Below are 115,343 nucleotides of genomic sequence, written 5' to 3'. Positions count from 1 at the left end.
TGGGCTGATGTCCTCCTTAGGGCATGTTATCGGGGGAGCGCTGACTGCAGAAATTGTATTCTCTTATCCAGGAGTTGGCATGGTGACGATGAACGCTGTATTGAATCACGATTTCCCATTAATTCAGGGTATTTTCTTAAGTATTGCTATATCTGTTATTGTATTTAATTTACTTGCTGATCTGATCTATCCGTTGATCGATCCGCGAGTCGCGCTTGAATAGCGGGAAAGGGGAGGAGCCTATGAAATCCATACTACGCCCATTTGCTGCGTTCTGGTCGATGATCCCTGGGAAGAAGGGGAAGATCGGTTTCACACTTTTTCTTATCTTTGCCATTATTGCTTTGTTTGGTCCTTACTTGGCCCCATATCCGATTAATAAGCTTGGATTTCCGACTTGGCTAAAACCTACAGCGGAGCACTGGCTCGGTACGGATAGCTATGGCCAAGACGTGCTCAGCCAATTAATTTATGGCACTCGCACTTCGTTTCTGGTCGGTTTATGCGCGGGAGCGTTAGCCACGGTGCTTGGAGTTACGGTTGGTCTGCTAGCGGGTTATAAAGGAGGATGGATCGGAGAGGTGCTGATGCGCTTTGTCGACCTGTTTAATATTATTCCTGCGCTCGTTCTTCTTATTATTCTGGCTTCTTTTCTACCTTCCGTAAGTGTGACTACGACGATACTCATCATCGGGATGATTAGCTGGCTAGGGATGGCGCGCAGTATTCGCAGTCAGGCCATGACGGAAAGAGGCGGCGGTTATGTAGAAGCTGCCCGCATGGTCGGTATGAGCGATTTGGAAATTATGTTTCGTGAAATCATGCCGAATTTAATTCCGATAATTTTAGCAAACTTGGTGCTTTTGGCTACAGGAGCCGTACTCGCTGAAGCAGGTCTAACTTTCCTTGGACTCGGTGACCCGCTTAGCGTCAGCTGGGGGCAAATGCTTTCATTAGCCAATGCCAATAATGCCGTCATGTACGGTGCATGGTGGTGGATTGTGCCGCCGGGGCTGTCTATCGCGTTCCTCTGCTTCGGCTTCATTCTTATCGGTAACGGAATCTTGGAGAAATATCGGGCAAACCGTGGCAACGCTGCACTATGAACAATAGGAATTCGAGGGGGAGATGAAAGTGCCGAATTTGCTACAAGTCAGCGACCTCTGCATCGAATATGTTTCGGAGCGGGGGCGCGTCCGCGCTGTCGATCACGTTAGCTTAACGATTAAGAAAGGTGAAATATTTGGTCTCGCCGGAGAATCCGGCTGCGGCAAGTCAACAACCGCTTTCGGCATTAGCCGACTGCTGCGATACCCGGCGCAATTAACGGGGGGCAGCGTGAAGCTGGAGGGGGAGGAATTAACCTCGCTGACTGATAGCGAATTCGATCGGCTGCGCTGGTCGCGAATGTCGATTGTTCTGCAAAGCGCCATGAACAACTTGAATCCGGTCATGCGGATTCGAGAGCAAATGGTCGATACGATTCTGAACCATCGGAAGATATCGCCAAGCGAAGCCTTTCGGAGGGCGGAGGAGCTGTTTGAACTCGTTGATTTACCAGTTAATCGGCTGAATAGTTATCCACATGAACTATCAGGCGGAATGAGACAACGGGTCGTTATCGCTATGGCGATGGCCCTAGAGCCGAGCTTAGTCATTATGGATGAGCCGACGACAGCGCTCGATGTCGTCGTGCAGAATGGAATTATTAAGAAAGTGATGGAACTACAGAAGAAGTTCGGCTTTTCCATCTTGTTCATTACTCATGATTTGCCGCTTATGCTGGAGATGTGTCATCGTATCGGCATTATGTATGCGGGGAAATTGGTCGAGGTATTGAATCGTGAAGATCTGCTCAAAGGTCCAAGGCATCCCTATACGCAAGGCTTATTGGGAGCTTTTCCTATGCTGACAGGACCTAAGATCAAGTTAGAAGGCATTCCTGGGAACCCACCGGATCTGATCTCACCACCGCCTGGTTGTAGGTTCGCCCCTCGGTGCAAGCATGCGATGCCACAATGCCATCAGGCCGAACCCGTTGCCTTAACGGATCGACTCGGCTATATCACTTGCCATCTCTACGCCGAAGGAGGATTCGCGCATGAACAAGTCTCTGCTGGAAGTGAAGGGGCTCAGTAAAACATTTACGACACGTAAGCTATTTAATAAGTCAGATTTCCACGCAGTCAGAGATGTGAGTTTTACAGTTCAAAAGGGGCAAGTTTTGGCCATTGTAGGGGAATCGGGCAGCGGAAAAAGCACGATTGCTCGTATGGTTACGAACTTAATCCCTTCGACTAGCGGTGAAATCAAGTATAACGGAATTTCGCTTCAGGAGAATCGCCAACTGCGCAAAGGATTGACCAAGCAGGTGCAAATGATTTTCCAGGATCCTTTCGCTGCGCTCAATCCGCAGCATACGGTAGGCTACATCATTGGCAGACCAATGCAGATTCATAATAAGCAGCTTGGAGATATTCGAAGCAGAGTGCTAGAGCTACTTACGCAAGTTGGGTTAACCCCTGCTGAGGAGTTCATTGAGAAGCACCCCTATCAGCTATCAGGGGGACAGAAGCAGCGTGTTGTCATTGCGAAGGTGCTTGGTCTGAGTCCGAAAATTATCGTCGCTGATGAGCCCACCTCCATGCTTGATGTATCGATCGGGGTCGATGTGATGAACTTAATGCTCGACCTCAAAGCCGAGAGCCAAATGGCCTACATTCTGATTACACATAATTTGGGTAGTGCGAGATATATGGCGGATCAGATCATCGTGATGTTTGCTGGTCAGGTCGTGGAGATGGGGGAAACAGAGGACGTTATTGCGAGTCCTAAGCATCCTTACACCCAACTACTGCTGCACTCCTCCCCAGATCCGTGGAAAGAGCACACCGAGTCGTTTGAGATCATCGAACCGACAATCAAAGGCATTCCGCAAGTCGGTTGCAGCTTCCGACATCGCTGCCCTTATGCCGTAGAAGCCTGTAAATCAGATGGGATAGGGCTTGTAACCGTTGGCGTAGGGCATCAAGCCCGCTGTATCATGTACCCGGAAAGCTGAGGATGTGACACAATTATGACCATGGTTAGCACCAGTATATGGCATATCACTTATTTGGATTTAACGCTTCGCGTGTGCCTCTCTCTTCTACTCGGAGGATTAATCGGCATGGAGCGGGAGTGGAGTAATCATGCTGCAGGCTTTCGCACACATATATTGGTTTGCCTCGGTTCAACCACCATTATGTTGTTGTCGATTTATGGATTCGGCGATTATGCCAATGAGTTAAATGTAAGGATGGATCCCGCCCGATTGGCTGCTCAAGTCATTTCAGGCATCGGATTTCTGGGTGCAGGGGCTATTATGCGTACGGGTTCAACCGTTTCGGGGCTTACGACGGCCGCTTCCATCTGGGTTGTTGCAGCTATTGGACTTTGTGTCGGAGCGGGCTTTATTTACGGGGCCGTTCTGGTCACTTTCCTCGTATTGATGAGCTTATTTCTACTAAATAAATGGGAAAAACGGCTGTTAGGCAACCGCCGAAAAAATGAAATGTGCGTGAGAATTCAAGACCGTGCAGGCGTTTTAGGGCATGTCGCAGCGCAGTTGCAGGAGAACGATATTCGCTTTACCACGCTGCGTCTGGAGGCGGAGACAGATGAGCATACGCATCAGCCTGTTACGGTGCTCATCTTCCGTTTGCACAATCCTGTGGTCAGCAAACTCTTGCAGGCGATTGAGCAGATTCAAAAGCTGGATGAAGTGATGTCCGTTCAAATACCCGCACATGCGGGTGGCACTACAAACTTAGCAAAAGAGCGAAAATCCCTCTCGGTTTAATGAGGGAACTTGAGCGTATGATGGGGAGGAACCTATAATGAACGTAATCTTTATAACGATAGACAGCTTGAATCGCCATTTTCTTAAAGCGTATGGACAACCGATCGAGATCGATGTCCATACCCCGAACCTTGATCGATTTGCAAAGAAATCTGCGGTATTTGAGAAGCATTATGTAGGCAGTTTGCCATGCATACCGGCTCGGCGTGAATTTTATACAGGGATTCAGGAGTTTCTGTGGCGAGCATGGGGACCCGTGGAGGCCTACGATTTGCCGATTGCTAGAGCGGCCCGCAAGAAGGGGTATGTCACCCAATTTATTACTGATCAATTCCATCACTTCAATAACGGAAGTCATGGCTATTTCAGCGATTATCAAGGGTTTGAACTGATCCGAGGACATGAGCTGGATGCTTGGAAAACAGCACCTCTTCAAGATCCGGATACAACCTTGCTGAAGCAGATTAAATATAACGGCCAACCGGAAACCGCGCCATTCAATCGCATGGCCTACGCTAAAAACGTGGAAGGGCTAAAAGAAGAGAAGGATTTCTTCGCTCCCAAAGTGTTTACAAGTGCAGCAGAATGGCTGGAACATAATCATATGCACGAGAACTTTATGCTCGTCGTTGACAGCTACGATGTTCATGAACCTTTCCACAACCCAGATTCGTTCGCCTCGATGTATACAGACGAGGATATTCATGATCCCGATATGACGATTTGGCCTGTATATGGGAATACGCAGCAGGAAGGACATGCGAAGCTAAGCGAAAGGCAAGTTGCTTTTGTCCGTTCGCAATTTGCCGCAAAATTAACACTGGTAGATAAGTGGTTCGGCAAGGTGTTGGATAAGATGGATGAGCATCAGCTGTGGGATAACACGATGGTGGTGATTACATCAGACCACGGTCATTTCTTAGGGGAAAAAGGTTGGATGGGCAAGCCGGCCTGCACGAACTACAACGTATTGGCTAATATTCCACTCATGATTTGGCACCCTCAGGGCGCTCACAATGGTGAAAGAATCAAGGCCTTAACCTCTTCAGTGGATTTGTATGCCACGATGCTGGAAACAATGGACATCGACATTCAGCATAAGGTTCACAGTCGCAGCCTGCTCCCCGTTCTATTAGGGGAAGCTGAATCCGTGAGAGATTGGACGCTCTATGGTTATTTTGGCAGGGCGATTAATATTACGGACGGAACTTATACATACCATGTAGCGCCGGATGATCAGGTGCCGGTTTACAACTATTCGACCATGTATATGAATCCTCTGGCGGCTATGCTTCCTGTACAAATTCCGGATAAGGTGGAAACAGGCAAATTCCTACCCTATACCGAAGCGACAGTTTGGAAATATGAGGCGAAGGTGCCTGACGAGTTTAAAGCATTTTTCAAGTCACAGTATGAAACAGCGTTATATCATGTCGAGCAGGATCATTGGCAGGATGATAATTTAATTGATAAACAACCGGAGCAGCTAGAGCGGATGCAGCGTTTACTTGCGGATGCGCTTGCAGACATGCAGGCCCCTGAAGAGGTGTATGAGCGCTTCGGGATGAAAAATAGCGTAGAAAATTAGGATTAGAGACTCGAATAAAGACAGGAGAGAGAACGATGCCAAATAACCGGAATCAAGCAACCATTCAATATAGGAATAACCCCAATGGTCCTACTCTTGGCTATTCTGCAGCATCAGGGGTTCGTATCATTGAAGTAGATGGTTTAGCATTTAAAGACTTGAATCAAGATGGCAAGTTGGATAAATACGAGGATTGGCGCCTTTCTCCTGAGGAAAGGGCGCAAGATCTTGCTTCCAAACTGTCCATTGAGCAAATAGCTGGACTCATGCTGTACAGCAGCCACCAAGCTGTTCCTGCGAACTTGGGCTGGTTTCCCGCGAGTTATGGCGGCAAGCCATTTAACGAAAGCGGAGCTAACCCCTCTGATCTTACAGATCAGCAGATCGCATTTTTGTCGAGTGATCACGTACGGCATGTATTGGTAACGATGATGGAAAACCCGGAGACGGCAGCCCACTGGAACAATAAGCTCCAAGCATTCGCGGAAAGTAATGGGCTAGGTATCCCTGTGAATACAAGCTCGGATCCGCGTCATAGCGCAGATTCTTCCAAAGAGTTCAACGCAGGTGCAGGTGGATCGATATCCATGTGGCCGGAAACATTGGGTCTAGCTGCGACGTTCGATCCAGCCATGACCAAGAAATTCGGTGAAGTGGCGTCGAGTGAATATCGGGCGCTGGGGATTTCGACTGCATTGTCACCGCAAATCGATATCGCTACGGATCCGCGATGGAACCGGTTTGGCATGACCTTCGGCGAGGATTCGCGACTGGCAGCTGATATGGCCAGAGCTTATGTGGATGGCTTTCAGACTTCAACTGGCGAGAATGAAATTGCCGGCGGCTGGGGCTATGACAGCGTGAATGCCATGGTGAAGCACTGGCCAGGTGGAGGCTCAGGCGAAGGGGGACGCGATGCTCATTTCGGATACGGCAAATTCGCTGTGTATCCTGGGAACAATTTCGATGAGCACTTGATTCCTTTTACAGAAGGGGCTTTTCAATTAGACGGACCGACTGGTAAAGCATCGGCTGTCATGCCTTACTACACGATATCCTATGGCCAAGATCAGAAAAATGGTGAGAACGTCGGGAATTCGTACAATTCGTATCTTATTCAAGATTTGCTGCGTACGCAATATGGCTATGATGGAGTCGTTTGTACGGATTGGGGAATAACAGACGATGAGGCAAAAGATATCACCAAATTAATTCCTGGCGGACGCAGTTGGGGCGTAGAGGAGAACTATACCGTCGCACAGCGTCATTATAAGCTGCTGATGGCAGGTGTCGACCAGTTCGGGGGAAATAACCAGACTGGGCCTATATTGGAAGCTTATCAAATTGGGTGTGAAGAGCACGGCGAAGCCTTTATGCGCGCAAGATTCGAGCAATCTGCAGTACGACTGCTGATTAATATGTTTAGAGTGGGGCTTTTCGAGAATCCGTATTTGCAGGTGGAAGAGACAATTGCTAAGGTAGGCAGCCCAGAATTTGTTGCTGAAGGCTATGAGGCGCAGCTGAAATCGATCGTGATGCTCAAGAACGATAAGCAAGTTCTACCCTTACAGAAACATAAAAAGGTGTATATTCCGAAACGATATCGCCCCGCTGGTGTGAATTGGTTCGGTATTCCCACTCCTGAAAGCCTGAGCTATCCAGTTAATTTAGATATCGTCAGCTCTTATTTTGAAGTCACAGATCTACCGGATGAAGCTGATTATGCGTTGGTTTTCATCGAAAGTCCATACTCAACGACCGGATACAGCAAAGCTGATGCGGAGGCAGGCGGCAGCGGATATGTGCCGATTAGCTTGCAATATAGCACGTATACGGCGGAGTATGCTAGAGAAACAAGCATCGCAGGCGATTCACGTGATGTACTGAATCGAAGTTATAAAGATAAAACGGTTACGGTGTTAAACGCAACCGATTTGGATATGGTGCTTCAAACCAGAGCAGCGATGAACGGAAAGCCAGTTATTGTTTCCATATTGCTCTCCAATCCAACCGTTATGGCTGAATTTGAAAGTGAAGCGAGTGCGATTATCGCCAATTTCGGCGCACAAGATCAGGCAATTCTTGAGATTTTAACCGGAGCCGTAGAGCCTTCAGCGTTGCTTCCTATGCAACTGCCCGCTCACATGAAAACCGTTGAAGAGCAGTTCGAGGACGTTGCACATGACATGGAGGTTTACGTTGATGCTGCAGGTAACGCCTATGATTTTGCTTTTGGATTGAACTGGAGCGGACGCATTCAAGATGATCGGACGGCTAACTATGCTAGGGGACGATTTTTGAAATAGTAATGGGATAAAGGGAGATGTGCTGATTATGAGCATTAATGAAGCATATAAAGAACTGGTTTCTCTGGTGGAAGAACGTGCTGTCGTCCAACAACATAAAGGGCTAGATATCGTAATTAAAAGGATTCCGGATTCCGATGTCGAGGGTGATCTGGACCCAAGAGTATTGCATGTTGCCCTGGACATGGCCAAGAGAATGGCTTCCGGGCCAAAGATGGACTTCAACCTCGAAGCTCCTGAAAACCTCGCTACATTACGGGCGATGATGGGTTGGCCGAACGTGGACGTAACGGTTACAGAAATTGAAACTGCTCATAAGACCATTGAAGGCAAATATGGGGCTATTCCGATTCGTATTTATACGCCTAACAAGATCGGTCCTATGCCTGCTATCGTATTTTTCCATGGTGGCGGGTTTATGGGCGGTTCTGTAGATTGTGTTGAAAACCCATGTAAATCTTTAGCGGAAAAAGCGGGGGCTGTAGTAGTCAACGTTGATTACCGGTTAGCCCCGGAGAACCCTTTTCCTGCAGGACTTACCGATTGCTTTGATGCGGTCACATGGGTATATGAGCATGCAGCCGAAATCCATGTAAATCCTGAACAAATCGGGGTAGCTGGCGACAGTGCCGGCGGTAATTTGTCAGCGGTATGCTCACTCATGGACAGGGATAGGGGCACTGGGATGATTAAATACCAAGCCTTACTTTACCCGACTGTCAACATGAACGCTATCCCCACCGAAGATTTCAATTGGGATATGGAGGAGTATTCTGTGAACAATAATCACGACCTCATCAATGGCATAATACGAGCTTTAGGTGCTTCTTCTGGTGGTCTAGAGAAGATTTACTTACAAGGTAAGACCGATGTTACTGATCCTTACGTATCTCCGCTTTTGGCGCAGGATTTAAGCGGTCTACCGGCTACTCTTATTATAGAAGCGGAATATGATTACCTGAGATTGGAAGGCGAGGCATATGCCAGACGATTAATCAGATCCGGAGTCCAAACAAAGATGATCAGGTACAACGGTGTAGACCATGCTTTTATAGATAAGATTGGGCTTTACCCGCAGGCAGAAGATAGCATGAACGAAATTGCAAAAGGGCTAAATGAAATGTTTGCAGAGTAGGCAAGGATATAATTGTTTAATTCTGAAAGGGCTACCGGGAGGTAGCTCTATTTTTTCACTAGCTGACACAGAGATTTACGTTGCTTCGTGTTCACAACCTTGCGAAATTATATAATACAGGGGATATTTGGATTATTTAATCGGGTGCTGATGAAGCTGTAATCCAAATTAAGCATGTTAGTAAACTTTACTATATGGGTGGAGAAAACATTCGGGCATTGGATGACATCTCGCTAGACATCATGCATGGTGAGTTTGTTGCTATGGGGAAGCAGATTCACCGGAGTCACGGAGGAATTCGCAGACCTGATCACCGAAGTATTCCGAAACAAGCATAGTCGTGAATAGAATGTTTTTAGCGAGATTCTTCATTATCAGAAAATCAGATAAATACATCGTAAAATTATGAAAAAAGTAAGACCTAAAGGGGATATAATTTAAGGTACTCATAGTTAGTCCTAAAGGAGTAATTCAATTGAAGCGACTCGAAATTTTTACTTTCTCGGCTAGTTCTCATCCCTGAACGGTCTAGGTATAAAAGCTCTGCGACGCCAAGTGCTTAAGAAAATATGTTTAGTGGCGCTTTTCTAGCCCTATTTCTCTTGAAAATTGGGAAATATATAGGTTAAGATGCTTCTTTTATTTCTATGATGAAACTTGTAAGATTGTCTATACCGATTGGTTTTACGATCAGGAAGGGTTGAGGGAGCAATGTACACCGTGTTAGTCGCTGAAAATGAACCATGGGTCTTGAAGGGAATTGTCGAGATGGTGGAAGCAGCAGGCGAAGAGTTCGAGGTCGTCGGTGCTTGTACCAATGGAGAAGAAGCATGGAGTATGATCCATGAAGTCTGGCCAATGCTGCTTATAACGGACATTCAGATGCCTGAGTTAGATGGATTGTCTCTTATTCAGAGAATTGCAGACCATCGTACACCACTAGTTTCAATTATCATCAGCGGGTATGATAACTTTCAATACGCTCAGAAAGCGATGTCTTTTGGTGTGTCCGAATATTTACTGAAGCCTGTTGAATTTGAGGTGTTGCAGGAAACATTGCACCGCTCTAAGGAAAAACTGGAATCGTTAAAGGATTTAAACAGATATATCATCAAATTTCAATCCTTATTGGATAATAGCCAAGGGATCACACCTAAATTAGCTATGCAAAAGCAACTAGAACTCGTTCAATCTGTTCTTCGGTTAAATTATTTAAACAAGAATGCTAGGGTTGGTCTGCTTAACATATTTGAAAACAAGCTGAAAATGATTTTTAGTGAACTCGGTATCACAATAAAAGATATACCGATTTATGATTCAAATAATGATACTTCCATAATGACTTATTTCAAGAGTTTACTTGAAAAGTGGTATCTCTCAAATCCAACAACAACTAAATCCAGTATGCCTGATGCTATAGAAAGGTCTTGTAGCTACATAAAAACTCATTTTAAAGAAGATATTACTTTAACAGATATGGCTGAATATACGAACTTCAGTGTCTCCCATTTCAGTGCTCTTTTCAAGAAACATACGGGTACTTCTCTTGTGAATTATGTGAACCGTTTAAAGATCGATGAAGCCAAGCGGTTGCTTCTTGAAAAATCATTTTCAGTTTCTGAAATTGCTGAGATGGTAGGATTCTCGACACTACCATATTTCACGCGAGTATTCAAAGCGATTGTAGGGCATGCGCCGCTCGAATATAGGAAGAGGTTAAATCCATGAGGTTACGCTATTGGCACTATCGGTTCTCCATTAAAACAAAAATACTTGCTCTTGCGCTTTCCCTAAGTTTTATCTCCATTGCTCTAATGGCGGCTTTCACTTCCTATTACTACACGGAGTCTGCTAAGAATGACTTTTTTACGATTGCTCAAGATTCTACAGATAGGATTAATCATCAGATTGACCGTTACTTCAATCAACTTGCACAATCCACTTATGCATCCGTAGCTGGCCCACTTCCAACTAATCCTCTACTTGGGGATAATCCGGAAAGTGGGCTGATTCAATATTGGCTTAAATCAGGGGGAACCTTCAATCGGGAGCAGGAGGCGCTTGTTGAGGGAATTCTTACTAGATATATTGCCATCAACTATTCTAACATTTTGGGCATTGTACTTCGATCTTTGGACAACAGACTTGTCTACTCCCAAGATAATGCTTTAAACCACTCTCTCTATGTTACACCACTTTGGTTGATTGGTGCTCTTTCAGAAAAGCTAAGAGTTTCCCCAACTTATGTAAATCGTGAAAGAATGAAGATATCTGCTTACCCCTATATAACACTTGTTGTACCAATATATGATCCCAATACGGTCAAACTGCTTGGAAATCTGAACATTGCATTGTCCGTAACAGAAATTCAAAGCATACTCGGGCAATCAAGATTGGGGAAAACGGGTTATTTCTTTATTGTGAACTCAAACAAGGAAATAGTGTATCATCCGGATGTTGATTTAGTTGGTTACGAATTGGTGGAAACCACTCTGAAGGAGCTGGATCTTTCTAAGCCTAATGATACGCTAATGTTAAAAGGCGAGAAAATGCTGGTGTCCAATAACCAATCAGAACTAACAGGATGGCATATCGTTGCGATTGTGCCGATGGATGAAATGGCAAGTGGGTTAACTGTAGCAAGAAATTCTACGATATTCATTTTAGCAACAATTATCGTGATTTCATTATTATTTATTCCAAGAATCGTAAGTAATCTTGTACGCCCTATTATCAGCTTAAGAAATTCAATGAGCAGAGTTGAAGATGGTGATATGACGGTCAGATTAGAGGTTATTAGAGGGAATGACGAGATCCAGGGGCTAAACGGCAGTTTTAACAGGATGACTGAGAGACTGGACGATTTAATTCATACGGTACATGACCTGGAAATTAAAAAAATGCAATTGCAGCTTAGGCAGAAAGAAGCGCAGATCCAAGCCTTGCAAAATCAGATAAATCCGCATCTTCTCTATAACACCCTTGAAATCATTAAGAGTATTGCTTTTATTCAAAAAGTTCCGATGATTGAAAAGATGGCGACTAATTTGGCTAGTGTTTACCGATATACAACCAAAATGCCCGGCACAGAAGTACAGCTTCGGAGTGAATTACATACGCTGCGGAGCTACCTAGAGATTATCCACATTCGTTTCTCCAAAAACTTTCAGAGTCAAATTATTGTCGAAGATAAATTCCTGGAATGTCATATTATTAAGCTATCTCTCCAACCTATTGTGGAGAATTGCGTGAAATATGCAGTTGAACCAAGAAATGGAAAAGCAAGTATCATCGTGAATGCATATGAAGAACGAGGGGATTTGAAGATTGAAATTGCTGACAACGGTAAAGGATTTCCTGCGGAAGTCCTACAGCATATTAATGAGAGACTAACGTTTGTGACCGAACAGCCAGAATTATTTGCCTCGGAGGAGTCGGTAGGAATCATCAATGTGCATGCCAGATTGGTATTAAACTATGGTACTTCTTATGGTGTGAGCATTGATTCATTCCCAGGTATGGGGAGTGTAGTAACGTTGAAAGTCCCGAAAAAGATAATATAATATCAGAAATTCAGATAAATAGATCATAAGAAAGTAGAAAAATAGGCGCAAATCGGGAGATATAATTAAGTTACAACATGAATGGTCAACATGAAGGAACCTATTGGGAGGTCAATAAGAAATGAAGAAAACGTTTGCGACGATTTTTGCGGTCACCATTGTAATTAGTTTAACTGCTGGTTGTGCTACCACGAAAGAGGAGACTTCAAAAACAACTGCAAGTGCAGCACCCGCGGCAACCTCCGACATGTCAGAAAAGATTAAGATTGATATGTTGCTTTCATCATGGAAGGGCGGAGGCTGGCCGGATAACAATCATCCGATCATTAAGTATATCAACGAAAAATTCAATATTGATTTGCAAATTCAATGGGTTCCTGGAGCTAATTTTGCAGAGAAGATGAATGTTGTTGCGGCTTCTGGGAAGATTCCTGATGTCTCCCGCATGGACTTTGATGGTTCGAATTTGTTCTTAAAATGGGCTGACCAAGGCGTGTTCTTGGATCTTCAGCCATTTATTGCTAAGTACCCAACACTACAGAGCGTTGCGAAGCCAGAAGAATGGGCCTTATTAAATCCCAAAGGCAAAATATACGGGATCCCGAATTATAACACTGCTCAAACTTCCATTTATGGTCGGGCGGATTGGATGGAAAAGTTAGGAATTCCTGCTCCATCTGAAAATGAATTTACGATTGACAAGTTCTATGAGATCGGTAAAGCATTCGCTTTGAAAGATCCAGATGGTAATGGAAAACAAGACACATATGGTTTCTCTGCGGTTGGCAACAATATTAATTTGGGAATTCCAGAGTTAGAGGCAGCATTTGGTATTGCTAACGGCTGGAAAGATGTAAATGGACAACTCGTTCCTATGCAGACACAAACAAGTGAATGGAAAGCGTATTTAACTTTCTTAAATAAGGCTTATACGGAAGGTGTTTTAGATCGAGATTTTATTACTAACACGAACATTAATGAGAAATATGCGCAAGGTAAGGTTGGATTCGGTGATATGCAATTCCAATTGAGCCAGCAAACGAATCAGCAGCTTCAAGCAAGTAGTCCTAATGCGAAATTCGTGGAGCTTTCCCCTCCAATCGGCGCCAACAATATGAGAGGAACACTTACTCCTAGCAGTGGGTTGGCGAAGATTGTTCTAGGTAAGGATGTGGATGCGAAGAAACGTGATCGTATCTTGACAATGCTGGATTGGTGGGTATCTCCAGAAGGTGAAGATATTCTTAAGAACGGTATCGAGGGTGTTCACTATAAAAAGAATGCAACTTCGTATGAAATGACTGATTCTCTAAAAGCAGAAGGCGAAGGACGCCAAAGCTTATTATGGAACTGGGGATTACGCAGAAATTCCAATACGTTCAATGTTTACAAATGGAGCGAAAAAGACTGGGCACAAGCTATTGAGAAATCCATCAATAATGCAGGTAAATTCCCGTATAAGAACGCATCTGACGGTTACCTCAACGCTTCGCTTACATTGACGGAAAAAGGAAAACAATTAGATGATAAATTCCTTAAAGCAGTCATTGAAATCATTGCCAGCAAAAAGCCTGTAGACAGCATCGATGATGCGATCAAAGAGTGGAAGCAAGGCGGCGGAGACAAAATTATTCAAGAAGTTAACGATGCTTATAAAGCTAAAAAGTAGTTTGTTGTATTGACGTACCGTGCGGTTACGCAAGTCGCCGCACGGTTTTTTTAACCTATCAGATACCCCGGGGAGGTATAAAGTGATGAGATATTGGCAGCGGGCGCTTCCCGTTTATTTGATGATTCTACCTGGACTTTTATTCTTCATTATTTTCAAATACGTACCTATGTTAGGCATATCTATTGCATTCATGAAATACAGCCCGTTCAAAGGAATTACAGGTAGTGAGTGGGTAGGTTTGCATTATTTTCGAAGATTGTTTTCAGAAGGTGACTTCTTATTAGTGCTGAAAAATACGTTGGTATTAAATGTGCTCGACGTTATTTTCTTTTTTCCAGCTCCGATTCTAGTTGCTCTGCTCTTGAATGAGGTTAAATCGCGGAAATTTAAAACGTCAGTTCAAACAATTCTGTACGCACCGAACTTCATTTCTTGGGTTGTTATTGTATCGATTACAGTTGTACTATTCGCTAATGGTTCAGGAGGAGTCAATCAACTTCTGCAAAGCATGGGATTTGACCGTATTGAATTATTAACCGATCCGAAGTACTTCCGATGGGTTTGGTTATTTCAGAACATCTGGCAAGGAGCAGGTTGGGGGGCGATTATTTTCCTAGCGGCTTTGGCGGCGATTGACCCAACACAATATGAAGCTGCTGTTATTGACGGAGCGAATCGTTGGCGGCAACTATGGCATATTACGCTGCCAGCGCTGCAAAACGTCATTGTCATCATGTTTATTTTGAGAATCGGACATATCATGGATATGGGCTTTGAGCACGTATTTTTACTTCAAAACCCAATGAATCAGCAAGTATCAGAAGTATTTGAGACATTTATTTACAAGGTTGGTCTTAATCAAGGAGATTACAGTTATGCAACAGCCGTCGGCTTATTTAAATCCTTAGTTGGCTTAGTCATGGTAATGTCTGTCAACAAATTAGCTAAGAAAATGGGACAGGAGAGTGTATTTTAATGGAGATACGCGATACGGGACCAGACCGATTCTTTAAAGGTTTGGTATACGCCCTGTTAATTATTGCTTCAATTATTGTATTATTCCCTCTTTTCTATATATTATCTGTTTCTTTTTCTACAGAAAAAGAGTTTTTGACACGCGGATTTTATATTATTCCCAAAACGTTCACGCTGGACGGATATTTATACTTGATGTCTCATCCTGGCTTCAAAAGTGCTTTTAGTAACTCGCTCATTATTAGTTTCGTTGGTACGCTAATTAACATCACATTAACGACTTTAATGGCCTACGGCTTATCCAAGACATGGTTAAAGGGACGCGGAGTAATTAATTTTCTTGTTTTCTTCACCATGCTTTTCTCGGGCGGAATGATTCCAACCTATTTAGTGGTCAGCTCACTTCATTTGTTAGACAGTTTCTGGGCGATCTGGTTAAGTTCTGCAATCGCGGGCTTCAACGTCATTGTGATGAGAAGTTTCTTTCAGTCTATCCCGATGGAGCTTGAGGAGTCGGCTAAAATCGATGGCAGCGGTGAATGGCGCTTGTTATGGAGTATCATTGTGCCCTTATCCTTACCGTCCATTGCGACATTTACGTTGTTTTACTTGGTGAACAATTGGAATACCTACTTCTCGGCCATTTTATATTTAAACGATACTAAACTGATGCCATTACAAGTATTTCTAAGACAAATGTTGATTGAGGATGACCCGTCTATCGCAAATGCGTCGAGTATTTCCTTCAGATACACGCCAGCTGCTAAAATGTCGGCGATTATTTTGACGGCGCTGCCGCTGTTAATTGTTTTTCCATTCATGCAGAAACATTTTAATAAAGGCGTCATGCTTGGATCCGTTAAAGGATAATAATTTATGGGCTTGCCCCTCTTGGAAGAAGATATCATATTGCGAGGTGCCCTTGTGACTAGTAGACCTAATATTTTGCTTATTTCTGTGGACCAAATGCGTGGAGATTGTCTCCATTACCTTGGCCATCCTGTCATACAAACACCTAACTTAGATGATTTGGCCCGTACTGGAGTCACATATACAAACGCATATACGGCTACACCCTCTTGCGTACCAGCAAGGGCCTCTATTATCACGGGGATGGAGCCTAAACATCACGGACGAGTAGGCTATGCAGACAAAATTCCTTGGATGTATGAGCACACGCTGCCAGGAGAACTAGCTAATGCTGGCTATCACACGCAGTGTGTAGGGAAAATGCACGTATACCCGACACGTAATTTGTGCGGTTTTCATAACATTTTGCTGCATGATGGGTATATGCACTATAATCGGGACCGCTCGCAATCAACGGCATTACAGTGGTGGGATCAAACCGATGATTACTTGCCTTGGTTAAAGGAGAGAGCAGGCTATCAGCAAGACATTATGGATCATGGCTTAGATTGTAATTCATCGACAGTGGCAAGACCTTGGCATCTGGATGAGTCACTTCATCCAACGAATTGGGCGGTTACCCAATCAATTGATTTCTTACGAAGAAGAGATCCAAGTAAACCATTTTTTCTTTGGACTTCTTTTGTACGTCCACATTCTCCTTTGGATCCGCCGCAGGCATTTCTCGATATCTATGACGGTTTAGAGCTTCCAGAACCGCCGATCGGTGATTGGGCGATGCAGGATGATCCAGATAAAGAAGGGATGAATCCTACCACGAAACGGGGGATTGTCCAAGAACGAATGCGTCAAAAATCTCTCGCAGCGTACTATGCGCTAATTACGCATATCGACAATCAGATTGGACGGCTGCGTAATGCTCTGTTCGAGTTTGGGGTAAGTCAGAATACGATTATCCTATTTGTTTCTGATCATGGGGATTTAATGGGAGATCACAGACTTTATCAGAAAAGACTCGCTTATGAAGGCAGCGCCAAGATTCCTTTTATTCTCAATGATCCTACGGGTACGCTGCAGGTAGAGAAGGGGAAAATGGTAGATAATGTGGTTGAACTGCGTGATATCATGCCGACCCTACTAGATGCAGCGAATGTTGCAATTCCATCTTCTGTAGATGGCTCAAGTGTTCTTCCGCTGGGAAGGGTAGCTAGATCAGGGAGTTGGAGATCTTACATTCATGGGGAGCATGAATACGGTGACTTGTCCTATCATTTTGTCACAGATGGGAAGAGGAAATATATCTGGTACTCTCAAACGGGTGAGGAACAATTCTTCGATATTGAGGGAGATCCTAACGAGTTAAGGAATTTAGTAAAGTCTAAAGATTATGTCGATGAGATTCAGCAATGGAAAAGTAGATTGGTAAAAGAGTTAACTGGGAGAGAAGAAGGTTATACAGACGGGAAGCAATTGCTAGTTGGAAGATCACCCAAAACCTGTTTGAATCATATTTTAACAAGCGCTCACTAGATATTGGTTCAAGAATAAATCACAAGGTAGTGATATAAATGCATACAAACCAGACAAAACCCAGCCCATATTTCACCTTGTTAGACATTGGAGAAATTAAACCAACAGGGTGGATTTTAGAGCAAATGCAGCGAGATTTAGAAGGGGGGATCGCAGGACATTTAAATGAATTAACGTCATGTGTGAATTTGAAAGGTTTTAACGAGGAGAGGGTGAACAGTTTCGAAATTTCGGCATCCGGCATGGTTCATGACACACCGAGAACATGGTGGAGTGGTGAGCAAACGGCATTTTGGCTGGACGGATTTGTTCGAATGGCGTATTTAACGAGAGATGAAGATGCTATTCTGAGAGCAACTCGATATATGGAGCAAATTCTGAATTCTCAGGATGAGGATGGCTATCTAGGTATATACACAAGCCAATCTCGTTTCAAGCATAAGAAGGAGAATGGGGAGTTCTGGACGCAGAGCCGAATTTTTATGGTTATGCTCGCTTACTACGAGTTGACTGGAAAGAAAGAATATTTGGATGCCGTCACTAAAGCAATCCGTTTAACGATGTGCCATTATGGACCCGAGGCAAGGAACTCTTACTTTAGAAACGAGGAACCTGCTGGAGGTACTGGGCATGGTCTCATGTTGATCGAAGCTTTGGAATGGGTATATCGACTTACTGGACTTGAGGAGTTTTTGAATTTTGGCCTATGGTGCTATGAAGATTACTGTTCAGCAACAAAAATTCGCGATACGGATAACCAATTAGAGAATTTATTGGATTTAGAAAAGGCGTTTATTTGGCATGCACCTCATACAACTGAGCATTTACGTGTTCCAATTTGGTTATATTTTGAATCAGGAGATCCTCTGTTGAAGCAAGCAAGCGAGAACGCTTTTACCAAAATCAAAAGATATTTGGTTCCAAGCGGGACATGTATCGGTGATGAGAATGTTGAGGGTCGTGACCCAGATCCATCCTTACCCTATGAATATTGCGGAATAACAGAACTGACGATCAGTCTTCAATCTGCTCTGCAGAAAACAGGCAACGCAGAGTGGGGAGATCGAATTGAACGAATTGCTTTTAATGCTGCACAAGGAGCAAGGACGGCGGATGGCAAAGCCATTTCTTATTTGACCAAAGATAACCGATATAGCGCAGCCATAAATGATGGACATCAAGCTAAGTTTCAATATTCGCCCACGCATGAAACAGGCGCTCTTTGCTGTGCGGGAAATTCGGTGAAGTATATGCCGAATTATGTAAGCCGTATGTGGATGAAGGTTAGAGCGGGGAAGCAAGAAGGACTCGCTGCCGTCTTGTATGGCCCAACCAGTGTCAGTACCAAAGTGCAAGGTGTGAAGTTTGAAATTACGACTACAACGATTTATCCATTTGATGAGCAGCTTTTATTTAGCATTTCTGTTGAAGAGGAGGTGGCATGTCCCATCTATTTCCGTATTCCAGCATGGTCTATTCATACAGATGTGGATGCTGAAGGTGCGGAGATTGTAGAGAAAGATGGATATCTCATCGTTAGTAAAAGATGGAAAACACGAGATCAGATTCGTCTTTTATTTAAAACGGAGATTATATCATCAGAAGCAGCGAATGGTGAATTCACACTTAACAGAGGTGCATTGCTTTATGTATTACCGATTTCTGAACATCGTGTGATTACAAAAAGCTATGATGTCAAAGATTTTGTTGATTTTGATGCGATTTCTCAAACAGATGAGATTGAAGGAGGTAACTCCATGCTGGATTCCTCTAAAGAAAACTTTGGTTTCATCTATGAGCGGGCTGAAATGAATTCGATCGGGTGGGATGAACCTTCGAGTCGATTGAAAGGCCAACTAACTGATTCCTCAGGAGAATCTCATTCAGTTTCTTTCGTTCCTATTGGACATACATTGTTGCGTAAAACTTCATTTCCAAAAAATATAAATTAATTGTTAGGTGCGAAGGGTATTGCATTTCGCAAGGCCTTGGGCACTTCAAGTGCAAGTAGACTTACTGCGGAGGCGAGCGGATATGACGAGTGGTGTTCCATCACAAGCGGCATTAAACTGACTCATGTCCCCCAGTAAGCCTAGCTTTGTGGGATCAACCATTCGACTAATCGCTTAACTCTTCCTGGAGTATTGGTAAGCGCTTTCTTTCCCTTTTCCCTTATCGTCATAAAAGCGGCACAAGAATCGTCGTAATGTGAGACAAATCTGTAATCCACAGTTTAGATATTAGCGCCAAATGGTTGCTATGGATGACAAGGATACCGCAGGTAAAGTAGTTTGATGGGTTGGGGAAAGCCTTATCCCATCTACCTCGGCAAATGCCTAGAGGCTATTCCAAAATTAGGAGGACAAAAAATGAAATTGCTAAGAATGAAATCATTACTGTCGATAACTTTAATGTTAACGATGTTGTTTACATTGTTTCCTTTCGGGCATTATGCAACTGCTTCAACTGTGACAGATAATCCTTTAGGCAATGGAATTACCTATTATATTAATAATGAACAAGGTAATGACGCTAATAATGGTACTAGTGAAGGCAGTGCCTGGAAGACATTTGAAAACGTTAACAACAGAGAGTTTGAACCCGGTGACAATATCTTGTTAAAGGCAGGGTCTGTGTGGGAGAATACCTACCTATGGCCTAAAGGTTCAGGAAGCGAGGGTCAACCCATTACAATCGGTAAATATGGCGTGGGAGAGAAGCCTCAAATTCATACCAATGGCACTTCTCACTTTACTGTAAGACTCAGAGATCAGGAATATATTACCATTCAAAATCTTGAGCTGACCAATCATTCTGATATTTCACTAGCAGCTACAGGCGATTTGCGTCCCTATACGGATAGCGAAGCAAATAATAATAATCTAAACCGCTTTCCGTTTGGCTCAACCGATTTTTATGTGGGAATTCTAGTTTCGATTACGGCGGGTAAAGCTGTAGACTATGTGAGTCATGATATCACAATAAGAAACAACTATATTCACGATGTTAATGGTATGCGATTATTCCATAGTCCAGCACTGGACGGCAATTCAGCGTTAACTTGGGCAAAAGCGCTGTCCCGAGGCGGATTTGATACGGATTATTGGAAGGCAAGCGGCGGTATTGCCTTTACAACCGAGGACCCAAGACCCCGGAATACACCTGAGACGACTACCAATAAGGATCTCTATGGCGTACCTGTCGGCATAACGCAAGCGATGCCGCCGACAACGCAGAAGGACAACATTAAGAAGGCTATTTTTGATGGTGTGCTAATTGAAGGAAATGTGATCAAGGACGTTTCGGAGACGGGTATTCGCGTTATGCAATCTGTTCATCTGCGTGCCTATACGTTGAGTAAGGTGGACGACCCTGATGCAGGTTTACACAAACATGTAGTGATCCGGAACAACTATGTAAATGGCAATAAACGTTGGTCGGACTTTGGTATTTATTGGGCGAGCACGGATGGGGCGTTAGTCGAGCACAATACCGTATCGGGATTCCATACATCGGGTCTTGAAGATACGCACGCACAATTTTCTATCGCTCAGTATAACGAAATATTTGATATTGAACATGACTTTAGAGAAGCTGCGTATGACGGGAATGGAGGTATCACCAGGTCGGGTAACGATTTGTCGAATACGGCAGATGGTGTTGCGATGGATTCTGACGGTGCAAGCATTGGAGCGGTCTGGCAGTATAACTATGCTCATGACAATCGCGATGGGGTCTTGTTCTGTGTATGGAACGGGGCAACCACGAATCCGACGGTATTTCGGTATAACATAATTACCAACACCAGAAACCGATTGGTTTATGGCGGTTTACCTGGATATCTCTATAATAATACGTTTTATAATGCCATACCTACGGGCTCTATTAACATCAGTGGCCAAGAAGTGGCCAAAAATAATATTTTCTATCTGCCCTCAAAAGACTTCAACTTTTCCGGAATAGAGTTGGAGGGCAATCTGTACGGTGGAGGACTATTGGCTCCTGCAGCGGATAAGAAGGCAATTGTTGCTGATCCTCAATTTGTAGCACCAGGTCAGGATAAGCCTTATGAATCCAATTTGGATGTTGCGCAAGGTTATATGCTGAAAAACACTTCACCGGCGATCGACGCAGGGGTTGCAATCGGTTTTAATATTGCTAGAGATATTTATAACACGCACAAGGACTATTTCGGAAATGTATTGTACAATGACTTGCCTGATATTGGAGCACATGAATACAGCGCAGCGGATAAACCGGCACTTGCGGATAGTTCGATCCTGCTTAGTAAATCTAATGTATATCTTTCTGTATACGGATCGGAGAAGCTTGTTGCAAATCTAGTGCCAAATACGAATGATAGTATACATTTCGAAAGCTCAAATGTAAGTATCGCGACGGTGAGTGAAGTAGGTGTTGTTAAAGCGCTATCCGAGGGAGTTGTTACGATAACTGCCAAAGCTACTGTAAACGGTCAGGAAATTTCTAATTCAAGTACAGTTAACGTTATCCCGCAACAAAATTCTGTTCTCACGTTTATTACGACCGACGATGCGTTTGTCCGAGGCGCGAGTGGAACCGAGACACACGGGACAACTACAGGCGCATATCCAGCAGGTACACTGCAAAATAAATATAGCTTATATACCCAATTTGCAGGGCCTGCTGCTTATTCGAGATATTCAATGCTGAATTTTGATCTTTCTTCATTTAATGGAACTGAAGTAGAAAAAGCGATTGTCAAGATATACTTGAAAGAAGTTAGAGAAGCGTACTCGTTAATGCCAATCGGCATCTATGCGGCTAAAACGGGATGGACTGAAAGTATGTTAACTTGGAACAATGCAGTTACTTACAGGCCTTCTAAAGACGACGAAGCAATTGCAACTTGGACATTTGATCGGATAACAAAAAACACGGTTACTCCAGTGAATAATTGGGTTGAATTTGATATTACTAATTTCATCAATGAAAAGTTGTCCAAAGGAGAAAAACGTATTTCTATCGCTTTGGCACATGAGGATATCGTAAAAGGCAATTATTCGAAGGATGCTACAATTCTTAATCAACAAATGTTTCAGTTTGTGTCTAAGGAATATGTTCCGAACGGTGGAACGGCTGGAGATTATGCACCGCGTATTCAGTTCCTACAAGGGGAAAATGAATCGCAGTTGATTACTCAGACAAACTTCACGACGATGGTTGGAACAAAGCCTGTTTTGCCTGATAAGGTAAAGATTCGTAAAAACAATGTTGAAACAGAGTATCAAGTCACATGGGAGACGATGAATCCGATGTGGTATGCGCAGTCAGGCAATTTTGATACAAAGGGAACTATTGAAAATGCTGAGATCTCTACAATTATTGCCCATGTGCAAGTGTTAACACCGGTTAAAGTTAGCGGCCCGACAAGCATAGCCATTATTCCGAATACAGCTGATGTTGTTCCAGGCTCATCCCGGACCTTTGCAGCTTATGTAAGCTATGGAGATCAGACAGGCAGTCAAAGTGTGAACTGGAGTGTGGCGAATAAATCGAGCGCGAACACCGTTATTGATGCTTCCGGACGACTGTTTGTTGGTGCAGACGAGACGGCGGATAATCTTGTTATTACCGCAGTATCAACTGTGGTTCCAACTGTAAAGCATACTGCCACAGTTGTTGTTCCGGAATCGAATCTAAGCTTTACCGATACGAAGATTGAATTCCTTGATCAAGAAGTGGGGTATTCCGACTATCAGGATGCACGCAGTATTGAGATTCGAAATACAGGTAAGGGAATTAGTTATTTAACCTATCAAGTAAGCGGAGACATTAATGCATTCCGTATTGCAAATGTGCCATATACATTGAATCCTAATGAGACTACGATGCTGGCTGCTCATGTAAAGAAAGGATTGGGGGCCGGGAATTACACTGCTAATGTGAAGGTATCTTCCAACGGTGATCCTATTGGAGAAGTTGCATTAACGGTGTCCATTACAACAGATCCTCCAGCTGTCATTACAACGGAACTGGTTGGAGCAATCGTAGCGGCGGGACAAAAGGCGGATAACGCAGTCGTTGGGGAGGAGCCGGGCCAGTATCCGCAAGTTGCCCTGGATGCATTAAATATGGCAATTACTGCTGCGCAAGATGTTGTCGATCATGCTGCAAGCCAAGATGAAATTACTGCTGCATACGGAGTGTTGCAAGGTGCGGTAACCAGATTCGATGAGAGTGTGATTACTGAGGAAGTGCCGCCTTTAGATGTAGTTGCGCCCGAATGGCCGGAAAATGCGGCAATAACTGTCTCAAATGCAAGTACAACTAGCCTTACGATGACGTGGACCGCAGCAACGGATGATTCGGCTGCTGGTGTATCAGGCTATAAAATTTATAAGGAAGGTATTGAACTTGTAGCCTTGCCAGCTAATGGGACAAGCTATCATGTCAGCGGTCTGTCTGCCGATACAACGTATACCTTTAAAGTTGAAGCGGGTGATACAGCGGGCAATTGGAGCGTGGATGGACCGAGTGTGACGGTAAAAACAGAAGCAAGTCCTTCTGGTGGTGGATGGATACCAACACCGGACCCAACGCCAACACCGGACCCTACACCAACACCGGACCCAACGCCAACACCAACACCAACACCAACACCAACACCAACACCAACACCAACGCCAACGCCAACGCCAACACCAACACCAACACCAACAGAATCAGAGCAGCCTGCTGATATGACCGATATATCAGGACATTGGGCCTTAGTATCTATTGAACAAGCGGTTGAGAGTGGGATTATTAATGGCTATGAAGACGGTACGTTTAGACCGAATGCTGCAATAACGCGTGGAGAGTTTGCTGTAATAGTAGCTAGAGCTCTTCAAGTAGAGAAGGATACATCTGAATTTAGCTTTGCTGATCAAGGAGAAACACCGATATGGGCCCAAGACTTAATTCAAGGAATAGCAAACGCGGGTATCATTTCGGGTTATGACGATGGAACATTCCGTGCGAATAATGAAGTAACACGGACGGAGTTGATTGTCATGATTGTACGCGCGATGGGACTTAAACTAAATCCTGATGCAGTTCTAACGTTCAAGGATGCAGCTCTTGTGCCGACCTGGGCACAAAGCTATGTGGCAACTGCTGAGGCAGCTGGTTTAATTAAGGGTTATGAGGATGGAAGATTTAATCCGAATAAGTTCGCAACTCGAGCAGAAGCCATTACGTTGATCATGTCATTGTTGAAGCCAGGAAGCGGGATCTAATATTGTCCTGACTCTTCGCCGCCGATAGTATGGTCAAATCGGCGGTTGAAGAGCGAGGGCGGAGCAGACGAGGTGTCGCGGTTTCCATCAAATATAGATGTACTAGGAGTAGTCGGATGACAATGACAAACCTAAAAGTTTCATTCCTTATTACGGGCGTACTAATTGTAATTATTCTGTTCATATCGAGCTTCTATATCTATAGAAATGACGTCAAAGGCGCTAATGTTTCCGAGGCAGTCGCCAAACTTGGAGAATATGAGATTTCTCTGAAGGAGTTGCAGCGGGTCGAGAAGCAAGCTAATGAATATACTCGAGCATATTTTAATAATACGTATGGAGTGAAGTTGGGCTCTAATCTAGAAGACAAACAGATCGGAGATGAAATACCTATTGAGGTGTTCAAACAGCAAGTACTACAACTTGCGGTGAACAATAAGGCGCTTCAAATCATCGCACAGGAAGAAGGATATTCAGGAGCTGTCGATTATGACGATCTTCTTGTATCCATGCAACTTGAAAACAAAAAACGCAAAAAAACTGTGGAAGATGGCGGCGTAGTTTACGGTTTAATCGCAAATACCGAGGGAATGTATTACGATTATGTTCTTAACAATGCCAAAATATTTCTTGAAAATAAGTGGATTCCGGAAATTGTGGAAAATGAAATTGAGCTAAGAAAGGTGTATGAGCAGGAAAAGGACAGATTGTTTAGCAAAGGTTATAGTTATCATATACTCATCACGTCCGCAGACGATATCCATTTCAAAAATGCTGCTGAATTGCAAAATGTGGATCAATTGATCGAAAGGGAAGACTATGATTCTTCTACACTTGCCGATACGATTCAATCACTTGAGCCCGATGAAACTAGCCCAATATTAGAGCTTTCATCAGGAAAAGCAAGGATCCGCGTTGTTTCAAAGGAAAGTAAAGGATACGTTTCTTTTCAGGATGCGAGATATGAATGTGCTCGAGTTGTCTTTAGCACAAGATTGAACAACCGAATAGAAGAGCAGAGTAAGAGTTACGAACATTCATTACCCCCCAGCAATCGCCTCAATTAGCCGGACAGCAACTCTGCTCAAGTTGCCACTTCAGCCAAATGATGGCAGAGCTTGTATTCAGCGACTGTAAGGTATGTAAGAGTTACAATTACGCAACACCACCAGGATACTGGACAGCTTTTAGGGAGTTTAAGGTTTTTGGAAGCTAAGATTTGTATAGTTATGATTCAAAGAGGAGCTGCGAAAGGCAGCTCTTTGTTCTTTTACTGAGCATATTGGTATGTAATTACGATGCTTCGTGTTCACAATTCAAGTAGTTGTGGACAACAAAGAAAGCAGTTTTTTGGGCAAGCAAAAATTGACTGAACAAATTGTGCGGTAAGTGATATATTTTATTCATTAGAATGAAGAGGTAACTTAGTGAGGGTATCCTAACTATGAAAATAGCGAAGGGCACCCTTATTAGTACAGATAGGGACAAATAGAAGTGATTAAGTACATAGTGCGATTTAATTCAAGGGATTATGGAGGTGTGAAGGAGGGCGGACTTGCAGAATGCATTATTGGAGCAGTGATCATCGCTAAAGGCGAAAACGACATTAAGACATCTACAGGCTCGGTTTGAGCTGTTGATCCAAGAATAAAGTCGAACATTATTCGATTATAATATATTCGTAGACAAGGTGGCGCTAATCTTGTTCAAATTATTAAAATCACGATTAAGCATACAAAGAAAGATCTTCTTTTCATTTTTGGTTATTCTCATTTTGCCCACGGCGTTAATCAGCACGAGTTCCTATTTTATTTCGATTTATCTTTTGCAGGAGAAGGTGAGTGAGGCATTTGTTCAAAACCTTACCTATATTGGGAATAATGTAGAAAAAAATTTAGATGAGTGGGAGAATGTTACGGATTTAATATTTGTAAATCATGCGATACGGAATGTTGTAAGTACGAACTACCAAAACGATCTTGAATTTTTCTTGGATATGAAAAAAGCTGATCAGGCAGTAAACGATCTGACTCTTGGTTCGAATCTTTTTTCCCAAGTCTCATCCTTAGTTGTCATTGGAGATAATAACAGAAATTTACTTTACGGGAATGATGCTGACCAACTAGATATTGAGAAGATTAAAAATAAACCTTGGTATAAGAATGTTCATGATCTTAACGGAAAAGTGAAGTGGCTAGGCATTGAAAGAGCTATTCTTAATAACAGCAAAAGTACGCCATATGTCATCTCGCTCGCAAGAAGCATTAATATCAATAATCAAAATAAGGGTGTTATTTATTTAAGTATTAAAGAATCTTTTTTTAACAAAACATTTAAAAATGTTGTACATGACCCACATACTGAACTATTGATTGTAGATAATCAGGACCGAGTGGTCTTTCATAACTTAAGTAATGGGTTATATCAAACCTATTCAGGAATAGATGAAATCAAACAGCGATTTAATTCGGTTTCAAAATACTATATTTCTGAGAGAAATGGCAAAAAAGTATTAATTGCCCCCCACTATATTCAAAAGTATGGATGGTGGGTCATTGAAACTACATCTTATGATGAATTGATAAAAGATAATCATCTCATTTTTTATACAACAGCTATAGCTTTTGTTATTTCTTTTATTATTTCAGGAGTGTTATGGTTCTTGGTGACGCGTAGTATTGTAAAGCCGATTCAGCAGTTAACGCTCACGATGCGCGGCATTAAAGGCAACAATCTGTTAATGAAATCAGACATTCAAAGTAATGATGAAATCGGTATGTTGAGTGAAAATTTCAATTACATGCTTGAGCGGATAAACGGACTTTTCCATGAAGTTCTTCAAGAACAAGAGATGAAAAAAGATGCAGAGTACAAAGCGTTGCAAGCACAAATCAATCCTCATTTTTTGTATAACACGCTGAACACTATCCGTTGGATGGCTATTATTCAGAAGGCTGACAACATCAAAGAGATGGTCGAAGTGCTTGGAAGATTGCTGAGGACCTCTTTCAAGCATTCTGGAACGTTTGTGACGATTCGTGAGGAGCTAGATTCATTAAAGGATTATATTTACATTCAACAAATCCGTTATAAAGATAAATTTCAAGTGGACTATGATATTCAAGAAGAAGTTTTGGATGAAAAGTGTATTAAGTTCGTGATGCAGCCGATTTTGGAAAATGCGATTTTTCATGGTATTGAACCAAAGGAAGGACATGCTGCTATCCAGATCCAAATTGTTTGTGTGGATGAATTGATCAGAATGTCGATATTAGATAATGGCGTTGGCATGTCCCAGGAGCAAATCAATAACATTTTAGGACAAACGGAAAAACGGGGTATTGGCATCCAGAATGTAGATGAAAGAATAAAACATACTTACGGTCATAAGTACGGAATAGAAATTGAGAGTCAGCCGGGCAATTATACAAATGTTCGGATTCAATTCCCATCCCATAAACAAAAAGTGAAGTAAGAAAGGGGCAATTCATGTATAAAGTGATGATTGTTGATGACGAGATGCTGGCAAGGGTTGGTATTAAATCACTAATTAACTGGAAACAGTATGGTTTTGAATGGGTCGGTGAAGCTGAGAATGGCAAAAAGGCACTTGAGTTGGCCGCTGATCTTGATCCAGATATTATCATAACTGATATAAAAATGCCTGTATGCAATGGCGTTGAACTCATTCAAACTTTGCTCCAACTGAAACCGAGAGTTAAATTTATTGTTTTGAGCTCATACGATGATTTTGAGTATGTCAAAGAAGCAATGAAAGCCGGAGCCGAGGATTATATGCTCAAGTTGGAGCTCCAGTCTGAGAATTTAATAAGCACTCTCGAACAAGTCAAGGCCAAAATTGAACGGGAACGATCTGAAAATCAGCTATCCAATCGAACCGATAAACATTTTGAAAGAAATATTTCGATATTACGTGATAACTTTTTGAAAGACTTACTTATTGGCAAAATGTTCTCCAGTAAGGAAATCGAGGAATGGCTCCAATATTACGGTATGGTTTTGCATGAAGACATGATAATTTGCTATGTTATTCAACCAGGAAGTTCTGAAATTTATAACAAGTACTCGGAAGATAATGTACATTTGCTGGACTATGCGATGCTGAATGTGGTACAAGAAATCCTTTCTGACTTTAAAATAGGTTATGCCATTGGAACAGGGCCACGAGAAATTGCCTTGTTAATTACGTTTGAAGAACAAAAGAGCGAAATAATCTGGAACGAACTTAATCGATTAGAAGAAAGTATTAAAGGAGCTTTGAAAACTTACTTAAACATTTCCGTGGCGATTGGTGCGAGTAGAATCCACCGCGATTTGTCCTCTATAAGGCAATGTTACAAAGAGGCAAGTGAAGCTGTAAGCAATTGTTTTTCTTTTCCTCGTGGAAGTGTTATCCAGTTTGATCACCTCTCACGGGAGCCATTAAACACACTTGATTTAGCAATTGAAATAAAAAATATGGAACGCGCACTGCAAATTGCTGATATCGATCGTATCCGGTTAATTATCCAAATGATTAAAGAAAAAGTAAATGCAGTTTCTAACATTTCGAAGGAGGAGCTAAAAGGCTTCTGCTCAACATTATTATTTGTTTTAGAATCAGAGGCAGCAGATGCTCAACAATCGGTTCGCCCATTGTGGAAAGAAAATCTATATATGATTATTGATAAGATGATGATTATGGCAGACTTTAATAATTGGCTTATCAGGTTTGAGGATGCCATTTCGTTGACGCTAAGTCAAGCGAATGAAACAACCAGATTAATCCGAAACATTAAACAGTTTATTCATTTAAACTATCGCAATGAGATCTCATTGGAGCTTTTATCCAAAGAAATGAACATTTCTGCCAACTATTTAAGTAATTTATTTAAAAAAGAAACCAAGGAAAACTTGATCGAATATGTGACCAACTACAGGATTGAACAGGCTAAACAATTGCTTCGAACAACGGATTTAAAAATCTATGAGGTCGGTCAACAAGTTGGATACGATAATGAACATTATTTTAGCCGAGTTTTTAAAAAAGTTACCGGTGTGTCACCAATCAAATATAAGTAAAAAGTGCATGCTATCGATAGATAATGCAATTTTTTTGAATTGGCAGTAAGAAGCCCACTTAGAAAAATAAAAAGCTAGGTAGATATGAAACGTTTCGTTTGATTAATGCATTCATGTGATGCTACAACGCAGTTTATACTAAGTATGTAGTCATAAAGCACATGAAGGGGAGAGAAACAAATGGGAAAAGCTAGATTTAAAATAGCGTCACTTACCGTTGCAGTCCTTCTGATGAACATTGTAACGGCATGTGGTTCCAAAGTAGAGGAAACTGCTAGTCCGAAAGTTTCATCCACATCAATGGAAACACCCGCAACCAACAAGCCTGTTAAGTTGACCATGTTTTTTGATGCAAAAGGCGGTAAAGATGAATCCATCCTTAAATTGTTACAAGATTTTAAAGATAAGACAGGAATTGAAATCGAACAAAACATTATTCCAGGCGATGGCGTAGATGCTTACAAAAAAGTGGATATAGCCGTCTCCACAGGCGATAAAACAGATATCCTTTACCTTAGTAATCCTCTTTTGCTGGATCGATACTCTTCATCTGGGTTTCTTGTTCCATTAAATGACTTGATTCAACAAGATAAGTACGACGTTGACAAAGTGTATGGCAATTACCTAAGTAAGTATAACGATAAAATTTACACATTACCGAGTTATGCAGGTAAATGGGCTGTTTATTACAATAAGAAAGTATTTGACGATGCTAAGGTTCCTTACCCAAAAGGTAATTGGACATGGGATCAATATATCGAAACGGCCAAGAAGTTAACGGATTCCTCCAAGGGGATCTATGGTTCTTACATGCTGGATTATGATAACTACATGTATTTCAATGCTAGACAGCACAACGTAAAAGGTTATAAGGCTGACGGAACTTCCAATTACGACGATCCAGCGTTTAAGGAGTCTTTGAAGTTCTTCGGTGACCTAGGCAATGTTTTGAAAATTCAACCGAGTTGGTTGGAGTTCAAAACTAAGAAGTTGTCTTGGGATGGCTTTATGTCGGGAAAATATGGTATGCATTTGATCGGCAGCTGGTATACCGACATGTTTGCAGATAAAACTACATATCCAAGGGATTGGAAATTCGGAGTAACGCAAATTCCAGTATCTGCTGACGGAAAAGGAAATAACAACTTAATTTCACCGGCTGGAATCGGAATTAATAAAAACTCAGAACATGCGAAAGAAGCTTTCCAATTCGTGAAATTTTGGTCTGAAAATTACTACAAATATAAGGGGGCGCTTCCAGCCAGAGTGGATTTGAGTGAAGCGGACCTTGATGCAATGTTCAAGGATACTGTTTCTAAAATGAATGGTGAGATCACGATAGAAGACTTGAAAACCACCTTGTTTGATAAAGGAATGGGAGTCACAGACGAGAAAATTGTTGGCAATGCAGCTAGCGAATATAGCAGCATTATTCTGCAAGAATCAGAGCTTTATTTAGTCGGTCAGAAATCACTGGACGATACAGTGAAAGCTATCAAACAAAGAGCGGATAAAGCGATCGAAGATGCGAAGAAAAATAAATAATGAGTAAACCGAGATAAAGGGCTCTTCGGAGTCCTTTTCTTATAATAAAGGATGGGGAGAAGCATGCAGAAATTAGAAACGACTCCAATATTAAAAAATAAAGTCGTCCGATACTCTATAGCTAAGCAAGAAGGGAGAGCGGCGTACGGCTTTATTGCTCCCTTTTTTGTGGGTTTTGTCATTTTTAACGTTATTCCTTTTATTTATGCATTCGTAATCAGTCTTATGGATTATAACAGTCTAAAGGATATCAGCAAATTAAAGTTTATTGGGTTGACTAATTATATAAACGTATTTGATGATGCCATTGCATTAAGCGCATTTGTAAAAAGCAGTTATTACGCTATGGTATATGTTCCGGGGATTATCATATTTTCATTTTTTCTTGCCTTGTTGATAAATAAAAAATTCTATCTAAGGCCGTTCACTCGAACTTTGGTATTAATCCCGTACGTGGCTAACGTCGTAGCAATCGCCATGGTATGGTCCATTATACTTGATCCATACGATGGTCCTGTTAATATGCTGCTAAAAGGAATTGGACTAAATCCACCCATGTGGTTGGGGGGGACAACTACCGTTCTTCCAACGATAGGGCTGATCAGTGTTTGGTTGAATTTAGCTTTTCAGACGATTGTCTTCTTGGCTGCTTTGCAAGGCGTGCCGCAGGATTGTTATGAGGCTGCTGACATGGATGGCGCTGGACGTTTTCGGAAAATGCTTCATATTACGATTCCTATGATCTCACCAACAACGTTCTTCCTTGTAATTACCAGTATTATTGGATCATTTCAGAACTATTCTATCGTTCGTATGCTTACAAATGGTGGACCTGGTGTATCTTCGCGTGTTCTCTCTTTGAATATTTATGAAGAAGCATTTTCATTCAATAAATTTAGTTATGCATCCGCTCAATCAATGCTGCAATTTATTGTCATCATGATTATAACTATCATTCTATGGAAGGGGCAAAAAAAATGGGTTCACTATTAACAGTTAAATCTGATCAGAATAGAAGCGGTTTACAAATCAATACATTGATTTATTCGATCATCATGTTGTTTGTTGGTTTAATAATGTTTGTGCCATTTGTGTTTATGATCTCAGCATCCTTGAAGCCTACAGCCCAAGTGTTTGCGAATCCACTTACCATCATACCTGAGCATATTTTTTGGAGAAATTACCAAACAATTTTTCACCATCCCTTTTACTTCCACTGGTATTGGAATTCCATTCGCACAGTCCTGATTACGATTGTTTTTAGAACGGTGGTCGTAACGATGGCCGCATATGCTTTTGCTAGACTTAACTTTAAAGGTAAAAACATATTGTTTCTGATTATGCTTGCAACTATGATGATTCCTACAGATACGACGATTGTTGCACGTTTTTTACTTTATAAAGCTATGCATTTGATTGATACGCAATGGGTTATTATTTTACCGGCTACCTTCGATGTGTTTTTTATTTTCTTGCTTCGGCAATTTTTTATGGGAATTCCAAAGGGACTAAGCGAGTCGGCACTAATCGATGGATGTTCTCAATTTAAAATATATTACAGGATTATTCTTCCACTCGCGATGCCAGCACTCGTTACCATGATGTTATTTACATTTATTTGGATTTGGAATGATTTTGTCAGTCCATTTATATTCATTTCAAGCATCAAGAATCAGATGGTAACAGTAGGTCTTGAGTATTTTCAACAAGAAGCAGGAAGTGATTATGCACTTCAAATGGCAGGAGCATGTTTGATTGTTGTTGTTCCAATTATATTGTTTACGATCAGCCAAAAGTTTTTTGTTCAGGGTATAGCAAATACCGGACTCAAAGGATAAGGAGGAGCTTAATAACCAATGACTACAGATAAATTGACATTTGAAGTGCGCTGTATAAGTTCGCTTGCCAAAGTGTTTGCCGATGAAGAATTGAACGAGGTCACGAATCAAAAAGCATCAGCGCTCGCCAATGAGACGATATCCTTTCAAGTTGCCTATCGTGCAGATCGTCTCACAAAGGGCATTCAAGTGAAGGTTAGATCAGAGATGGAGGAGGCGATAACGCTTCGTTCAGTAGGACTCGTGCCCTCTGAACTTCCAGTTTATCATGACCATGATGAACATATTTTACGCACTATTCCTGGCCTATATCCCGATCCTCTCTACGACTTTGATGAATCGGAGGGTTTGATAACATTTCCCAACCAATGGCGAGCGGTGTGGGTGACGGTGGAGCCAGAAGGAAAAGTGAAGCCTGGTCTATATGAGATCCGCATATCTTTTGAATCGGAGTCTGGAAATCAATTGGGGGAAACTTTTTTTGAATTGGAGGTGCTTTCAGCGCTATTGCCAAAACAAAAACTGTTGCATACGGAATGGTTTTATGTAGACTGTCTAGCGACCTATTACGAGATCGATGTGTTCAGTGAAAAGCATTGGGATGTCATTGAAAAGTATGTTTATACAGCGGTTAAGCACGGGATCAATATGATTTTGACCCCGATATTTACTCCGCCTCTCGATACACAAATCGGTGAAGAGCGTCCAACCGTGCAGTTGATTGATGTCAATGTGCTTGACTCACAGACATATACATTCGGATTTGACCGTTTGAACCGATGGGTGGAGTTGTGTAAGAGACAGGGGATCGAATATTTCGAGTTCTCCCATCTGTTCACACAATGGGGAGCTAAGCATGCGCCTAAGATTATGGCTTCTGAAAACGGAGATTATAAACAGATATTTGGCTGGGAAACAGAAGCATCCGGTGAAAAATATCGATCATTTATAACGCAATTATTACCTGCATTAATAGATTGGATCAAAGAAAATAAATTGGAAAAATCGTGTTATTTTCATATTTCCGACGAACCTACGATCGATCATCTGGAATCATACGGTAACGCAAGCCTGATGGTGCGTGACCTATTAAAAGATTTTCCGATTATCGATGCGCTATCGGATTATGAGTTTTATGAAAAAGGACTTGTCAAGAATCCGATTCCTGCCAATGATCATATTGAACCTTTTATTGCTAACCGAATCGAATCTTTGTGGACCTATTATTGCTGTGTTCAGTATAAGCAAGTGTCGAATCGTTTCTTTAGCATGCCGTCAGCCCGCAACCGGATTCTGGGTATACAACTATATAAATTTAAAATTGAAGGGTTTCTGCACTGGGGCTATAACTTTTGGTATTCGCAGTATTCCCGTAAGGAAATCGATCCTTATAAGAATACGGACGCGAATTACGCCTTTGCCTCCGGCGATTCCTATCTAGTATATCCGGGCGATTATGAACCGATTGAGTCTATCCGGCTTGAAGTTCTGCAGGAAGCATTACAAGATTTGCGTGCGCTTCAACTGCTCGAAGAGTTATACGGCAGAGAGTACGTTTTAGCTGCTTTAGAGGAAGGTCTTGACCAGCCAATCAGCTTTAGCAACTATCCCCGGGATGCTGAGTGGCTGCTTACAAAACGCGAATGGGTGAACAGGAAAATAAAAGAGAAGCTGAGATAGGGAGAGGGAAAACATGCTAAAAAAAAATGTGATCATAATAGCGATCTTCTCAATGATAACTAGCTTTATATTTCCAAATTCAATGATGCCTGTATTTGCTGAAGGTGTACCTTTTACCTCCAATATTGCACCACAAGCAGCTATAAGTACGACTTTAGTCGATTCAAATCCAGTTAATAAACTTGTGGACGGGACTGTTGCAAATACTCCAATGGATGTAGGCGACTTTTTTTATGCATACGATAAGCCTGGTACGATGAGTACGAAACCAGTCCTTGACTTTGATTTTGGGAAAATGAACTTCTCCTCTAATCAACTTTCCATTTATGCTAATTATGGATCTAAACAAGGATTGTCAAACATCGATTTGCTTTATTATACAGACGGACAATGGCATCCAATTGTGCAAAATTATTCTCTTTCATGGAGTACAGATGATCTTCAAAAGTTAGACATTAATTTTGATAACGTTCAAGGCAGCAAAATACGACTGCAGATTAATGATGCAAATCAAGTGTGGGGAAATCTATCCGTTTATGAAATTAAAATTTGGGGTGAACTTTCAGCTACAGCATCTGCTGTTGCTGAGTCCGTTACTCAAGTTACGTATCCGGCAGTGAACGCGACAAAATTGACCCTTCCTGCAGTACCCAACGGATTTACGGTAAGTATAGATCAAAGCAGTAATACGAATGTAATTAACTTAGATGGAGCTATTATTCCACCAAGTTTGGCTACAAATGTTGATTTAGTACTCAAAATTCAAAACGCACAAGATGGAAGTTCGGCACTTACAGCACCCATTTCAGTACTTGTACCGAAAGCAGAGAGGACTGAATTCAATACGAGCGTGGCTGGGCTTTCAACCATGTCTACTACGCTGTCAACCTTGTCTCATGGGAATTTGAGCAATTTGGTAGACGGAGTTGCAAACGATTCGAACGGGGTTGGTGATTTCTTTGCTGCTGCCGACAAACCACAGGATATGCAAGAAAAGCCTGTCATTGATTTTGACTTCGGCAAAATGAGTTTATCTACGGATATGGTATCCTTCTATAGCAATTATGGACCTGACCAAGGGGTTGCAAATGTAGATCTTGAGTACTTTAGCAATGGCGCATGGAACTCTATTGTAGAAGGATACGACCTAAACTGGAAACAAAGTGGTCCGATTGAGAGATTAAATATATCGTTTCCGCAAATTACAGCTAATAAACTGAGGATTCGAATAAACAATGCGAATTACACATGGGGTGCCTTATCCATATTTGAAGTTAAAATTTGGGGTAAGGTTGATGCGAATGCCCAAGGTGTTGCTGAGTCTATACAACGCCTAGACTCCCCTGTAACTGGCGAAAGTAAATTGAAAATGCCGACTTTAGCGAATGGTTTTAGATCCGAAATTTCGTACTCGGAAAAACCGGATGTCGTAAAATTGGACGGCACGATTAACTTTGCTGCACAAGAAGAGACTGTGGGTATTAAACTTTTAGTTACAGACGAATCAGATGGATCAACTGCTGAGACGGGGCTGCTCCACGTTCTAGTGCCGCCAGCTGTTGAGGATTCACTCATTTACACATTGAATGTAGCGCCGAAAGCTACGATAACTACATCGGCAATGAATACAGAGGGCAGTATAACCTATTTGACTGACGAAGATGAGAGCAAACCCTGGAAAAGTAATGCTCCACAGTTTCCTGAGGTTTATACCCTCGATTTTCAAGGGAAAGAATATATCTCAAATCGACTTACACTAATAAGTAAGGATGGATGGTCTAAAGGAATTACCGATTTGAAATTGGAAGGGTACATAGATGGAAATTGGAAGACAATTCGATCGGTAGTAAGCATTCCGAATTGGGGATCTTCAGATCGTATGGATGTTCATTTCAACAGTGTAACTTTTTCGCAATTACGAATAACAGTTAATAATGCAAATATTGGAAACGGTTACTATGGTCTGGAGGAACTGAAGGTGTGGAGCTTGTCCACGGAAAGTGTTGCCAAATCTATTACGAGCATAGAGCAACCAGCTAGAGGTCAAATGAAGATTGTGTTGCCAGCAGTTCCGAATGGGTATGAAGCAGCCATTCAATCTTCGGATAAGGAAAATATTATTTCTCTCGATGGAACTATTGTTCCTTCGGTTAATGCTGCGACAGTAGCGCTAGTTCTAGAAATTACTAATAAGAGCGATAAGAGTAAATCGCTTACTTCATCTCTGCAGGTTACTGTTCCTGGTATACCGCCTGCTAGTTACGTTACGGTCACACCTGTTGAGGATAAAACGAAAATCCTTCATAATCCTGGAATGGGCTGGGTCTTATACGTAGAAGAGTTTAATAATGACCTTATTGATGCCGATATGTATTGGAATACCATTGATCCGCACAGGGATTCAGCGAGTATTATGTATATACGTGTGCCGTGGTCGCGAATGGAACCAATGGAAGGTCATTACGCATGGAATGAGGATGAAAACTATAAAAAATTAGTACAGATGGCACTAGATCGGCACATCAAATTGGCTTTCCGTGTTTTCATCGATAGCCAGGACTCTCATATGCAGGCAACACCGCAATTTGTTTTTGATGATGGCGCACAAGGAGTCCCTGCAACATCTAATCCTAGCTTTAAGACTCCGGATGTAACGGATCCAATTTTCAGACAAAAATTTGAAAGGTTCGTTACCGCTTTTGCGGATCAATATGACAATCCTTCGCAAGTAGATTTTATTGACGCGCAAGGTCTTGGTTGGTGGGGAGAAATGTACACCTTTAATCAAGCGATTACTGCTGAACAGAAGAATAATACGTTTCAATGGATCGTTAATTTATACAGTTCCAAATTTAAAAAAGTATTACTAGGCGGTCAATATGGGAACTCGTTCGATCAATCACTACAAGAATGGGCGATGAACGAAAAAGGTTTCATGTTAAGGAGAGATAGTTACGGCAGCCCCGTATACTTCTCACAGGGGGATAAAGATAAGATCAACAGCCATTGGCCTAAAATTCCTGTATTCGCCGAGAATTGCTACCAAAACTTCGTATCCAGACCTGGTTCATGTGACGGCAAAACCAGACCGATCCATGATATGTTAACAAGGGTCGTGAATGACGCAAAAGCAACTCATGCAAATACTTTAGATCTGCGGCATCCGGAGGATGTCATCGAATGGGCAAGCAATAATAAAGATTTGGTGCAGGATTTTGCGATCAATGGCGGTTATCGCTTTGTCCTGAGCAATGCTGCTTACCCAGCAGAAATGACATCGGATCAAACCTATGCGATCTACCACACATGGAAAAATACTGCTGTTGGCAAATTGCCGAGTGATATGCCGAATTGGAACTACAAATATAAAGTTGCGTTTGCTTTACTGGATAAATCAAACGGCAAAGTTGTGAAACAATGGACGGATCAGGAGGCAGAACCTTCATCTTGGATTCAAGGTCAATTCTATCGATACAATTATGACGTGACATTGAGTAATGTTCCATCCGGCACTTACAGTTTTGCAGTTGGTCTTGTAGATAAACAAAATAATGATACACCCGGTATTCAACTGGCTATTGATACAGCCAAGGTGCAAGAGGGTCAATTTAATTGGTACGTCCTTGGTGATACAAGTATAGTAGGTGTTTCAAATACGAGTAATACAGGAACAGTAGGAGAAATTACTCCAGCTCCCCAGGAAGGAAAGCTGATCTTACATTCCGAGACGAAAAACGATGCATCGGGCAACAAAATTTCAACCGTAACTGTGGATACGCTAAGTTTTAAATCATTAATCGAATCCATAAAGAATAAATCTGCTAAATCTCAACATATAAAAATTGAATTAAATGAGAAAGCGGATTCCCACCAGGTCGTACTTCCGATAAGTTTGCTTATGTCAGCACTTAATGTTGCGCCGAAAGCTAAGATTGAAATCAGAAGCGAGAATGGCAGTTATGAATTGCCGCTTAATGTGATCAATGCTGAAGACCTTTCAAAAAAATTAGGTGTTGAAGTCGGGAAAATAAATGTGGTACTTACCATAAAACCTGCTAAAGATGGTTTGTTGGAAAAAATCAAGAACAAGGCGAGCGCTATGGGAGCGGTCCTTTCGAGCACAGCTGTAGATTATTCCATAAAAGCCGAAGCTGAAGGTAATTCCACCGAAGTAAATGATTTCAATCAATATGTGGTGAGAACGATTAATTTGGATCAAGTTGTTCAGGCGGAACGAGCAACTGCGGTCATCTATAATGAAGTCACGAACGAATTTACATTCATTCCAGCTACTTTTGAAGAAGATGACAATAATAGATCTGTTAGAATTCATAGTAGAGGAAACAGTATTTATACAGTTATCTCCTTCAATAAATCGTTTGATGATATTCAACATCATTGGGTAAAAAAAGAAATTGATTTGCTTGCTTCTAAACTAATCGTTAATGGGGTTTCAGATAGAGCTTATGATCCGGAATCCAACACGACCCGAGCTCAGTTTGCTGCGATCCTGACACATGCACTGGGATTGAAAGAGTACACGGATGCAGCCCATTTTACCGATGTACCGAAAAGTTCCTGGTATGCAGGTTCCGTAGGGGCGGCATTTTACTTCGGTTTGATATCAGGTTATACAGACGGTACATTTGCTCCGGAAAAGTATATCACACGCGAGGAAATGGCCCAAATGATCGTAAAAGCGATTAGCTTTACAGGACAACCGATAGATGCGCCTGTTAACGTATCCGAACTTTTATCGACATTCAGTGATCAATCCGAGATTAGTGATTGGGCAAAAGATTCTGTCTCCAAAGCATTGCATGCAAAGTTGATGAGCGGTGTAAGCCCGAATTCCTTTGATGCGACCTCTCAAGCAACAAGAGCTCAAGTGGCAGTAGTCATTGCTAGAATGATGCAGTATTTGAAGTTTTTAAATTAAGTCAGACAAAGGGCAGCATCTTCATAAGGGATGTTGCCCTTGCTTTCATGTACGATGAAAGGGGGTGGGAGAGCTAAATCTAACTGCATAGAGAGAATTGATGGATTTGGAGTTAGTTGGAAATCATTCTGAATCAATGAAATGAATGGAGGAGGAAGTTTAGTGAAAAAACAGCTACGCTCTCATTTAATTATTAAGTATGTGCTTGCCTTAGCAATATCTTTGTGTTGTTACTTGATTCTAGTTGAACGGTCTTTTGCGCAATCCGTATCTCCGACAGAAGACACAACCGGCTTTCTACGTAATCCTGCAATGGGATGGGTATTGTATTTGGAGGAATTTGGTCAGAGTTTTCCAAATGCTGCAACCTATTGGTCCTCGCAGGATCCTAATGTTGGCAAGGCAAGTATCTTGTATATTCGAGTGCCATGGTCTCGAATGGAACCTACAGAAGGACATTACGCATGGAACGATGACGCAAACTATCAACAGCTTGTACAAATGGCGAAAGATAGGGGATTAAAGCTGGCTTTTCGCGTGTTTGTAGATAGCCAAGATGTCCATATGCAAGCGACACCACAATTTGTTTTTGGCGCTGGAGCACAAGGATATGCGCCAAATTCGAATGCGAGTTTTAAGACACCTAAATTGACAGATGCTATTTTCAGGCAAAAGTTCACGAATTTCATCAGTGCTTTTGCTCAAAAGTACGATGATCCATCTGTCGTAGATTTTATTGATGGGCAAGGTTTGGGTTGGTGGGGGGAAATGGGGCCTACGCAACTTGATTACATGAATAGTAGCCAGAAAATAGATACTTTTCAGTGGATTACTAATTTATACAGTTCTAAATTCAAAAAGGTGTTACTTGGTGGACAATACGGAAATTCCTTTGACGTTTCTTTGCAGGAATGGGCGATAAATGAGAAAGGTTATATGATTCGCAGGGATAGTTATGGCAGCCCTGTGTATTTCCCCCAGGTGGATAAAGACAAAATTAAATCTCATTTTCCTAGTACGCCAGTATTTGCTGAAAACTGTTACCAAGGGCTAGGTGTATGGGCTACTTCTTGTGATAGTAACACCAGTCCACTTAGTGATATGCTAGGCCGTGTCATTAGTGACGCGAAGGAGACACATGCTAACACACTGGATTTGCGGGTACCACAAGACGCAACTGTGTGGGTGAGCCAATTTCCTGATTTGGTTCAAGATTTTGCTGTTAATGGTGGTTACCGCTTAGTGCTGTCAAACATCACATTTCCGGATAACGTAGTTTCCGGCACTGAAAACGCTATAACTCACACGTGGAAAAACACAGGGGTAGGCAAGCTGCCCAATGATATGCCGAATTGGAACTATAAGTACAAACTTGCTTTTGCTCTCTTGGACAAAACAACCGGACAGCCCGTCTACACCGTCATTGATCCAGCGGAACCTTCCGATTGGATTAAAGGACAAAGTTTTTCGTATACGAGTGGGGTAAATTTTGTAGGGGCCCCAAGCGGAAACTATGATTGGGGTGTTGCAATAGTCAATCGGGATAATGGGTCCCAACCGGAAATTAAATTGGCCATCACGACCCCACAAACTAACGCGGGTTGGTATAAAATGGGTTCAACCGTTGTTACGGGAAGCAGTTCCGATATAGCTGTACAAACTTCAGCCAGTGCCTTTACAAAACAGGCCACAGGAAATGGGAATATTAGTCTTGTTGCTGATGGAAATGATACTTCAATCTGGGCTACTCCTGTAAGCGTTTCCTTCCCGCAGTTTATTGAATTAAACTGGGGGGGAACGACGGTTACGACGGATAAGATATCTTTGTCCACTTCTTATGGTCAAGGGCAAGGCATTACGAATGTGGACGTGGAATATTTTGATGGAAAGCGGTGGAAACCGATCGCACAGAATCGAAATATTGTATGGCTGACAAACAGCAGTGTGATTGAGACAAGAGATATTCCGCTTAATACGTACGTATCCACAAAAAATGTAAGAATTAAAATTAACGGGGCTAACCTTCAATGGGGTAATTTTGCAATATCTGAATTTAAATTGTGGGGAGGAAAATCAGCAACGGTAGACCCACAAGCAATTATTCCTCAGTCTCAATTTACTGTATCGGCGACTAGTGTGGAAACTGTTAGCGAGAATGATGCTGCGAATCAAGCGGTTGATGGAAAACCATTAACGATTTGGCATACGAAGTGGAATTTATCCAATCCTTTACCGCAGTCGATCACACTTCAACTTGGATCCGTTTTTAAAGTCAATACAATTAAATATCTGCCGAGACAAATTGGTTCTAATGGTATCATTACGTCTTACAAAATTTATGTAAGTAATGACGGAATCACTTATAGTCAAATAGCGAACGGTACATGGGCGAACGATAAGACAGAGAAAACTGTTTCTTTTACTGCAACAAATGCAAAGTACATCAGATTGGAAGCGATAGCGGGCAACGGCGGATGGGCTTCAGCCGCGGAAATAAACATTCTCTACAGTACGCAATAATCATCGGAAACCGGCCTGTTCAGCGATCCTCGTGATCGGCAGGTCGGCTTCTCTAATTAATTCCTCTGCTTTACCAACCCTTGACTCGGATGCAGATTGTCCAACTCCTTGATGCTGCACTGTACTTCCTCCAGATTGGCATCATCTAGGATATGTTACAGCAATTCTACAAAATCCTTCTCGCGGTTGGTATAAAAAGAAAATAATATTAACAGATAATGGCGAGACTCTAGCCTCCCGCAATATCATTTCCTCCAAGGGCTCTTGCTCTTTGTCAAAGCTCTTGTAAGCTCTTGATAGAAAACTGACAATGTACATCATAAGGTTGGAGGAATGAAAGTTAATTGGTAAACCAATTAATAGAAATGTAAAAATAAAGATATTGTATATGTTATATTCTTTACTTAGAATTATAGTTGTTATTTATTTTGAGCCTGTTATCCTGGTTATTTGGGTAGCGGGCTTATGTTGTATAGGAGGCTTGCTAGTGACCCAGAGACAATCCAAATTGTATGTTCGTCATAAAATATTATTTGTTTTTCTTATCCTCATAATCCCGGTGTATGCCATCAGTATGGGAATTAATTATTTAGCTTTTTCGTTTGTGAAAAATCAAGTCATGAGTTCCAATCAATCTAATGCTAATTTCTATGCTGCACAACTACAGTACCAAATGGACTTTATTCGTAGTCAACAGCTTCAATTTCTGACAAATTCTGATTTGCAGAAACTAAGCTTTCAGGGGAAGGAATTGGATGTATATGAAGAGATTCAAATCGTAGAGAAAATGAATGATCAATTGGCAATGATTCAGAATGCAAGTCCGTTTATTATAAATACGGGGGTTTATATTAAATCTTACGGTAAAACTATTTCCACTGGTGGAGGGGTTACAAAGTTGCCTAATCAGGAGTGGAACGTTCTTCAAGAAAAGATAGAAGGAAATAAGGGCAGGAAAATTTATTATTCTGACGACAAGCTTACAATTATTAATATATCCAATAATGGAAGTCTCATCTGTTATTTGGAATTGTCCGTCATAAGATTTAAGCAAACATTACAACAACTTGTTATGCGCAGCAACAATGCAGGAATAGCGATTATAGACGAATTCATGAATGTTCCCGTTATCAGTGAGCAATCGGATGTATCTATTATAAAGTCCATAACGGAAGGTGTCGCTAAAATTGAAGTCGATGATTTGTCCAATCCCATATCGATGAAGACCGACAACGGTACCTATTATGTAACGCTTACTAAGCTGAACACATTCGGTTGGAAATTGTACACCTATGTCTCTGATGAAGAATTAACAGGGCCGCTTAGAAAGTTCAACTATTGGTTCTTTTTTCTTTCTATTTTTTCTATTATTGTCATATTTCTGTTCTCTATTTCTGTCAATCGAATGATTCATAGACCTCTACATAAATTAATGCAGGCTTTTCGAAAAACGGAAATTGATCATCTTCATGTGCCCATATCATTAACCAATGGTAATGAATTTGTTTACCTCTATGAGAGCTTTGACAGCATGCTGGATAAGTTAAAAACTTCTATACAACAAAACTATGAACAGAAAATCGCACTTCAGCAATCTGAACTTAAACAGCTTCAATCCCAAATTAACCCACACTTCTTGTATAACGGATTTTATAATATTTATAGATTCTGTAAGTCAGGTGATAAGGATACGGCTGCGATTCTAGCACAGAAGCTATCCAGTTATTATCACTTTATTACCCGAAGCGGCTCTGATGATGTTCAAATGCAGATGGAATATAAGAATGCATTGGATTATTGTGAAATTCAACGAATTCGTTTCTCAAATCGGATTTCGATCCAATATGATGAGCTGCCATCTCATCTTGCCCTTACGATGGTTCCACGGCTGATCCTTCAGCCTATTATTGAGAATGCGTTTGAACACGCTTTCGATCAAAGTATAGAGGGTGGGACCTTGTGTATACGGATCAGAGAGGAGATCAGCCGAGTGGTTCTAACTATTGAGGATGATGGTGTATTTGTATCGGATGGGCAAATAGATCATTTGAGAGAACAACTAAGCGACTTATCGGGAGTCATTGAGAAGACCGGCATGTTGAATGTAGCGAGACGGATATGGCTTAAGTATGGGGATGAGAGTAGCTTAAATATATCACGCAGCACCTTAGGCGGATTGAAGGTCGAATTCAATATACCTTACGGAGGGAAGACATATGTATAGATTATTAATTGTTGATGATGAACCGGCGATTGTAGATGGTTTAGCGCAAATGTTTGGCGAAAGCGGATTGGATCTGGATATTTGGAAAACAACATCGGCTATTCGTGCAGTCGAAATAATTCAACAAACGAAAGTAGACATTGTATTAAGTGATATTCGTATGCCGGAGAAAAACGGGTTGCAGTTATTAGATGAGGTATTGTTCTATTGGCCGAAGTGTAAAATCATATTTCTGACGGGATACAGTGAGTTTGAATATGCTTATGCAGCAATCCAGAAGAATGTAGAACATTATATATTGAAACATGAAGATGATACAACGCTCATTGCAGCTTTACAAGATGTTATTCACAAGCTGGATGCAGAGAAGAGAAATAATGATCTTATACAACTTGCATTAAAAAGTATGGAGGATAGCCAAGCCTATATTCCTCAAGCGTTCAGAGATGAAGAGAGATTATCGGATAATCAAACCAATGAAAGTGGCCAACATAATATAATACAGAAAATTCATCGATATATTGATGAGAATTTAGGAGAGAATCTGTCTCTTATTAAAATGGCTGATTTTATATTTATGAATCCTTCCTACTTCTCACGTTATTATAAGCAACAGACAGGCAGTAACATTTCTGAGTATATTCAAGCATCCAGGCTAAAGGCTGCCAAAGCGATGCTAACGGACACGAGAATGAAAATACAAGACATTGCCACTCAGATTGGATTTACATCGCCATCGTATTTTGCGATTTACTTTAAAAAAATGACGGGTATGACACCTCAAGAGTATAAAGATAGATTGTGAAAATAACAGGATGTAAACCAAAAGAAAGTAATGTAAAGATAAAGCGATTGTAAGCGGTATCTTCTGAATCTACAATTAGAATTGTAATTCTCGAGATTACTTACAATTTAAGGGGGAAGCGCATTGAAAAGAGCCTTATTAAATATTTCGCTAGCAGCTTGTCTTTCAGTAAGCGTATTACTTGCAGCATGTGATAACAATAATAATGGAAATCCCAATCAATCACTAAAAGTCGATTCACCATCACAAACAGAAAAAAACAATCAAAAGGTGGATTCAAATGCACCAGTGGTTCCTTTAGAGAAATATGCAGAGCCTGTAAAGGTTACAGAAGTTCTTGGTTTTGGTCCGCCACAAGATCCTAAAACACCTGCGAACATCACTCCTGAAACAAACGGTTATGTTAGTAAATTAAAAGAAATGCTGAATATCGATTTGAAATATATGTGGACTGTACCATCGGATCAGTTTCAACAAAAATTTTCTCTGGCTGTTGCTTCAGGTGATCTACCAGATATCATGGCAATCGGTGCCAGTGACTATGAAAAATTTAAAGAAGATGGCATGCTGGCAGATTTAACAGAAGCCTATAATAAATATGCATCCCCGACATTAAAGAAATATGTGGAACAAGATGGAGGAGTCGCGTTAAAAATGTTTACGGACTCCGACGGAAAAATTCTAGGATTACCGAATTTCGGTGACCCTTTTACATCATCTCAACTGTTATGGATTCGTAAGGATTGGTTGAAAAACTTGAATTTGGAAGTTCCTACATCCATTGAAGAATTAGAAAAAGTAGCGGAGGCGTTTGTTCACAAGGATCCGGATCAGAACAGTAAAGATGATACTTACGGTATTACAATGAATAAACAATTAATTACTTGGGGATTTGATGCCAGAGGTGCATTCTATAGTATGGGCTCGTATCCTAAAGCATGGATAAAAGGTAGTGATGGCAAGCTTGTCGCCGGAGAAACCCTTCCTGAAACGAAGAAAGCGCTAGGGAGGTTCCAATCCTGGTACAAGAAAGGGATATTGGATAAAGAATTCGCATTTAAGGATATTGATAAAGTCGTAGAGGACGTTGTTGCTGGTAAAGTGGGTATTTCATTCGGTGAATGGTGGTACCCAGAGTGGCCTTTAAACTTGAATCGTGATAAAGATCCTAAAGCTGATTGGCAACCTTATTTGATACCTTCATTCGAAGGGAAAGAAGGAAAGAATCTAGTAGCCAAACTTAAATTGGATAAAGTGCTTGTAGCAAATAAAAATATGAAAAACCCTGAAGCTTTAGTAAAAATGGCAAATTTCTATCTTGAAATGGAGAAGCCTGAATACAAAGAGATTAATACACCAGCAAACGGGTTTGTATATAATTGGTTCGAGCCGCGGTTTTATAACCCAACTGCCATTCAAGATGATTACCTTGCAGTGAATAAGGCTCTAAAAGCAAACGACCCAAGCACACTGACTGAGAGTTTAAAGGTAGGGCTATATTCGACAGCAACTAAATTTCTAGCAGGAGACCAAAGTGCATGGGGGCACTATACCAGCCGTGTAAGTGAAAACGGTGGATGGGGAATGACAAAGAAACTTAAGGAGAATCCGGTTGTATTTAACGAATATTCAGGAACTCCGACTCCGACTCAAATCGAGAAAGGTGCTTCGCTCGACAAATTGACAGACGAAACATTTACTAAGATTATTGTAGGATCGGCATCTGTGGACGAGTTCGATAAATATGCCGAAAGCTGGGGCAAACTTGGCGGCAACGAAATAACGAAAGAAGTCAACGAATGGTACGCTAAACAATCGAAGAAATAATAAGAGTTTTGAATCATGGAGGGGGGGATACACATCTCCCCTTTACTTTAGCATGCGCATTTTCAGAAATACATCTTGTTGGAGGAGTGTCAAATGAAAGGGAAATCTTACGGTCTCAAACATTTCAAGGTAGAATCACCTCTGCATCTGATGCTATTACCCGGGATCATATTGACATTGATTTATTCTTATGGTCCCATGTTCGGAATTGTAATGGCATTTCAAAAATTTAAGCCTTCCCTTGGTTTTTTCGGGTCGAAATGGATAGGTTTGAAAAATTTTGAATATGTGTTCAACCTTCCGGATTTTAAGCAAGTTGTTTGGAACACACTGATTATTGCGGTACTCAAAATTGTATTGGGACTGATCGTCCCCCTAGTATTAGCTTTGTTATTAAACGAGCTTCGAAGTGCATGGTTCAAAAATTTTGTGCAGACGAGCGTGTTTCTCCCGTTTTTTTTATCTTGGACGGTGCTAGGCGGCGTACTATTTGAGATTTTTTCTTTAAGAGGTCCTGTAAATAGCCTTGTTTCATTAGTAGGTTCCGAACCTATCATGTTTATGGGCAATGGCGGATGGTTTCGAACCATTCTGATCAGTTCGGATGTCTGGAAAGGCATGGGTTACAATATGATAATTTTTCTCGCGGCGATAGCTGGAATCAATCCCAATTTATATGAAGCAGCAATTGTTGACGGAGCGGCAAAATGGAAACAAGCGATACACATTACCTTACCCGGCATGGCACCCATTATTATTTTAATGGCTACTTTAAGTTTAGGGGGCGTTTTAAATGCCGGATTTGAGCAAATTCTGATTTTATACAACCCTCTTGTATATAGCAGTTCTGATATTATAGACACCTTCGTCTACAGAATCGGATTGTTTGATCAGCAATATGGACCTGCGGCTGCAATAGGTTTGTTTAAATCGTTTATCTCTATGGTTCTAGTAGGAGTTTCATACATTCTAGCCTATAAGCTCACCAAATACAGAATATTCTAGTAAGGTAAGGTGATCAATGTGTTCTATAAAGTATCCTTTTCAAGAAAAATATTTATTACTTTAAATACACTTATATTAATTTTCATTACCTTTATTGGGATTGTACCGTTTGTTCATCTTCTTGCTATTTCACTAAGCTCCAATACAGCAGCGATTGCTGCTGAGGTGAAGTTATGGCCTGTAGGCTTTACGCTGGATGCTTATCAATATTTAGGGCAAAAAGTAGAGTTTATCCGATCATTGAGGATCTCAATTGAAAGAGTTGTCCTGGGGACCATTATTAACATGTTCCTGGTTATATTAACGGCGTACCCCATATCAAAAGAAGTGACGCAATTCCGTTTTCGAACGTACTACGTATGGTTTTTTGCAATTACAATGTTTTTTGGAGGCGGCTTAATACCTACCTACATTGTGGTGAAGGAAACTGGGATATTGGATACGATATGGGCACTTATTCTGCCTGGCGCTTTAAATGTATGGAATATGGTCATGTTGGTTAATTTTTTTAGGAATATTTCAAAAGACATGCAGGAAGCGGCTTTGATGGATGGTGCTGGTCATTGGTCGCTATTGTGGAAGATTTGTTTGCCTGTTTCCAAGCCGGCTCTTGCAACTATATTTCTGTTTACGGTTGTAGGCCATTGGAACTCTTGGTTTGATGGAATTTTATATTTAAACTCACCGGAACAATACCCGCTGCAAACTTATTTATCAACACTAGTAAATTCGTTGAATAAAGCCAGTATAACTTCAGATGATTTGAGCTCGCTGCAAAATTTAAGCGATAAAACTTTAAGAACGGCGCAAATCTTCTTGGGAGCCCTGCCAATTATGATGGTATACCCATTCTTACAGAAGCATTTTACAAAAGGAATTACACTTGGAAGCGTTAAAGAATAGACAGTTGTAAGGGAGAGAGAGTTTCTATTATGACAAACTTAGTTTTCCAATATTAAAGTGTATGTCAACCGATCTGAAGCACCGGTGTTGGAGTTCAACGATTCTTCGTATACATCGAAACAGTTTGGTTTAGGGGTATATATCGGAAACGTTCAATTCGATAATGTGACTGCTTACAATGGAGCATTCAGCGTAAACGGTAACACCGTTCCTTCAAATAAAGTTTCGACTGAAGTAACATTCTACGATGCGGACATAGATGTTGAAACATTGAAATATCAATGGTCTACAAACAGTACTGCTGTAGAAGGGGAAGGACTCCGTTTATGAACGGCATCACGATATCACTAGATGGTGTGAATGGCGAATGGTATTTACACGTTACGTACAGGACGATTAACGGGCAAGAAAAGAGCGTTGTATCAAACCGATTTATGCTCAATAATACAATCCAATAATATCACATTCGGCGATTATCCTAGGAAGACTAGATGGATATTGTCTATGAGAGAATGGGTAAATGAGAGAATTAAAGAGAAGTTAAGAGACTAACTGCTATGAAGAGCTTTGGATTAAGTTGAATTTATTGAAAAAGGGCGTGTAGGTTTTGGATAAAGTAATTATTCACCATACTATAGAAGATAAAGATCGTTTTATTCGAAATCCTGCTATGGGCTGGGTACTCTACATTGATGCTTTCTTAATGGGAGAGATAACCGGAATGCCGGATGCTAGAGAGTATTGGACTAAGCAGGATTCGAATGTAAACAGGGCTAGCATTTTCTACATCAGATTACCATGGACTCTGTTAGAACCTGAAGAGGGATGCTATGCATGGAATCAAGATGCCAACTTCCAGTTACTCATACGGATGGCTTTAGAGAGAGGATTAAAGCTAGCTTTTCGTGTATATGTGGACAGTAAGGATGCTTTTGTACAGGCGACTCCATCCTTTGTCTTCGAAGCTGGAGCCCAGGGATATAATAACAATGATAACGACTCGACGTTCTTGACACCTAATTTATATGATGCAATATTTCAAGAGAAATTTTCCAATTTCGTCAAGGCTTTTGCTGATGTCTATGATGATCCTACCATTGTCGATTATATTGATGCCCAAGGCTTAGGGTGGTGGGGGGAGATGCACAATGTTGACTATTTAACGGCGGTCCAAAAAAAGCAAGTGTTCGAATGGATTACCAATCTTTACGCGTTCCACTTCAAAAGAGTGTTGTTAGGAGCACAGTATGGTGAGAATACGTTTGATTTAACTTTGCAAGACTGGGCGCTAAGGGAGAAAGGATACTTGATTCGTCGGGATAGCTTCGGAAGTCCCCTCTGGTTTAAACAGAAGGACAAGGAAAAGTTGGCGGCGTATTGGCCGAATATTCCGGTATTCGCAGAGAATTGTTATCATGGCTTTGCGTGGCGAGAAGAATGGTATCAAGGGGACGGGTTTCCCACGCTTCGGGATATGATGAAGAACGTAATTAGTGATGCAATGGAGCTCCATGCCAATACGCTCGACTTGAGATATCCAGAAGATGCTTCATTATGGACGCAAATCGCTCCTGACCTTGTGGAGGACTTTGCTATAAATGGGGGATATCGTTTTGTACCCGTGTCAGTCGAATATCCTGGGTTTGCGGTAACCACTGTAAACTATTCGATTGTTCATGAGTGGAAGAATACGGGGATAGGGAAGCTTCCTAATAATATAGCTAATTGGCGTAATAAATATAAACCTTCCTTCGCTTTAATTGATAGGAATACAGGTAAGCTAGTTTCTCAGTTAACGGATACAGCGGAGCCGTCAGATTGGTTAAAAGGTCAAACCTACCGATATAATACATCCATTTCTTTTGATGGAATTCCATTAGGTACATATAATTTCGGGGTTGCCATTGTCAATCGTGATGCAGGATCTAAGCCAGAGATTCAGTTGGCCATTCTGAATGATAAGATGGTTGCAGGGTGGTATGTTTTAGGGGAAATAACAATTTATCAAGCCTAGAATGTTCTCGCTTTGTAATAGAAATGTAAAGAGAAAGCGACCTGCGCCGATTATTGATGTGAGCGATTCGTCTTATGCTGCTGGCAAGTTCGCTGTTGGCGCTTAGAACGGCATGGTGCATTTCGACAATGTTGTAGCCAAGACCAATATCCTGTTTGCCGACGATTTCAACAGCGGAACTCTTAAAATAGCGCGGATAACCCTGGAAGCCAAGCCTATGGAGTCGCTCTACATTCCAACAGCAGTGTGATCAAGCTGTACAAATTCCCATACGCGGTGCTTTAGGCTTCGCCTTTCACTTTTGTGGTCGGGCAGTGGTACCATCTGAAGATTGTTACAAACGGGTCTAATATCAAGGTGTACTTCAATAATTCTGCTACTGCATCGTTAAAATTCAATGACTCGAGCTACTCAAGCGGAAAATTTGCTTTGGGCTCATGGGGGGATCCGTGCAGATTGACAATGTAATGATCAAGTAAACAAAATAATGAAATGAGCCTGTTATCTTAATTTCTTAATGACAGGCTTGTCTGATTTAGTTTTGAGAAATGGCTTTAAAAAGTGCAACTCCAGGTGAGTGAAAAAATGCAGTCAACGTTCCCGCTTTCGGAATTGCATCGGTGTGCAGCCACGATGCCGTTTAAATAGCTCGTCCAAATAATGAATCGTACCGAAACCGGCCTGTTCAGCGATCCTCGTGATCGGCAGGTCGGTTTCTCTAATTAATTCCTCTGCTTTACCAACTCGGTAAAGCTGCACGTATTCATTGAACGTACGGCCAACCGCATCCTTGAATACCCTGCAGAAATGGTACGGACTCATCTTGGCGATAGCGGCAGCTTGGCCCACCGTAATCTTTTCTTGATAGTTTCGATCTACGAATGAAATGACGTCTTTCAATCGTTCTGCTTTGCGCCGGTAGGCTTCCTGCTTACGAAGGTTGTCATCGGAAGATGAGCCATAATAGCGGGCAAGCTGTGTCAGTAAAATGTGAAGGTGCGATTTGACGGCTGGCTCAAAACCCTGTTCGCGATTGGTGAATTCCTCGATAACGGCGGTAACAATCCGCTTCAACACATCGTAATGTGCATGACCCAGCTGAAGCAGGGCCGGCAAAAACAGCTTGCCAGTCAGAAAGGTTCCATACTCGACGCTGCTTAGATCGGAACCGACCATTCGGTGCCTATCGAGCAAGATTGTATAATAGCGAGGCATCACGTCAATGGCATACCCGCTGTGAATGAGTCCTTCCTCTATTAGAAAAAGATCCCCGGAGGCAGCGGTATACGATAAGCCCCCGATGTGCAGTTCAGCGGTACCCTCGACAAATAAAATGATTTCCAAGCATTTTTCATGCCAATGTGGGGGGAATATCGTTATGCTGGAGCATTCAGGAACAAACATATTGAAAGGATAAATATCGCTTAGCATCATCATGTATTGGTTGGATCCCTCAGTCGTCAACCTTATTCCCTCCTAACCGCAAGATTGTGTAATAAAATCGCAAGAACGGCGGTATATTTAATTCCTGATTGTATCCTATGATGTAACAGAAGGGAAGCTTTTGAATGAAATAATAAAAGCAGGGGAAAGGAGCAGGAAAAAAAGGATGGGACAGAAGCGACTTGAAATTGAGAGGTACGAAGGTGAGTTTTGGTGGGGAGGAGATATCGATGACGGGCTTCTCATGCCGTTCGGAGAGGTGGAGCATACAAGAGATTTGATTCGCGAGGGGAGAAGCAATCAAGCTGTCCCGCTGCTTATATCGAATAAAGGGCGCTATATATGGTCGGATGAGCCGATTCGTTTCAACTTTGCAGAAGGCCAGCTTACGGTGGAAAGTGAGAGCGGAGACCTTGTGTTCAGTGAACGCCGCGGTAACTTGCGGGAAACGTTCCTAGCAGCGGCTAAGTCGCATTTTCCTCCTTTCGGTTCAGTTCCAGAGGAGCTCTTTTTTACGATGCCGCAGTATAACTTATGGATCGAACTCCAGTATGAACCAACCCAGGAGAAGACACTTTCTTATGCGGAAAGTGTACTCACCAGTGGTATGCCGCCAGGCGTTATTATGATCGACGACAATTGGATGGAAGATTATGGAGTATGGAAGTTTCGCTACGACCGTTTTCCTGATCCGAAAGCGATGACGGACAAGCTACACCAACTTGGCTTTAAAGTGATGTTGTGGACGTGTCCGTTCATAAGTCCAGACAACGCTGCTAATTTTCGTTATTTGGAGCGGGAGGGCTATTTGCTTAAGGACGAACACGGAGAAACCGCGATCCGTCGTTGGTGGAATGGCTACAGTGCCGTACTCGATTGTACGAACGACGCGGCCGTTGCGTGGTATGAAGGCGAGTTGAAGAAGCTGATGAATGACTACGGGATAGACGGTTTTAAATTCGATGCCGGGGACCCGCAATTTTACCGTGTGTCTGATAAAAGTTTCGTGCAGCTCCACCCGAACGGCCACTGCGAGGCTTGGGCGAAGATCGGACGGAGATATCCACTGAACGAATACCGGGCCTGCTGGAAAAGCGCAGGGCTTCCACTCGTACAGCGGCTCGCTGACAAAAACCACAGCTGGAATCGGGATGGCCTCGCATCGCTGATGCCGAACAGTTTGGCGCAAGGGCTTGCTGGATACGCCTTCACATGTCCGGATATGATCGGCGGCGGTCAAATCGGCGATGTTGAGAATAATCCGTACTATATGCTCGATCAAGAGCTGTTCGTCCGTTACGCCCAATGTTCGGCGTTATTTCCGATGATGCAATTTTCTACCGCACCTTGGCGTGTGCTCGACCGGGAGCATTTGGCATTCTGCGTGGATGCAGCTAAGTTGCATGAAGCGTTTGGCAAAACGATCTTGAGCCTTGCTCATCACGCAGCACATACGGGAGAGCCGATCATTCGGCATATGGCCTATGTATTTCCGGAAGACGGTTATGAGCAGATAACCGACCAGTTCATGCTAGGTGATCGCATTCTCGTCGCTCCAATTGTCGTGAAAGGCGCGCGTAGTCGAACCATCGTGTTCCCATCCGGTACATGGCAAGGAGATGATGGTAGCACAGTAATCGGCCCGTGCTTGCGAAAAGTAGATGCGCCACTGTCACGTCTTCCGTGGTACCGATTGATATAAACATTAGTCTTTGGAATTCCCCCATGGTTTTTGTAGCATCGAATGAAAGTTGACAATCACAGATTACACTTGTAATATATAAATATGCAGATTACAAGTGTAATCTATTATCTGGCGATAAAGGTGGTATGTCAATGAAAGAAACACCTAAGATTTCAGAAGCCGAATGGCAGGTCATGCGAGTACTTTGGTCCAGAGCTTCTTGCACGGCGAATGAAATTATTGAAGCACTTGAAGAGTCAACTGATTGGAGCAATAAGACGATACGGACGATGCTAAATCGGTTAGTCCAGAAGCAAGTTATCGCCTATCAACAGGGGATACGCAATTATGAATATTACCCGCTTGTCAGTCAGGAAGACTGTGTTATGAAGGAGACGCAGTCCTTTATGAAACGAATTGTCGGAATGGGACCATCTCCGTGGCTTGTTCATTTTTTGAGAGAAGAGAAATTATCGACGGAAGACATTGAAGAGTTGAAGAAAATTTTGGACGAGAAGAAACCGATGTAACTTGTCCGATTCCACATGCACCAAGTGGGAAGAGGGAGGCGTTTGACTTTGGTGATGCACGACCTTCAAGTAGGATTTCAATGGGTGCTAACTACCTCTATGATGGCTGGCGTTATCGTTACGTTGATTCTTTTGGCCAAATGGCTATTGCGAGACCGGCTTAAACCAAGATGGCAGTACGCCTTGTGGATTTTAGTGATTATTAAGCTGGCTGTACCCTGGGATCCTCCCAATATCCTAAGCATTTACAATCTACCTCATCTTGACAATGTGTTTGTATTTAAGACAGAAACAATTGATCCAAACAAGAGGTTTGTAACTGAGCTTCAGAATATGACTGGCGGAGAGCCCGGTAAGGATTCACTGATAGGGCAATTAAGCAACAACTTATCGCAATCCGAAACACAAGTTAGCGAAACAACGCTAAGCTTTCAATGGAGCGTTAAGACCGTCAGTCTTTTCCTCTGGCTCTTAGGTATTCTGGTGCTGATGATTTACACAATTGGTATGAACCAACGTCAACATAACCGGTTCATGAAAGGGAAAATAAATAGGAACGATACTCGATTGTTGGAGATCCTGGAGCGTTCCAAGAAGATAATGTCGGTCAAACAGAACGTCACATTGGTGCAATCGACTGATGTACGGAGCCCATCGTTGTACGGCATGATGAAACCGAAACTGCTTTTACCTGTTAACGAGTTTGAGGCTATGAGTGATGAGCAGTTGCAGTATATTTTCATGCATGAGTTAGCACATCTGAAACGTAAGGATATTGCGGTGAATTGGTTATTTTACATGCTGCTTCTTATTCATTGGTTTAATCCAGTTCTCTGGTACGCCTATTCGCGAATGAGAGAAGATCAAGAGTTAGCCTGTGACGCGCTTGTTTTAACGTATATTGAACCCAAACGATCATTGGAATATGGGCGAACGATTATTACTTTAATGGAGCAACTCTCGCACACTGTACGAACGCCAGGATCAGCATCCTTCACGGGAAATAAGGCTCAACTGAAGAGGAGAATTCATATGATAAAATCATTCAAAAAAGGTTCATACCGTTGGTCGATTCTAGGTCTTGCAACGATTGTGGTCATTGGTGGTGTCGCGTTGACGACGGCACGAAGTACGCATGCTCAGACGAAGTTGGAGGCACTAACTACTGTTTCACCTGATACTAACGCCAGCAAGCAGGATTCATTGGATTCAATCCTTGAGCTTGCGCGAGTGGGTAAAGTGAAAGGCAGCGAATTCGCCGCCCAGTCGTCACTTATTGATCAAGTGAAAGCAGCTTGGGGAGAGCCGGATCAAGAAAATCCAGCAGGGGATGGCATCTATGCTACTTACTCAAATCGGGCGATTGCATTTGGTTATAATAAAGGGAACCAAATCTATGATGTTCGGTCCTATGATAAAGATTTACAGCTCATTAAGCTAACTCAGGTCGAGAGCAAAATGGGGCAAGCCTTTACGGATAACATCGTTCAGAAGGAAGAAATTCTAACTTACAAACTTAATGAGCAGTTTCAATTGAAATTTATTTTTACGTTGCCTTCGCAAGAACAAGAAGATGCGGTGTTAGATCATATAGCGGTCATTAGCAATCAAGCGGCGACAAATCTTATGGCGGATAATAATCAACCTACGGTCAAGGAACCAACGACTGCAACGACTACTGGAACTGTAACAACTAATAGCGCGGCTTCACTTTTGAAGCAAATGAAGGATCTATCGGCGAAAGGTGAAGCCAAGGGAGTTTCTGGCTTTATCGTCGGTAAGACCTTGATCGATGATGTTCATACATCCTGGGGAACACCTGATAAAGATTCCTCAGCGGGTAACCCATATGAGGCCTATGCGCCTGGTATGAGCAAAGGTACGATTGAATTTGCCGCAGGACATGGTGATGTCGTGTATGAAATTCGGTTAAGTGGCAGCGCGTTGGATGCTGTTAAGGATGGCAATGTTGTTACTTATGGGGATGTCCTTCAAGTACTAGGCAAACCGGCTCAAACGATTACCCAAGATAAACAGCAGCTTCTCATTTATCAAACAGGGAATTATGAGCTGAGAGTGGTTCTTCCAGATATTTCTGGAAATCAGAAAGCCAAAGTGATCTCTATCTCGGTCTATTCACCTAAAGCAGCTGCATTTGATAAATAAAGTGGATTGATATGAATAGTAAAAAGATGAATGACCTTACGAATTATTGTAAGGTCATTCATCTTTTTATGAAGATAATAGCGTTTATTAGAAGTCCGCAGTCAATATAACTTCGCGATTTATCCCTTTTTCATACTCAATGGTTAAAGAGTGATATGTAAGTTCCGAGTCATGAACGATGAAACGAAATTCTGTCGTTGGATGTTCATCAAGCATGCCATGATGCTCAGTTGTAAGGTTAACGATAACTTGATCTTTCTCTTTGCGGCAACTCAATTGGATCAAGTCATAAGCACCATTCTTATAATCCAAACTCAATCCGTCATCATGATAAAGTTTGAAGCTAGTTTCCGTTTCTGAAGGATAGAGATGAATCTCGTAACGGTCACCTCGATAATCGGACGTGTTATTGATTTGTTCGGTATACGGAATGATAGCGCCTTTTCGAACGAACAGCGGAATAATATCTCGTGCAGCCTCATAACGAATCATTTGAGTACCCTGATAAACTTGATCAGTCCAGTAGTCAATCCATTCCCCCTCAGGCAAATAAACATCCCGAACCGCGGTGTACAGCTCATGACCGCTCTCCTCATAGATCGGAGCTACAAGGAAGCTAGAACCTAGGAAGTACTGATAATCCGCTTTATAAGTCTCAGGATCCCCAGGGTTTTCGAGCATCATTGCTCTCATCATAGGAATGCCAGTATTCACAGTCTCATAAGACAAACTATACAAATAAGGAAGTAAACGATAGCGTAGTTTAATCAGATCACGGACAATATCCGTAGTCATCTCACTGTACGCCCAAGGATTGGATCTTGGTCCATGTGCTCGAGATAGAGGTGACCACAGTCCCCACTGGAAAGAGCGTAGCAAGTATTCCTCGGTCATACCCGGACATTCACCGAAACCGCCCATATCATGTGACCAAAAGGGGATACCAATGAGTCCAGCACCTTGTCCTGCTTTAATTAAGACGCGAGTCCCCTCAAAATCACCGTTCTGGTCCCCACCCCAAGAGCATGGATATTTGCCGCTGCCGATAAATCCCGTTCTCTCCCACACGATAGGTCGAACATTAGGACGTTCTTGTAGCATCGATTCGTAAATAGACTTGGCAAAATAGACCGGATATAAGTTGTGAAATTCACTGCCGCTACGTCCTTCGGCATTATAAATCGTTGCAGGAACTTCTCCACCGTCTCCGCCATCAATCTTCAGTGCGTCAACGCCGATTTCAAGCAGTGGACGTAATTGCTCGCGCCACCAATCGACCGCAAGTGGTTGGGAAAAATCAAGTAGACCTGCGCCGAAGCCTTTCCACCACACGATTGGATAGAATGCACCATCCTTATCTACGCAGAAGAACGATTGGTTTACCCCTTCCTCAAATTTGCCGCAAGATTGATTAACGAATGGCGTTGTCCAGAGCATAAGTTTGATGTCGTTTTCCTTGAGAAAATTCATGAATAGGGCAGGATCAGGGAAGTTTTGCTTGTCCCACTGCAGATCGCACATATCATTCTGCCAGGCAGGATCAATGCAATATACGTCGATTGGTATATCATCCTGCTTAAATTTTTGAATGGTGCTTATCGAGAGATCCGTCGTATCAATGCCTGTTTTGGACTGCATATATCCGAAAGTCCAACGAGGGATCATCTTGGATCTGCCAGTGATAGCAGTGTAACTAGATACAATTTGTTTTGGTTCTGGACCATAGATGAAGAAATAATCTAGCTTTCCGCCCATAGCCCAAGCAATGGCTTGATTCGGAACAAGCTTCCCCATATCAAAGACAGAATGAAAGGAATTATTCATGTAAAGACCATAACCTTGTGTACTGATGTAGAAAGGGACAGGAATATCACAGGTGATCCAGTCGTGATTCACCCAAATATCTTCACGCTGACCACGCTTATCCATGGTTGGAGTCGCGTTTTTTCCTAATCCAAAGATATGCTCGTCAGGGGCTAAATCGATTGCTGCTCCTACTATTTGGCCGTTAATTAAACCAGAAGAATGCTGGCGAAATAAGATGCGTTCTTGTGAATCGAAAACCGATAAAGAGAATGGTTCTGTTGTGATTTGAACTTTCAGATTTTGAAAGGCGATAGCGTAACCACCATAGAGTTGCTCCATATCTCCCCATTGCTCAACTTGCAGATGCTGGTCTAATTCATCGAGACATAACTCGTCAATCAGCGGCTGTTGAGCCGGATCTGTTGCTTGATTCAACGTGAAACGAAACACTCCTTGGCTCCATGCCTGAAGTACACCCTGGCTGCCAGAATCGAAGTCAATTACAATTTTGCTATCGTCACGTCGGATTCCTGTTACATGCCCGAGATCATCCTTAGCTACGAGTTGAACGGTGGTAGGAAGCTCATGAAGCATACTAATGAAGCCTTCTGGCGTATGAAGCTCCATGCCTCTGCCTTTGATCCAAGTTTGGAGCTGTACACTATCTGTGATCACGGCGAGAAGGGAGTGTCTACCGTTCTCCAAAAGCATCCTGCTAGGAACAACGAACTTGCACTCTGAGCCGTAATTGTTGGATTTACCAATTTCAACCCCATCCAAGTAGAGGGATACTTTACGTAGATTTGCGAATAGGCCAAAATCTAGACTTGCATATTGAACGTTAGCAAGAGACTGGTTATCTATATCTGAAAGTGTAAACTGAGCAAAAAACCAGTTGGTTTCATCTAACTCCTGTGCTTCGCTCGTCAATGATGCGCCTGAATCTAAATCGATCTTTTTAACACTACGAATGTTGGAAGTAATAAACTGTTCTTGCTCTGATAATTGATGCTGTACATCCTTTGATAAGCCTGAAAGCCATTCTAGTTTTAGCGTTGTGTGCATTGAAATCCTCTTTTCTCTACAGTAATTTGAATCTATGTCCAAAGGTATGAGTATTATATCTTTACTATATTTTCGAAGCATAGATGTGTCTGCTGACGATTCTGACTTATATAGGGACGATTTTTACCTGCGTCACCCAAAGAGTTCTTTTCAACTATTCGCTATAATAACGCAATCATCCCAAATATCCGACACAAAGAACCTTTGTCTAGTGCGACTAAGGTTCTTTGTTCTAGGTAAAAATCGTCTGTAAAGAGGTCAGAATCGTCAGCAGACACAAACTGTCCTTGAATTTATAGTATTCATACAGACAACAAACAGTACTGGAGTGGATGAGATGGAGCTTACAACAGCAATTAAGAGCGAAAAGAGAAGGATGACCAAATCCAATTCGCTATGGCGGCAATATTGGAACTATAAGTATATGTTTATCATGCTTCTTCCCGTTTTGGCGTATTACGCAATTTTCCATTATGGGCCGATGTACGGGGTTTTAATTGCCTTTCAAGATTATCAGGTCTTACAGGGTGTTTCAGGAAGCCCTTGGGTAGGATTATCGAACTTTAAAGATTTGTTCACTGGTGAATATTTCCCACTAGTATTAAGAAACACGCTACTAATTAATTTCTACAAGTTACTGCTCGGATTTCCTGCACCGATCTTACTTGCAATCTTAATTAACGAAGTCAAGCATGGTGCTTATAAGAAATTCGTACAAACCATCAGCTATGTTCCACATTTCTTGTCATGGATCGTACTTTCGGGTTTGTTAATTGAGATTTTGTCTCCGAGTCGAGGTCCGATCAACATTTTATTAGATCACCTTGGGCTCCAGCCTATCTTCTTTATTACCGAGCCAAGCTGGTTCCGCACCATACTTGTGAGTTCTGACATTTGGCGCAATATCGGGTTCTCAACGATCATATACCTGGCTGCAATTGCAGGGATTAATCCTGAAATTTATGAGGCAGCTGAAGTGGATGGTATTAATCGCTTCGGCCGCATATGGCGCATTACACTTCCATCGATGTTTCCAGTCATAGTCATTATGTTGATTTTATCAAGTGGTTCGATCATCAATGATGATTTCGAACAAGTATTCAATCTGTTAAATGCCAAAGTGCTGGATGTTGGTGATGTCATTTCTACCTACACCTACAATGAAGGTTTGGCTCGTATGAACTTTAGCTATGCGGCTGCAGTAGGCTTATTCAAAAATGTGGTTGCCTTGGTTCTCGTTCTGAGCGCTAATTTCATAGCTAAGAAAATTACTGACGAATCCATTATCTAACAGCTTAGTAGAGGAGAGAAATGCATTGAAAATCAAACAAACGATGGCAGATCGTGTATTTATTACGTCGGTTTATGTATTGCTTGGACTGTTATGTGTTACCTTCATTATTCCCATTCTTCAGGTGTTGACGAACTCACTCAGCCCTCCAGATGTCATTAATAGCTATGGATTTCATTTGATCCCTACGAAGTTTGATTTAAGTGGCTATAAAACGGTACTCCAGGACGACAGAATCTGGACAGCTTACGGCTATACGATTATTCGGACGCTGCTGGGGACTTCGATCACCGTGCTGCTAACCTTTCTAGGTGCTTATCCCCTATCCAAAGCGAACTTGCCGAATCGTAAGCTATGGACAACTTTAATCGTGGTTACGATGTTCTTCTCCGGCGGTATGATTCCTTCTTATTTGCTGGTGAAAAATTTAGGGATGATGAACAGCATGTGGGCACTGGTACTACCAGCAGCTATTAGTACTTACATGTTGCTCGTTACAAGAAGCTTTTTAGCGGGGCTGCCAGATAGTCTAGAGGAGTCGGCTAAAATTGACGGTGCTAACGATATCGTAATCTTATTCCGGATTATTCTTCCGTTGTCTTTGCCAATTATTGCGACCGTTGCTCTGTATTCAGCAGTTAGTAACTGGAATGCATGGTTCGATGCCATGATCTATATTCAGGATCAGAAGAAGCAAGTGCTTCAAATTATATTACGAAATATTTTGCTTGTAGGAACAGATCCCATGTTGGAAGCTGCATCATCTGGAAACAAATTAACAGTGAGTGCAGAGAATTTGAAAATGGCAACGTTGATGGTGTCAATTCTTCCAATCTTGGTTGTGTATCCATTCTTGCAAAAATACTTTATCAAAGGCGCTTTGATCGGGTCGATCAAAGGATAGTGATTGGTTAATCCCCTATTATTAGGGATAACATATGATAGAATGATCATGGAGGGGTAAGAATGACGAAGAAATGGAAAAAGGCTTCAACGGTTGCACTTGGATTAACACTTAGCGCTAGCTTGGTTGCTGCTTGTGGCAGCAATGACAGCGGAGATAAGAATGCTGCAAGCGCATCGCCATCAGCAGCTCCAGCTAAGCAAGAGCCAGTAAAAATTGATTGGTTGGGTTACGATTCGAATGCTCAAGTAGAGAATCCTGATACAAACCCTGTCGTAAAACTCGTACAGGATAAATTCAATGTTAAATTCAACCTTTGGTATGCAGATGCTCAGAAATGGGATGAAACGCTCAACATGCGCTTTGCCGCTGGCGAAATGCCAGACTTTATGAAAATCTCTAACATTCAAACACTGCCAAAGTTAATTACTCAAAATGTAGCGGCTCCGATTGACGAAGCACTTATTCGTAAAGTAGCTCCTAACTATGCCAAATATATTGATTCGGTCAATAAAAATGCTTGGGATTTCGGTAAAGTAAACGGTAAACTGTATGCCCTTCCAGGGACAAATGCGCGTTCCATGTATCCGACTGTTATCGTTTGGCGACAGGATTGGTTGAGTAAGGTAGGGATTACAAAAACACCTGAGACGCTGGCTGAAGTTGAAGATGCGTTAACGAAGTTCCGCAACAATGATCCTGATGGCAACGGGAAAAAAGACACCTACGGTATGTCAGACTTTGCTATCCCAATTGTCATGGGGGCATTCGGTCGTCCAGCATTCGATGATGTGAAAGCAGCAGCGAAGGAGCCAGCTCGTGCATTAATGCCAGTTCTTAAAGATGGCAAGGTCGTGACTGCAGCGACACAACCGGAGATGAGAGATGCACTAGATGTGCTAAGCAAATGGTATAAAGCAGGACTTATCGATCCTGAATTCATCACTTCAGAGAATACAACGGGTTATTGGGCGGATTCTCAAGCATTTTACAATAACAAAATTGGTTTGACAGGCAAGGGGATGTTCTATCACTGGCGTAATGTTCTAGAGCCAAACAACCCAACCGATGCATTAGGCGGGCAATACATTAATTTTAACAAGTCACAGCCTAACGGAACTATCGCTTTCGGGAAAGCTCCGACCGGTCCTAAGGGTGCTTCTGGTGCACCTCAATGGCAAACCTATAATAATTCTTATATTTTCACAACAAAGGGAGCTAAAGATCCTAAGATTGTTGAAGCGACGCTGAAAATGATTGATGCTACCTTCACTGATTATGAATATTCCCTTACCGTAACACAGGGGATCAAAGATCAAGATTGGAAGTTGAACGGCGAACAATTCATCAACATGGATAAAGATCCAGCGAAGAATCCGAACGCCAAGGGATGGAACGTATTTAATCCTGTTGGTGGTGGATTCGCACAGAAGAGAGACAAATTCTTGTTCGATTTTGCAGAGAAAAATGTAAAAACTAAAGGCTATGAGCCACTCGTTCTTCCGCCGACGAATGCTTTTGCTAAGTCAAGCAATGCGCTTGCGAAGTCAACGATTGAAGCTTACTTCAAAATCATCACTGGGGAGCTTCCAATTGATGCCTTTGACGATTATGTGAAAAAATATTATGCTAACGGTGGTACAGAAGTTGAGAAAGAATGGACTGACGCATACAATCAAATGCTTGGTAAATAATAGGTGATAAAGGGGAGGGGACAACCTCCCCTTTTCTCTATGGAAAGCTACGAGATGGAGGAAGTATATTGAGATATTTTCAGTCTATGACATTTTACAAGAGGCTTCAGTTGTCTCTATTATTACTTGTTCTCCTCCCTGTTGCTGGAAGTGCTATTTTCACTTATTATCTCATTCAAGCAAACGTAAATCGTAGTATGGAAGAAAGAAATAGCGCTTATCTCAATCTGGTCTCACAAGAAATTAGTAAGACACTGGATGTTATCGATATATCTTCCCGTTACTTAGCTCAAGATACAGCTACGTTAAGTCGCATGAGAACTTTGAAGGATACAACAGCAATCAGAACGTATGATGAGTTTGAAAGTGCAGAAGAAATCAAATTATCTTTTCAATACTTTGGTGAAAAGAATTTAACCAATCAGATTCAATTTCTCATTGTGAATCCCAAAGGACTTATCGTCCATAACCAAAAGACTGTTGAAGACTTCAACCGATTAGTGAAGGATTTACCTGTCATTCAAAGCCGGATTCAGAAGCATACGTACATAACTTTACAAATGCTTGGTACTTCGTATTCCTATCCTATACAGGAGGATCTGCCATACACTTTATATTTTGGTCGTGTCATTCAAGATCCTTGGAATACGGAGGACTTAGGCGTTATTTACGTGACTCTTTCGAATGCTTATTTCAAGAACCTATTTACACAGCAGCATTTAGGAACTATGGCTCTATACGATTCTGCTGGACAGTTCGTGGCTGGAGATATGAATATCCCGTATCTTCGTAACGAAAAGACAAAAAAGACGTTGCGAAGTGAAGTTAGTATTCCAATTAATGAATGGAAGCTCATTTATGAAACATCGAGAGCGCCGATTGCCGGTGATGTGAAAAGTATCTATCTGCTTGCAGGTGCGGTAGTTGTTCTGTTTATTTTACTGTTTGGATGGCTCTCCTTTTTCATTGCCAAAAGATTGCATCGTCCAATACGAAAACTGGAACTCACGGCTGTACAATTCGGAGAAGGACATACAGAAATTCGTTTCCCAGACCAGGGGCAGGATGAGATCGCCCGTTTGGGTCGAACCTTGAATAATATGCTTGAGAATATTAAAGAGCTCATCGAAAAAAATCGGCAAGAACACGAACAGAATCGTGTTCTTGAGCTGCAGGCATTAGCCTCTCAGATTAGGCCGCATTTTTTATTGAACACATTGAATTCGATTAAGATTAGCTTGAGTTTGGCTAAAGACACCTTTCATAGTGGCAAAATACATTCGTTAACGAGGTTGCTGCGGAATTATCTGCATACAGGTGAGAACGCTACGCTTCAACAGGAGTGTAAGCTGATAGAGGATTATGTGGAAATTATGAAAATGCGTAATCAAATGCAACTAGATTTCAATGTAAAATTATCAGACGAAGCGAAAACAATTGAAATGCCCAAGCTGCTGCTACAGCCTCTAATTGAGAATGCCATTGTGCATGGATTTTCAGAGCGGAAAGCGGATGCACAATTAGAAGTGATCGGAGAGATCATCGATAAATACTTGTGTATTACGGTTAGAAATAATGGCGTTGGCATGGCACCAGACCGATTAACGTTGATGAACCAACTATTAACAGCGAGTGAGGAAGAACTCGTGGACAATACTAAGCGGGTTGGTCTGTACAATATTGCGCAGAGACTTAAGCTAACTTATGGGTCAGAAGCAACTATTCAACTACAGAATAATCAGAGTGGTGGTATCGATGTATTTATGGAAATTCCGATCGTACTACATGTGTAAGGAGGGACAATGGGATGTATAAAGTAATGACAATCGATGATGATGTGCTGATGCTGCAGTATTTACGCGACATGATAAATTGGGAAGAGCTGAATCTACAAATTGTTTATGAAACTTACTCCAGTGTCATTGCATTGGAGCAATTTCGTAAATTGCTTCCTGATATCGTCATAACGGATATTGGATTGCCTCAAATGGATGGTTTGGAGTTAGCCGCTCAATTACGTTTAATAAAACCTGATGTTGTCATACTTTTTCTGACTTGCCATGAGGAATTTCAGTACGCTAAACAAGCGTTTCAACTTGAAGCCTTAGACTATCTCATCAAAGTAGAACTGACGGAAGAACAATTGCAGGCAAGTCTACAGAAGGCAATTCGAGTGTTGCAGACGCAGAAAACACACCTGGAAGAACAGCCTTATCGGGAAGATATGCGCCGGAATCGCGAAATTCTCGAAGTCACTTTTATTAATCGTTTCATGAAAGAGGGGCCGTCAAAAGATTTACTGGAGTATGGAGCCCGACTAGGTGTTAGCTGGAAGCATCACGATTTCATCGTAGGTATGATTGCGCCTTTCTATTCTTCCTATTCCCCAAGATATATGTATCGAGATTCATTGGCTTCCTACGGCATTTATAATATTGCGGATGAGCTAAAAAGTTCTTTCGAAGGGATGACCGTATTTTCAACGGAGCATGCTGTTGTTTTGGTTTATAATTTTAGAAATAATCTGCATACCAATCCAATGGACACATTCCGTAGCTATGCAATGGAAGTGATAGAGAAGTGCAAGGAATATCTCAAAATTCGCCTGAGCTTTCAGTATATACAGCGGAAGCATGAGCTATCCGATTTAGTTTCTGCATTGCATCTTCTGAAAGAAAGACAATGGGATGGATTTTACACATCATCTGTCATAACAGAGGTGCAAGACGGTGCTAAACAATGGTTGAATGAGCCAAGCACAAGATTACTTGGACAATTGGAAACGTACACCTCTTCCTTTCAGGAGCAATTGATAGAAGAGCAAGAGGATCTTCTTTCCGTCGTTGGTGTTACTGCGGCAGAGAATAAGCTAGCTCCTAACGTATTTTTGAAACTAATACAGACAACTTTACGATCTATTGAGATGAAAAAAGGTAATTTGGAGGCAGATTCAGAAGCCTTTTACGAGTGTTTGCTGTATGTTATGAAAGTGGACGATCTGCATAAACTCGTCTCGCAATACCAACAACGCCTTGTAGATCATGAGGATTTAAAAGACAATGCAATCCAGCAAGATTTTAAATTAAAGGTAATAAACCAATATTTGCAAGAGCGCCTTTCGGAGAATGTTACGACTGTCGATATGGCTGAATACTTGCATCTTAATGCGAGTTATTTCTCAAGATATTTTAAAAAAGTAACGGGCACGACCTTTACGGATTTCGTTCATCGTCACAAAATTGATAATGCAATTAAAATGTTGGAGCGACCCGAAGCGACTATTGAAGGAGCAGCTTTAGCATTAGGGTTTTCCGATCGGAATTACTTTTCCAAAATCTTCAAACGATACATGGGTATGACACCTGGTGATTATGTTCAGAAGAGCAAGAAACTAAAATAAGATATGTACTTATCGGCAGGTAAAAATCGTCCTGAAACAGGTCAGAATCGTCAGCAGACATGCCTCTTTCTCTATCGTATTATAAATTCTATCCAAAGGAAGCATAGTGCATTCTTTAGAGATGCAATGTGCTTCTTGTCATTTCCAGAAAACTGGAAGCGATTACAATAGAGAATATGGGAGGAGACATTTATGAGAAATAGTAAGCTTTTTAAGGTGAATTTGGTGCTACTCATTTGCTTCCTGCTCGCAATGGTGCTGCCATCACAAGTGCAACTCAAGGTAGAAGCGGCAGAAGCAACAGAGACATTTTATGTTGACTATTCCAATGGTCAAGACACGAATGATGGAACTACACCAGAAACGGCATGGAAAACATTGGATAAGGTGAATGCAACCCAATTTGAACCGGGGAACAAAATTTTATTTAAAGCCGGTGAGATCTGGTTTGGGCAGCTTTGGCCAAAAGGTTCTGGTTCAGAGGGGAGTCCCATTATCATTGATAAGTATGGTGAAGGGGATAAGCCAAAGATTGATGCCGAAGGACTGATTTCAAGCGCTGTAAAGCTAGATAATCAAGAATATTGGGAAATTAACAATCTCGCTGTAACGAACTGGCGCACAACGAAAACGACCGTTCAATTAACGACTAACACCACTTTTGATGTGACGGGTTACTTAGCTGGTATTCGAGTAACGGCTTCTGGCAGAGAAGGTGCATATAAACATATTGTTATTCGTGATTGTTACATTCATGATATTAATGGTTTACGTGAGTTTGGACCCAATGACACAACCGGTGGGACGGTTAAAGGAGCGTATTCTAATCCACCCGTACTAGGAGGATATGATAGTTCATGGTTTAAGGCTACTGGCGGTATTTCGATCTCAACAGTGGACACGCGTCCAGATTATACGGGGCCTCAACCAGCTAAGACCTATTTTGATGGGGTAATTGTTGAGAATAATACGATTGAAAGGGTATCTGAAACGGGTATTCGAATTGCTCAAGCTTCAACTTTGACAGCGTATTCAAATGCAAACCAAACAGCTGTAGTTCCGAACCGAAATATTGTTATGAGAAATAATATGTTTATGGGTGGATTGGAATACTCAGACTTTGCACAATTAATCTCACCTGCGTACGCGCCTTTAAGTGAATATAATATCGCACATGACTGGCGTACTTCAGGTCTGGAAGTTACGAATACGATAGATGGCATTTACCAATTTAACGAAGTTTATAATATCAGACAGTGGCCAACAACAAGAACCGCTGATGACACAGCTTTTGACGCTGATTTGAACAGTAGTAATGTCATTTTTCAATATAACTATGCACATGATTCAGGTTCGGCTTTTCTAATCTGTGATTTGCAGGGGAGCAAGACGAACTATAAACCTATCATTTATCGCTACAATATTGCGCAAAATATAACAAATCGGCTGATTTATGGCGGTTATGGTGGGCTTGTCTATAACAATACGTTTTATTCACCGAATAATGACACAAGAGTGCAACCTGATAACAATACGGTTGTTTCCAATAATATATTCTATGTGAAAAGCCTTGCCAACGGCGGTGGTACATATAAGAACAATCTATATTATCTAGCCGCTCCAATTGCAGCAGATACGGCTGCAGTTGTAGGAGATCCACAATTTATTGATCCTGGTAAAGGTGAAACGGGTACAGTACCTGGTCAACCAAAGATTGATACGTTAGTTGGTTATAAGTTAAAAAATACATCCCCAGCAATCGATACTGGGATGCTTATCGCAAATAATGGGGGCAGAGATTACTTTGGTAATCCATTATATATGGATGCTCCTGATATAGGTGCACATGAATATTCAAATTCTGATAAACCCGTAGATCATGTGGCGTATGTAGAGTTGGATACTAATAAACGATTTATGAATGTTCAAGACACTGGAAGTATAAAGGCTACGGTTAAACCAAATTCCGTTAAGAATAAATTGGTCACTTTCTCTTCTAGCGATGAAAATATAGTAACTGTATCTCCAGCAGGCGTGTTAACGGCCGTTTCACCTGGAACAGCGAAAATCATTGCTGCAAGTAATTCAGATCCAATGGTTACCGCCGAATGTGTGATCGAAGTTTCCCCTATATCAAATAGGATTAAGATTATCACACCGACGGACGATGGGTATGTTCGAGGGGTAAATGTTTCATCGTACTCCTCCATTATTTCACAGAATGCTGATCCTAATAATTTGCAGATACAAAATAACGCAGATGTGGATGATGGATGGAATAAGAAGGTTCTACTACAATTTCCTACGTCAGATATACAAGATAATTTGAACGACAAAACATTTATTCTAAGAATTTTTGCCCATAAAATAGAGGCGGTTCCAGCTGCAGATGCAAAAGGACCTTATAAGACCATTTCAGTATTTCCTACGAATACAGGTTGGACTGAAACAACTCTTAAAGGAAATAATAGACCTGCTCGTAGTCAAGTTACATCAATAGGAACATTTAATGTCCCGGTTAGCAACACACAAGTATACTCATGGTTTGATGTGAATGTCACTGATTATATGAAAGCCTATCTAGCTAGCGGTGATAAAACTCAAGCTTCCTTTGAGTTAAGTAATGAGTCTTTAAGAGCAAATACAGATTCCAAATTTATTGAGTTTTCTTCTAAAGATTCTTCAGATAATTTGCCTCCACAGCTTATTGTTAGTACGATACCTATTCAAGCGCCGACAAGTGTGGCCCTTACTACAACGGTAGGCACAGCGCCAGTACTGCCAGCAACTGTAGATGCAACTAATCTTGCTAATGGAAGTAGTATTCCTGTAGCCGTGCAATGGGAATCGGTGAATCCTTCATTGTACTCAGCAAAGGGAACTTTTGATGTAAAAGGGATTATCAGTGAGCCTACTTATGCTTCACTTGAAGTGCCAGTCATTATTAAAGTTACTGTAGAACCCAAAGTTCTTTCCGTTGCACTTGATGCAAATATGCTATACCTCAATGTAGGTGGCGTTAAAACGATCAGCAGCAATGTTTTTCCTGAAACGATTACAAATAAAAGTGTGACTTTCACATCAAGTAATGAGGGAATAGCGACAGTTTCAGCTGATGGGAAAATAACGGCAATTGCAGAAGGAACAGCGATCATTACTGCAACAAGTGTAAGCGATCCAACAATCTCTACTACTTGCGATATTACCGTATCAGCTATTACATCTGTTGCAAATTATCCGAAACAGATCTTTAAATCGACACAGGACTCCTATGTAAGAGATAGAACAAATATCGAAAATTTCGGTAGCGATGCATTCATTCACATTAAATCAGCTAATTCTGCTGGGTTTTCTAGAGTAGGCTATGTGCAATTTGATATCAGTTCATTTCCAAGCAATAGTACATTGTCGGCCAAGCTTAAATTGTATGGGAAAACGATTGATCAAGGCTCCAAAGCTTTGACTAATTTAGGTGTATATGAAACAGATTCCGGCTGGAGTGAGACTGGCATTAATTGGACGAACAGAAAACCATTTAAAGGCAGTGAAATTGCATCCTTTAAAGCACCAACTATACCCGGTAGTGCTTCGGCAGCTACTGCGCAAGGTGTATGGTACGAGGTAGATATTACTGATTTTATTAATACTAGACTACAATCTGGACTTTCACTATCAGGCGTATCTTTAGGCTTAGCTTTTACTGAATTTGTAAACAATAATTTGAGCCCATCTTCAACTTTTAATACGGGCATACAATTCTCATCAAGAAATGATACTGCGGGGGACTTTGCACCGCGTGTAGAATTGGCTGTTATTCCTTATTCAATCGTGGGCGACAAAAAAGTGCGTACAACTAGAGGGACAGCACCGGTTATGCCTCAAACCCTAGAAGTTCGTGATACAACTACAGGTTTGACTAGTCAAGTTCCTGTGACATGGGAAGTGATTCCTGCATCTAGATATGCAAGTCCGTCAAGTTTTGATGTAAGTGGCACTTTTGACTATAATGGTCAACCTCAATCGGTTATATACAATGTAATTGTAGAAGCTCCTGAAACTAAATTACTATTTAACGCTGACTCAGGGACTGTTAGTCCGACGGTTAGCACGGTGACTTACGGGAATTCTGTTGGGTGGTTACCTACTCCTGCAAAAGCTGGCTATGTATTTAAGGGGTGGAATACAAGTGCGGATGGAACAGGGGTACCATATCGTCCAATAACTCTGTATACGCAATACACAGACACGATCTTGTATGCACAATGGGAAGCCAAAGTGTATGTATTCAGCTTTAATGCACAAGGTGGAGGGCCAGCTCCAGATAACCAAACCGTAACTTTTGGTGGCCAGGTTGCTGCTCTGCCAGCTGTATCAAGAGAGGGCTATACGTTTAAAGGCTGGAACACATCCGCAAATGGAACTGGAACGACAGTTACAGAAGGCGCTATCTATCAGGATCCAAAAGATACAAATCTGTATGCAATATGGGAGGCGGATGCGTATCAGATTACATTTGAACCGCAAACAACCGTCCTTTCACCATTCACGAAGTCTGTTACTTATGATTCGCCGATTGGAACAGTTCAACCAATTGAGCGTGATGGTTATTCTTTCAGTGGCTGGAACACTGCTTCAGATGGGACTGGTCAATCCTATACCGAAGCAACGCTATATCAGTTATCAGAAAATCTAACTTTGTATGCTCAGTGGTCTGTTGGGACGTATACGCTGCATTTTGATGCCAATGGTGGAAATGAAGGTTATTCTAATAAGCTGGTTAGCTATGAAGTGGCTGTTGGCACCTTACATACACCAATTCGCATTGGATATACGTTTAAAGAATGGAACACGGCTAACGATGGAACAGGAGTTGCGTTTACAGCCAATACAATGTATCAAACAGCATCTGATACAGTATTATTTGCGATCTGGACAGCAAATGCATACACGTTAAGCTTCGATGTGCAAGGTGGCAGTTTAAATGGCAGTTCAGTCACTTCTGTGACCTATGCAACTTATGTAGGCACGCTGCCAGTACCGACGAAGACAGGTTATACCTTTGTTGAATGGAACACGGTAGGTAATGGTACAGGTGAAGCGGTTTTAAGTGGATCTTGGTACCGAACAGCTGCGGATTGTATACTTTATGCAAGATGGTCGCCCAATACCTATACGTTGAATTTGGATGCAGAAGGTGGCGAAGTAAGCGTATCAAATAAGGAAGTAGTCTTTGCGGCTCCAGTTGGAGTGCTACCAGTGCCATTGAAAACAGGGCATATATTTATGGGGTGGAATGTGAAGGAAGATGGCAGCGGTAGCTTCTATACAGAAGCAACTAGCTTAAACGTAGCATCAGATACAACACTTTATGCCATTTGGAAAGTCATTGAGCAAGGTGGCGGTTCTTCAACGGGAAATACACCATATACACCAACTTTAATCCTACAAGATCGCGTTGAAGTAACTACGGAATTGGAGAAATACACCAAAATAACAACAGATGTTCATGGAACCGTAGTAGCTCAATTGAATATTGATGCTAGTAACATTCAAACATCATTAGATCAGTTGAAAGATGGCGCAATCTTAGTACTTATGTCTCCAAAGGCAGTTGAAGTGCAAAAGGATACAGGCTTTCAAGTGAACTTGCATATAGAGCAATTGAGTTTACTTACGGATAAACATATCTCACTTGAGCTTCAAGCAGGGAACAAATCGTATATTTTAAGTGCGGAAGAGATGCTTGCTCAGGCTAAACTACTTTTCCCGAACGCATCACCAAATCAAATTTCAATAACAATAGTTAATACACCATCTAATGAAAAAGAGACTGCTGCTATAAAACAAGAAGCTGAAAGACAAGGTTACACGTTATTAGATTCTCCTGTATCATTCGAAGTAAAGTTATCGAATAATGGGGTTGATAAACCTACTGAAATGTTTGAAAAGATGGTTGGTCGTATTTTAGGTGAAACTACACACAAAGATGTTATCGCTTTAAGAATGCAAAAAGATGGCTCCTTTGTTCCTGTTCCATTAGTAAATCTAAATGGTAAATATGTAGGTATGAGTCTATTGAACAGTACCTATGTACTTGCAGCAGCTAGACAAATTACATTCAACGATGTAAAAGGGAATGAAGCAGAAGAAAGTATTCAAGCTTTAGCCTCTAAATATGTGGTTAATGGTTTGCCAAATGGGGATTTTGAACCGAATCGTTCTGTAACTCGTGCGGAATTTGTGCAAATGTTATCAGCGGCATTAGGTATTTATGACAAAGGAGTAGCTGAACAACGCTTTAAAGACGTTGACGTGAAGGATTGGTATGCTGATGCGATAACCAGAGCAGTAGATGCTAAACTAATAAGCGGTGTAACGGAAGATATGTTTAATCCAAGCGGTATCATTACTCATGAAGAAGTCTATACAATTCTTGGTAGAACATTACCGCTCTTAAGACTCGATGGTAAAGTAGATCCAAATAAGACATTGTCTGCATTTAAGGATGCCACCACGCTATCTGATTGGTCTGTACTAGCGTCTGCAAGCCTTGTAGACCTAGGTATTATTTCTGAAGATCAGCTACATGCAAAAAGAATAATCACGCGTGCAGAGGCTGCTGTGTTCATTCAACGGTTATTAGAAAAAGCATTTTAGATTTTGGAATAGGGGTAAGCCATTGACCATATAGAGTCAATGGCTTGCTTTATTAATGGAGGATGATGGTTATTAAGAAAAAGATACTACTTCTAAGTATAGCGACTACACTGATTATCCTACTGTTGGCCATGATCATGGAGTGGAATCACGATAAAAACGAAGCTCTTGCTTATATCAATGGTGTAGATATAACTGGATCAGAATTCTCATTGATACAAAATAATGGGAAATCTGAAGTCATTACGTACTTTAGACAAAAGTATAAGGCTGATATTGATAAAACATTTTGGAACCGAAATTACAACGGTGAAATCCCATTAGAGATTTTAAAACAAAAAACGATGGATAAGTTGACTAAACTGAAAATGGAGCAAATTCTGGCTAAAGACAAAGGTATAATTGAAGATATAAGCTATGAAGCCTTTCTTGATGCTCTTAAAAATGAAAATAACACTCGTAAAAAATCCATTGAAAGTGGAAAAGTTATCTATGGGAATAAACAGTTTGGTGAATTGGAGTACTATAATTACCGCCAAAGTAATTTGGTTTTAGAGTTGAAAAAGAAGTTAATGGACAATGAACTTAAACCAAGTGATGGAGAGCTTGAAGCGTATTATTTGCAGAAGAGAGATAATATGTACAAGTTGGGGACAACCACTGGGTACAGAGAATTATCAGAAGTCAAAGAAGATGTTGCGATGCAAATTGTAAATACAAAATATGATGAATTTATTGAACAGATGATTAAAAAATTGAATTTGAAAATAAACGATAAACTTTATAGAAGAATTAAGAATGATTGAAAAGCTTTAACACATAACGGTAATAGAGTAAAAATTGTATAGAAAGAAGTCAGAATCGTCAGCAGACATATCTTTCTCATTTGTATATGATTATTTCAATCGTAAGCCATTCACTAACGATTTCATGGGAGCATCACACATTCGATTATCGATGTAGGGTGCTCCTTTTCATCTGTTGATAATGGAAGCGATTTCAAAAATAGCAGAGGAGGAATTATTGATGAGCAGAAGCAAGTTTTGTGGGAGGATGAAGGTTGTAGTTATGGCCATGTTTGTATTGGCTATGATACTGCCAGCCCAAGTAATGCCCAAGGCTGAAGCAGCAGTAACGGGTACTTATTATGTGGATTACTCGAATGGGCAAGATTCGAATGACGGGACAACACCAGGGACAGCGTGGAAAACCTTAGGCAAGGTAAATGCGACGCAATTTGCACCAGGTAACCAAATACTATTTAAATCAGGAGAAATCTGGTTTGGACAACTTTGGCCGAAAGGTTCTGGTGTAGAAGGCAGCCCTATTGTTATTAGTAGCTATGGTACGGGAGAAAAACCGAAGATTGATGCCGAAGGTCTGATTTCGAGTGCCGTGAAGCTGGATAACCAAGAGTATTGGGAAATTAACAATCTGGCTGTAACTAATTGGCGCACGACAACTACTACGGTTCAACTAACTACGAGCTCGACTTTCGAGGTTACTGGGTACTTGGCTGGTATTCGGGTAACAGCATCGGGGCGAGAGGGGGCTTATAAGCATATTGTCATTCGTAATTGTTACATTCACGATATTAACGGGTTGCGTGAGTTTGGACCAAATGACACAACCGGTGGGACTGTAGCGGGGGCGTATTCAAATCCGCCTGCTTTAGGTGGGTATGATAGCTCTTGGTTTAAGGGTACAGGAGGCATCTCCATTGCCACTGTAGACACACGTCCAGGGTATACAGGGACGCAACCAGCAAAAACGTATTTCGATGGCATTACCATTGAGAACAATACGATTGAAAGAGTATCGGAGACAGGGATTCGAATTGCACAAGCAGCAACTTTGGCAGCGTATTCCAATGCGAACCAAACGGCTGTTGTTCCGAACAGAAATATTGTAATGAGAAATAATATGTTAATGGGAGGATTGGAATACTCTGACTTCGGTCAGTTAATCTCACCTTCCTATGCACCGTTAAGTGAGTATAATATCGCACATGACTGGCGCACCTCTGGTATAGAAGTTACGAATACGATTGATGGTATTTACCAATTTAATGAAGTTTATAATATAACGCATTGGACAACGACTAGAACTGCCGACGATACGGCATTTGACGCGGATTTGAACAGTAGTAATGTTATTTTTCAATATAACTATGTCCATGATTCAGGATCTGCATTTCTTATTTGTGATTTACAGGGAAATAAGTCTAACTACAAGCCTATCATTTATCGTTATAATATTGCACAAAACATTACAAATAGGTTGATATATGGTGGCTATGGTGGACTAGTTTATAACAATACATTTTATTCTCCGAATAATGACACAAGAGTGTCACCGGATAACAATACGGTTGTCTCAAATAATATTTTTTATGTTAAAAGCCTTGTAAATGGTGGTGGTACGTATAGAAACAATTTATATTATCTAACCGCTCCACTAGCTGCAGATGCAACTGCAGTTGTCGGAGATCCTCAATTTGTGGATCCTGGTAAGGGTGGTACAGGTACGTTACCTGGTCAACCTAAGATTGATACGTTGACAGGATATAAGCTAAAGAATACATCTCCGGCTATCGATGCAGGGATACTTATTGCAAACAATGGAGGCAGAGATTATTTTGGCAATTCGTTGTACTTGGATGCTCCAGATATTGGCGCACATGAATATTCAGATCCTGATAAACCTACAGCTTCTACGAATAAACGAGTCATTAAAGTAAAGGAAGATGCTTTTGTAAGAAGCGGAAGCTACGCAGGAAATAACTATGGCACAGCTACCGTGTTAGAAGTGAAAGAAAATCCTACAGGCTATGGACGGAAAACGTTCATGAAGTTCGATCTCGGAACTTTGACCGGTGATGATATTGCTGCAGTTAAATTAAAGGTGTATGGTGCAATAACAGATGCCGCTGGTTCCGTTGCGAACGTTGGTATCTATGAAGTACAGAATGACACTTGGACAGAGAGTACGCTGAATTGGAACAATATGCCGACCATTGGTAGTTTGTCGAGTACTGTTGCCTTTAATGGAGCGTATCAATGGCGGGAGTATGACCTTACCTCATATGCTGTTGCTCAAGCAAATGGGGATAAGACACTCAGCGTGGCTTTGCAGGATTCGTCAGGCTACTTGAGCAGTATCCTAAGCAAAGAAACGGCTGGTGGAAGTGCTTATTTGGAAGTGACATTAAAGCCAGTGAAGTTGAATGTAGTCGCAGACTCATATGTGCGTAGTGGAGGCTCAGCAGGGACTAATTATGGAACAGCTGTAGGTTTGGATATTAAGGACAATCCGACTGGGTATGGGCGCAAAGCTTTCTTGAAATTTGACCTCAACTCTATCAGTCAGCCAATTGACTCCGTTATATTAAATATATATAGCGCTTTGGCAGATCCAAACGGAACTAACTCAAATGTTGCAGTATACGAGGTGCAAAATGATGCTTGGTCCGAAAGCGGGCTTAACTGGAATAATATGCCGGTTGTTGGGAGCGTCATAGCTACAGCAACGTTTAATTCAACGTATCAATGGCGACAGTATGACATTACAGCCTTTGCGCAAGCGCAGGTTAGTGGAGACAAGACATTAAGTCTTGCTCTGCAAGATTTAACTGGCTTGTTTAGCACAGTCAAAAGTAAGGAAAGTGATAGCGGTTTGTATAAAGCCTATCTACAGGTCACTTTACAGTAGAAAGTTTGAAGTAAGGAGGAGAATTTTAATAAAGACTCCTTCTTTGTGCTAGTAATTTTTAGAAGCATAAACCATTCATAATGGCAAACTTATGAGTTCCGTAACAATGCTGTATGTAAAATTATTGACTATTATTTGATATAAAAAGAGGTTATCCCACAATCGGGATAACCTCTTTAGTTTCGTTTTCATTTACTTCTATAAAACTCAGACAAAATAAATTTTGCTCTCTTAATCTCCTCATTTGATTGACGCATGAGTAAATTAAGGACTTCTTGAAGATCCCTTTGTTTGCTTGTTTGACCTAAGTCAAGGCCAGCGTATCTAAACAGTTCCTGTACATCAGTATTTAATGCTTCGGCCATTTTTTCGAGATTAAGTAAAGTGATGTTTTTTTCTCCACGTTCAACTGCCCCTACGTAAGTAAAATGGAATCCAGACACCTCAGCTAATTGTTCCTGAGTTAAACCACGATCTTTACGAATATCTCTAACTCTAGCACCAACAATCTTTAAAATGTCGCCCATGTTAATTACACCTCATTAAAAGTGTAGACAATGGGTAGCAATTGAAACACAAACGTATAAATATTAAAAATTAAAATACTGTTTATAAGTATAAAAACTACCGAATTTGATAATAACTATTAGTAGATTAATAGGAAAGAATTTATTGAGAGAGGTGATTTTAATGGGAAAAATTTTTGCGTTTGGCCTGGTTACACCAATGGGTATCTATTCCAATGATTTGTTTTACACATGCCCAAAAGCGATTGAAGAACAGTGGTTCTATCGAGCAGCAATTTATGGAACATGGTTAATCCCAGTTATATATTCAAAGGAGGAGGTTGAGTGCATCAAACTTGTATATGAAGGAGAAATATTTATGGCAAATATCGTACCTGATACTTTAAAGATATCGAAATTTATTATGCGTTCTATTGAGAAAGGGAGCACTTCTTTAGGAGGTTGAAATTAGAAATGAATTTTTTTCCAAACCTGTACCCAGATGAAATACTTTATAGCATTTTAGCAAGATATCATCACTTAAGTGGTAATTTGAAAGTTGAAAAAACGATGGTTGATTTGTATGGAGTCAAATGCACTCAAATATTAGATTTCCCTAAGATCACGAATCGTTTAGTTAAAAACATTCCTGGTATATACAACTATAGCGAACAGGACATTATTCGGAAACATTCGTTACTTCCTTATTTTCTCCCCTTTTTAACACCTAAAAGTAAGCAACAAGTGCTAAAAATGATGGACACAAATGCAAGATATCATCTCATTCATTCCCAAGTAGGATATATTACAAAATCAAGTATAAGCAATCATTTAAAGTACTGCACATCCTGTTTAATTGAGGATTTGAATAAGAATGGTGAATCATACTGGCGAAGGACACATCAAGCACCAGGAAACTTTTATTGTCTAGATCATCAAAGAATACTTTCTACTGGATGTGAAGAATGTGGATTTCATTTCACAACGAAATTAAGAAATCAGCTCTATATTCTAAAACAATCTTGTCCTAAATGCGGGTCAGATTTAACCTTGCAAAATCAATGTTGGAGTCCATTATTAATTGAATTTAAAACCCAACTAATTGAGATTAGTAGTGAGATTAATTATTTATTCAATGAACAGAATGTTTGGTTAGATGAGTTATTTATAAAATTACACAATCAATATGTTGAGAAATTAATTGAAGCTAATTTCTATGAATTCGATAACAAATTAAGGTTGCGCAAACTAATTTATTTTTTTCAGAATTTTTATAGTAAATCGTTACTTGAGTTATTAGGATGTGACGTAGAAATAGGAGGTTGGTTGAAAGAATGCATTGATGGAGAATATGCAAGACACCCATTAAAACACATATTATTGATAAAGTTCTTGTTTGGTTCTTTAAACGGATTGAAATTACAACAAGCTTCCCTAAATCCTAACACGATACAAAATAGCTCCATACTTTTAAGCTCAGAAATAAAAAGTGCAGCATAGAAAAGAACATTTTTTTGAAGTACAAAATTGCAGGGAGGAGAGCTTAATGGAGGAATTGCTCAATGTCGTATCCGATAGTATAAAAAAAATAAACACTAACATAGCTAGAAATAAAAAGCACTTTGATTATCCGTTTACCAGCAATTGTTCTCATTATTATAAACTTATGCTTCTACATAGTCAGTCTGAATGTTGGGATCAGGTCTTACAACTTCTAATGAGTTTTAATAAGAAGCGATGGGTGGAATATAGCAAAAAGAGTGATGAGTTTGAACAAAAGCTAATAAATGAAAAGTCAGGTTTTCCTGGATTTGTAACTCAAACTACTTTAGTTCAAATGCTTGAATACATGCGAACACTTGAATGGAAGGTGGAAGAATTGATGAAAAATAAAAAATAAGCTATTACTAAGGTATTTTACAGAAATGTATTAGCAGGGAACAACGAAAGTTTCTAATGTACAGGTATGAATAAAATGTATTCGTTTGGAAAAATTATCAAGAAATACACTTCCCAATTGGAGGTTGACAGCAATGGCAAAATTCAAGTATGCAGTTGATGAAAACACGATAGCGAAGCGACTAAAAGAAGGAAGAGGTAGTGGGACAGGCTCAGCGTATATCCCATGGATACGTGTACATGAGGTTCCTTCTATTGGAAAGTCAAGTATTCGTAGCAGTTGGAGAACAGAACGTGAGCATCACTTCTTATCACTTCTTGAAGCAATGTATTTTTATTTATTGGAATGGGACGATAGTGTCGTCGATTCTAGAGAACAGTTCCCACTTCTTCCTCGAGAAGAAACGCAAGCTATTGCAGCGGAACTTGGAATCAAACACCCCGCTGATCCGAAAACCAAGGTCGATATCGTTATGACTACTGATAATCTTATTACTCAATTAACTGCCCATGGTCATGTTATTAAAGCAAGATCTATTAAATATGCTGAGGCAATTTGTAAACGCCGTACTTCAGAAAAGCAGTTAATCGAGAAAATTTATTGGTCAAGAAGAGGCGTAGAGTGGAATGTGGTAACTGAAAACTCTATACACATTCCCTTGGTTCAAAATATTCAAATGTTACATAAGTCAAAGAGCAGATTTGGATTGTTTCCTAATATTGATGATGCTACTTTGAATTCACTAGAAGATAAGTTAATGAAGCATTTGCCAGGAAGTAATACAATTTTGGCGGATTTAACAGATGTCTTAGACAAATATTATGCTGTTCCAGCAAGTACAAGCATTACGCTTTTGAAGCATTTGATCGCCAATAAAAAAATAATCGTAGATATGAATCAATTGTTTAATCCCTGTAAACAAGTCAGAATATCACTTCCAAGTTAAGGGGTTATTGAATGCAAACTTTAATTACAAACCAAGTGCTGCAATGGGCGCCATTTGAAGATAAGAACTCTGTGTTTGAACGCATCGTGGATATATCGCATCATCCAGATTTACTATATGTTATCGATTTAAACAAGGATGCCTTCCCGTTTGAACGATCGATCGATGATGTAACTGCTGCTTTAGTGTTAGGAGAGGCGCGTATTGTGAAATACGTAAGTGAAGCAGAAAAAATGAATTATGATCTATTGCCGGCCAAACGGAAAGCAGAGCTTGATGAAGCTTGGGATTTCCTTAAGGAATATGTTGAAAACGAGCCATATATTTTCATAAGTGATTATCGTGGGCCTATGGTGAATGAGTGTATGGAAAAGTCATCTTATTCCATGCCTAAAGTACACAGGCTGCTGAAAAAATATTGGAGGTCTGGGAAGTTAAAAGTAGGACTTCTTAATCGCTATGATAAATGTGGTGGGTCAGGTAGTAATAAGTTAGCAACGGAAAGCACTAAGAAAAGAGGTCGAAAGCGAAAAATCACAAAAATTGAACCCGAGAAAGTAGGAGTTAATACGGATGCTACCATTCATAAGCATATGATGATGGCATATAGAACATTTCATCTTAGAGAAAAACTTTCATTGCGTGAATCCTTTAAGAAGATGTTACGCACTTTTTTTATAAGCCATTATGAAGAAGAGAATGGGAAAACAAAGCCAGTTCTCTTGCCAGGAGAACAAAGACCTGAGTTCAAAACGTATTATTATTATGTCGATAAGGCTAAAAAGTCTAATTTTATCGGTTCTTCATTAGGACTGATTGGGGAACGAAGATTTAATTTGGATAAGAGAGCGAAAATTGGTAATCAGACAAAACAAGCACTGGTACCAGGTTCCATATTCCATATTGATTCCACAATTGCTGATTTATATTTAGCAAGCAGCTATCGCGAATTCTTACCAATTGGAAGACCTGTAATTTACAGTGTTATTGATTTGTTTAGTCACTATATTGCTGGAATTTATATTGGATATGAAAGGTCATACATCGGGGCTGCTATGGCAATATATAACACCGGTTCTTCGAAAGTTGATCTCTGTGAGAGGAGCGGCATGACAATTACACCAGAAGAATGGCCCTTGGCTTGCTTACCGCGACAATTTACTGCAGACCGAGGAGAGTTATTAAATACAAAAACAACTGGTCTTCGAACTTTACTTGGAATTGATATTGAGTATATGGCTCCTTATCGTGCAGATTGGAAGGCATTAGTTGAAAGCTTTTTTAATGTCTACAATGTCAGTGCTATTTCTCGGTTACCAGGAGAGGTTTCAATTGAAATGAGGCGTAGAGGAGATCCAGATCCAAGAACGAAAGCTGTTTTAACACTTAAAGAGTTTTCGCAAATCATCTATGATTTAGCTATTTGGCATAACAACTATCACTGGATGGATGGGTATGCATTGGATGAAGATATGATTGCTGAAGGTGTAAAACCAATCCCACGTGACTTATTAGAATGGGGAATGAAACGAAAAGGGCATTGCTTCAGAAGTTTCGAAGAAGAAACATTAAAAATGAACTTGTTACCTACAGAAACAGGTAGAATTACGAATTTAGGTATTAAGTTCAAAGGTATTCACTACACCTGCGATCAGGCAATTCGTGAAGGATGGTTTGTCGATGGGAACCCTCGAATTGGTAATAAACTTAATATTGCATTTGATCCGAGGTTTACGGAAAAGATCATATTAAAAGGGGATAAAGGTATCGGTCATCTTCCACTCGAAATGGTCGATTCTAATCATCATGCTCTGCAAAAATCTTGGGATGAATTCGAGCATATCGTAGAAGTGATAGGTTTAGAAAAAGAAGTATATAGAGAAGTCGAAGAACAAGCTGAAGCAGAACGGGGATACCGCAGGGATAATATTGTTGAAATGGCTAAAGCACTTAAGCAAGAAAGCGGTTTAAGTAATGCAAAATTAATAGACGGTTTGGCTGAGCGGACAGCACTAGAAAAAGATTCGATTCGTCGAACTGAGCACTTCTTCACTGAGGATGCAAATTATGATATGCCTGAAGAAGTCAGAAATGACATTATTCCAATCGATTCGACTGAATTGAAACCAGAAACGTCAAAAAAGCAAACTCCAACAAGTTCACGATTACAAGCGTTATTTGCAGCACAAAACTGAAAAGGGGGTTGATGTAGATGGATGTTATTCAGGAAAGAATCGCTTTTCTAAGGGGAGCAGATGTTACTGCTTCCTATAGAAGAGCTGTAATTGCTAAATATCGGGGAAACCCGTTAATTGAAGCCATTCAACCAATCCGCGATGTTCCAATTGTAATTAAGAAATTAACTAAGAAAGTTTCATTCCATGAGCGTGATAGACTTAGGAATACTACGGAAAGGCTTCACTGTATTTACGATCTGCCGCGGCTAGTACAACCACTTGAAAACCATCTTCGAATAGAGCAAAGTTTGTCTATATTAATACGTGATGGTTATGTTGATAGAAATCCTCTCACAGTAAATGGTGTAAGAATCCGAAATGAGGCTGCAGAGAACGTTGCTAAAGCGATGGAGGTCTTTAAGCAGTTGAAGATAACTTCTCAGACTGTGTCATTTGATAACAAATCATATAAAACTTCTGGAGGGGGTTATCTATAATTGGAGTTTCTGGAATGGGGAAAACAACAGCTATTAATAATATCCTCATGACAATGTATCCTGCACAGGTTATTCGTCATGCACAATATAAGGGGCAAAACATTAACTTTACACAAATTGTATGGTTAAAGTTAGAATGTCCGCCAAAAGGTACAATTAAGGGCTTATGCCTAAATTTCTTCCAAGTTCTCAAAGATCTCGTAGGGGATACTCATTACGATACTTTCGTAAAAAAAAGTACTGTTGATCAAATGATTCCTACTATGGCTCAATTGTGCGCGACATATATGATAGGTGCATTAATAATTGATGAGATTCAGCATTTAAGTGGAAATACGGATGAAGAAGAACATATGCTCAATTTTTTTGTTACGATTAAAAATATGCTTGGCGTTCCAATAGTTCTTATTGGAACGAATAAGGCATGGGAGATGTTATCGAAGGAGTTTAGACAACTTCGTAGAGCCTGTGAACATTTTGGGGTTATCTTTTGGGAGCGCATGGACTATCGATCAATAGATGCCCAAGATGCTTCTGAAGAAGGTCTTGAATGGAAACTTTTTTTAGGAGCTCTATGGAAGTATCAATGGACTCGCCAACCCGTTGAGTTAAATGAAACATTAAATCAGGTAATGTACGAATATTCCCAAGGTGTGACGGATATTGCCATTAAGTTATTTATGATTGCTCAATGGAGGGCCATTAACTTAAATGTTGAATCACTTACTCCTCAAATTTTTCGGGATGTATTTGAAAATGAATTATGTGCTTTAAAACCAGTATTGCTGGCTCTTAAGTTAAATGAATATGCAAAACTTGAAGCAATGAAAGACATTTATATAAAAGATTTTAAAATAGATAAATTTTTCAATTCAGCATTGGCTGAGTTATCTAAGAGGCAACTCCAAGCTAATAAAGCAGCAAAAGAGAATATTCCAAGGGATCCTCTAGATATCGCATACGAAGCAACTAAGTGGTTAATGGAAGCTCAAATTCCAGCAAATCATGCAGAGATGATTGTAAAAGCATTATTAGAGCAGAACAAAAATATATTACTTCCAGAATTGAAAAGCTTAGCATTTCAAGCATATGCTAAAGTGAAATTAAAAGTTGATCGTAAGCAAAGAGTTAGAAATAAAAGTGTTGTAGTAAATACAATTGACCAGACTTTGGTTGATCTAAGTAGAGATGTATTAGCAACACATAGTATTTAAGAGTGGGGCATTACGAATATCGTTAAATTAGGTCAATCGGAGATATCTGGTTGGCCCTTTTATAATGTTAAAAAGAAACTGGCGGTTTTATTTTTAAAAAATATTGTCACGACAGAACCGTAACCATAAGTGATTTTTTTTTGATTTGCTTGTGAATTAATCACATTTTTGAAGCTAAGGGAGTTCAATATTTGGGGGAAAATGGAATAGATTCTTCTGAAATGGGTAAATTAATAAAAAATACTAGTCTGGAGAATTTATGATAAAACTTAATCATTTTCCACCAACTTATCTTGACGAGGATTTTAGAAGTATATTTCTTAGATATGTTAAATTGACTGGAATAACATTAGTTGATCTAACTTCGATATTCTTTGGTTTAAACAGTCGGTCACTACCACTGATAAACCCTCAAAACATTAATAATATAAATGATAGTCTTCACGATGACCTAAAAGTAGATACTAAAATTTTACTTGAAAATCATTCTTATGTAAGTGTTCTTAGAATGTTTTACAAGGATTCCCAGTCTATTTGCAATAACAGGGCGATACAATTTGGTAATGACAGAGTAGGGAAAAGAGTGCTTTCTCATGAAATTAGATATTGTCCTAATTGTATAAAAACAGATTATGAAGAAACTGGTGAGGTGTATTTTAGAAGAAAACATCAGTTGAGTGATGTGGATTTTTGTCTCGAACATGGTTGTAAACTTATTTCAAAATGTCCCAATTGTATGATTGATTTGACCGATAGAAATGGAAAATGGTTACTTTCTACAATTTGTTGTTCGAAGTGTTTTAAACCAGTATATTTGAAGGAAGATATCTCACCATTATGGGTCCAACCTAATATAAACATATTTAATATAATCTTAGATCAATTATTAGAGTTGTTTACAATGACCAACGAAGAGTATACAAGTTTGTATCTTAGAGGAAAATATTCAATTTATTTGGATCAATATCGTAAAAAAAACGGGGATGTAGTATTTGGATATTTATTTAAAAATTTGAATGAATACTATGAGCTTGACGTAGTTAAATTATTACGGTTTCATGAGTATTATGCAATGAGCTATTTATTAGATTTTAGGATGTTTCATGATACTTACTACTTGAAGGAACATCTGCTACTTATGAAGTTCTTTTCAGGTTCGACAAAAAAGTTTTTAACAAAATTCAATGGCAGTTATACTTATATGTTAACGTGACTTTTCCCTTGACTATGTGACGATCAGGCTCTTATTGAGGGTGATGGTTAGTAGAATTTTTAATACATGATTTTTTTATTAATAAAATAACCAAGACATCTAGGTAGATGATCTTGGTTATTTTGACGTCTAAATTTTCAAAAAAGAACGGTTTTACAAAAGTGAACATCACTAACGAACTTTATTTTCCACTAATGCAGAAGCAACTCTTGAAAAATTCATGTGACTAACGAACTTAATTTATTTTTAATAATTGTGAAAACCTTGGAATTACTGGACTAATACTAACGAACTTTATTTTCCTGGACCACCTAGAATGGCGCCTTCGGCAAATAAGCGTATGATGTTTTTTTCAACCGTTGGATCCGGTATTAATGGCGGTGCTTGGTGCGGTTTAATTCGCGCATCAATCACAACATTATCGCAAGCCCAATGTTTATTCGCATAAAAACTGTTCACGCCATATATATCATGGGAAGGATTGCTGCGTGTGAATGTAGCCCAAACAAAGTTGTTAATACTCTCACTCAGAAAACGGCTATCATCACATACAATGATCAATGGACAAGCAGGGAGTGGGCCTTTTGCGCCAATAGCCTCGCATAAATCGTTCATTTCAACCTGTGTCTCACCGTAACTTTTAAATTCGGACATCTGAACCGCGACGATTCCCGGCATCACCAAACACGCATGTTGGACCCCTGGTATTTCATTAAAAACGCCAGGAACCTCTAGGCATAAATCCCTTTTTTTATCACCGACTGCTGCGAATACAACCTTACTGCCGCTATTTAGACCTGTACCTGAGTAATCTAGGGTATCGATCGTCGTATTGGTATAAAAATGAAGGTCCCGATGAAGGTCTATTCGTGCCAAAATGTATTGTAAGAATTGCTCTACATCATGAGAATCCAAAGGCTGGCTCTCTTCTGCTGTGATGAATAAGTACTTGGCTAAGCTAACTTGTCCCGTCCCTAAAATTCGATTAGCAATCGTGAGCAGCTCTGCCGGCTGCTTGACTTGTTGATAGGGCGTGTAACGTTCGCTGCCAATCGCAAAGAGCAAGGGGTGTACGCCTGCAGCGTCTACAGCATGAACCTCTTTGACACCTGGAATTTCTTGCTTAATTGCATCGCCTGTGAGTTCATGAATTAATGCACCGAACGCCGTATCCTCTTGAGGGGGCCTGCCCACGACAGTAAATGGAAAGATTGCATTCTTCTTAGCATATACTTTGTGCACTCTCATGAGAGGAAAAGGATGCGTAAGGCTGTAGTAGCCCAAATGATCGCCGAAAGGGCCCTCCGGTTTGGTTTCGCCAGGATAAATTTCTCCTGTGATAACAAAATCAGCATCGTGACTAATACAATAGCCATCTATATAGCTGTAGCGGAAGCGGCGCCCTGAGAGTAAGCCCGCAAAGGTAATCTCACTCATGCCTTCCGGCAGGGGCATAACTGCTGACAAAGTGTGCGCCGGCGGCCCGCCAATAAAACAGCTTACCTTTAAAGGGGCTCCTTGTTTAGTCGCCTTTGCCTGGTGGACTCCGATACCGCGATGAATCTGATAATGCAAGCCGATCTCTTTATTTAATTCATACTCGTTCCCGCTTAGTTGAATCCGATACATCCCCAGATTGGAATTCATAATTCCTGGTTTCTCCGGATCTTCCGAATACACTTGAGGCAGGGTGACGAATGCACCGCCATCTTCTGGCCAGTGCTTGATGAGAGGGAGGTCAGCAATGTTGATTTCCTCAAAAGAAGCTGGAAGATCACCGTTTATTTTGATTGGCAGGGCTTTCCAGGCAGCCAGACCCGTACCGATATGTTTATGTGGGCTTTTCATTGCCTTCATGGGATCGCTTCGTAGAGAGATTACGTTTTTCACGCCTTCCCAAGTATCTCGAAATATATATTTGCTGCGCTCTACGGTACCGAAAAGGTTGGATACCGCCCGAAACTTGGAACCTTTCACATTCTCGAATAATAAGGCTGGGCCACCAGCTTCATGAACTTTCATATGAATGGCTGCCATTTCAAGCTCAGGATCAACTTCTTCATGAATGCGAACCAAATGTCCGTTCTTTTCTAAATCAACTATGCATTCTTCTAAATTTTGATAGATCATTATTTTCTCCAATCGGATAGCTATTCCCCAAAAGGTCTATGTAATAATGTCATTCTACAACAAATGCCGAAAATAAAAAACACGTCATATGAGTTCGAAATTTTACTTTCCTGAACCAGCTGCTTGACACTGATTTTCTCACATGCTATAAGAGAGTAAATTCTAGAAGTGATGAGGTGTCCCATGCGTAAAGTATCGACCGAGCAACAATTTCAAGAGCAAATTTCGCAGTCTGGCGTGACAATAGCTATTTTTAAAACGACATGGTGTAAGGATTGCCATTATATTGATCCTTTTATGCCTGCCGTAGAGCAAGCCTATGAAGGCCGTCTTACTTTCATTGAACTGGATCGTGATGAATTCCCGGATTTGTGCGAACAATTGAACATCTTAGGTATCCCGAGTTTCATTGCTTTTCGTAACGGGCAAGAAGTCGTTCGTTTCGTCAGCAAACTGCGTAAAACCCGTGAGGAAATCGAGCAATTCCTTGACCGTGCAATTGAAGTTTCGAATGCGTTGGCTCCTTAAAAAGGAGTAGTTTTAATACACGTCACATGGACACCGTCGTCGGATTAATCCGTTGATGGTGTTTTTTGATGCAGAAGGAGTGGAGATAGCCGATGAAATTAGCCAGGCTCGAATCGAACCTTTTTTCATATTCGGAATAAATGCTTCCATACTACACACACTATAATGTTATTTCCAAGTCTTGGGCGTAACTCGATTCCCTGTTGTTTCGGAGCTTTGTAACAATTGCGAATGGAAATGGCTTCATATTACAGCTATAATTAAAGCGGAACTACAGTATTCGACATGATCCTCAGTAGATATGACATAAAGTAGGTGCAATCATGCAAAAATGGATCCAAAGATTTGCGAATTTATCCGCCATCGGCATGTTTCTTATTCTTGCTATGGGGGCCTTAGTAACTAAGGCTGACGCTGGCCGGGGCTGCGGTGACGAATGGCCGTTATGCCATGGGAAATTCATTCCAGCACATACCATTTCTTCGTTTATCGAGTACAGTCATCGCTTAGTTGTAGGTGTTGTGACCATGATACTTGTTGTAACGTTTTACTTGGTTTTCCGCTATGTGAAGCGTAGAGATGCTAAATTCTTTATCACAGCAACCGTAGTCATGACCTTGATTCAAGCAGCTATGGGCGCATTGGCCGTTGTTTGGCCGCAATCCTCTCTTGTCCTTGCTCTTCATTTCGGTTTATCCTTGCTAGCCTTTGCCTTCTCCCTGCTGCTTGCACTCGTGTTTACCCCGTGGGGACAATTTATTCGAACAACGCAGATTCATACTAGTTTTAAAGTAATGGTCTGGTTTACAGCTATTTACAGCTACGTTGTAGTTTACTTAGGAGCATTCGTGCGACATACCGTTTCTTCGGGTGGCTGCTCGGGCTGGCCGTTATGCAATGGCGAAGTGATCCCTGAACTTAGCGGTGCAACTGGCATTGTGTTTACACATCGGATTGCCGCTTTGCTGCTCTTTGTATGTATATTATTTCTGTACCTGCAAGCTCGACGCCATTATCAGAAGACGGACAAACTTTGGTTCGGGAGCAAATGGGCTCTTATTCTCGTTTCGCTTCAAGTGATTAGCGGCGCAGTCGTAACATGGTCCTTAGGGAATGAAGTTGCTTATTTATTTACAGGTATGATTCATGCCATTATTGTGGCTTGTATGTTTGGATTCTTATGTTATTTGTGTGTACTCACGTTATATGATCGTAAAGCCTAGCTGCATCATGCGGCACAGGCACAACAAGGCCTTCTAACGGAAGGCCATTTCCATTATAGAGGTGTTACGACGAGTAAATGTAAAGGTTCGAAATTTCGGCTCCCGTGGATCCGAATCTCGATTCTTGCTGAGGGAGGAATACTTCGTGTGATGAACTCGGGACGTTTACGAGCGATCTATCCACATTTGGGATTTGTATTGGTCTACTTGCTGTGGGGGATCAATTTGGCTTCTCTCAAAATTGGCGGAAGAGAATGGGACAGTCTAGTCTTCAATGGTCTACGCTTTGCGAGTATGATTCCGATTCTGTGGGTCTATACTTACTTCTATTATCGTTCGAGGTCGCTTCGCTTCCAAATAGCGGGTCGCGATCTGCTGCTCATCTGTGGGTTGGGGATACTCAACGCCGTAGGGATGGAAGCTCTGTTGCAATATGCGTTGCAGTTTTCGAACGCTGCAAATGGTGCTGTACTTGGACGAGGCTTCATGCCTGTCATCACAGTACTCATTGCCGTTATTGTCGGGCAAGTGAAGATTACTTGGAGAATCCTGCTGGGGATTCCTTTAGCACTCGGCAGTGTAATGCTTATTGTCTCAGGGGGCTCCGAGGGTTTTCACTTAGGCAGTGATACATTGCGAGGGGATATCTTGCTCTTGATGCGCAGCTTCATGGGAGCCATTTATCTCATTGGAATGAATCGTTTGGTCATAAAATATCCGCTTCCAATCCTCATTTCACTAGAAATGACAGCGGGAGCTTTGGCTTTATTGCCGTTCGTCATCTTGCGTGCGGATGGTGCTTACTTCGCAGCGATCTCGCAGGCTGGATGGATTAGCTTAATCTATACGTCGCTTTTGGCAACGGCTGTCGGGTTCTCTCTGCATAATTGGAGTTTAGCTAAGCTAGGACCTTTCAAATCATCGGCTTACGGTTACTTGCTTCCTGTAACTGCTGCGCTTGGGGGTTTCATTTTCCTTGGAGAATCGATCTCGTTAAGTCAGTATTTGGGAGGCGCAGGTGTGTTGGCTGCGATGTATTTCGTGCAGCGTGATCGTACTGCTGGAGCTAAGCGATCCGCTATGCCTGTCCCAACAGCCAAAACGGTATCCAAGTAACAAGATGATCAGATGATGATAAAAAGGGAGGTGATCTTATGCTTCGTGTCTTATTTAATGAGCCGAAACGTGTTGATAGTGGTCTCCTGCTGGAAGCAGGCGATGCAATAAGAGCCTATATGAAACAGATCGCCACCGAGCAGAGTCACCTCTCTACGGAATATTCGATCTTTCATCGGCAAGCTATATGGAGTAAGGGTTTTATCGATGCCTTAGATGAATGTGAACAGAGCAAATTTTGCTGCGAGCGCTATGGTGAGATGATCGTGAAGGGTTTTCTGGAGGACATGAATCCGCAGGAAACGGAGACTTATCAGCGATTTGTGTACTTCTACAAAAATGCGTTTATTCGTTTATTTTCTATTTTAGACAAACTAGGGACTTTCATGAATGACCTCTTCGGTTTAAAAACAGAGACGTTAAAATCGCGATTCTCGTATTTTACTGTACTCCGCCATATGCATGAGAAGCATCTCCATGGTTCGTTAGAATTACAGCTGTATACGCTCAAAATGACCTATAAAACGCCGTTAGAACGACTCCGCAATCTGCGTAATATGGAAATGCACTACATTAATGCAGAGATGCTGGACGATCTCCAACAGAAAGAACCTTTGCTTGGTGAGCGCATTCATCTTGAGAATGTGAAGCTAAATTTAGATGATTTGCAGCAGGGATTTGACATGGTATGCCGAACCTTAACAGTAGCATTTACTTACATTACGGCGTATGTGACAAAGGGGTAGGGGACCATGCCATTAAGAGGTCGAACAGTGCTGGTTACAGGCAGTGCCAAGGGTTTGGGCAAAATGACGGCATTAACCTTAGCCAAGAAGGGCTGCCAGGTCGCTGTGAATTATGTAACAAGTGAGAGGGAAGCTGCTGAACTTGTTCAGCAATTGAAAGAAATGGGCGTGCGCAGCATCGCTGTTCAAGGGGATGTAGCCAAACGCGAGGATAATATCCGTATGGTGGAAGAAACGGTCTCAGCGCTGGGATCGATTGATATACTTGTGAACAATGCAGGGCCTTTTGTACGGGAGCGGCGCTTTTTCGCTGATTACAAGATCGATGAAATTGACTATTTAATGCGTGGAAATCTGCTGGGTGTAATGACGTTAGATCATCTTGTGCTGCCTATGATGCGCGAGAAGCGATGGGGGCGTATCATCCATTTCGGTTTCGGGAAAGCGGCGGAAGCGAGGGGCTGGACGCACAGGGCTGCCTATGCGGCTGCCAAGGTTGGGTTAGTCTCCTTTACCAAAACATTAGCTGAGGAAGAAGCCGCGCATGGGATCACAGTGAATATGATTTGTCCAGGTGATATTCGCGGGAAGAACAAAGAGCGCACGATGGAAGAAGCACGCTTAGAAGTGGATGGAGAAACACCAGTGGGTAGACCAGGAACAGGCGAGGACGTCGCGCGAGTCATCGATTTCCTGTGCTCGCCTAACTCAGATTTCATAACGGGCAATATTATGGATATTTCTGGTGCATTGGATCCTATCCAGCCAATCCCCGTGATCAAACAACGCAAATCCGAATAGTCCTCGTATATACGGCAAAAAGAGCTTACCCTAGAGGTAAGCTCTTTCTTATGATATAGTCGTAATTAGAATACCTGTACGACTTCTGTTATGCCTTCTACCTCTTCAACTAATGCGCGCTCAATACCAGCCTTTAATGTGATTGTTGAGCTCGGGCAGCTACCGCAGGCACCCATAAGTTTCAGTTTTACGATTCCGTCTTCCACATCAACTAGATCGACGTCACCGCCATCACGTTGTAGGAAAGGACGAAGTTTATCTAAAACCTCAAGAACTTCATCGTAAATCGCTTCTTTGGTTTTTTCTGTCATTTGATTCATCTCCTTTCTTTATCTATTATAGTACAATACGCTTTAAATGAAAATGGTTTGAGGCTTGAAACTATCAGCATGGGGTGGAATTTTTAAATGCGACCAATTATAGAATTTTGTGCCAGTAATATGCACACAGGAACAGATAAAGTAATGAAAGACCTTGAAGCAAATCCCGAATTCGATGTTATGGAATACGGTTGTCTGGGCAATTGCGGACAGTGCTATATGGAGCCATACGCGCTAGTCAATGGCGAAATCATTGCCGCTGAAAGCGCGGAAAGCCTCCATATTCGCATTTTAGATAAGATCAAAGAGATTGAAGCCATGTATGACTTGCTTAGTGAATAAACAAAATCTTTTAACTTAACCGAAGTGGCGTTTGGATTTCCAGAGCACGCCACTTTTGAGCATACGAGCAATTTTACCTGTCATGAGTGTACGTTTACCCATAATACCGAATCCACTTTTCTTACCAAGTGAGCCGAGCGTTCCTCTTAGCTTAATCTTGCCAAGTTTAGGAGTCTCGCCTTTCCAAATCGCTTGAATGGCTTCTGCAATTTGCTTGCCTTGCGCTTGAGCTGCTTGAGCGCTTGGTGAGAAAGGTAATGACGCACAGTCACCTACAACGAAAACATCTTCGTAGTTCGGAATTTGGTGGTACTCATTTAACAGAATACGTCCTTGACGGTCTTTTGGTACATTCAAAGCTTCGACAATAGGTGTTGGTTGTATACCCGCTGTCCAAATTGTTGCATCTGTACGGATAATTTCATCTTGATTGTATAGATCGCCGCCATCCAATCTAACTAATGACACTTGTGTCCGCAGCTCGATATGATGTTCGATCATCCATTCACGCACGTACTGCTGCAGATTCGTAGGGAAAGCAGAGAGCAGACTTGGACCACGATCGATTAATCGAATATTGAGATCTGGGCGGCTCTCACGAAGCTCTGAAGCCATCTCTACTCCGCTAAGTCCTCCACCAATGATGGAAACTTGTCCGTACGGATTAATGTTGTTTATTTTCTGATAGGTTGCACGGGTTTGAGCCAGTGTTTGAATACTGGAAGAAAACTCCTGAGCGCCGGTAATCCCGTGATAACTATCTACACAACCCAGGCCAATGACTAACCAGTCATAGGTAATGGGTTCTTTATCGTAGAAGTTGATTTGTTTCGTGCTAAGATCAACAGCAGAAACTTCTCCGTACACAAGTTGTAGTCGCGAATCATCTGGATAGGCAACACGAATATGAGTTTCAGCAATGGTACCTGAAGCAAGGGCATAATATTCGGTTTTGAGACCTTGAAAGGGACTGCGATCAATCATAATAATTTCTGTTTCGTCGGGTAGATCTTTTTCCAATAAGTTTAAAGCTATGGTTAAACCGCCATAGCCTCCTCCGAGAATGACAAACTTTTTCATAGCCAACCAATATCCCTTCTGAACGATGATCTATTCTCTATTATCTCTCATACACTTTGATTTCATTATAAAAGGTGTCTCGCTCTACCGCGACGCGGCCTGCACCTTGAATGAGCCATACAATCTCATCGCGTGTTAAACCTTCTGGTGAAAGAGCGCCAGCAGCGTGTGAGATTTTCTCTTTCACGATCGTGCCGTGAGCATCTGAAGCACCGAATGTGAAGGAAAGTTGCGTAAGTTTCGTTCCGATATTAATGAAGTAAGCTTTAATATGTGGGAAATTGTCCAACATTAGGCGGCTAATCGCCATTGTTTTGAGTTCGTCCCAAGCAGGAACGAAACGTTTAAGACTTGCATTTTTGCTAGCGGGCTGTACAGAGTTCGGAATAAAGACAAGGAAGCCATTTGTTTCGTCTTGCAGCTCGCGCAGCAACATCATATGGCGAATGCGTTCTTCTTTCGTTTCAATCGAACCATATAGCATCGTCGCATGTGTTTTCATCCCAAGCAAATGGGCTTGGCGATGGACATCCAGCCATTCTTCTGTGGATGCTTTTTCTACCTTCATTTTGGCGCGGTAACGTTCAGTCAGAATTTCGGCACCACCACCAGGCAGTGTGGAAAGTCCAGCATCCATTAATGTTTTTAGCACGTCGCGGTAGCTTAAGCCACTGATACGGGAGAAAAATTCGATTTCAGCAGCTGTATGAGCTTTAATCGTTACGTCTGGGTAGGCTTGCTTTAATTGACGAATGCAATCAACATAATACTCGAAAGGCAGATGAGGGTTATGTCCTTGACTGATATGGAACTCTTTAATTTCAGGGTTAAAATTCTCAGCAATATAATCTAACATTTGATCCGGCGTTAATGTGTAAGCTCCTTCTTGACCTTCATCGCGGCGGAAATGACAAAATGAACAATGCTCCTCACAGACATTCGTGAAATATAAGCTCATGTTTTGTACAAAATAAACCTTGTTTCCATTCAATCGTGTATTCACTTTATTCGCTAATTGACCAATGGTTAAAAGGTCGTCAGATTCATATAAAAACAGTCCATCTTCCATGCTCAAACGTTCGCCGTTCTCAACCTTGTCAGCAATCTCAGCCATCCGTTTGATCGGGTCTACTGTCGTAATACTCATGCTCCATGCCTCCTATGAAAATATATTAAACTGCACAATGAAACGACGCAGCCAGCAATTAAAACTAGGTGCGTTAGGTGGTGTGAGTTGCTCGCGTACCTGTGAACCAGTTCGGTGAAGGAATTCACAACCAGATTTATAACGATACAAGCTATCCATCCATCTTATTATAAACCTCCTACTTAGGAGGGGCAACATTAGAACGTTGAAGATAAATCGACAATCTTATCCAAGTCGTATATTTTTTCGGTGAAAATGGCGAAATGTTATTCCCAATATTAACAAATTCCTGTATACTATTGCAATGTGATTACGTAAGGGCTAAAGGTGATAATAATCGTGCTTCCATTATTCGTGACCGAACCGCAGGAACGACTTCATATTAAAATTGAACAGCTTCGGGGTAAAATGGTTAGTTTAGGAACCTCTTATGGTTTCCTTCATCCCGATGTGCAGAAATGCAGTCGAGACCTAGACCAGCTACTATTGCAGTATTATGCCATAAGACGTCCTAAACAGTGAACAACTGCCCTTGAGCATCGGATGGATTAGGAGTATACTTGAAGCAAGCACTTCGTATGCGAATGCCAGGTTTCCTTTATTATGTAGGGAAAAACCAAGGAGGGATTTCCAATATGATTAACATTAGTGAATCAGCAAGTGATAAGATTAAAGAGCTTTTGGCTGCTGAAGAGTCTACAAAGCTATTCTTGCGCCTTGGCGTAAAAGCTGGCGGTTGCAGCGGCTTTTCTTATGGAATGGGCTTTGATGATGATCAAAAGTCTGACGATAAAGAATTTACCATTCACGGCGTTAAAGTTGTAGTTGACGAGGAAAGCGCTAAGTATTTGTACGGCGTCCAAATCGACTTCGAAGATAAAGGTATGGGTGGCGGTTTCACCATCAACAACCCGAATGCCGTAGCATCATGTGGTTGTGGATCATCCTTCAAACCAGCGGATTATGAAGGAACACCTGAACCTTGTGATGACAAGGTTGAGGCTTAATAACCGAAAACGAACCTTCCAAGTTTGTGTTGATGTTTAACACAGAATTGGGAGGTTTTTTTGTTTTATCGTGTCAAATCGGCTTGTTTAATAAATAATTGGCCTCAAATTAAGACAAATTGTTTAATTTTTTGGAAAAACCTAATAATTCATAATAGAGTTAATTAAAAAATATTCCTAAGTTGAGCGGCATGTGCTATTCTATATGAAAAAAATTCTCATGGGGTGAAGAGAAATGCAAGTTACTGATGTCGAAAAAGTACCATCTTTGTTTTCTAGAACCAATCCGTTTCAAGCGAAAGTGTTGAAAAATATGAATTTAAACGGTGAAGGCTCCACGAAAGAAACACGCCATATTGAACTTTCGCTCGAAGGCTCTGGCTTATCTTATGTGCCTGGCGATTGTTTAGGCGTAGTGCCTGATAACGATCCGGAGTTGGTCGCGGGTATTCTTGAGGTTATGAAGTGGGATGCGGACACAGCGGTTGTCATTAATAAACAAAACGATACACTTCCGCTCCAAGAAGCGCTTTTGAAGCACTTCGAGCTTACGCTGCTGTCCAGAAAAATCGTTCAGCAAGCCGTTGAATTTTCCGACAATAAAGCGTTGAAACAACTTGTGGCAGATACGGAGCAGTTGAAGGCTTATACCGACGGACGTGATTTGCTTGATTTACTGAGTGAGTTTGGACCATGGAAAGCTTCTCCACACGATATTGTTGCTTTATTAAGAAAAATGCCGCCACGCTTATATTCCATTGCTAGCAGCTTTGCAGCTAACCCGGGGGAAGTTCACCTTACGATCGGTGCTGTTCGCTACATGTCGCACGGCCGCGAGCGCAAAGGTGTATGTTCCGTGATGTGCGCAGAGCGCCTGAACGAAGGCGATACAGTTCCTGTGTTTGTCCAACTGAACAAACATTTTAACCTGCCGGAGTCCTCGGAGCAGGATATCATCATGGTAGGTCCTGGTACAGGTATTGCGCCATTCCGTTCCTTTATTCAAGAGCGTGCAGTGAGCCAAGCGTCAGGCAAGGCATGGTTGTTCTTTGGAGACCAGCGTTCTGCGACTGATTACCTGTATAAGGAAGAGTTGGAGCAATATCAACAGGCTGGCGCACTGACCAAGATCGACGTAGCTTTCTCACGCGATACAGCGCAGAAAGTGTATGTGCAGAATAAAATGCAGGAGAACAGCCAAGAGCTATTCGCATGGTTAGAGAGCGGCGCTTACTTCTATGTGTGCGGCGATAAACAAAACATGGCGAAGGATGTTCACAATACCCTGATTGACATTATTGAAAAAGAAGGCAAGTTGAGCCGAGAAGATGCTGAAGCGTATTTGAATGGCTTACAAGAGCAAGGGCGTTACCAACGCGACGTTTATTAATTAACGATAGATGAGGGTGTCCCAAAGGTCATGAAATGACTGAGGGGGCACCCTCTTTCTATTTTGTACCCAATTTCATTCGAATATCCACGTCGAGACCCTCTACTAGCCGTCTCTATCTACCATTTTATGGAATACTATAATGTATATAGCTGGAATGCATAATCAGTTGATAGAAGGGAGGGCGTTTAATGGCTTCTAGGAAGGATTTCATCGATCTCGTTGCACCCATTGCAGTTAAGTTGCGTTTGGAGGGCTCAGCGATTTTCCCATCAGTCCGGATTGCACAAGCTTTGCTAGAAACAGGTGGCAAAATCAACGCGTGGAACAATTTGGTAGGTTATAAGGTTGGAAATGGCGTACTGACGCCTTACTGGCGGGGAGATCGTGTCTCTGCAAGAACCTGGGAATTCATTAATGGGCAGAATGTGACTAATGTGATAGGGGATTTTCGAGCTTACGCTTCTATTGAGGATGGATTTCGGGATCAAGATCTACTATTTCAAGCAACTCGATATGCGGCAGTTCGGTCAGCAAGCAGCCCACAGGCTCAAACAACAGCTTTACAGCAAAGTGGATACGCGACTGACCCTGCCTACACAAGTAAATTAAATGCAATCATAGTAACAGAGGGGTTAACTTTCTTCGATGAGGAGGTCATACGGATGTTAGAGAAACTACAGGAACAAATCGCAGAGTTAAACGAGAGAGTTCAATCACTTGAAGAGCAAACGGCACTAACTGTCATACCGGCTTGGGCCAAACCAGGCATTGATGCAGCGGTGAAAGCAGGGCTCATCGACACACCCGAGAGAGGGAGCTATGATTTCTATCGGTTAATAACCGTTTTACATCGCAAAGGGATTATTTGATTGTGGAAGAAAGAGCAGGCCGAGGGTGATAGGGACTTTCTTAATACACGATTCGGCCTTTAATTCGAACATTGTCACCATACTTCGCTTGCATTAACTTTGTTTGTTCTTGCATGTAGGCATAAATCTCTTTCAAACGGTTCTTGCGGGGTTTAATCGTTTCTTTAATTTCGCCATTCAAAACGATATCGTAGACGATCATTTGTACTCATCTCCTTTTTTATTAGCTTACAAATCTTATTGTAAAGGATGAATATTAAGGGATGATTAAAATTTCTTTTCAATTTTGTGAAAAAGATGAACGATATGTTAAATGAACGTTAAAAATGCCTAAATTACTGATCATTTTTTTTTATCACTAATTGGTAGGTTTTGGATGTGTATAAGTTTATGCACATTATCCCCCTATACATCTACTGCCTTCATGGTACATATTAACAATTTACCCACAGGATATGCACAATTATCTGTGGATAACGGAACGCTTGTTCTATCAAAAACCCCGTGATACTATAAGTTTAAATTATAGAATATGGGTGATTTCAGTGAGACAAATTAGCGATGAGACATTGATCGACTCTTATTACAAGGCACTAGATTTAAGATTAGAATCCGATTTTCTTGAACTTTTGCTCGCGGAAATTCAGAGGCGTAAGTTAAAGTTATCGGTATTGGTTAAGGACGAAACACCACTTAATTAACGTTCACTCAACAGGTATTTGTAAGGTAAAGCTGGAATGACAGTCGGGGCAATTCAAGAGATGAAGGCAAGCGTCTAGACCATCGCCATCTTGGTTTGTCATAGAAATGTTATTCATCTCGTAAGGCGAATAAGGACCGAGCAAGTCACTCAGCTTACCATGGTCACACATACGCTGCGAGCACATAGGACAGTTGGTTTGCAATTCACGCAAGCCATTACAAACTGGACATATAGATGACAAAGGGGTATTCCTCCTAATCCGTAGATTAGGTATAGAATACCCCATTTCATTTTTGCTGATTACAATTTCATGTTCGAGCTGTGTCCAGGTGAAAGCTTAGCACTTGGATCAATGTATACTTTGGCATTGTTAATCGCCGTAGGAGCTTCACCGAAACCAACAGCAATCAATTTCAATTTTCCAGGGTATGTCGTAATATCGCCTGCAGCGAAGATCCCAGGAATATTCGTTTCCATCCGGGAATCAACCACGATGGAACCATTTTCGATGTCAAGACCCCATTCAGAAATCGGTCCAAGAGAGGATACGAAGCCGAAATTGATAATGACTGCATCGACATCGTGGATACTTTCTTCGCCTGACTTAATATGTTTAAGTGTGATTTGCTCAATTCGATCTGTTCCGTGTAGTTTGGTGATTTCTGTTGGAGTCACCACGTTAACTTTCGAGTTTATAAGATTCTCAACACTGTGCTCATGCGCACGGAATTTATCTCTGCGATGAATCAAGGTTACTTTCTCGGCAATTGGCTCCAGCATTAATGCCCAGTCAACTGCAGAATCCCCGCCGCCGCTAATCACAACTTTTTGTCCAGCAAAAGCATTCAAATCACTAACGAAGTAATGAAGGTTTTCCTTCTCGAATTGGGCAGCTTCCGGTAATTCAAGACGACGCGGCTCAAATGCCCCAACGCCACCTGAAATAATAACGGCATGGCTCAAATGTACACCTTTGTTGGTCGTAATTTCGAATAGACGCTCTTTTTTCTTAACAACCTGATGCACTTTTTCTTCCAAGCAGATGTTGATAGCGAAATGTTTCATTTGTGCAGACAAATTATTTACGAGTTCTTGGGCAGTTACTTTAGGGAAGCCAGCGACGTCATAAATATATTTCTCAGGATACAAGGCTGCAAGCTGACCGCCTAGTTGAGGCATACTTTCAATAATCTTCACAGAAGCTTGACGCATTCCCGCATAGAAGGAAGCAAACATACCAGCGGGCCCACCGCCGATTACAATAATGTCAACGATTTCTTGATTTATTTCTCTCACGTTCATATTAGAACCTCCGATTTGGTCCGATATGAGTAAGTATATGAAATAAAGTGATAATCATGATCATTTTAAACGTCTCTTCTTCGTGAAGAAAACAGATAAGTTCAAATTTCATTTAAATTGCTTATAGCTATGATAAGTAAATGCTTACATAGATTTGGTGCGCTAAACGCCTATAATACAAGATTTTTTATGCAAAATGACACTTGATATTTACTTATTAAAATTATATCATATCATGAGAATCGGTTTACCATGTTGTGACGAATTTCCACCTGTTTCATCATAATTCACTTCGAAAGCGTGCAAACTAGTAGCAGTATACTACTTTTGAAGCTGTTTGTGTAATTTTTCACAAGATAGAGAGACCATGGGACAAAATACGGATATGGAAGTGAGAGAGACATGAGTAGAATACCAAGAATCGTTATCTTAGGAGCCGGTTACGGCGGAATCCTTGCTGCAATTCGGTTGCAGAAGGAACTGAATTACAACGAAGCTGATGTTACGCTTGTAAACAAGCATGACTATCACTACATTACAACACATCTTCACATGCCAGCTGCAGGGACAGATAATCCTGAAAATGCACGCGTGAACATTTTAAAATTGATCGATGAATTTAAAGTTGATTTCGTGAAATCAACGGTTACACAAATTCGTCCACATGAGAAAAAAGTTATTCTGGAAGACGGAACACTTTCCTATGACTACCTAGTAATCGGACTTGGTGGCGAAGCGGAAACATTCGGAATTCCGGGTCTGAAAGAAAATGCTTTGAATATTCGCAGTATTAACAGTGTGCGCTTTATTCGTGAGCATATTGAGTATCAATTCGCGAAGTACAAACGTGAACCAGATCGCAAAGATTACTTGACGTTCGTTATCGGTGGTGCAGGATTTACCGGTATTGAGTTTATTGGTGAGCTTGCGGATCGTATTCCATTACTTTGCAAAGAATTCGACGTGGATCCTTCCCTAGTGAAGATTTATAATATTGAAGCTGCTCCAACAGCATTGCCAGGTTTTGATCCTGAGCTTGTTGAGTATGCGATGAAAGTTCTTACAGACAAAGGTATTACTTTCAAAATCGGTACGGCGATTAAAGAATGTACACCAGAAGGCGTACTGATTGCTGGCGATGAGTTTATTAAAGCGGCAACTGTTGTATGGACCGGTGGTATCCGTGGTAATCATATGCTGGATGAAGCTGGCTTCGAAACGATGCGCGGCAGAATCAAAGTCGATGAGCACCTTCATGCACCAGGCTTTGATAACATCTATGTTGTAGGTGACTGTTCCATCGTGATGAACGATGAAGGCAGACCTTATCCACCAACAGCTCAAATCGCGATGCAGCAAGGTGAGGCTGTTGCTCATAACTTGATCGCTTCGATTCGTGGATCCCAGATGAAAACTTTCAAATATTCGAACAAAGGTACAGTTGCTTCCCTTGGTAAAGGTCAAGCGATTGGTATCGTTGGTTCCCGTAAATTGAAAGGGAATGTTGCTGCAATGATGAAAAAAGTGGTCGATATGAGATACCTTTACATTATTGGCGGAATTCCACTTGTTATACGTAAAGGACGTTTCTAGTCAAAGGATGCTAACGGGGGGATTGCCATGCGACACTGTAGTGTCCAAGTAAGAGGACTTCTTACAAGGGATGAACTGGATCGCTACAATGCCTTGATCGAAGTCGGTCACTTCTTAGAGACTGAGAAACGGTACGATCATGTTGCTGTTGTCCAAAAGGAGATTGATATCCTCATTCTTCCTGCGATTGAGCGTCTGAAAGAGAAAAGTCGTCAGCGTGACCGCGATACGGAAGCTTATCTGGCGCGTAAAGCGCAGATGGAAGCTGAATTGGAAGCAGCTCTGCGTGATGACGACGATGAATAGATGATTGCGAAGAAGCATTGCTCCTCAGAGAGCAGTGCTTTTTTACTTATATATGTAAATGGAAAAAGAGCAGAGGACAGCAGTCCTTTGCTCTTAACTTGTCTTATATTTGAATGAATGAAGCGAATTTCTCAGGAAGCATAACGTTGCCAACATAGAAATCACCGAACTCGCCAAAGCGCGCACTAACTTCATCAAAGCGCATTTCGTATACGAGTTTTTTGAAATGAAGCGGATCATCGGAGAATAGTGTAACGCCCCATTCCCAATCGTCTAATCCAACAGAGCCTGTAATGATTTGTTTGACCTTACCTGCATAGGTACGACCAATCATCCCGTGGCTGCGCATCATGGACTTACGATCTTCCGCAGGAACCATGTACCAGTTGTCATTGCCTTCACGACGCTTATTCATTGGGTAGAAGCAAATGTGCTTGGATTTCGGAAGGATTGGCTTCAAACGTGCTTGAAGTTCAGGATCTAGCGCAGGATCAACACCTGGCTTAGCTAGGTATGCGCTCAATTCTACGATGGAGACGTAGGAATAAACGGGTATAGTAAAAGCAGCAAAGCTAGACTTGTTAAAAGCAGTTTCAAGCTCATTCAGCTCTTCCAATGTTTCACGCAGTTGCATGAAAACGAAATCAGCCTTCTGGCCAACGATGCTATAAACGGCAGTACTGCCTAGTTTATCGTTCTCAACTTGTTGCCACTGGGACAAGAAGGATTGCAGCTCGTCCGCTGCATGCTTACGTTCTTGTGGGGTTGCAGCATGCCATGCATTCCAATCCATTAGACGGAAATCATGGAGCGCATACCAGCCTTCCAGCGTTTGTACGGCTTCACTCATTGTTTTTCCTCCATTCAAGGGCTAATATCCCCTACATTGTATCCAATTCATGGAGAAAGGGCAAATGAACAATGGGTGAATATCGCGTATAAATTGTTCAATTTGTGTACACTTTACCTGTACCTTTTCGTCGATTACAATAATAGGAGCGACAGAAGCCAATGTTAGGAAGAGCTTCTTACATATACAAGGGGGAACTATCGTGCTGCAAATGATTATTGCCACTGTCTTAATGATGGTGTTATTCTTTGGGATCGGCTTTATTCTGAATATGCTTATGAAAACAACATGGTTTCCGCTATACGCGTTCATTGCACTGGTGATTGGGATTATCATCTATGGCTATATGGGATCCTCATCCTTCTTATCCAGTGACGAGAGCTTTACAGTTGTTGATGTGATTCCAGCGATCGGGGGCTTAGTTGGCGCTATTTTGAGCGGTTCGGCTATCAAAGCACTGCGTATTCGTGGCTTCAAAATGTTCTAATTCGTCATAATGGAGGGCCGATCGGGTCACGCTAAGGGGAGTTACCTAAACTTCACTTACGGAGGAGACACGACCAGTGCCTTGGGCGAATGTGAATGAAACATCACTGCACTATGAGATAACAGGGCCAGAAATGGGCACGCCAATTGTGTTTATTCACCCTCCTTTACTAACACTCGAAGCGTTCAAGTATCAGAAAAAACAACTAAGCGTTTATTATCGAGTAATTACCTTCGATATTAGAGGGCATGGCGGCAGTGCTCCTTCAAAGATGCCATTACGTTATGAACTTATTTCGCAAGACATCGTTGGGCTTCTTGATTTCTTAGGAATCGAGCAAGCCTTTCTGTGCGGATATTCAACCGGAGGAACGGTTGCGCTTGCGGCTTTGCTCTCCTACTCTTCCCGATTTCTGGGGGGAATTATTGTGAGTGGCATGTCTGAATTGACAGACACCTACAATAGGATCAGAGTATGGCTTGCGATTCGAATGGCGAATCCTAGTCGAGTTATGAATCTTTTGACTAATGCAATTACGTATGGCAATGCTGATAAACAGACAACCTATCAGGAGCTTAACGAACATGCGTTGCACGATGCGGCAGGCAATGTGAAATCGTATTTCGAACAATCGTTTCAATATAGCTGCACGACGCGGCTTCACAGTATTCACCACCCCGTCTTATTGATCTATGGTCAAAAGGATAAGGGGTTCCACCCTTATGCGCATATTCTTCATGAAGGTCTGCCGAATAGTTCTCTTTTTTTCATCAAAGGTGCGAAACATCCTGTTCCAATCCAGAGCGCTGGACGTATGAATGATATCATTCACCTATGGATAGAGAGCCTAGACAAGGAGGAGCAGAAAGCGCGCTGGAAGCTGGATCTAGCCATTGCCCAGAAGCTTCATCCACAGATGTATGGGACCGAAGAGGACACTGAGTACGGGACTAAAAGTTATTATTAAGAATGCCAAGCGAGGATTCCATTGCTAGTGAGCTATTGCGATGGAATCTTTTTCTTGCCCAAAAGGTAAAATTATCTTTTCTCTTGTAGATACCAAGATTGTCGATTTTTGTGGTAGACTAATAGAGAGAGACTGAGGCATGGGGTAGCTGTAAATGTAAGCTATTGCTCAGTTGAGCTGAGGCAGGATGGTGCTGTAACGGGATGAGAATGACGAATATGCTGCATTTCACCGAGAATCACAGGTTTTGTGTGAACCGTGAGTTTTCTTTGAGCAGTTTAGACTATAAAATGTTAGCGATGATGTATCAACCGATGATAGGCGGTTTGGCGATTAGTCTCTATCAAGCACTCTATCAGCAGATGAGTGCTGAGAAAGTCGGTTACTCACCGATGGAGCAGCAAAGGAAGTTGTTTCTGTTGCTTGATCTAGAGCATGGCGAACGGGGCCGCAAGTACTTAATTGAACAATCTTCCAAACTAGAAGCGATTGGTCTTCTACAGACGACACGGAAATTTATTCCGGAAGAAGAGGATTACGTTTTCGTCTATACGCTGTTCGCGCCGTTAGGGCCGAATGAGTTTTTCCGCAATCAGCATTTAACCCTGTTGCTGCGCGACAAGGTTGGCAAATTCATGCTGCTGTCCCTGCGAGAAGATCTTCTATCTCCTGAACCTGAGGAGTGTAGAGAGGCTACGGAAGAGAATTTGTCAGTACCATTTTATGAGCTATTTCGCTTGAACACCCAAGTCGTGGATTACGAGCTAGAGCAAGCACTCTATGAGGCCTCTGCAAGCAAACAAGGGGACGCACGGATGGACGTGACGACCAAAGGCTTCAAGTATGCGGATATCATCATGAGGTTCCCTCGTGGCGCGAGTAACCGCGTGTTCGTTGAAGCGCTGAAGCACAAGCCAGAGCACATGATAGCTATTAATATTGTGGCGAAGAAGTACAATCTATCTCTTCAAGAAACGTGCCGCTTGCTGGACGAAGATGGCGTGTTCACCGAAGAAGGTGAACTTGTTATGGATCTTATGCAGTATAATGCGAATCTGTTTTATCGACAGAGTAAGAAGCGGGATGAGGAACGGGAGCGGACGACAACGAAATCCGAGGACGACACACAGGTTTCGGAAGAGCAGTCCGTTGAAATGGCTTTTTATCTAGAGGTTCCTCAGCAGCTGCGCGGCGAATGTACAGATCATCAATACAACTACATCATGCGAAATGAGCCATACACGGCTGTGCTGAAAATGTTTTTCACACAGGGTTCGATACCTGATGGCGTACTTAATATTTTCGAGAAAATCGATTTGAACTATAAATTAAAAGAGGAAGTCATCAATGTCTTGATTCACTTCCTGCACATTGATCGTCGCTCTTGGGCAAAATCCTCGATTGAGGCTGTTGCCTCTGATATGCTGGGCAAGCAAATTATTTCGTATGAGCAAGCCGTTGAGTATGTTCGTGAAAAAATCAATTATAAACAGAAGGCTGCCTCTAAAGTAGAATCTGCCAAAGCTGGCGGGGGCTCTGCTACGCGTGGTCGTCAGGGTAAGACCCAGAAGCCTCATATTCCTATTGTGTTGCCGGATACGGGGACTACGTCGTCTACTAGGCTGTCTGCAGAGGAGCTGGAGGCTGCTAGACGGATGGCGCAGAAGCTGGACGAACGATTTAACCGTAAAAGTTAATGTGAGCCGTAGATCTGAGGATTAGACCGATGGAACTGTTAGGAGGTGCCGAATATGATGGAATCCTTGTCGCAATTACTCAAGTCCTTGCCGGATACGGAGTGGAAAAGAAAAGCAGAAGCAAAAATTCAAGGGGTTATGGCTGACCCTTTGATTGCTAAGTTTCGCCAGAAGTATCCCTTTGTGGACGATTATGCGATTAAAATAAATATGAACAAGTTGTATCAGCATGTTTCTGAATTCAAAACGTGCTCAAATTGCCCTGGTCTCGAGAACTGTCCCAATGATATGACAGGCCATTATACAATTCTGACAGCCGAGTCGGTGGAGGGGCAGACGCCTTTTATTCATGAGGAGAAGGTAGCCTGCAAGAAGTTTATTGCCAAAGGACAGCAAGATGCGATCAGCTCCCGGATCCGCACGTTTCACGTAGACCCGCGAATGATTTCGCGAAGTTTCTCTTTCGGTGATATTTTGGAAACGGATTTGGATCGAGCCAAAGCGGTTATGCAAATCAATGACTATGTGAGCTTAACTATCGAAGAGGGTCTACAAACCCGTGGGCTCTATTTATCCGGCTCATTCGGTACGGGAAAAACATTCCTAATGGGCTACATGCTGCATCAGCTTGCCAAAGAAGGCATGACCGGAGCTATCGTCTACATGCCAGACTTTGCTGAGGACTTGAAAGGGATGTTCCAGGAGCCTTATAAGCTGAAGGAGACAATTGACCTTCTCAAGGAAACGGATCTGCTCGTATTTGATGATATTGGGGCAGAGAATCTGAACCCTTGGCTGAGAGATCATGTCATCGGCGCAATTGTGAATCATCGCATGAATCGGAAACCAACTTTCTTTACTTCAAACTATGAGTTATCGGGTTTAGAGAAGCATTTTAGCTTCACGAACAAAGACGGAGACGAAGAGTACAAAGGACAACGGATTATGGACCGGATACGTCCGTTCGTTGATGTGGTTGAAGTGACTGGAACGAATAAACGTGGGAAATCATAAGTAAAAGAGGCAGTCTCAAAAGTCGATATCGACTTTTGAAACAGCCTCTTTTTTGCTAATGATCTTTGAATAATGAACCTAGGAGCTACTTCGGCTTCTTCCCGCAATCTAACTGGATTTTATCCATCTAATGATACAAACACTTCAAATTCGGAAAATTTAGCTGTAGTTTATACATCTACAATTTTTATTTTTTCAATTTCTCAAGCTCAGCAGTAATTTTCTCGATCATTTGGACAAACGAGGTAAGTTCCTGTGCACTTGCAGCTTGTGTTCGTGCATAGTGCGTCGTTTCCTCGGAGCCTTTTCGAACCAACTCCAGCTTCTGTGTGATCAGCTTGAGTTTCGCTTGAATTTGATCAAGGGCTTGTCTGGAATTAGCAGCCAACTTGCGCACTTCGTTTGCAACGACCTCAAAACCTCGGCCAAATTCGCCGGAATGAGCAGCCTCAATGGCGGCATTCAATCCGAGAAGGTGAGTTTGTTCGGAGATTTCCTTCATGACAGAGCCCATCTTGGCAATGTCTTTAATTTCGTCATTCAGCTCATCGATGCGCGTATTGGAAAGATCTTGGGATTCAGCTGTTTGAATAGCCGTATCTGCAACGGTTTGACTGCTGCTGCCAAGCTCAACCATCATGGATGCGAGCTCTTGAACTGCGCTGGAGATCGTTGTCAGCATGTGACGCTGTTCGTCAGCGAGTGTTTGTATTTTTTGCTTCTCGTCATGTTCATAAGCTTCAAGGACAAGCTGGGAATCTAGATTAAACATTTTGCTTAATGCATAAATAACTTGGGCCCAATCATCTGGTAAAATCTGTTTGAAATGCGCAGTAGCTAAGTCTGTATATTTGAGATAAGTGCCTAGATACCACGAAGTGGTGAGACCGATGCGGGAATGAACATTGCCGATATAAAGACGTTTGGATATAAATTCGTCATCAATTACGCCAGAAGTCATGGACATGAAATACCAACGTTGTGTTTCTTTTAGTCGATCTAGTGTACTGTGTTTCTCAATCAGTGCCCTGAGCTCTGGCCAATTAATAATATCTGCGTATAATTCATCAACAAGCTGATCGACGATGAGTTGGAATGCTTCTGCTTTGCTTTTCAAAAGCTGTAAATCCTCATTCTTAAGGCCGATGTATGTAATGAGTTTCTGACGTTCTGACTGCACTTTAATCATGGATAAATGATTCCCCTTTAAAAATGATGCGTACAAAATTGCAGGAAAAAAGCCACTTCACAACAGAGTGCAAAGCGGCTTTTCATTAAAATTCTTACCTATTCCTAATTCATCACTTGGATGACAGTAGCAATGACTGCAATGACGAACAATGCGCCAAAGAATACGCCAAAGCCAATGCCTACGTCCATGAAATCATTACGTGGTTCTTCGTACACGTGATGCTCAGGGTGTTGATTGCTCATGTGGTTACCCCCTAACGTCCGACATTCATATTAGTAAGCCTAGTATACCCAAATTCGTCGAAAGTTGTAAAGCTAATCAAAGTGACAATTGTGCAAACAATTGCAATAACGAGAAGAATGGGTAAAATACTTCTTGACTCTGACATTAGTGTTATGGTTTACAATAAAGACATCCCTCCAACATGTAGGAACAGGAAAGAAGTGAAGGCCATGCGGATTAGTGAGCTATCCAAGCTTACCGGAGCAAGTATTCGGTCCTTGCGCTACTACGAAGCCAAAGGGCTGATTGCAACACAGCGTGAAGAGAATGGGTATCGGGTCTACAATCAGATGGTTGTCGAGCGGGTAAAGACGATTCAATTTTATTTGACCCTCGGTTTTACGACCGAACAGATTGAAAGCTTTCTGAACTGTGTGATGAAGAATCAAGAGTCACTTTGTGATGATTTGCTGCCTCTGTACACCGAGAAACTGCAAGAAATCGAGAAACAAATGGAGATGCTGCAGCTGCTCCAGGCGAATCTCAAGGATCGTATTTCCTATATTGAGGAACAGCGACGCCAAGGGCTGCCTGTTGAATTACCCTCCATATAGACCAAAGGATACCCGGTTTGCTAACTTATGGCTTGGTTGAAAAGGCCTATGAGTGTGGTATACTTTGTATGTTGACGTGATGCGAAGCAAGTTAAGTGACTAACTTAATCTTACTTTTCACCTTATAAATCAAATTCATTCTTAGAAGGAGGAACTATCATGGCAATCGTGAATGTTTCTGACAACAGTTTTAAAGCAGAAGTTGAAGGAGAAGGTACAGTACTTGTAGACTTCTGGGCACCTTGGTGCGGACCTTGTAAAATGATCGCTCCTGTATTGGAAGAGCTAGATAAAGAAGTTGAATCTTTGAAAATCGCAAAAGTAAACGTGGATGACAACCCGGAATCCGCAGCTCGCTTTGGCGTTATGAGTATCCCAACGTTGATCGTTTTCAAAGACGGTCAACCGGTTGACAAAGTGGTTGGTTTCCAATCCAAAGAGGCGTTGAAAAACGTTGTTTCCCGTCACCAATAAGAAGTGACCGTTACAAACTAGAAACAATTGTTCGTGAGAAAAAGCTCTTTTTCTGCTATGCTGAGAAAGAGCTTTTTTTCATTCGCGATGATTTTTTCTGGAAGGAGATTTAGAGGATGACTGACTTCGAGCAAGAGGACGTTGACGTCCGCGAACAGAGTCTGGAAACGATCCGGCACAAGCTATCTTTATTACCCGATAAGCCGGGCTGTTATATTATGAAGAACCATCAAGGCACCATTATTTATGTAGGTAAGGCTAAAGTATTGAAAAATCGTGTGCGCTCCTATTTCACGGGGAGTCACAGTGCCAAAACGCAAAAGCTAGTCAGCGAAATTCGCGACTTTGAATATATTATTACCTCCTCAAACATGGAGGCACTCATTCTCGAGTGTAATTTGATTAAGCAACATCATCCTCGATATAACGTGCTGCTCAAGGATGATAAGACGTTTCCTTATATCAAAATTACACATGAGGAGCAGCCGCGTCTGGAAGTCACGCGGCGAGTGTACAAGGATAAGGGGAAGTATTTCGGCCCTTATCCGAATGCTTTCGCAGCCCAGCAGACGAAGAAGCTGCTGGATCGGTTGTATCCGCTGCGCAAGTGCAAGACCATGCCCGATAAAGTATGCCTATACTATCACATGGGTCAATGTCTTGCGCCTTGCGCTTTAGAAGTATCCGCGGAAACGAATGAGCGGATGGTGCAAGAGATCAGTCGTTTCCTGAACGGGGGACACGACATCATTAAAGAAGAGCTGACGACCAAGATGTTGGCGGCAGCGGAGGAACTGAACTTCGAACGCGCGAAGGAGCTGCGCGATCACATCATGAGCATCGATGCGCTCATGGAGAAGCAGAAGATCACGACGGCCGACGCGCTGGATCGCGATGTGTTCGGCTACGCCGTCGACAAAGGCTGGATGGCGGTGCATATCCAGTATATGCGCCAGGGCAAGCTCATCGAGAGGCATGTATCACTCTTCCCTTACTACGGCGATGAATACAACGATTTCATGACGTATGTCACACAGGTGTACGCGGATAATCCGGCGTTACCGAAGGAGATCTTCCTGCCGACGATGCCAGAGCCAGATTCGCAGCAAGATCCATCGGAAGAGGTTGTTCGACGCACCGAGGGTGACGAGAAAGAGATTCGCGAAGCCTTGGAAGGTTGGCTCAAGGTGAAGGTGCATATGCCGCAGCGCGGGCTGAAGAAGCAAATGGTCGATATGGCTAGAGACAACGCGGTGAATGCTTTGGACGAGAAATTCCGACTTGTTGAACGCGATGAGCGTCGTACGACCAAAGCTGTAGAGAACCTCGGCGAATGGCTCGGTATTGGCACGATTCGCCGCATTGAGGCGTTTGATAACTCGAACATCCAAGGGACGAACCCTGTTTCAGCCATGGTTGTATTCGTTGATGGTAAGCCTGATCGCAAGGAATACCGGAAATATAAAGTGAAGACGGTCGTTGGACCGGATGATTATGAAACGATGCGGGAAGTCGTCAGACGACGCTATGAGCGCGTTCTGAAGGACAATCTTACGATGCCAGACTTGATTGTTGTCGATGGGGGGAAAGGGCAAATCTCCGCCGCGATTGACGTTCTCGAGAATGAATTGGGCTTATATATTCCGATTTGCGGACTTGTGAAAGATGCGAAGCATAAGACAGCTCAGCTGATGATCGGTGATCCTGCCGAGATTGTTCCGTTGCCGCGGGACAGCCAGGAGTTTTATTTGCTGCAGCGCATTCAAGATGAAGTCCATCGCTTCGCGATCACGTTTCATCGGGAAACGCGGGCCAAATCGATGGTCGTTTCACAGCTCGATGCCATACCGGGTATTGGCGAGAAGCGTCGTAAAGCGCTCCTCAAGCATTTTGGCTCCGTGCGCAAAATAAAAGAGGCCGAAGTCACGGACTTCAAGCCTCTTGGAATTGGTGAGAAATTAGCAACTGAAATTATCAAAGCACTTCAAGGCGAGGCGGCGGCTCCCCAGGAATAGGGGGCTTTCGCCTTTTTCCATGCAACCAGGCCAAGGTTACCCCAACAATTCCGGGGAGTAATAGATACAAAAGGCCAGCAAGTACATCGCCAATGTTACCTAATGAGAAGAGGGACAAGCCCATCAGAATGCTATCCATGCAGGCATGGGCGAATATAGCGGTGATGAACCCATACTTCAAGAAGACATAACCGAGAATGATACCGATGATCGTAACCTCGATGAGTCGCGTGTATACCGGATATATTGGATACTGCGTATGACTAGCCGCCCAGATTACACTAGGAAGCAGGATCGCAATGAAGTTGTTGCGGAATAGCTTCTTGAATAGAATAATGCCTAGAAAACGGAAAGTTGCCTCCTCCGAAATAGCTGCAACCCACGCCATCAACGGGAATAATCGAGGCTCGAGCATATTGAGTACAGAATCTGTCGGATCATTTACAGACCACACATCGAATTTCATCTCACCTGCATAAAATAAGACTTGCTGAACACCCAGGACGAAGATAGCTAACAAATAGCCGCGTCCCATTCCGTCATATACCTCCTGGCCAAACCTATGTTCTTTCCAACTAGGCCATTTATTCTGACCAATTGAGTTCCAAAGGCCAATCCCTGCGACCAAAGAAAGATAGAGCGAAATCCCTAAAAGAAGTGTGATGGCACTCATAAATATGATCGTAAACCGTACAGCGAAATCACTGTTCATATCCCCGCTCATTACTCGGAAAGCCGGATACATATTCACATTGTTCATGATATAAATGACTAAGAAGATGGTTGTTAGGAGCAAACCTCTGCTGAATCGGATATGTTTTCTATAGATAATGGCAAAAACGATGGCAGCAAGCGTCATTAACAAGCTGAAACCCATGGAAACCCACGTCATGCGTGAAGCGGAATCGTCTTGCTTGGTAAGCCAATCTAAGTGAGAAGCAGGAAGTTCGAAGTTAACTTGAAAGCCAGTGAGAGTCGTCTGATCGAAATCCACGCGAACCTGAAGCTTAGCCTCGCCGATCGGATTCGTGCGTTTTTCGAAGTGAAGTGTTGTTTGTTCCTCTGTCGAATCATTTCTGGTTTCATCTACTTGGCTGAAATCCTCTGGATCAAAGCCCATTTGACGAAGCTCGACCTTTGCTAGCGTATCTGCTTTCGTCTTACTAATCGATGAGGATTGCCTTGTGGGATTAATTTCTAGATTTTCATGCCAGCCGATGATGGTTGAAGTCGTATAATTCACATCAACTTCAAACTGACGTTTAGTTGCAGGATCCTTTACACTAACTTGATAATAGTCAATTGGGAACCGTTCCCCGTATTGTTTCGTATAAGTTTCTAGTAATTTCTCTTTTTGAAAATAGCCGTTTCGTTCTTTTTTAGATTGATAGACAACGTAAGTTTGTGGATTATGCAGCTCGTAGCGCTGCCGAATGAAGGACGCCGCACTTTCTGCTGCTTGTTGTTTGGTGATTGTGGGCATGTCCGCTGCGGATGCTTCTTCTTCTTGTAGTCCATACAACATTGAAACACCGAAATAAAGGAGCAGTCCAATACAAGACAAGAAGAGCAGAGAACGATTAAATTTCAGCCTGCGCATAGTCAATTCCCTTCTGAACTCAGGATTCTCGATCATTTCTCAACGTTAACACAGTTTATTAAGAATGCCAATTTGGCTGGTAAACATTCGGAAACAATTATATAATACCTATCAATTGCTAATTGGCGGAATTTCTACATTTGAACGGGGAACTCTATCGTATAGGCAAAGCGGATTTTGATTATTTTTACATATGCAGGAGGCACGATGAATACAAAACTGAATATATGGCGACTAACACCTCCTCAAATATTGGTTTTAGGTTTCGCTGTTATTATTCTTATTGGAGCGGGGCTATTGACGCTGCCTTTTGCCTCGGCGACAGGTCAGTCCTTGTCCTTTATTGATGCGCTATTTACTTCCGTATCAGCCACGACGGTGACAGGGTTGATTGTCGTAGACACGGGTAGTTCATTTACAACGTTTGGACAAATAGTCATCATTTCTTTGATTCAAGTAGGCGGGCTTGGTTTTATGACAATGGCCACACTAGTCGCTTTTGTTTTTCGGAAAAGAATCACTTTGAAGGAACGACTTGTCCTGCAGGAAGCCTTAAATCAAGGCAGTATGGAGGGTATAGTACGGCTAATTCGCAAAGTTATCATTTATTCGTTAACCATTGAAGCGATTGCCGCAGTCATTTTTACCATTCGATTTTCGTTTGATTTTGGTTTCGCCAAAGGGCTCTATTTCGGGATATGGCATGCGGTATCCATGTTCAATAATGCGGGCTTTGATTTGTTCGGTACAGTCGACGCTCCTTTCGTTTCTCTTACCGGATATGTGGGTGACATTGTAGTGAACTTTGTCGCTATCATGCTGATTATCCTAGGCGGGATCGGGTTCATCGTTATTTCCGATATGATGGATCTTCGTAAAAAGAAGAAGCTATCCTTGAACTCCAAAGTTGTTCTAAGCATGAGCGGATTACTACTGGTTGTTGGTGCACTTGGTATTTTTATATTCGAGTTTACAAATATCAGAACCTTAGGTTCCTTAGAATTTGGTTCCAAAATGCTATCATCCTTCTTCCAATCTGCAGCTACAAGGTCGGCTGGTCCGAATACCGTCGATATTGGTGCGCTGCGTCAAGCCTCACAATTTCTTATGATTATTCTTATGTTTATTGGTGCTTCACCAGGATCTACCGGCGGGGGGATAAAGACGACTACGTTTATGATTCTCATCAGCGCAATTATCACAATGATCCGTGGAAAAGAAGATATTGTTATTTTCCGGTATCGCTTAGCGAAAGATCGCATTCTTAAAGCCATTACGTTAACCATGATGTCCTTATTCTTAGTTATTATCGTCACCATGATTTTATCAACAATACAAGATTCGTCCTTTATCAAAATTTTGTTCGAGGTTACATCCGCATTCGGAACGGTGGGCCTGACTATGGGATTAACGCCGGAGTTAACGTCATTTGGCAAGGTGCTAATTAGTATAACGATGTTTGCAGGACGTCTTGGAACCGTCACACTAGCCTATGCGCTGCAACCGAAACAGGAGAAAGAATTATTTAGATACCCTGAGGGGAAAATTACGATTGGATAGGGGTTACAGCAAGATGAAGAAGAATCAATACGTGGTAGTAGGGCTAGGCAGATTCGGGTCAAGCCTTTCTAAAGAATTAATGAAGCTTGGACATGAAGTGTTAGGGATTGACATGGATGA

The 115,343-nt window shown here is 41.6% G+C and carries 86 protein-coding genes (2 of these 86 cut by a window edge); 73 read left to right on the top strand and 13 right to left on the bottom strand.

The window, feature by feature from the left end:
* The 32 genes from AC58QM_RS28095 to AC58QM_RS27940 all read left to right on the top strand — a co-directional run.
* Nucleotides 1-223 carry the 3' end of an ABC transporter permease gene (locus AC58QM_RS28095; protein ID WP_497288094.1) on the top strand. 764 nt of this gene lie to the left of the window's left edge, so the window shows 223 of its 987 coding nt (coding positions 765-987); the start codon falls outside the window, past its left edge; the stop codon is at nt 221-223.
* A gap of 19 nt (nt 224-242) precedes the next feature.
* Nucleotides 243-1,106: an ABC transporter permease gene (locus AC58QM_RS28090; protein WP_497288093.1), complete on the top strand. Its 864-nt coding sequence runs from the start codon at nt 243-245 to the stop codon at nt 1,104-1,106.
* A 22-nt stretch (nt 1,107-1,128) separates the two neighbouring features.
* On the top strand, nt 1,129-2,139 hold the full coding sequence (locus tag AC58QM_RS28085) for an ABC transporter ATP-binding protein (protein ID WP_497288092.1): 1,011 nt from the start codon (nt 1,129-1,131) through the stop codon (nt 2,137-2,139).
* Nucleotides 2,102-3,061 carry an ABC transporter ATP-binding protein gene (locus AC58QM_RS28080; RefSeq protein WP_497288091.1) on the top strand — a complete coding sequence of 320 codons (960 nt, stop codon included), beginning with the start codon at nt 2,102-2,104 and terminating at the stop codon, nt 3,059-3,061. The genes AC58QM_RS28085 and AC58QM_RS28080 overlap by 38 nt, the downstream gene beginning before the upstream one ends.
* Before the next feature lie 15 nt (nt 3,062-3,076).
* Nucleotides 3,077-3,841 carry an MgtC/SapB family protein gene (locus AC58QM_RS28075; protein ID WP_497288090.1) on the top strand — a complete coding sequence of 255 codons (765 nt, stop codon included), beginning with the start codon at nt 3,077-3,079 and terminating at the stop codon, nt 3,839-3,841.
* Nucleotides 3,842-3,878: 37 nt separating this feature from the next.
* Nucleotides 3,879-5,429, top strand: coding sequence for a sulfatase (locus AC58QM_RS28070; protein ID WP_497288089.1), 1,551 nt, complete (start codon nt 3,879-3,881; stop codon nt 5,427-5,429).
* A gap of 35 nt (nt 5,430-5,464) precedes the next feature.
* Nucleotides 5,465-7,735, top strand: a complete 2,271-nt coding sequence (locus AC58QM_RS28065) for a glycoside hydrolase family 3 protein (RefSeq protein ID WP_497288088.1) — start codon at nt 5,465-5,467, stop codon at nt 7,733-7,735.
* Nucleotides 7,736-7,763: 28 nt separating this feature from the next.
* Nucleotides 7,764-8,870: an alpha/beta hydrolase gene (locus AC58QM_RS28060; protein ID WP_497288087.1), complete on the top strand. Its 1,107-nt coding sequence runs from the start codon at nt 7,764-7,766 to the stop codon at nt 8,868-8,870.
* A 720-nt stretch (nt 8,871-9,590) separates the two neighbouring features.
* Nucleotides 9,591-10,598, top strand: coding sequence for a helix-turn-helix domain-containing protein (locus AC58QM_RS28055; protein ID WP_497288086.1), 1,008 nt, complete (start codon nt 9,591-9,593; stop codon nt 10,596-10,598).
* Nucleotides 10,595-12,433 (top strand): sensor histidine kinase, encoded by a 1,839-nt coding sequence (locus AC58QM_RS28050; protein ID WP_497288085.1) that lies wholly within the window; start codon nt 10,595-10,597, stop codon nt 12,431-12,433. Before AC58QM_RS28055 ends, AC58QM_RS28050 begins: the two co-directional genes overlap by 4 nt.
* A gap of 121 nt (nt 12,434-12,554) precedes the next feature.
* Nucleotides 12,555-14,102, top strand: a complete 1,548-nt coding sequence (locus AC58QM_RS28045; RefSeq protein ID WP_497288084.1) for a type 2 periplasmic-binding domain-containing protein — start codon at nt 12,555-12,557, stop codon at nt 14,100-14,102.
* An 85-nt stretch (nt 14,103-14,187) separates the two neighbouring features.
* Nucleotides 14,188-15,081, top strand: a complete 894-nt coding sequence (locus AC58QM_RS28040) for an ABC transporter permease (protein WP_497288083.1) — start codon at nt 14,188-14,190, stop codon at nt 15,079-15,081.
* On the top strand, nt 15,081-15,950 hold the full coding sequence (locus tag AC58QM_RS28035) for a carbohydrate ABC transporter permease (protein WP_497288082.1): 870 nt from the start codon (nt 15,081-15,083) through the stop codon (nt 15,948-15,950). Before AC58QM_RS28040 ends, AC58QM_RS28035 begins: the two co-directional genes overlap by 1 nt.
* Before the next feature lie 6 nt (nt 15,951-15,956).
* The gene (locus AC58QM_RS28030; protein ID WP_497288081.1) at nt 15,957-17,480 is read left to right on the top strand and encodes an arylsulfatase; all 1,524 of its coding nucleotides are present in this window, start codon (nt 15,957-15,959) and stop codon (nt 17,478-17,480) included.
* 38 nt (nt 17,481-17,518) lie between these two features.
* Nucleotides 17,519-19,432 (top strand): beta-L-arabinofuranosidase domain-containing protein, encoded by a 1,914-nt coding sequence (locus tag AC58QM_RS28025; RefSeq protein WP_497288080.1) that lies wholly within the window; start codon nt 17,519-17,521, stop codon nt 19,430-19,432.
* Between the two features lie 417 nt (nt 19,433-19,849).
* Entirely contained in the window at nt 19,850-24,739 is a 4,890-nt protein-coding gene (locus tag AC58QM_RS28020) for an S-layer homology domain-containing protein (RefSeq protein WP_497288079.1), read from the top strand.
* Nucleotides 24,740-24,855: 116 nt separating this feature from the next.
* Nucleotides 24,856-25,806, top strand: a complete 951-nt coding sequence (locus AC58QM_RS28015) for a hypothetical protein (RefSeq protein WP_497288078.1) — start codon at nt 24,856-24,858, stop codon at nt 25,804-25,806.
* Between the two features lie 635 nt (nt 25,807-26,441).
* Nucleotides 26,442-28,214, top strand: coding sequence for a sensor histidine kinase (locus tag AC58QM_RS28010; RefSeq protein ID WP_497288077.1), 1,773 nt, complete (start codon nt 26,442-26,444; stop codon nt 28,212-28,214).
* A gap of 14 nt (nt 28,215-28,228) precedes the next feature.
* On the top strand, nt 28,229-29,821 hold the full coding sequence (locus AC58QM_RS28005; RefSeq protein WP_497288076.1) for a response regulator: 1,593 nt from the start codon (nt 28,229-28,231) through the stop codon (nt 29,819-29,821).
* A 180-nt stretch (nt 29,822-30,001) separates the two neighbouring features.
* Nucleotides 30,002-31,366, top strand: coding sequence for an ABC transporter substrate-binding protein (locus AC58QM_RS28000; RefSeq protein WP_497288075.1), 1,365 nt, complete (start codon nt 30,002-30,004; stop codon nt 31,364-31,366).
* A gap of 63 nt (nt 31,367-31,429) precedes the next feature.
* Nucleotides 31,430-32,359: a carbohydrate ABC transporter permease gene (locus AC58QM_RS27995; protein ID WP_497288074.1), complete on the top strand. Its 930-nt coding sequence runs from the start codon at nt 31,430-31,432 to the stop codon at nt 32,357-32,359.
* On the top strand, nt 32,344-33,204 hold the full coding sequence (locus tag AC58QM_RS27990; protein ID WP_497288073.1) for a carbohydrate ABC transporter permease: 861 nt from the start codon (nt 32,344-32,346) through the stop codon (nt 33,202-33,204). The genes AC58QM_RS27995 and AC58QM_RS27990 overlap by 16 nt, the downstream gene beginning before the upstream one ends.
* Nucleotides 33,205-33,222: 18 nt before the next feature.
* Nucleotides 33,223-34,884 (top strand): DUF4091 domain-containing protein, encoded by a 1,662-nt coding sequence (locus AC58QM_RS27985; RefSeq protein ID WP_497288072.1) that lies wholly within the window; start codon nt 33,223-33,225, stop codon nt 34,882-34,884.
* Between the two features lie 13 nt (nt 34,885-34,897).
* Nucleotides 34,898-39,823: an S-layer homology domain-containing protein gene (locus AC58QM_RS27980; protein WP_497288071.1), complete on the top strand. Its 4,926-nt coding sequence runs from the start codon at nt 34,898-34,900 to the stop codon at nt 39,821-39,823.
* 162 nt (nt 39,824-39,985) lie between these two features.
* Nucleotides 39,986-42,343: a discoidin domain-containing protein gene (locus AC58QM_RS27975; RefSeq protein WP_497288070.1), complete on the top strand. Its 2,358-nt coding sequence runs from the start codon at nt 39,986-39,988 to the stop codon at nt 42,341-42,343.
* A 487-nt stretch (nt 42,344-42,830) separates the two neighbouring features.
* Complete coding sequence (locus tag AC58QM_RS27970; protein ID WP_497288069.1) at nt 42,831-44,567, top strand: sensor histidine kinase; 1,737 nt, start codon at nt 42,831-42,833, stop codon at nt 44,565-44,567.
* Nucleotides 44,560-45,372 carry a response regulator transcription factor gene (locus AC58QM_RS27965; protein ID WP_497288068.1) on the top strand — a complete coding sequence of 271 codons (813 nt, stop codon included), beginning with the start codon at nt 44,560-44,562 and terminating at the stop codon, nt 45,370-45,372. Before AC58QM_RS27970 ends, AC58QM_RS27965 begins: the two co-directional genes overlap by 8 nt.
* Nucleotides 45,373-45,495: 123 nt before the next feature.
* Nucleotides 45,496-47,199: an extracellular solute-binding protein gene (locus AC58QM_RS27960; RefSeq protein ID WP_497288067.1), complete on the top strand. Its 1,704-nt coding sequence runs from the start codon at nt 45,496-45,498 to the stop codon at nt 47,197-47,199.
* Between the two features lie 93 nt (nt 47,200-47,292).
* A complete protein-coding gene (locus AC58QM_RS27955; protein WP_497288066.1) occupies nt 47,293-48,204 on the top strand; it encodes an ABC transporter permease in 912 nt (303 codons plus the stop codon).
* An 18-nt stretch (nt 48,205-48,222) separates the two neighbouring features.
* Entirely contained in the window at nt 48,223-49,107 is an 885-nt protein-coding gene (locus tag AC58QM_RS27950) for a carbohydrate ABC transporter permease (protein WP_497288065.1), read from the top strand.
* Between the two features lie 326 nt (nt 49,108-49,433).
* A complete protein-coding gene (locus AC58QM_RS27945; protein WP_497288064.1) occupies nt 49,434-49,565 on the top strand; it encodes a hypothetical protein in 132 nt (43 codons plus the stop codon).
* A gap of 149 nt (nt 49,566-49,714) precedes the next feature.
* On the top strand, nt 49,715-51,121 hold the full coding sequence (locus tag AC58QM_RS27940) for a hypothetical protein (RefSeq protein WP_497288063.1): 1,407 nt from the start codon (nt 49,715-49,717) through the stop codon (nt 51,119-51,121).
* A gap of 591 nt (nt 51,122-51,712) precedes the next feature.
* Here AC58QM_RS27940 and AC58QM_RS27935 read toward each other — a convergent pair.
* Nucleotides 51,713-52,585: a helix-turn-helix domain-containing protein gene (locus AC58QM_RS27935; RefSeq protein WP_497288062.1), complete on the bottom strand. Its 873-nt coding sequence runs from the start codon at nt 52,583-52,585 to the stop codon at nt 51,713-51,715.
* Between the two features lie 145 nt (nt 52,586-52,730).
* On the opposite strand from AC58QM_RS27935, the gene AC58QM_RS27930 reads away from it, so the two are divergent.
* From AC58QM_RS27930 to AC58QM_RS27920, 3 genes are all read left to right on the top strand, one after another.
* Nucleotides 52,731-54,266 (top strand): glycoside hydrolase family 31 protein, encoded by a 1,536-nt coding sequence (locus AC58QM_RS27930; RefSeq protein WP_497288061.1) that lies wholly within the window; start codon nt 52,731-52,733, stop codon nt 54,264-54,266.
* A 134-nt stretch (nt 54,267-54,400) separates the two neighbouring features.
* Nucleotides 54,401-54,778 (top strand): BlaI/MecI/CopY family transcriptional regulator, encoded by a 378-nt coding sequence (locus AC58QM_RS27925; RefSeq protein ID WP_497288060.1) that lies wholly within the window; start codon nt 54,401-54,403, stop codon nt 54,776-54,778.
* 51 nt (nt 54,779-54,829) lie between these two features.
* Nucleotides 54,830-56,944: a M56 family metallopeptidase gene (locus AC58QM_RS27920; RefSeq protein WP_497288113.1), complete on the top strand. Its 2,115-nt coding sequence runs from the start codon at nt 54,830-54,832 to the stop codon at nt 56,942-56,944.
* A gap of 87 nt (nt 56,945-57,031) precedes the next feature.
* On the opposite strand, the gene AC58QM_RS27915 is transcribed toward AC58QM_RS27920, so the two are convergent.
* A complete protein-coding gene (locus tag AC58QM_RS27915; protein WP_497288059.1) occupies nt 57,032-59,815 on the bottom strand; it encodes a glycoside hydrolase family 31 protein in 2,784 nt (927 codons plus the stop codon).
* Nucleotides 59,816-60,152: 337 nt separating this feature from the next.
* Here AC58QM_RS27915 and AC58QM_RS27910 point away from each other — a divergent pair, with 337 nt between their 5' ends.
* The 8 genes from AC58QM_RS27910 to AC58QM_RS27875 all read left to right on the top strand — a co-directional run bounded on the left by AC58QM_RS27910 (nt 60,153) and on the right by AC58QM_RS27875 (nt 77,472).
* Entirely contained in the window at nt 60,153-61,106 is a 954-nt protein-coding gene (locus AC58QM_RS27910; RefSeq protein WP_497288058.1) for an ABC transporter permease, read from the top strand.
* A 25-nt stretch (nt 61,107-61,131) separates the two neighbouring features.
* The gene (locus tag AC58QM_RS27905) at nt 61,132-62,010 is read left to right on the top strand and encodes a carbohydrate ABC transporter permease (RefSeq protein WP_497288057.1); all 879 of its coding nucleotides are present in this window, start codon (nt 61,132-61,134) and stop codon (nt 62,008-62,010) included.
* Between the two features lie 62 nt (nt 62,011-62,072).
* Complete coding sequence (locus AC58QM_RS27900) at nt 62,073-63,704, top strand: type 2 periplasmic-binding domain-containing protein (protein ID WP_497288056.1); 1,632 nt, start codon at nt 62,073-62,075, stop codon at nt 63,702-63,704.
* A gap of 110 nt (nt 63,705-63,814) precedes the next feature.
* Complete coding sequence (locus AC58QM_RS27895) at nt 63,815-65,497, top strand: sensor histidine kinase (protein ID WP_497288055.1); 1,683 nt, start codon at nt 63,815-63,817, stop codon at nt 65,495-65,497.
* 14 nt (nt 65,498-65,511) lie between these two features.
* Nucleotides 65,512-67,104 carry a response regulator transcription factor gene (locus AC58QM_RS27890; protein ID WP_497288054.1) on the top strand — a complete coding sequence of 531 codons (1,593 nt, stop codon included), beginning with the start codon at nt 65,512-65,514 and terminating at the stop codon, nt 67,102-67,104.
* A gap of 192 nt (nt 67,105-67,296) precedes the next feature.
* Nucleotides 67,297-73,761, top strand: a complete 6,465-nt coding sequence (locus tag AC58QM_RS27885) for an InlB B-repeat-containing protein (protein WP_497288053.1) — start codon at nt 67,297-67,299, stop codon at nt 73,759-73,761.
* A 62-nt stretch (nt 73,762-73,823) separates the two neighbouring features.
* Entirely contained in the window at nt 73,824-74,567 is a 744-nt protein-coding gene (locus AC58QM_RS27880; protein ID WP_497288052.1) for a hypothetical protein, read from the top strand.
* A 220-nt stretch (nt 74,568-74,787) separates the two neighbouring features.
* On the top strand, nt 74,788-77,472 hold the full coding sequence (locus tag AC58QM_RS27875; protein ID WP_497288051.1) for a CBM96 family carbohydrate-binding protein: 2,685 nt from the start codon (nt 74,788-74,790) through the stop codon (nt 77,470-77,472).
* A gap of 188 nt (nt 77,473-77,660) precedes the next feature.
* Here AC58QM_RS27875 and AC58QM_RS27870 read toward each other — a convergent pair whose 3' ends face one another.
* Nucleotides 77,661-77,999, bottom strand: a complete 339-nt coding sequence (locus AC58QM_RS27870) for a helix-turn-helix domain-containing protein (RefSeq protein ID WP_057313124.1) — start codon at nt 77,997-77,999, stop codon at nt 77,661-77,663.
* 163 nt (nt 78,000-78,162) lie between these two features.
* Here AC58QM_RS27870 and AC58QM_RS27865 point away from each other — a divergent pair, with 163 nt between their 5' ends.
* The 8 genes from AC58QM_RS27865 to AC58QM_RS27830 all read left to right on the top strand — a co-directional run bounded on the left by AC58QM_RS27865 (nt 78,163) and on the right by AC58QM_RS27830 (nt 85,925).
* The gene (locus AC58QM_RS27865) at nt 78,163-78,444 is read left to right on the top strand and encodes a hypothetical protein (RefSeq protein WP_497288050.1); all 282 of its coding nucleotides are present in this window, start codon (nt 78,163-78,165) and stop codon (nt 78,442-78,444) included.
* A gap of 8 nt (nt 78,445-78,452) precedes the next feature.
* Nucleotides 78,453-79,478, top strand: coding sequence for a TniQ family protein (locus AC58QM_RS27860; RefSeq protein WP_497288049.1), 1,026 nt, complete (start codon nt 78,453-78,455; stop codon nt 79,476-79,478).
* A gap of 46 nt (nt 79,479-79,524) precedes the next feature.
* Nucleotides 79,525-79,878, top strand: a complete 354-nt coding sequence (locus AC58QM_RS27855; protein WP_497288048.1) for a hypothetical protein — start codon at nt 79,525-79,527, stop codon at nt 79,876-79,878.
* Between the two features lie 133 nt (nt 79,879-80,011).
* On the top strand, nt 80,012-80,824 hold the full coding sequence (locus AC58QM_RS27850) for a TnsA endonuclease N-terminal domain-containing protein (protein WP_497288047.1): 813 nt from the start codon (nt 80,012-80,014) through the stop codon (nt 80,822-80,824).
* An 11-nt stretch (nt 80,825-80,835) separates the two neighbouring features.
* Entirely contained in the window at nt 80,836-83,019 is a 2,184-nt protein-coding gene (locus tag AC58QM_RS27845) for a TnsB C-terminal domain-containing protein (RefSeq protein WP_497288046.1), read from the top strand.
* A gap of 17 nt (nt 83,020-83,036) precedes the next feature.
* Nucleotides 83,037-83,498 carry a hypothetical protein gene (locus AC58QM_RS27840; RefSeq protein ID WP_497288045.1) on the top strand — a complete coding sequence of 154 codons (462 nt, stop codon included), beginning with the start codon at nt 83,037-83,039 and terminating at the stop codon, nt 83,496-83,498.
* 14 nt (nt 83,499-83,512) lie between these two features.
* The gene (locus tag AC58QM_RS27835; RefSeq protein WP_497288044.1) at nt 83,513-84,712 is read left to right on the top strand and encodes an ATP-binding protein; all 1,200 of its coding nucleotides are present in this window, start codon (nt 83,513-83,515) and stop codon (nt 84,710-84,712) included.
* 259 nt (nt 84,713-84,971) lie between these two features.
* Entirely contained in the window at nt 84,972-85,925 is a 954-nt protein-coding gene (locus AC58QM_RS27830; protein WP_497288043.1) for a TniQ family protein, read from the top strand.
* Between the two features lie 294 nt (nt 85,926-86,219).
* Here AC58QM_RS27830 and AC58QM_RS27825 read toward each other — a convergent pair whose 3' ends face one another.
* Nucleotides 86,220-88,055 carry a UbiD family decarboxylase gene (locus AC58QM_RS27825; protein WP_497288042.1) on the bottom strand — a complete coding sequence of 612 codons (1,836 nt, stop codon included), beginning with the start codon at nt 88,053-88,055 and terminating at the stop codon, nt 86,220-86,222.
* A gap of 183 nt (nt 88,056-88,238) precedes the next feature.
* Here AC58QM_RS27825 and AC58QM_RS27820 point away from each other — a divergent pair, with 183 nt between their 5' ends.
* The 5 genes from AC58QM_RS27820 (at nt 88,239) to AC58QM_RS27800 (ending at nt 92,469) form a co-directional block, all read left to right on the top strand.
* A complete protein-coding gene (locus AC58QM_RS27820) occupies nt 88,239-88,583 on the top strand; it encodes a thioredoxin family protein (protein WP_056613511.1) in 345 nt (114 codons plus the stop codon).
* A gap of 323 nt (nt 88,584-88,906) precedes the next feature.
* Nucleotides 88,907-89,806, top strand: coding sequence for a COX15/CtaA family protein (locus AC58QM_RS27815; protein ID WP_497288041.1), 900 nt, complete (start codon nt 88,907-88,909; stop codon nt 89,804-89,806).
* A 150-nt stretch (nt 89,807-89,956) separates the two neighbouring features.
* Nucleotides 89,957-90,922 carry a DMT family transporter gene (locus tag AC58QM_RS27810; RefSeq protein WP_497288112.1) on the top strand — a complete coding sequence of 322 codons (966 nt, stop codon included), beginning with the start codon at nt 89,957-89,959 and terminating at the stop codon, nt 90,920-90,922.
* Between the two features lie 38 nt (nt 90,923-90,960).
* Nucleotides 90,961-91,668: a Cthe_2314 family HEPN domain-containing protein gene (locus AC58QM_RS27805; RefSeq protein ID WP_497288040.1), complete on the top strand. Its 708-nt coding sequence runs from the start codon at nt 90,961-90,963 to the stop codon at nt 91,666-91,668.
* Between the two features lie 6 nt (nt 91,669-91,674).
* The gene (locus AC58QM_RS27800) at nt 91,675-92,469 is read left to right on the top strand and encodes an SDR family oxidoreductase (protein ID WP_497288039.1); all 795 of its coding nucleotides are present in this window, start codon (nt 91,675-91,677) and stop codon (nt 92,467-92,469) included.
* Between the two features lie 65 nt (nt 92,470-92,534).
* Here the strand turns inward: AC58QM_RS27800 and AC58QM_RS27795 are convergent, their stop codons facing one another.
* A complete protein-coding gene (locus AC58QM_RS27795) occupies nt 92,535-92,780 on the bottom strand; it encodes a NifU family protein (protein ID WP_028558591.1) in 246 nt (81 codons plus the stop codon).
* Nucleotides 92,781-92,876: 96 nt separating this feature from the next.
* On the opposite strand from AC58QM_RS27795, the gene AC58QM_RS27790 reads away from it, so the two are divergent.
* On the top strand, nt 92,877-93,131 hold the full coding sequence (locus AC58QM_RS27790; RefSeq protein WP_497288038.1) for a YuzB family protein: 255 nt from the start codon (nt 92,877-92,879) through the stop codon (nt 93,129-93,131).
* A 15-nt stretch (nt 93,132-93,146) separates the two neighbouring features.
* Here the strand turns inward: AC58QM_RS27790 and AC58QM_RS27785 are convergent, their stop codons facing one another.
* Together AC58QM_RS27785 and mqnE are read right to left on the bottom strand one after the other, a co-directional pair.
* Nucleotides 93,147-94,211, bottom strand: coding sequence for an NAD(P)/FAD-dependent oxidoreductase (locus AC58QM_RS27785; protein ID WP_497288111.1), 1,065 nt, complete (start codon nt 94,209-94,211; stop codon nt 93,147-93,149).
* Between the two features lie 40 nt (nt 94,212-94,251).
* The gene (mqnE, locus tag AC58QM_RS27780) at nt 94,252-95,358 is read right to left on the bottom strand and encodes an aminofutalosine synthase MqnE (RefSeq protein WP_497288037.1); all 1,107 of its coding nucleotides are present in this window, start codon (nt 95,356-95,358) and stop codon (nt 94,252-94,254) included.
* 327 nt (nt 95,359-95,685) lie between these two features.
* On the opposite strand from mqnE, the gene AC58QM_RS27775 reads away from it, so the two are divergent.
* The 4 genes from AC58QM_RS27775 to AC58QM_RS27760 all read left to right on the top strand — a co-directional run bounded on the left by AC58QM_RS27775 (nt 95,686) and on the right by AC58QM_RS27760 (nt 98,627).
* A complete protein-coding gene (locus AC58QM_RS27775; RefSeq protein WP_497288036.1) occupies nt 95,686-95,880 on the top strand; it encodes a Spo0E family sporulation regulatory protein-aspartic acid phosphatase in 195 nt (64 codons plus the stop codon).
* Between the two features lie 113 nt (nt 95,881-95,993).
* Entirely contained in the window at nt 95,994-96,365 is a 372-nt protein-coding gene (locus tag AC58QM_RS27770; protein ID WP_310502353.1) for a HesB/IscA family protein, read from the top strand.
* Nucleotides 96,366-96,600: 235 nt separating this feature from the next.
* Nucleotides 96,601-97,755, top strand: coding sequence for a sulfite reductase subunit alpha (locus AC58QM_RS27765; RefSeq protein ID WP_497288035.1), 1,155 nt, complete (start codon nt 96,601-96,603; stop codon nt 97,753-97,755).
* 191 nt (nt 97,756-97,946) lie between these two features.
* Entirely contained in the window at nt 97,947-98,627 is a 681-nt protein-coding gene (locus AC58QM_RS27760; protein ID WP_497288034.1) for a glucosaminidase domain-containing protein, read from the top strand.
* A gap of 40 nt (nt 98,628-98,667) precedes the next feature.
* Here AC58QM_RS27760 and AC58QM_RS27755 read toward each other — a convergent pair whose 3' ends face one another.
* Nucleotides 98,668-98,829, bottom strand: a complete 162-nt coding sequence (locus tag AC58QM_RS27755; RefSeq protein WP_310502350.1) for a mechanosensitive ion channel protein MscL — start codon at nt 98,827-98,829, stop codon at nt 98,668-98,670.
* A 253-nt stretch (nt 98,830-99,082) separates the two neighbouring features.
* On the opposite strand from AC58QM_RS27755, the gene AC58QM_RS27750 reads away from it, so the two are divergent.
* Nucleotides 99,083-99,328 carry a sporulation histidine kinase inhibitor Sda gene (locus tag AC58QM_RS27750; RefSeq protein ID WP_497288033.1) on the top strand — a complete coding sequence of 82 codons (246 nt, stop codon included), beginning with the start codon at nt 99,083-99,085 and terminating at the stop codon, nt 99,326-99,328.
* A gap of 302 nt (nt 99,329-99,630) precedes the next feature.
* Here AC58QM_RS27750 and AC58QM_RS27745 read toward each other — a convergent pair whose 3' ends face one another.
* Complete coding sequence (locus AC58QM_RS27745; RefSeq protein WP_497288032.1) at nt 99,631-100,632, bottom strand: NAD(P)/FAD-dependent oxidoreductase; 1,002 nt, start codon at nt 100,630-100,632, stop codon at nt 99,631-99,633.
* A 402-nt stretch (nt 100,633-101,034) separates the two neighbouring features.
* On the opposite strand from AC58QM_RS27745, the gene AC58QM_RS27740 reads away from it, so the two are divergent.
* Together AC58QM_RS27740 and AC58QM_RS27735 are read left to right on the top strand one after the other, a co-directional pair.
* Nucleotides 101,035-102,225, top strand: a complete 1,191-nt coding sequence (locus tag AC58QM_RS27740; RefSeq protein WP_497288031.1) for an NAD(P)/FAD-dependent oxidoreductase — start codon at nt 101,035-101,037, stop codon at nt 102,223-102,225.
* 27 nt (nt 102,226-102,252) lie between these two features.
* Nucleotides 102,253-102,531 (top strand): hypothetical protein, encoded by a 279-nt coding sequence (locus AC58QM_RS27735; RefSeq protein ID WP_310502347.1) that lies wholly within the window; start codon nt 102,253-102,255, stop codon nt 102,529-102,531.
* Nucleotides 102,532-102,634: 103 nt separating this feature from the next.
* Here AC58QM_RS27735 and hemQ read toward each other — a convergent pair whose 3' ends face one another.
* Nucleotides 102,635-103,381 carry a hydrogen peroxide-dependent heme synthase gene (gene hemQ / locus AC58QM_RS27730; RefSeq protein WP_497288030.1) on the bottom strand — a complete coding sequence of 249 codons (747 nt, stop codon included), beginning with the start codon at nt 103,379-103,381 and terminating at the stop codon, nt 102,635-102,637.
* Between the two features lie 202 nt (nt 103,382-103,583).
* Between hemQ and AC58QM_RS27725 the strand changes: the two genes are divergently transcribed.
* The 4 genes from AC58QM_RS27725 (at nt 103,584) to dnaI (ending at nt 107,546) form a co-directional block, all read left to right on the top strand.
* Nucleotides 103,584-103,868: a YuiB family protein gene (locus AC58QM_RS27725; protein ID WP_310502345.1), complete on the top strand. Its 285-nt coding sequence runs from the start codon at nt 103,584-103,586 to the stop codon at nt 103,866-103,868.
* Between the two features lie 76 nt (nt 103,869-103,944).
* Nucleotides 103,945-104,835: an alpha/beta fold hydrolase gene (locus tag AC58QM_RS27720; RefSeq protein ID WP_497288029.1), complete on the top strand. Its 891-nt coding sequence runs from the start codon at nt 103,945-103,947 to the stop codon at nt 104,833-104,835.
* Nucleotides 104,836-105,038: 203 nt separating this feature from the next.
* Nucleotides 105,039-106,532: a replication initiation and membrane attachment family protein gene (locus tag AC58QM_RS27715; RefSeq protein WP_497288028.1), complete on the top strand. Its 1,494-nt coding sequence runs from the start codon at nt 105,039-105,041 to the stop codon at nt 106,530-106,532.
* A gap of 57 nt (nt 106,533-106,589) precedes the next feature.
* Nucleotides 106,590-107,546: a primosomal protein DnaI gene (gene dnaI / locus AC58QM_RS27710; protein WP_497288110.1), complete on the top strand. Its 957-nt coding sequence runs from the start codon at nt 106,590-106,592 to the stop codon at nt 107,544-107,546.
* A gap of 187 nt (nt 107,547-107,733) precedes the next feature.
* Here dnaI and AC58QM_RS27705 read toward each other — a convergent pair whose 3' ends face one another.
* Together AC58QM_RS27705 and AC58QM_RS27700 are read right to left on the bottom strand one after the other, a co-directional pair.
* Entirely contained in the window at nt 107,734-108,735 is a 1,002-nt protein-coding gene (locus AC58QM_RS27705) for a protoglobin domain-containing protein (RefSeq protein ID WP_497288027.1), read from the bottom strand.
* A 104-nt stretch (nt 108,736-108,839) separates the two neighbouring features.
* A complete protein-coding gene (locus AC58QM_RS27700) occupies nt 108,840-108,980 on the bottom strand; it encodes a YqzM family protein (RefSeq protein ID WP_497288026.1) in 141 nt (46 codons plus the stop codon).
* 210 nt (nt 108,981-109,190) lie between these two features.
* On the opposite strand from AC58QM_RS27700, the gene AC58QM_RS27695 reads away from it, so the two are divergent.
* The 3 genes from AC58QM_RS27695 to uvrC all read left to right on the top strand — a co-directional run bounded on the left by AC58QM_RS27695 (nt 109,191) and on the right by uvrC (nt 112,063).
* Complete coding sequence (locus AC58QM_RS27695; RefSeq protein ID WP_497288025.1) at nt 109,191-109,574, top strand: MerR family transcriptional regulator; 384 nt, start codon at nt 109,191-109,193, stop codon at nt 109,572-109,574.
* 159 nt (nt 109,575-109,733) lie between these two features.
* Nucleotides 109,734-110,048: a thioredoxin gene (trxA, locus tag AC58QM_RS27690; protein ID WP_497288024.1), complete on the top strand. Its 315-nt coding sequence runs from the start codon at nt 109,734-109,736 to the stop codon at nt 110,046-110,048.
* Between the two features lie 116 nt (nt 110,049-110,164).
* On the top strand, nt 110,165-112,063 hold the full coding sequence (gene uvrC, locus AC58QM_RS27685) for an excinuclease ABC subunit UvrC (protein WP_497288023.1): 1,899 nt from the start codon (nt 110,165-110,167) through the stop codon (nt 112,061-112,063).
* Here uvrC and AC58QM_RS27680 read toward each other — a convergent pair.
* Nucleotides 112,023-113,663, bottom strand: a complete 1,641-nt coding sequence (locus tag AC58QM_RS27680; RefSeq protein ID WP_497288022.1) for a CPBP family intramembrane glutamic endopeptidase — start codon at nt 113,661-113,663, stop codon at nt 112,023-112,025. The genes uvrC and AC58QM_RS27680 overlap by 41 nt on opposite strands.
* A 207-nt stretch (nt 113,664-113,870) precedes the next feature.
* Between AC58QM_RS27680 and AC58QM_RS27675 the strand changes: the two genes are divergently transcribed.
* Both AC58QM_RS27675 and AC58QM_RS27670 read left to right on the top strand, forming a co-directional pair.
* Complete coding sequence (locus AC58QM_RS27675) at nt 113,871-115,223, top strand: TrkH family potassium uptake protein (protein WP_497288021.1); 1,353 nt, start codon at nt 113,871-113,873, stop codon at nt 115,221-115,223.
* A gap of 13 nt (nt 115,224-115,236) precedes the next feature.
* Nucleotides 115,237-115,343, top strand: the 5' portion of a protein-coding gene (locus AC58QM_RS27670) for a potassium channel family protein (protein WP_497288020.1). The gene runs 556 nt beyond the window's last position; the window shows 107 of its 663 coding nt (coding positions 1-107); it begins with the start codon at nt 115,237-115,239; its stop codon lies beyond the right edge, outside the window.

The sequence above is a fragment of the Paenibacillus sp. J22P165 genome, from assembly GCF_059692015.1.
Note: the sequence above shows the minus strand (reverse complement) of the source record. Positions and strands in the feature narration are given on the sequence as shown.

Coding starts and splice junctions, on each gene's coding strand:
- AC58QM_RS28090 (WP_497288093.1), top strand. CDS start 243: ATGAAATCCATACTACGCCCATTTGCTGCGTTCTGGTCGATGATCCCT.
- AC58QM_RS28085 (WP_497288092.1), top strand. CDS start 1,129: ATGAAAGTGCCGAATTTGCTACAAGTCAGCGACCTCTGCATCGAATAT.
- AC58QM_RS28080 (WP_497288091.1), top strand. CDS start 2,102: ATGAACAAGTCTCTGCTGGAAGTGAAGGGGCTCAGTAAAACATTTACG.
- AC58QM_RS28075 (WP_497288090.1), top strand. CDS start 3,077: ATGACCATGGTTAGCACCAGTATATGGCATATCACTTATTTGGATTTA.
- AC58QM_RS28070 (WP_497288089.1), top strand. CDS start 3,879: ATGAACGTAATCTTTATAACGATAGACAGCTTGAATCGCCATTTTCTT.
- AC58QM_RS28065 (WP_497288088.1), top strand. CDS start 5,465: ATGCCAAATAACCGGAATCAAGCAACCATTCAATATAGGAATAACCCC.
- AC58QM_RS28060 (WP_497288087.1), top strand. CDS start 7,764: ATGAGCATTAATGAAGCATATAAAGAACTGGTTTCTCTGGTGGAAGAA.
- AC58QM_RS28050 (WP_497288085.1), top strand. CDS start 10,595: ATGAGGTTACGCTATTGGCACTATCGGTTCTCCATTAAAACAAAAATA.
- AC58QM_RS28045 (WP_497288084.1), top strand. CDS start 12,555: ATGAAGAAAACGTTTGCGACGATTTTTGCGGTCACCATTGTAATTAGT.
- AC58QM_RS28040 (WP_497288083.1), top strand. CDS start 14,188: ATGAGATATTGGCAGCGGGCGCTTCCCGTTTATTTGATGATTCTACCT.
- AC58QM_RS28035 (WP_497288082.1), top strand. CDS start 15,081: ATGGAGATACGCGATACGGGACCAGACCGATTCTTTAAAGGTTTGGTA.
- AC58QM_RS28030 (WP_497288081.1), top strand. CDS start 15,957: ATGGGCTTGCCCCTCTTGGAAGAAGATATCATATTGCGAGGTGCCCTT.
- AC58QM_RS28025 (WP_497288080.1), top strand. CDS start 17,519: ATGCATACAAACCAGACAAAACCCAGCCCATATTTCACCTTGTTAGAC.
- AC58QM_RS28020 (WP_497288079.1), top strand. CDS start 19,850: ATGAAATTGCTAAGAATGAAATCATTACTGTCGATAACTTTAATGTTA.
- AC58QM_RS28015 (WP_497288078.1), top strand. CDS start 24,856: ATGACAATGACAAACCTAAAAGTTTCATTCCTTATTACGGGCGTACTA.
- AC58QM_RS28005 (WP_497288076.1), top strand. CDS start 28,229: ATGTATAAAGTGATGATTGTTGATGACGAGATGCTGGCAAGGGTTGGT.
- AC58QM_RS28000 (WP_497288075.1), top strand. CDS start 30,002: ATGGGAAAAGCTAGATTTAAAATAGCGTCACTTACCGTTGCAGTCCTT.
- AC58QM_RS27995 (WP_497288074.1), top strand. CDS start 31,430: ATGCAGAAATTAGAAACGACTCCAATATTAAAAAATAAAGTCGTCCGA.
- AC58QM_RS27990 (WP_497288073.1), top strand. CDS start 32,344: ATGGGTTCACTATTAACAGTTAAATCTGATCAGAATAGAAGCGGTTTA.
- AC58QM_RS27985 (WP_497288072.1), top strand. CDS start 33,223: ATGACTACAGATAAATTGACATTTGAAGTGCGCTGTATAAGTTCGCTT.
- AC58QM_RS27980 (WP_497288071.1), top strand. CDS start 34,898: ATGCTAAAAAAAAATGTGATCATAATAGCGATCTTCTCAATGATAACT.
- AC58QM_RS27965 (WP_497288068.1), top strand. CDS start 44,560: ATGTATAGATTATTAATTGTTGATGATGAACCGGCGATTGTAGATGGT.
- AC58QM_RS27955 (WP_497288066.1), top strand. CDS start 47,293: ATGAAAGGGAAATCTTACGGTCTCAAACATTTCAAGGTAGAATCACCT.
- AC58QM_RS27945 (WP_497288064.1), top strand. CDS start 49,434: ATGAACGGCATCACGATATCACTAGATGGTGTGAATGGCGAATGGTAT.
- AC58QM_RS27930 (WP_497288061.1), top strand. CDS start 52,731: ATGGGACAGAAGCGACTTGAAATTGAGAGGTACGAAGGTGAGTTTTGG.
- AC58QM_RS27925 (WP_497288060.1), top strand. CDS start 54,401: ATGAAAGAAACACCTAAGATTTCAGAAGCCGAATGGCAGGTCATGCGA.
- AC58QM_RS27915 (WP_497288059.1), bottom strand. CDS start 59,815: ATGCACACAACGCTAAAACTAGAATGGCTTTCAGGCTTATCAAAGGAT.
- AC58QM_RS27910 (WP_497288058.1), top strand. CDS start 60,153: ATGGAGCTTACAACAGCAATTAAGAGCGAAAAGAGAAGGATGACCAAA.
- AC58QM_RS27900 (WP_497288056.1), top strand. CDS start 62,073: ATGACGAAGAAATGGAAAAAGGCTTCAACGGTTGCACTTGGATTAACA.
- AC58QM_RS27890 (WP_497288054.1), top strand. CDS start 65,512: ATGTATAAAGTAATGACAATCGATGATGATGTGCTGATGCTGCAGTAT.
- AC58QM_RS27885 (WP_497288053.1), top strand. CDS start 67,297: ATGAGAAATAGTAAGCTTTTTAAGGTGAATTTGGTGCTACTCATTTGC.
- AC58QM_RS27880 (WP_497288052.1), top strand. CDS start 73,824: ATGATGGTTATTAAGAAAAAGATACTACTTCTAAGTATAGCGACTACA.
- AC58QM_RS27875 (WP_497288051.1), top strand. CDS start 74,788: ATGAGCAGAAGCAAGTTTTGTGGGAGGATGAAGGTTGTAGTTATGGCC.
- AC58QM_RS27870 (WP_057313124.1), bottom strand. CDS start 77,999: ATGGGCGACATTTTAAAGATTGTTGGTGCTAGAGTTAGAGATATTCGT.
- AC58QM_RS27865 (WP_497288050.1), top strand. CDS start 78,163: ATGGGAAAAATTTTTGCGTTTGGCCTGGTTACACCAATGGGTATCTAT.
- AC58QM_RS27860 (WP_497288049.1), top strand. CDS start 78,453: ATGAATTTTTTTCCAAACCTGTACCCAGATGAAATACTTTATAGCATT.
- AC58QM_RS27855 (WP_497288048.1), top strand. CDS start 79,525: ATGGAGGAATTGCTCAATGTCGTATCCGATAGTATAAAAAAAATAAAC.
- AC58QM_RS27850 (WP_497288047.1), top strand. CDS start 80,012: ATGGCAAAATTCAAGTATGCAGTTGATGAAAACACGATAGCGAAGCGA.
- AC58QM_RS27845 (WP_497288046.1), top strand. CDS start 80,836: ATGCAAACTTTAATTACAAACCAAGTGCTGCAATGGGCGCCATTTGAA.
- AC58QM_RS27840 (WP_497288045.1), top strand. CDS start 83,037: ATGGATGTTATTCAGGAAAGAATCGCTTTTCTAAGGGGAGCAGATGTT.
- AC58QM_RS27835 (WP_497288044.1), top strand. CDS start 83,513: ATGGGGAAAACAACAGCTATTAATAATATCCTCATGACAATGTATCCT.
- AC58QM_RS27830 (WP_497288043.1), top strand. CDS start 84,972: ATGATAAAACTTAATCATTTTCCACCAACTTATCTTGACGAGGATTTT.
- AC58QM_RS27825 (WP_497288042.1), bottom strand. CDS start 88,055: ATGATCTATCAAAATTTAGAAGAATGCATAGTTGATTTAGAAAAGAAC.
- AC58QM_RS27820 (WP_056613511.1), top strand. CDS start 88,239: ATGCGTAAAGTATCGACCGAGCAACAATTTCAAGAGCAAATTTCGCAG.
- AC58QM_RS27815 (WP_497288041.1), top strand. CDS start 88,907: ATGCAAAAATGGATCCAAAGATTTGCGAATTTATCCGCCATCGGCATG.
- AC58QM_RS27810 (WP_497288112.1), top strand. CDS start 89,957: ATGAACTCGGGACGTTTACGAGCGATCTATCCACATTTGGGATTTGTA.
- AC58QM_RS27805 (WP_497288040.1), top strand. CDS start 90,961: ATGCTTCGTGTCTTATTTAATGAGCCGAAACGTGTTGATAGTGGTCTC.
- AC58QM_RS27800 (WP_497288039.1), top strand. CDS start 91,675: ATGCCATTAAGAGGTCGAACAGTGCTGGTTACAGGCAGTGCCAAGGGT.
- AC58QM_RS27795 (WP_028558591.1), bottom strand. CDS start 92,780: ATGACAGAAAAAACCAAAGAAGCGATTTACGATGAAGTTCTTGAGGTT.
- AC58QM_RS27790 (WP_497288038.1), top strand. CDS start 92,877: ATGCGACCAATTATAGAATTTTGTGCCAGTAATATGCACACAGGAACA.
- AC58QM_RS27785 (WP_497288111.1), bottom strand. CDS start 94,211: ATGAAAAAGTTTGTCATTCTCGGAGGAGGCTATGGCGGTTTAACCATA.
- mqnE (WP_497288037.1), bottom strand. CDS start 95,358: ATGAGTATTACGACAGTAGACCCGATCAAACGGATGGCTGAGATTGCT.
- AC58QM_RS27770 (WP_310502353.1), top strand. CDS start 95,994: ATGATTAACATTAGTGAATCAGCAAGTGATAAGATTAAAGAGCTTTTG.
- AC58QM_RS27765 (WP_497288035.1), top strand. CDS start 96,601: ATGCAAGTTACTGATGTCGAAAAAGTACCATCTTTGTTTTCTAGAACC.
- AC58QM_RS27760 (WP_497288034.1), top strand. CDS start 97,947: ATGGCTTCTAGGAAGGATTTCATCGATCTCGTTGCACCCATTGCAGTT.
- AC58QM_RS27755 (WP_310502350.1), bottom strand. CDS start 98,829: ATGATCGTCTACGATATCGTTTTGAATGGCGAAATTAAAGAAACGATT.
- AC58QM_RS27750 (WP_497288033.1), top strand. CDS start 99,083: ATGCACAATTATCTGTGGATAACGGAACGCTTGTTCTATCAAAAACCC.
- AC58QM_RS27745 (WP_497288032.1), bottom strand. CDS start 100,632: ATGAACGTGAGAGAAATAAATCAAGAAATCGTTGACATTATTGTAATC.
- AC58QM_RS27740 (WP_497288031.1), top strand. CDS start 101,035: ATGAGTAGAATACCAAGAATCGTTATCTTAGGAGCCGGTTACGGCGGA.
- AC58QM_RS27735 (WP_310502347.1), top strand. CDS start 102,253: ATGCGACACTGTAGTGTCCAAGTAAGAGGACTTCTTACAAGGGATGAA.
- hemQ (WP_497288030.1), bottom strand. CDS start 103,381: ATGAGTGAAGCCGTACAAACGCTGGAAGGCTGGTATGCGCTCCATGAT.
- AC58QM_RS27715 (WP_497288028.1), top strand. CDS start 105,039: ATGAGAATGACGAATATGCTGCATTTCACCGAGAATCACAGGTTTTGT.
- dnaI (WP_497288110.1), top strand. CDS start 106,590: ATGGAATCCTTGTCGCAATTACTCAAGTCCTTGCCGGATACGGAGTGG.
- AC58QM_RS27705 (WP_497288027.1), bottom strand. CDS start 108,735: ATGATTAAAGTGCAGTCAGAACGTCAGAAACTCATTACATACATCGGC.
- AC58QM_RS27700 (WP_497288026.1), bottom strand. CDS start 108,980: ATGAGCAATCAACACCCTGAGCATCACGTGTACGAAGAACCACGTAAT.
- AC58QM_RS27695 (WP_497288025.1), top strand. CDS start 109,191: ATGCGGATTAGTGAGCTATCCAAGCTTACCGGAGCAAGTATTCGGTCC.
- trxA (WP_497288024.1), top strand. CDS start 109,734: ATGGCAATCGTGAATGTTTCTGACAACAGTTTTAAAGCAGAAGTTGAA.
- uvrC (WP_497288023.1), top strand. CDS start 110,165: ATGACTGACTTCGAGCAAGAGGACGTTGACGTCCGCGAACAGAGTCTG.
- AC58QM_RS27680 (WP_497288022.1), bottom strand. CDS start 113,663: ATGCGCAGGCTGAAATTTAATCGTTCTCTGCTCTTCTTGTCTTGTATT.
- AC58QM_RS27675 (WP_497288021.1), top strand. CDS start 113,871: ATGAATACAAAACTGAATATATGGCGACTAACACCTCCTCAAATATTG.